At 61.9% G+C, this 113,687-nt stretch carries 102 protein-coding genes and 2 pseudogenes; 48 read left to right on the top strand and 56 right to left on the bottom strand.

Going from position 1 to position 113,687, the window contains the following annotated elements; genetic code table 11:
* Positions 1–117: 117 nt before the first annotated feature.
* Positions 118–1,482: a GntP family permease gene (locus AC1Z3O_RS25265; RefSeq protein WP_483518628.1), complete on the top strand. Its 1,365-nt coding sequence runs from the start codon at positions 118–120 to the stop codon at positions 1,480–1,482.
* 21 nt (positions 1,483–1,503) lie between these two features.
* Here the strand turns inward: AC1Z3O_RS25265 and AC1Z3O_RS25260 are convergent, their stop codons facing one another.
* Entirely contained in the window at positions 1,504–1,779 is a 276-nt protein-coding gene (locus tag AC1Z3O_RS25260) for a hypothetical protein (RefSeq protein ID WP_483518626.1), read from the bottom strand.
* A gap of 159 nt (positions 1,780–1,938) precedes the next feature.
* Here AC1Z3O_RS25260 and AC1Z3O_RS25255 point away from each other — a divergent pair, with 159 nt between their 5' ends.
* Positions 1,939–3,096 carry an ABC transporter substrate-binding protein gene (locus tag AC1Z3O_RS25255; RefSeq protein WP_483521978.1) on the top strand — a complete coding sequence of 386 codons (1,158 nt, stop codon included), beginning with the start codon at positions 1,939–1,941 and terminating at the stop codon, positions 3,094–3,096.
* A gap of 70 nt (positions 3,097–3,166) precedes the next feature.
* Here AC1Z3O_RS25255 and AC1Z3O_RS25250 read toward each other — a convergent pair whose 3' ends face one another.
* Genes AC1Z3O_RS25250 through AC1Z3O_RS25235 form a run of 4 tightly spaced genes read right to left on the bottom strand, consistent with a single transcriptional unit; the run spans position 3,167 to position 6,564 of the window.
* A complete protein-coding gene (locus AC1Z3O_RS25250; RefSeq protein ID WP_483518624.1) occupies positions 3,167–3,880 on the bottom strand; it encodes an ABC transporter ATP-binding protein in 714 nt (237 codons plus the stop codon).
* Positions 3,873–4,625 (bottom strand): ABC transporter ATP-binding protein, encoded by a 753-nt coding sequence (locus tag AC1Z3O_RS25245; protein WP_483518622.1) that lies wholly within the window; start codon positions 4,623–4,625, stop codon positions 3,873–3,875. The genes AC1Z3O_RS25250 and AC1Z3O_RS25245 overlap by 8 nt, the downstream gene beginning before the upstream one ends.
* A complete protein-coding gene (locus AC1Z3O_RS25240; RefSeq protein WP_483518620.1) occupies positions 4,622–5,704 on the bottom strand; it encodes a branched-chain amino acid ABC transporter permease in 1,083 nt (360 codons plus the stop codon). Before AC1Z3O_RS25240 ends, AC1Z3O_RS25245 begins: the two co-directional genes overlap by 4 nt.
* Positions 5,701–6,564 (bottom strand): branched-chain amino acid ABC transporter permease, encoded by an 864-nt coding sequence (locus tag AC1Z3O_RS25235; protein WP_483521976.1) that lies wholly within the window; start codon positions 6,562–6,564, stop codon positions 5,701–5,703. Before AC1Z3O_RS25235 ends, AC1Z3O_RS25240 begins: the two co-directional genes overlap by 4 nt.
* A gap of 452 nt (positions 6,565–7,016) precedes the next feature.
* On the opposite strand from AC1Z3O_RS25235, the gene AC1Z3O_RS25230 reads away from it, so the two are divergent.
* The 6 genes from AC1Z3O_RS25230 to AC1Z3O_RS25205 all read left to right on the top strand — a co-directional run bounded on the left by AC1Z3O_RS25230 (position 7,017) and on the right by AC1Z3O_RS25205 (position 13,061).
* Positions 7,017–7,931 carry an aldo/keto reductase gene (locus tag AC1Z3O_RS25230; protein WP_483518618.1) on the top strand — a complete coding sequence of 305 codons (915 nt, stop codon included), beginning with the start codon at positions 7,017–7,019 and terminating at the stop codon, positions 7,929–7,931.
* An 18-nt stretch (positions 7,932–7,949) separates the two neighbouring features.
* Positions 7,950–9,374, top strand: coding sequence for an NTP/NDP exchange transporter (locus AC1Z3O_RS25225; protein WP_483518617.1), 1,425 nt, complete (start codon positions 7,950–7,952; stop codon positions 9,372–9,374).
* Positions 9,375–9,536: 162 nt separating this feature from the next.
* Positions 9,537–9,914: a mechanosensitive ion channel protein MscS gene (locus AC1Z3O_RS25220; protein WP_483518615.1), complete on the top strand. Its 378-nt coding sequence runs from the start codon at positions 9,537–9,539 to the stop codon at positions 9,912–9,914.
* A gap of 405 nt (positions 9,915–10,319) precedes the next feature.
* Positions 10,320–11,306: a Bug family tripartite tricarboxylate transporter substrate binding protein gene (locus AC1Z3O_RS25215; RefSeq protein ID WP_483518613.1), complete on the top strand. Its 987-nt coding sequence runs from the start codon at positions 10,320–10,322 to the stop codon at positions 11,304–11,306.
* 40 nt (positions 11,307–11,346) lie between these two features.
* Positions 11,347–12,702, top strand: coding sequence for an acyclic terpene utilization AtuA family protein (locus AC1Z3O_RS25210; RefSeq protein WP_483521974.1), 1,356 nt, complete (start codon positions 11,347–11,349; stop codon positions 12,700–12,702).
* An 8-nt stretch (positions 12,703–12,710) separates the two neighbouring features.
* On the top strand, positions 12,711–13,061 hold the full coding sequence (locus tag AC1Z3O_RS25205) for an AtuA-related protein (protein ID WP_483518611.1): 351 nt from the start codon (positions 12,711–12,713) through the stop codon (positions 13,059–13,061).
* Here the strand turns inward: AC1Z3O_RS25205 and AC1Z3O_RS25200 are convergent.
* The gene (locus tag AC1Z3O_RS25200; RefSeq protein ID WP_483518609.1) at positions 13,058–13,852 is read right to left on the bottom strand and encodes an IclR family transcriptional regulator; all 795 of its coding nucleotides are present in this window, start codon (positions 13,850–13,852) and stop codon (positions 13,058–13,060) included. The genes AC1Z3O_RS25205 and AC1Z3O_RS25200 overlap by 4 nt on opposite strands.
* A gap of 208 nt (positions 13,853–14,060) precedes the next feature.
* Between AC1Z3O_RS25200 and AC1Z3O_RS25195 the strand changes: the two genes are divergently transcribed.
* The 4 genes from AC1Z3O_RS25195 to AC1Z3O_RS25180 all read left to right on the top strand — a co-directional run bounded on the left by AC1Z3O_RS25195 (position 14,061) and on the right by AC1Z3O_RS25180 (position 17,190).
* Positions 14,061–15,260, top strand: a complete 1,200-nt coding sequence (locus AC1Z3O_RS25195; RefSeq protein ID WP_483518607.1) for a polysaccharide pyruvyl transferase family protein — start codon at positions 14,061–14,063, stop codon at positions 15,258–15,260.
* A gap of 197 nt (positions 15,261–15,457) precedes the next feature.
* Positions 15,458–16,189 carry an oxygen-binding di-iron domain-containing protein gene (locus AC1Z3O_RS25190; RefSeq protein ID WP_483518605.1) on the top strand — a complete coding sequence of 244 codons (732 nt, stop codon included), beginning with the start codon at positions 15,458–15,460 and terminating at the stop codon, positions 16,187–16,189.
* 183 nt (positions 16,190–16,372) lie between these two features.
* The gene (locus AC1Z3O_RS25185) at positions 16,373–16,597 is read left to right on the top strand and encodes a DUF3079 domain-containing protein (protein WP_483518603.1); all 225 of its coding nucleotides are present in this window, start codon (positions 16,373–16,375) and stop codon (positions 16,595–16,597) included.
* A gap of 170 nt (positions 16,598–16,767) precedes the next feature.
* A complete protein-coding gene (locus tag AC1Z3O_RS25180) occupies positions 16,768–17,190 on the top strand; it encodes a hypothetical protein (protein ID WP_483518601.1) in 423 nt (140 codons plus the stop codon).
* Positions 17,191–17,235: 45 nt separating this feature from the next.
* Here AC1Z3O_RS25180 and AC1Z3O_RS25175 read toward each other — a convergent pair whose 3' ends face one another.
* Positions 17,236–17,640 (bottom strand): DUF2314 domain-containing protein, encoded by a 405-nt coding sequence (locus AC1Z3O_RS25175; RefSeq protein ID WP_483518599.1) that lies wholly within the window; start codon positions 17,638–17,640, stop codon positions 17,236–17,238.
* Positions 17,641–17,885: 245 nt separating this feature from the next.
* Between AC1Z3O_RS25175 and AC1Z3O_RS25170 the strand changes: the two genes are divergently transcribed.
* The 5 genes from AC1Z3O_RS25170 to AC1Z3O_RS25150 all read left to right on the top strand — a co-directional run bounded on the left by AC1Z3O_RS25170 (position 17,886) and on the right by AC1Z3O_RS25150 (position 20,681).
* A complete protein-coding gene (locus tag AC1Z3O_RS25170; protein WP_483518597.1) occupies positions 17,886–18,569 on the top strand; it encodes a YceI family protein in 684 nt (227 codons plus the stop codon).
* Between the two features lie 49 nt (positions 18,570–18,618).
* The gene (locus tag AC1Z3O_RS25165) at positions 18,619–19,284 is read left to right on the top strand and encodes a hypothetical protein (RefSeq protein ID WP_483518595.1); all 666 of its coding nucleotides are present in this window, start codon (positions 18,619–18,621) and stop codon (positions 19,282–19,284) included.
* Positions 19,285–19,479: 195 nt separating this feature from the next.
* A complete protein-coding gene (locus tag AC1Z3O_RS25160) occupies positions 19,480–19,719 on the top strand; it encodes a DUF2789 domain-containing protein (RefSeq protein ID WP_483518593.1) in 240 nt (79 codons plus the stop codon).
* A gap of 124 nt (positions 19,720–19,843) precedes the next feature.
* The gene (locus AC1Z3O_RS25155; protein WP_483518591.1) at positions 19,844–20,110 is read left to right on the top strand and encodes a PepSY domain-containing protein; all 267 of its coding nucleotides are present in this window, start codon (positions 19,844–19,846) and stop codon (positions 20,108–20,110) included.
* A gap of 28 nt (positions 20,111–20,138) precedes the next feature.
* Positions 20,139–20,681 carry a cytochrome b/b6 domain-containing protein gene (locus tag AC1Z3O_RS25150; RefSeq protein ID WP_483518589.1) on the top strand — a complete coding sequence of 181 codons (543 nt, stop codon included), beginning with the start codon at positions 20,139–20,141 and terminating at the stop codon, positions 20,679–20,681.
* 11 nt (positions 20,682–20,692) lie between these two features.
* Here AC1Z3O_RS25150 and AC1Z3O_RS25145 read toward each other — a convergent pair whose 3' ends face one another.
* Complete coding sequence (locus tag AC1Z3O_RS25145; RefSeq protein WP_483518587.1) at positions 20,693–21,160, bottom strand: YbaK/EbsC family protein; 468 nt, start codon at positions 21,158–21,160, stop codon at positions 20,693–20,695.
* A gap of 184 nt (positions 21,161–21,344) precedes the next feature.
* Between AC1Z3O_RS25145 and AC1Z3O_RS25140 the strand changes: the two genes are divergently transcribed.
* Positions 21,345–21,878, top strand: coding sequence for an isochorismatase family protein (locus AC1Z3O_RS25140; protein ID WP_483518585.1), 534 nt, complete (start codon positions 21,345–21,347; stop codon positions 21,876–21,878).
* Positions 21,879–22,432: 554 nt separating this feature from the next.
* Positions 22,433–23,503, top strand: coding sequence for a porin (locus AC1Z3O_RS25135; RefSeq protein ID WP_483518583.1), 1,071 nt, complete (start codon positions 22,433–22,435; stop codon positions 23,501–23,503).
* Between the two features lie 133 nt (positions 23,504–23,636).
* On the opposite strand, the gene AC1Z3O_RS25130 is transcribed toward AC1Z3O_RS25135, so the two are convergent.
* The 7 genes from AC1Z3O_RS25130 to AC1Z3O_RS25100 form a co-directional block, all read right to left on the bottom strand.
* Complete coding sequence (locus tag AC1Z3O_RS25130; protein ID WP_483518581.1) at positions 23,637–24,104, bottom strand: MaoC family dehydratase; 468 nt, start codon at positions 24,102–24,104, stop codon at positions 23,637–23,639.
* Between the two features lie 95 nt (positions 24,105–24,199).
* Positions 24,200–24,826 carry a cysteine hydrolase family protein gene (locus AC1Z3O_RS25125; protein ID WP_483518579.1) on the bottom strand — a complete coding sequence of 209 codons (627 nt, stop codon included), beginning with the start codon at positions 24,824–24,826 and terminating at the stop codon, positions 24,200–24,202.
* A 158-nt stretch (positions 24,827–24,984) separates the two neighbouring features.
* Positions 24,985–25,638 carry a TetR/AcrR family transcriptional regulator gene (locus AC1Z3O_RS25120; protein ID WP_483518577.1) on the bottom strand — a complete coding sequence of 218 codons (654 nt, stop codon included), beginning with the start codon at positions 25,636–25,638 and terminating at the stop codon, positions 24,985–24,987.
* On the bottom strand, positions 25,619–27,178 hold the full coding sequence (locus AC1Z3O_RS25115; protein WP_483518575.1) for a long-chain-fatty-acid--CoA ligase: 1,560 nt from the start codon (positions 27,176–27,178) through the stop codon (positions 25,619–25,621). Before AC1Z3O_RS25115 ends, AC1Z3O_RS25120 begins: the two co-directional genes overlap by 20 nt.
* A gap of 42 nt (positions 27,179–27,220) precedes the next feature.
* Positions 27,221–28,366, bottom strand: a complete 1,146-nt coding sequence (locus AC1Z3O_RS25110; RefSeq protein WP_483518573.1) for an aromatic ring-hydroxylating oxygenase subunit alpha — start codon at positions 28,364–28,366, stop codon at positions 27,221–27,223.
* 166 nt (positions 28,367–28,532) lie between these two features.
* Entirely contained in the window at positions 28,533–29,351 is an 819-nt protein-coding gene (locus tag AC1Z3O_RS25105; RefSeq protein WP_483518571.1) for an enoyl-CoA hydratase/isomerase family protein, read from the bottom strand.
* A 17-nt stretch (positions 29,352–29,368) separates the two neighbouring features.
* Entirely contained in the window at positions 29,369–30,154 is a 786-nt protein-coding gene (locus AC1Z3O_RS25100) for an enoyl-CoA hydratase-related protein (RefSeq protein WP_483518569.1), read from the bottom strand.
* Positions 30,155–30,465: 311 nt separating this feature from the next.
* Between AC1Z3O_RS25100 and AC1Z3O_RS25095 the strand changes: the two genes are divergently transcribed.
* A complete protein-coding gene (locus AC1Z3O_RS25095; protein ID WP_483518567.1) occupies positions 30,466–31,125 on the top strand; it encodes a TetR/AcrR family transcriptional regulator in 660 nt (219 codons plus the stop codon).
* Between the two features lie 83 nt (positions 31,126–31,208).
* Here the strand turns inward: AC1Z3O_RS25095 and AC1Z3O_RS25090 are convergent, their stop codons facing one another.
* From AC1Z3O_RS25090 to AC1Z3O_RS25065, 6 genes are all read right to left on the bottom strand, one after another.
* A complete protein-coding gene (locus tag AC1Z3O_RS25090; protein ID WP_483518566.1) occupies positions 31,209–32,366 on the bottom strand; it encodes an acyl-CoA dehydrogenase family protein in 1,158 nt (385 codons plus the stop codon).
* 63 nt (positions 32,367–32,429) lie between these two features.
* Positions 32,430–33,932, bottom strand: a complete 1,503-nt coding sequence (locus tag AC1Z3O_RS25085; RefSeq protein WP_483518565.1) for a class I adenylate-forming enzyme family protein — start codon at positions 33,930–33,932, stop codon at positions 32,430–32,432.
* Between the two features lie 209 nt (positions 33,933–34,141).
* Complete coding sequence (locus AC1Z3O_RS25080; protein ID WP_483518564.1) at positions 34,142–35,095, bottom strand: hydroxymethylglutaryl-CoA lyase; 954 nt, start codon at positions 35,093–35,095, stop codon at positions 34,142–34,144.
* A gap of 10 nt (positions 35,096–35,105) precedes the next feature.
* Positions 35,106–37,109: an acetyl/propionyl/methylcrotonyl-CoA carboxylase subunit alpha gene (locus tag AC1Z3O_RS25075; protein WP_483518563.1), complete on the bottom strand. Its 2,004-nt coding sequence runs from the start codon at positions 37,107–37,109 to the stop codon at positions 35,106–35,108.
* Between the two features lie 7 nt (positions 37,110–37,116).
* Entirely contained in the window at positions 37,117–38,709 is a 1,593-nt protein-coding gene (locus AC1Z3O_RS25070; RefSeq protein ID WP_483518562.1) for an acyl-CoA carboxylase subunit beta, read from the bottom strand.
* Between the two features lie 7 nt (positions 38,710–38,716).
* A complete protein-coding gene (locus AC1Z3O_RS25065) occupies positions 38,717–40,078 on the bottom strand; it encodes a phenylacetate--CoA ligase family protein (protein WP_483518561.1) in 1,362 nt (453 codons plus the stop codon).
* A gap of 420 nt (positions 40,079–40,498) precedes the next feature.
* Between AC1Z3O_RS25065 and AC1Z3O_RS25060 the strand changes: the two genes are divergently transcribed.
* From AC1Z3O_RS25060 to AC1Z3O_RS25030, 7 genes are all read left to right on the top strand, one after another.
* Positions 40,499–40,984 carry a lecithin retinol acyltransferase family protein gene (locus tag AC1Z3O_RS25060; RefSeq protein ID WP_483521972.1) on the top strand — a complete coding sequence of 162 codons (486 nt, stop codon included), beginning with the start codon at positions 40,499–40,501 and terminating at the stop codon, positions 40,982–40,984.
* 15 nt (positions 40,985–40,999) lie between these two features.
* Positions 41,000–41,521, top strand: a complete 522-nt coding sequence (locus AC1Z3O_RS25055) for a dethiobiotin synthetase (RefSeq protein WP_483518560.1) — start codon at positions 41,000–41,002, stop codon at positions 41,519–41,521.
* A 189-nt stretch (positions 41,522–41,710) separates the two neighbouring features.
* Positions 41,711–42,325: an RNA polymerase sigma factor gene (locus tag AC1Z3O_RS25050; RefSeq protein WP_483518559.1), complete on the top strand. Its 615-nt coding sequence runs from the start codon at positions 41,711–41,713 to the stop codon at positions 42,323–42,325.
* The gene (locus AC1Z3O_RS25045; RefSeq protein WP_483518558.1) at positions 42,322–43,002 is read left to right on the top strand and encodes an anti-sigma factor family protein; all 681 of its coding nucleotides are present in this window, start codon (positions 42,322–42,324) and stop codon (positions 43,000–43,002) included. Before AC1Z3O_RS25050 ends, AC1Z3O_RS25045 begins: the two co-directional genes overlap by 4 nt.
* A gap of 161 nt (positions 43,003–43,163) precedes the next feature.
* Positions 43,164–43,367, top strand: coding sequence for a hypothetical protein (locus tag AC1Z3O_RS25040; RefSeq protein ID WP_483518557.1), 204 nt, complete (start codon positions 43,164–43,166; stop codon positions 43,365–43,367).
* A gap of 288 nt (positions 43,368–43,655) precedes the next feature.
* Positions 43,656–45,155, top strand: a complete 1,500-nt coding sequence (locus tag AC1Z3O_RS25035; protein ID WP_483518556.1) for a mechanosensitive ion channel domain-containing protein — start codon at positions 43,656–43,658, stop codon at positions 45,153–45,155.
* A gap of 279 nt (positions 45,156–45,434) precedes the next feature.
* Positions 45,435–45,710, top strand: a complete 276-nt coding sequence (locus tag AC1Z3O_RS25030; protein ID WP_483518555.1) for a hypothetical protein — start codon at positions 45,435–45,437, stop codon at positions 45,708–45,710.
* Between the two features lie 67 nt (positions 45,711–45,777).
* On the opposite strand, the gene AC1Z3O_RS25025 is transcribed toward AC1Z3O_RS25030, so the two are convergent.
* The gene (locus AC1Z3O_RS25025; RefSeq protein WP_483518554.1) at positions 45,778–48,060 is read right to left on the bottom strand and encodes an FAD-dependent oxidoreductase; all 2,283 of its coding nucleotides are present in this window, start codon (positions 48,058–48,060) and stop codon (positions 45,778–45,780) included.
* A gap of 373 nt (positions 48,061–48,433) precedes the next feature.
* Between AC1Z3O_RS25025 and AC1Z3O_RS25020 the strand changes: the two genes are divergently transcribed.
* From AC1Z3O_RS25020 to AC1Z3O_RS24995, 6 genes are all read left to right on the top strand, one after another.
* Positions 48,434–48,913: a universal stress protein gene (locus AC1Z3O_RS25020; RefSeq protein WP_483518553.1), complete on the top strand. Its 480-nt coding sequence runs from the start codon at positions 48,434–48,436 to the stop codon at positions 48,911–48,913.
* 27 nt (positions 48,914–48,940) lie between these two features.
* Positions 48,941–49,393 (top strand): universal stress protein, encoded by a 453-nt coding sequence (locus tag AC1Z3O_RS25015; RefSeq protein ID WP_483518552.1) that lies wholly within the window; start codon positions 48,941–48,943, stop codon positions 49,391–49,393.
* A 121-nt stretch (positions 49,394–49,514) separates the two neighbouring features.
* On the top strand, positions 49,515–49,985 hold the full coding sequence (locus AC1Z3O_RS25010) for a CBS domain-containing protein (RefSeq protein WP_483518551.1): 471 nt from the start codon (positions 49,515–49,517) through the stop codon (positions 49,983–49,985).
* Between the two features lie 324 nt (positions 49,986–50,309).
* Positions 50,310–51,080, top strand: a complete 771-nt coding sequence (locus AC1Z3O_RS25005) for a helix-turn-helix domain-containing protein (protein WP_483518550.1) — start codon at positions 50,310–50,312, stop codon at positions 51,078–51,080.
* A gap of 143 nt (positions 51,081–51,223) precedes the next feature.
* On the top strand, positions 51,224–51,424 hold the full coding sequence (locus tag AC1Z3O_RS25000; protein ID WP_483518549.1) for a DUF2905 domain-containing protein: 201 nt from the start codon (positions 51,224–51,226) through the stop codon (positions 51,422–51,424).
* A 204-nt stretch (positions 51,425–51,628) separates the two neighbouring features.
* On the top strand, positions 51,629–51,883 hold the full coding sequence (locus AC1Z3O_RS24995; protein ID WP_483518548.1) for a hypothetical protein: 255 nt from the start codon (positions 51,629–51,631) through the stop codon (positions 51,881–51,883).
* Between the two features lie 98 nt (positions 51,884–51,981).
* Here the strand turns inward: AC1Z3O_RS24995 and AC1Z3O_RS24990 are convergent, their stop codons facing one another.
* Together AC1Z3O_RS24990 and AC1Z3O_RS24985 are read right to left on the bottom strand one after the other, a co-directional pair.
* Positions 51,982–52,671 carry a phosphoribosyltransferase gene (locus AC1Z3O_RS24990; RefSeq protein WP_483518547.1) on the bottom strand — a complete coding sequence of 230 codons (690 nt, stop codon included), beginning with the start codon at positions 52,669–52,671 and terminating at the stop codon, positions 51,982–51,984.
* A 722-nt stretch (positions 52,672–53,393) separates the two neighbouring features.
* A complete protein-coding gene (locus AC1Z3O_RS24985) occupies positions 53,394–54,593 on the bottom strand; it encodes an MFS transporter (RefSeq protein ID WP_483518546.1) in 1,200 nt (399 codons plus the stop codon).
* 122 nt (positions 54,594–54,715) lie between these two features.
* Between AC1Z3O_RS24985 and AC1Z3O_RS24980 the strand changes: the two genes are divergently transcribed.
* Positions 54,716–55,879 (top strand): AAA family ATPase, encoded by a 1,164-nt coding sequence (locus AC1Z3O_RS24980; RefSeq protein WP_483518545.1) that lies wholly within the window; start codon positions 54,716–54,718, stop codon positions 55,877–55,879.
* Between the two features lie 75 nt (positions 55,880–55,954).
* Here AC1Z3O_RS24980 and chrA read toward each other — a convergent pair whose 3' ends face one another.
* Positions 55,955–57,178, bottom strand: a complete 1,224-nt coding sequence (chrA, locus tag AC1Z3O_RS24975; protein WP_483518544.1) for a chromate efflux transporter — start codon at positions 57,176–57,178, stop codon at positions 55,955–55,957.
* Positions 57,179–58,252: 1,074 nt separating this feature from the next.
* On the opposite strand from chrA, the gene AC1Z3O_RS24970 reads away from it, so the two are divergent.
* Positions 58,253–58,606, top strand: coding sequence for a hypothetical protein (locus AC1Z3O_RS24970; protein ID WP_483518543.1), 354 nt, complete (start codon positions 58,253–58,255; stop codon positions 58,604–58,606).
* A gap of 529 nt (positions 58,607–59,135) precedes the next feature.
* On the opposite strand, the gene AC1Z3O_RS24965 is transcribed toward AC1Z3O_RS24970, so the two are convergent.
* The 4 genes from AC1Z3O_RS24965 to AC1Z3O_RS24950 form a co-directional block, all read right to left on the bottom strand.
* Positions 59,136–60,380 carry a bifunctional alpha/beta hydrolase/OsmC family protein gene (locus tag AC1Z3O_RS24965; protein ID WP_483518542.1) on the bottom strand — a complete coding sequence of 415 codons (1,245 nt, stop codon included), beginning with the start codon at positions 60,378–60,380 and terminating at the stop codon, positions 59,136–59,138.
* 169 nt (positions 60,381–60,549) lie between these two features.
* Positions 60,550–61,899 carry a cytochrome-c peroxidase gene (locus AC1Z3O_RS24960; protein ID WP_483518541.1) on the bottom strand — a complete coding sequence of 450 codons (1,350 nt, stop codon included), beginning with the start codon at positions 61,897–61,899 and terminating at the stop codon, positions 60,550–60,552.
* A gap of 30 nt (positions 61,900–61,929) precedes the next feature.
* A complete protein-coding gene (locus AC1Z3O_RS24955) occupies positions 61,930–62,373 on the bottom strand; it encodes a FixH family protein (protein ID WP_483518540.1) in 444 nt (147 codons plus the stop codon).
* 120 nt (positions 62,374–62,493) lie between these two features.
* Positions 62,494–62,865: a DUF3703 domain-containing protein gene (locus AC1Z3O_RS24950; protein WP_483518539.1), complete on the bottom strand. Its 372-nt coding sequence runs from the start codon at positions 62,863–62,865 to the stop codon at positions 62,494–62,496.
* Positions 62,866–62,986: 121 nt separating this feature from the next.
* Between AC1Z3O_RS24950 and AC1Z3O_RS24945 the strand changes: the two genes are divergently transcribed.
* The 3 genes from AC1Z3O_RS24945 to AC1Z3O_RS24935 all read left to right on the top strand — a co-directional run bounded on the left by AC1Z3O_RS24945 (position 62,987) and on the right by AC1Z3O_RS24935 (position 65,066).
* A complete protein-coding gene (locus tag AC1Z3O_RS24945) occupies positions 62,987–63,790 on the top strand; it encodes a helix-turn-helix domain-containing protein (protein ID WP_483518538.1) in 804 nt (267 codons plus the stop codon).
* Between the two features lie 142 nt (positions 63,791–63,932).
* Positions 63,933–64,247 (top strand): hypothetical protein, encoded by a 315-nt coding sequence (locus tag AC1Z3O_RS24940; protein WP_483518537.1) that lies wholly within the window; start codon positions 63,933–63,935, stop codon positions 64,245–64,247.
* 576 nt (positions 64,248–64,823) lie between these two features.
* The gene (locus tag AC1Z3O_RS24935; protein WP_483518536.1) at positions 64,824–65,066 is read left to right on the top strand and encodes a GDCCVxC domain-containing (seleno)protein; all 243 of its coding nucleotides are present in this window, start codon (positions 64,824–64,826) and stop codon (positions 65,064–65,066) included.
* A 415-nt stretch (positions 65,067–65,481) separates the two neighbouring features.
* Here AC1Z3O_RS24935 and AC1Z3O_RS24930 read toward each other — a convergent pair whose 3' ends face one another.
* The 6 genes from AC1Z3O_RS24930 to AC1Z3O_RS24905 form a co-directional block, all read right to left on the bottom strand.
* Positions 65,482–67,797, bottom strand: coding sequence for a hypothetical protein (locus AC1Z3O_RS24930; protein ID WP_483518535.1), 2,316 nt, complete (start codon positions 67,795–67,797; stop codon positions 65,482–65,484).
* Positions 67,797–68,444: a TnsA endonuclease N-terminal domain-containing protein gene (locus tag AC1Z3O_RS24925; protein WP_483518534.1), complete on the bottom strand. Its 648-nt coding sequence runs from the start codon at positions 68,442–68,444 to the stop codon at positions 67,797–67,799. Before AC1Z3O_RS24925 ends, AC1Z3O_RS24930 begins: the two co-directional genes overlap by 1 nt.
* Positions 68,445–68,658: 214 nt before the next feature.
* A complete protein-coding gene (locus tag AC1Z3O_RS24920; RefSeq protein ID WP_483518533.1) occupies positions 68,659–70,236 on the bottom strand; it encodes a TniQ family protein in 1,578 nt (525 codons plus the stop codon).
* Positions 70,194–71,513: a TnsD family Tn7-like transposition protein gene (locus tag AC1Z3O_RS24915; protein WP_483521970.1), complete on the bottom strand. Its 1,320-nt coding sequence runs from the start codon at positions 71,511–71,513 to the stop codon at positions 70,194–70,196. Before AC1Z3O_RS24915 ends, AC1Z3O_RS24920 begins: the two co-directional genes overlap by 43 nt.
* A 303-nt stretch (positions 71,514–71,816) precedes the next feature.
* A complete protein-coding gene (locus AC1Z3O_RS24910; protein ID WP_483518532.1) occupies positions 71,817–73,283 on the bottom strand; it encodes an AAA family ATPase in 1,467 nt (488 codons plus the stop codon).
* A 473-nt stretch (positions 73,284–73,756) separates the two neighbouring features.
* Positions 73,757–74,347, bottom strand: coding sequence for an HAD domain-containing protein (locus AC1Z3O_RS24905; RefSeq protein ID WP_483518531.1), 591 nt, complete (start codon positions 74,345–74,347; stop codon positions 73,757–73,759).
* A 204-nt stretch (positions 74,348–74,551) separates the two neighbouring features.
* Here AC1Z3O_RS24905 and AC1Z3O_RS24900 point away from each other — a divergent pair, with 204 nt between their 5' ends.
* Positions 74,552–75,088, top strand: coding sequence for a DUF6471 domain-containing protein (locus tag AC1Z3O_RS24900; protein WP_483518530.1), 537 nt, complete (start codon positions 74,552–74,554; stop codon positions 75,086–75,088).
* A gap of 282 nt (positions 75,089–75,370) precedes the next feature.
* Here the strand turns inward: AC1Z3O_RS24900 and ligD are convergent.
* The 5 genes and pseudogenes from ligD to zorA all read right to left on the bottom strand — a co-directional run.
* Positions 75,371–75,567, bottom strand: a pseudogene (gene ligD / locus AC1Z3O_RS24895) (non-homologous end-joining DNA ligase LigD); the annotation flags it as partial.
* A gap of 22 nt (positions 75,568–75,589) precedes the next feature.
* Entirely contained in the window at positions 75,590–79,456 is a 3,867-nt protein-coding gene (locus AC1Z3O_RS24890) for an SNF2-related protein (protein ID WP_483518529.1), read from the bottom strand.
* Complete coding sequence (locus tag AC1Z3O_RS24885; RefSeq protein WP_483518528.1) at positions 79,456–81,171, bottom strand: EH signature domain-containing protein; 1,716 nt, start codon at positions 81,169–81,171, stop codon at positions 79,456–79,458. Before AC1Z3O_RS24885 ends, AC1Z3O_RS24890 begins: the two co-directional genes overlap by 1 nt.
* Positions 81,165–81,869, bottom strand: coding sequence for a flagellar motor protein MotB (locus AC1Z3O_RS24880; protein ID WP_483518527.1), 705 nt, complete (start codon positions 81,867–81,869; stop codon positions 81,165–81,167). Before AC1Z3O_RS24880 ends, AC1Z3O_RS24885 begins: the two co-directional genes overlap by 7 nt.
* Position 81,870: 1 nt before the next feature.
* Entirely contained in the window at positions 81,871–83,874 is a 2,004-nt protein-coding gene (zorA, locus tag AC1Z3O_RS24875; protein ID WP_483518526.1) for an anti-phage ZorAB system protein ZorA, read from the bottom strand.
* A gap of 443 nt (positions 83,875–84,317) precedes the next feature.
* Between zorA and AC1Z3O_RS24870 the strand changes: the two genes are divergently transcribed.
* Both AC1Z3O_RS24870 and AC1Z3O_RS24865 read left to right on the top strand, forming a co-directional pair.
* Positions 84,318–85,103 carry a GIY-YIG nuclease family protein gene (locus AC1Z3O_RS24870; protein ID WP_483518525.1) on the top strand — a complete coding sequence of 262 codons (786 nt, stop codon included), beginning with the start codon at positions 84,318–84,320 and terminating at the stop codon, positions 85,101–85,103.
* Between the two features lie 189 nt (positions 85,104–85,292).
* Positions 85,293–85,472, top strand: a complete 180-nt coding sequence (locus AC1Z3O_RS24865) for a tetratricopeptide repeat protein (RefSeq protein ID WP_483518524.1) — start codon at positions 85,293–85,295, stop codon at positions 85,470–85,472.
* Between the two features lie 19 nt (positions 85,473–85,491).
* On the opposite strand, the gene AC1Z3O_RS24860 is transcribed toward AC1Z3O_RS24865, so the two are convergent.
* The 9 genes from AC1Z3O_RS24860 to AC1Z3O_RS24820 all read right to left on the bottom strand — a co-directional run bounded on the left by AC1Z3O_RS24860 (position 85,492) and on the right by AC1Z3O_RS24820 (position 98,533).
* A complete protein-coding gene (locus AC1Z3O_RS24860; RefSeq protein WP_483518523.1) occupies positions 85,492–86,427 on the bottom strand; it encodes a hypothetical protein in 936 nt (311 codons plus the stop codon).
* Positions 86,424–87,281 (bottom strand): hypothetical protein, encoded by an 858-nt coding sequence (locus AC1Z3O_RS24855; protein ID WP_483518522.1) that lies wholly within the window; start codon positions 87,279–87,281, stop codon positions 86,424–86,426. The genes AC1Z3O_RS24860 and AC1Z3O_RS24855 overlap by 4 nt, the downstream gene beginning before the upstream one ends.
* A gap of 138 nt (positions 87,282–87,419) precedes the next feature.
* On the bottom strand, positions 87,420–87,647 hold the full coding sequence (locus AC1Z3O_RS24850) for a hypothetical protein (protein ID WP_483518521.1): 228 nt from the start codon (positions 87,645–87,647) through the stop codon (positions 87,420–87,422).
* A gap of 35 nt (positions 87,648–87,682) precedes the next feature.
* Positions 87,683–89,227 (bottom strand): DUF2357 domain-containing protein, encoded by a 1,545-nt coding sequence (locus tag AC1Z3O_RS24845; RefSeq protein WP_483518520.1) that lies wholly within the window; start codon positions 89,225–89,227, stop codon positions 87,683–87,685.
* A 15-nt stretch (positions 89,228–89,242) separates the two neighbouring features.
* On the bottom strand, positions 89,243–89,848 hold the full coding sequence (locus AC1Z3O_RS24840) for a hypothetical protein (RefSeq protein WP_483518519.1): 606 nt from the start codon (positions 89,846–89,848) through the stop codon (positions 89,243–89,245).
* A 4-nt stretch (positions 89,849–89,852) separates the two neighbouring features.
* Positions 89,853–91,499 (bottom strand): hypothetical protein, encoded by a 1,647-nt coding sequence (locus AC1Z3O_RS24835; protein WP_483518518.1) that lies wholly within the window; start codon positions 91,497–91,499, stop codon positions 89,853–89,855.
* A 780-nt stretch (positions 91,500–92,279) separates the two neighbouring features.
* Positions 92,280–93,590, bottom strand: coding sequence for a PDDEXK-like family protein (locus AC1Z3O_RS24830; RefSeq protein ID WP_483518517.1), 1,311 nt, complete (start codon positions 93,588–93,590; stop codon positions 92,280–92,282).
* Positions 93,591–93,676: 86 nt separating this feature from the next.
* Positions 93,677–94,609 carry a GIY-YIG nuclease family protein gene (locus tag AC1Z3O_RS24825; protein WP_483518516.1) on the bottom strand — a complete coding sequence of 311 codons (933 nt, stop codon included), beginning with the start codon at positions 94,607–94,609 and terminating at the stop codon, positions 93,677–93,679.
* 540 nt (positions 94,610–95,149) lie between these two features.
* Positions 95,150–98,533: a TM0106 family RecB-like putative nuclease gene (locus AC1Z3O_RS24820; protein WP_483518515.1), complete on the bottom strand. Its 3,384-nt coding sequence runs from the start codon at positions 98,531–98,533 to the stop codon at positions 95,150–95,152.
* Between the two features lie 261 nt (positions 98,534–98,794).
* Here AC1Z3O_RS24820 and AC1Z3O_RS24815 point away from each other — a divergent pair, with 261 nt between their 5' ends.
* The 4 genes from AC1Z3O_RS24815 to AC1Z3O_RS24800 all read left to right on the top strand — a co-directional run bounded on the left by AC1Z3O_RS24815 (position 98,795) and on the right by AC1Z3O_RS24800 (position 101,874).
* Positions 98,795–99,781, top strand: coding sequence for a helix-turn-helix transcriptional regulator (locus AC1Z3O_RS24815; RefSeq protein WP_483518514.1), 987 nt, complete (start codon positions 98,795–98,797; stop codon positions 99,779–99,781).
* 590 nt (positions 99,782–100,371) lie between these two features.
* Positions 100,372–100,653: a hypothetical protein gene (locus AC1Z3O_RS24810; protein WP_483518513.1), complete on the top strand. Its 282-nt coding sequence runs from the start codon at positions 100,372–100,374 to the stop codon at positions 100,651–100,653.
* 134 nt (positions 100,654–100,787) lie between these two features.
* Positions 100,788–101,195, top strand: a complete 408-nt coding sequence (locus AC1Z3O_RS24805) for a hypothetical protein (protein ID WP_483518512.1) — start codon at positions 100,788–100,790, stop codon at positions 101,193–101,195.
* Between the two features lie 241 nt (positions 101,196–101,436).
* Positions 101,437–101,874, top strand: a complete 438-nt coding sequence (locus tag AC1Z3O_RS24800) for a hypothetical protein (protein WP_483518511.1) — start codon at positions 101,437–101,439, stop codon at positions 101,872–101,874.
* A gap of 122 nt (positions 101,875–101,996) precedes the next feature.
* Here AC1Z3O_RS24800 and AC1Z3O_RS24795 read toward each other — a convergent pair whose 3' ends face one another.
* From AC1Z3O_RS24795 to AC1Z3O_RS24775, 5 genes are all read right to left on the bottom strand, one after another.
* Entirely contained in the window at positions 101,997–102,875 is an 879-nt protein-coding gene (locus tag AC1Z3O_RS24795) for a hypothetical protein (RefSeq protein ID WP_483518510.1), read from the bottom strand.
* 178 nt (positions 102,876–103,053) lie between these two features.
* Positions 103,054–103,818, bottom strand: coding sequence for a hypothetical protein (locus tag AC1Z3O_RS24790; protein WP_483518509.1), 765 nt, complete (start codon positions 103,816–103,818; stop codon positions 103,054–103,056).
* A gap of 149 nt (positions 103,819–103,967) precedes the next feature.
* Positions 103,968–104,717 carry an SIR2 family NAD-dependent protein deacylase gene (locus AC1Z3O_RS24785; RefSeq protein WP_483521968.1) on the bottom strand — a complete coding sequence of 250 codons (750 nt, stop codon included), beginning with the start codon at positions 104,715–104,717 and terminating at the stop codon, positions 103,968–103,970.
* 80 nt (positions 104,718–104,797) lie between these two features.
* Positions 104,798–105,700 carry a 5'-nucleotidase gene (locus AC1Z3O_RS24780; RefSeq protein ID WP_483518508.1) on the bottom strand — a complete coding sequence of 301 codons (903 nt, stop codon included), beginning with the start codon at positions 105,698–105,700 and terminating at the stop codon, positions 104,798–104,800.
* 205 nt (positions 105,701–105,905) lie between these two features.
* Positions 105,906–106,313 carry a hypothetical protein gene (locus AC1Z3O_RS24775; RefSeq protein ID WP_483518507.1) on the bottom strand — a complete coding sequence of 136 codons (408 nt, stop codon included), beginning with the start codon at positions 106,311–106,313 and terminating at the stop codon, positions 105,906–105,908.
* A 578-nt stretch (positions 106,314–106,891) separates the two neighbouring features.
* On the opposite strand from AC1Z3O_RS24775, the gene AC1Z3O_RS24770 reads away from it, so the two are divergent.
* Entirely contained in the window at positions 106,892–107,584 is a 693-nt protein-coding gene (locus AC1Z3O_RS24770) for a hypothetical protein (RefSeq protein WP_483518506.1), read from the top strand.
* A gap of 323 nt (positions 107,585–107,907) precedes the next feature.
* The gene (locus AC1Z3O_RS24765) at positions 107,908–109,014 is read left to right on the top strand and encodes a diguanylate cyclase domain-containing protein (protein WP_483518505.1); all 1,107 of its coding nucleotides are present in this window, start codon (positions 107,908–107,910) and stop codon (positions 109,012–109,014) included.
* 1,965 nt (positions 109,015–110,979) lie between these two features.
* On the opposite strand, the gene AC1Z3O_RS24760 is transcribed toward AC1Z3O_RS24765, so the two are convergent.
* Positions 110,980–111,435 carry a hypothetical protein gene (locus AC1Z3O_RS24760; protein WP_483518504.1) on the bottom strand — a complete coding sequence of 152 codons (456 nt, stop codon included), beginning with the start codon at positions 111,433–111,435 and terminating at the stop codon, positions 110,980–110,982.
* A gap of 425 nt (positions 111,436–111,860) precedes the next feature.
* Between AC1Z3O_RS24760 and AC1Z3O_RS24755 the strand changes: the two are divergent.
* Positions 111,861–112,110, top strand: a pseudogene (locus AC1Z3O_RS24755) (hypothetical protein).
* Between the two features lie 700 nt (positions 112,111–112,810).
* On the opposite strand, the gene AC1Z3O_RS24750 reads toward AC1Z3O_RS24755, so the two are convergent.
* The gene (locus AC1Z3O_RS24750; protein ID WP_483518503.1) at positions 112,811–113,407 is read right to left on the bottom strand and encodes a short chain dehydrogenase; all 597 of its coding nucleotides are present in this window, start codon (positions 113,405–113,407) and stop codon (positions 112,811–112,813) included.
* Positions 113,408–113,687 lie beyond the last annotated feature (280 nt).

Genomic DNA, 113,687 nt, shown 5'->3' with positions numbered 1-113,687 from the left:
TGATTTGAAAAACGGCCGCCCCGCCGGGCGGCGCCCTGCCCTGGGCGCCGCAGCGGGCGCGGCCACGTTCGCAGCGGAAGCGGGCGGCTCCGGGGCCGTGCCGCGCAAGGAGACAATATGGGTGCCGTAACCGGAACCACACTCTTGATCTATGCGCTGATCGCCGTGATCGCGCTGGTCGTGCTGATCGCACGCTTTAAGCTCAACCCTTTCATCACCCTGGTGACCGTGTCGGTGCTGCTCGGCTTTGCCGTGGGCATGCCGATGGGCGACATCATCAAGTCCTTCGAGGCCGGCGTGGGCGGCACGCTGGGCCACATCGCGCTGGTCGTCGGCCTGGGCACCATGCTTGGCAAGATGATGGCCGAATCGGGCGGCGCCGAGCGCATCGCGCGCACGCTGATCGATTTCTTCGGCGAGAAGAACGTGCACTGGGCCATGGTCACCATCGCCTTCATCGTCGGCCTGCCGGTCTTCTTCGAGGTCGGCTTCGTGCTGCTGATCCCCATTGCCTTCAACGTGGCCAAGCGCACCGGCACCTCGATGGTACTGGTGGGGTTGCCCATGGTGGCCGGCCTGTCGGTGGTGCACGGTCTCATTCCGCCGCACCCGGCCGCGCTGCTGGCGGTGACCGCCTACGGCGCCGATATCGGCAAGACCATCATGTACGCGCTGATCGTCGGCATCCCGACCGCGGCCATCGCCGGTCCGCTGTTCGCCAGGCTGATGGACCGCTACGTCAAGCTGCCGGAGACCAACCCGCTGGCCGAACAGTTCACGGAGGAAGCCGACAGCGTCAAGGCCTCGCACCACCTGCCCGGCTTCGGCATCACGGTGTTCACCATCCTGCTGCCGGTGATCCTGATGCTGCTGGGCAGCTGGGCCGATCTGTACACCACGCCCAAGACCTTCGCCAACGACTTCATCAAGCTGATCGGCAACTCGGTGATGGCGCTGCTGATCGCCGTGCTGGTCAGCCTCTACACCTTCGGCCGCGCACGCGGCTTCAACCGCGAGACCATCCTCAAGTTCACCAATGAGTGCGTGGCGCCCATCGCCATCATCACGCTGGTGGTCGGCGCGGGCGGCGGCTTCGGACGCATCCTGCGCGACTCCGGCATCTCCGACGCCATCGTCCAGGTGGCCACCGGCGCCCACGTATCGGTGCTGGTGCTGGGCTGGCTGGTGGCCGTCATGATCCGCATCGCCACCGGCTCGGCCACCGTGGCCATGACCACCGCCGCCAGCATCGTCGCGCCGATCGCCCTCAACGTGCCGGGCACGCATCCCGAACTGCTGGTGCTGACCACCGGCGCCGGTTCGCTGATCCTGTCGCACGTCAACGACGGCGGCTTCTGGCTGGTCAAGGAGTACTTCAACATGACGGTGCCGCAGACGCTGAAGACCTGGACGGTCTGCGAAACCATCATCTCCGTGGTGGCGCTGCTGCTCACGCTCGGCCTGGCCGCCATCGTCGGCTGACGGCAGCGCGGCGCCCGCGCCTCAGTTGCCGAAGGGATTCGGCGCCGAGCTGGGCGGCGCATCGCCCAGGTCGAATTCGTCGCGCGCGCGGTCGACCACCGCGCGGATGGCGCGCTCGTGCCCCGTGGACTGGCCGATGCCCTTCATGTCCCAGTTGCGTCCGCGCGCGTCGCGCGGATGCGGCTGGGGCAGCGGCACCCGAATCCGCGCGCCCTCGTCGGCAATCTCGTCGATCCTCTGGATACGCCGGCTGACCTCTTCCTGCAGCAGGCGTGCGCTGCGTTCCCGCTTGGCCATGGCAATCTCCCCGAGAGTGGTATCGCGGGCATGCTAGCACGCCCCGCATTGTCATGAGGCCCGCCCGCCCCTACACTGCATGATCGACGCGGCCGCCCGAGCCGCGCGCCAACAGGAGACCATTCCATGAAGCCAGCACCCTTGCTGCGCGCCGCCGCCATGGCCGCGGCCGCGCTCTGCGGCGCCACCGCCCTGCTGCCGGCGGCCGCGCGCGCGGCCGAGCCCGTCAAGATCGGCTTGATCGCCCCCTTCTCCGGCAGCTTCGCCGACTACGGCAAGCAGATGGAAGGCGGCATCAAGGCCTACCAGAAGCTGCACGGCGACAGCGTGGCAGGCCGCAAGGTCACCGTGATCCTGAAGGACACCACCGGCCCCGTGCCGGAGGTGGCCAAGCGGCTGGCGCAGGAGCTGGTGGTGCGCGACAAGGTGGACATCCTGACCGGCTTCGGCCTGACGCCCGAGGCACTGGCGGTGGCGCCGGTGGCCGAGCAGGCGAAGAAGCCGATGGTGATCCTGAATGCCGCTTCCTCGGTGATCACCACCAAGTCCAGCTACATCACCCGCGTCTCGATGACATTGCCGCAGGTCTCGGCGCCGATGGCCACCTGGGCGGTCAAGAACAAGGTGCGCAAGGTGGTCACGCTCGTGGCCGACTACGCGCCCGGCATCGATGCCGAAACGGCGTTCAAGACCAACTTCATCGGCGGCGGCGGGCAGGTGCTCGAATCCATCCGCGTGCCCTTGCGCAACCCCGAGTTCGCGCCCTTCATCCAGCGTATCAAGGACGCACACCCCGAGGCCGTCTTCCTCTTCCTGCCGGCCGGCGAACAAGGGGTGGCCTTCATGAAGGGCTTCCGCGAGCGCGGCCTGGCGGAAGCCGGCATCCGCGTCATCGCCACCGGCGACCTGACCGACGACCACGTGCTGCCCGCGATGGGCGACGCCACGCTGGGCGTGATCACCTCCTTCCACTATTCGATGGCGCACGATTCGCCGGAGAACAAGGCCTTCCTCAAGGCCTTCGCCGACACCAACCCCGGTGCCGGCCGCCCCAACTTCATGGCGGTGGCCGCCTACGACGGCATGGCGGCCATCTATGAGGCGCTCAAGAAGAACGGCGGCAATGTGGACCCCGACAAGATGATGGCCGCCTTCAAGGGCATGAAACTGGCTAGCCCGCGCGGCCCCATCCAGATCGACCCGGCCACGCGCGACGTGGTGCAGACCGTCTATATCCGCCGCGTGGAGAAGGTGGGTGGCGAACTGCAGAACGTGGAGTTCGACAAGTTCGCCGAGGTGAAGGACTCGGGCAAGTAACTCGGGCAAGTAAGAAGCAGGCGGGCCGGCGCGGGGAACGCCGGCCCGCCCTCCCCGCCCTATCCCCGTCCTATCCGACCCCCAGCAGGCGATCCAGCCGCTCCGCATCGTCCAGCAATTGCGCGCTGGTGCCGGCGTGCACAACCCGACCGCGTTCCAGCACCATGGCGCGCGCGGTCATCGACAGCGCCAGGCGCGCGTGCTGCTCCACCAGGATCACCGCCATGCCCGCCTCGCCGGCATGGCCTGCGATCAGCCGGCCGATCACCCGCTGCAACTCCTGCACGATGATCGGCGCGAGACCTTCCATCGGTTCGTCCAGCAGCAAGAGCGCCGGATTGGTCATCAAGGCGCGCGCGATCGCCACCATCTGCTGCTCGCCACCCGACAGCTGGTTGCCCAGGTTGGCGCGGCGCTCTTCCAGGCGGGGGAAGAGCGCGTAGACACGCGGCACCGTCCAGTAGCCAGGGCGCGCCACCGCGCTCAGGTGCTCCTCCACGGTCAGCGAGGGAAACATCCAGCGCTCCTGCGGCACCCAGCCCAGGCCGGCCTGGGCGCGCCGGTGCGGCGGCAGCCGCGCGAGATCGGCGCCGCGCCAGCGCAGGGTGCCGGCGCGCTGCCGCGTGAAGCCCATCAGCGTGGCCAGCAGCGTGGTCTTGCCCACCCCATTGCGGCCAAGCAGCGCCAGGCTTTCGCCCGCGTCCAGCGCCAGCTCGATCCCGTCCAGCACGGTGGCATCGCCGTAGCCGGCGGCCAGTCCCGCCACACGCAGCAGTTCAGCCATGCGCCGCCTCCCCGAGATAGACCTCGCGCACGCGCGGATCGGCGGCGATCTCCGCCGGCGTGCCTTCGGTCAGCACGCGTCCTCCGACCAGTACCGTGATGCGCTGCGCGAAGCGGAACACCAGGTTCATGTCATGCTCGATGAAGAGCACGGTGATATCGTCGGGCAGCGCGTCGATCACGGCGAACAGCTCGGCGCTCTCGCCGGCGGGAATGCCGGCCGCGGGCTCGTCCAGCAGCAGGATGGCGGGCCGCGTGGCCAGCGCCAGCGCAATCTCCACCAGCCGCTGCTTGCCGTAGGACAGCGCGCGGGTCAGGGTATCGGCCTCGCCGTCGAGCCTGAGGCTGGCCAGCACGGCCATGGCCTCGTCGGCCAGCGCCCGCTGCGCGGCGACGGTGCGGGCCCAGATGCGCGAGGCGCCGGTGCGCTCGGCCACCGCCAGCGCCACCGATTCGAGCACGGTCAGGCCGGGAAACAGCGTGTTGATCTGGAAGGTCCGCGTCATGCCGCGGCGTACGCGCGCATGCTGCGGCAGGCGCGTGATGTCTTCCTCGCCGAGCCAGATGCGCCCGGCGCTGGGCGCCAGCGCGCCCGTCAGCAGGTTGATGAAGGTGGTCTTGCCCGCGCCGTTGGGCCCGATCAAGGCATGGCGCGCACCCGGCGGGAAACTGAGCGAGATGTCGCTGTTGGCGGCGAACGCGCCCCAGGACTTCGACAGGCCCTCGGTCCGCAACAAGGCCGTCATGCGCCCTCCTTGCCAGTCATGGCGGCCTCGGCGGCCTTGGCGGCCATGGTGGACTTGCGGCGCAAGCGCCGCGCCCACAGGGCATCCAGCGCGCCCATCAGCCCGCCGCGTGCGAACAGCACCATCGCCATCAGCAGCAAGCCGATCCAGAACTGCCAGTAGACCGGATTGATGCCCGCCAGCAAATCCTGCGCGATCATGAACAGCGCCGCACCGGCCAGTGCGCCGTACAGGCGGCCGGTGCCGCCCAGCACCAGCATCACGAGCAGCTCGGCCGAGCGCGGGAAGCCCAGTACGTCCATGCCGACGAACTGCGTGGTCTGCGCCAGCAGTCCGCCCGCCACCCCGGCAATGGCGGCGGCCAGCGTGTACACCGCGCGCAGCCGCGCCGGCACGTTCACGCCCAGCGCAGGCATGCGCCGCGCGCCTTCGCGCAGCCCCCGCAGCGACAGTCCGAACGGCGAGCTCGCCAGCCGCCGCAGCAGCAGGAAGAGCCCGAAGGTGACCGCCAGGCTGTAGAGGTAGGCGGTCTTGCCGAACAGGTCGAACTCGAACACGCCGAACAGCTTGCCCATGGTGACGCCGGACAGGCCGTCGACGCCGCCGGTCAGCGCCGCGGCCTTGTTGGCGGCCTCGAACAGCATCAGGCCGATGCCCAGGGTCACCATCAGGCGCGTCAGGTCGCCGCCGCGCACGACCAGGAAGCTGCTCGCCCAGCCCGCGGCCGCGGCCACCATCGCCGCGGCGGCAAGCCCGGACAGCGGCTCGCCCCAGCCATGCGCGGCCAGCAGCCCGCTGGTGTAGGCGCCCAGCCCGAAGAACGCCGCATGCCCGAGCGAGACGATGCCGGCATAGCCCAGGATCAGGTCCAGCGAGAGCGCGAACAGGCCGGTGATCAGCACCTGGCTGCCCAGCATCAGGTAGTCGGGCAGCAGGAAGAAGGCCGCCACCGGCATCAGCCAGAACAGGCCTTCGGCCGGGTGCCAGCGTCCGTCTGGCAGCGTGCCCGCGCGCTGCGGGGGATGCGCCGGCCTGATCTCGGCCACGCCGGCGCGTGTGCCTTCGCCCTGCGCGCTCATGCCCGCCTCCCGTACAGGCCGGCCGGGAACAGCACCAGCAGCAACACCATCATGGCGTAGATCACGAAGGCCCCGACCTCCGGCACGTAGTACTTGCCGGCCACGTCGGCGACGCCCAGCACCAGCGCCGCCAGCAGCGGGCCGCGGATGGAGCCGGCGCCGCCGACCGCCACCACCAGCAGGAAGTACACCATGTACTTCAGCGGGAAGGCGGGGTCCAGGCCAAGCACATCGACGCCGAGCGCGCCGCCCAGCCCTGCCAGCCCCGAGCCCAGCGAAAAGGTCAGGCTGAACACCCGCGCCACATCGATGCCGAGGCCGCGCGCGGCCTGCGGGTTGTCGACGGCGGCCCGCACCTGCGCACCGAAGCGCGTGCGCGCCACCAGCCAGCCGAGCGCGGCCGTGATCACGATCACCAGCAGGATCAGGAACAGGCGGTATCTACCCAGTTCCAGCGTCCCGAGGCGGAGTTGGCCGCGCAGCATGGCGGGCAGCTCGACCGGCTGCTGGCCTGGACCGAACAGATAGGTGGCGCCAGCCATGGCGACGAAGGTCATGCCGATCGAAAACAGTACCTGGTCCAGGTGGCTGGCCTGGTATAGGCGGCGGTAGAGCGTGCGCTCCAGCGCCCAGCCCAGCACGGCCGCGCCCGCGAAGGCGATGGGCAGCGCCGCCAGGAAGGGCACGCCGGCCCGGCTCATCAGCACCACGGCGATGTAGCCCCCGGCCATGGCGAACGCGCCATGCGCCAGGTTGACGAAGTTCATCAGGCCCATGGTCACCGACAAGCCCACGCTGACCAGGAACAGCAGGCTGCCATAGGCAATGCCGTCGAACAGCACGCCGAGCGCGCGGGTCAGGATCACGACGCCGCCCTCCCGGACGGCGGTGCCGCCCGCGCAGCGCGGCACGGACGGCCGCCTTGGCGGCGCGCCCCGGCGCCCGCCAGTTGGGGTTGCTGCATCCATGTCTCCTGTTGCGCCCGCCTGCATCCTTCAGGATGGGCCTGCCACCGACACCGGCGCGCTGCGCCATGGGCGATGGGCGATGGGCGATGGGCGATGGGCGATCGGCTGGCGCTATGTGTTCTCGCTCTGGTTCGCGATTGTTGTACTGGATAACGGATTTTGCAATCGGATAATGCACCCGCCGAGCGCCGGCGGACGGCGTCCGACACGGCGAGGCGCAGGCGCCTTCGCGAGCACGGCGGTGACGTGGCGTGACGCTGACGTCCCGGGGGCTCGATCCGACGTTTACAAGCCTTCACGAAGCCGCTATGGTCAAAAAACCGCCGTCGCCAGGAGGATCGCCCATGCCAGCGGATCGACGCCAGTTCCTCGGCCTTGCCGCGAGCCTTGCCGCCGGCCTGGCGGCAGGCCTGCCCCGGGGCGCCCTGGCGGCGCCGGAGCCGCTCAAGCGCGCCATCCCGGCCAGCGGGGAGATGCTGCCGGTGATCGGACTGGGCACGGCGCGCACCTTCGACGTGGGCGGCAGCGCCGCGGAGCGTGCGCCGCTGGCCGAAGTTCTGGCGCTGCTGCTCGGCCAGAGCGATTCGGTGCTGGACACCGCGCCCAGCTACGGCAGCGCCGAGACCGTCTCCGGCGACCTGCTGCAGGCCGCCCACGCGCGCGCCAAGGTCTTTCTCGCCACCAAGGTGTCGGCGCAGGCGGGTGCGCCGGCCCAGGCGCAATGGGCGCAATCGCAGCGCGACCTGCGCACCGACAAGGTCGATCTCCTCCAGGTGCACAACCTGGTCGACTGGCGCAACAACCTGCGCTGGCTGCGCCAGCTCAAGGAGCAGGGCAAGATCCGCTATATCGGCATCACCCACTACCGCGAAGACGCGCACCAGGCGCTGGCCGACATCGTGCGCAACGAACGGCTCGACTTCGTGCAGTGCAACTACTCGCTGGGCGAGCGCAATGCCGAACGGGCGCTGCTGCCGCTGTGCCAGGAGCGCGGCGTGGCGGTGCTGGTCAATCGCCCGTTCCAGGACGGCCGCCTGTTCGCGGCCGTCAAGGACAAGCCGCTGCCCCCCTGGGCGGCCGAGATCGACTGCGTCTCGTGGGGCCAGCTCTTCCTCAAGTACGTCGTCGGCCATCCGGCGGTGACTGCCGCGATACCCGCCACCAGCAAGCCGCGCAACATGACCGACAACCTCGGGGCCGGGCTGGGGCGCCTGCCCGATGCGCGCCAGCGTGAGCGCATCGCGGCGCTGCTGGCTTGAGCGCGCCGGGCACGCGCCATGCGAGACCCCGCCTCACCCACCGGCGCCGGCGCACCAGACGGCCCGCCCGGCCCGCTGCCGCCACCTCAGCCGCCACCGCAGCCGCCGCGCGGCCTGGGCATCGCGCCGGGTGAAGGCGCTGCGGTGGTCGCCGGCTTCCTGTTCTTCTTCTGCCTGTTCGCCGGCTATTTCATGCTGCGGCCAGTGCGCGAAACCATGGGCATCGCCGGTGGCGTGCAGAACCTGCAGTGGCTGTTCACCGCGACCTTCGTCGTGATGCTGGCCGCCATCCCACTGTACGGCGCGTGCAGCGCGCGGCTGCCGCGGCGGCGCTTCGTGCCCTGGGTCTACGCCTTCTTCGTCGCCAACCTGCTCGGCTTCGCGCTGGCCACGCGGCTGGCGCCCAACAGCATCTGGCTGGCGCGCGTGTTCTACGTCTGGCTGTCGGTATTCAACCTGTTCGTGGTCTCGGTGGCGTGGAGCCTGATGGCGGATGTATTCCGCCCCGAACAGGCCAAGCGGCTGTTCGGCCTGCTGGCGGCGGGCGCCAGCGCCGGCGGGCTGGCGGGCCCGGTGCTGGGAGGCTGGCTGGTTGCGCGCGTCGGCCTGACCGGCCTGATGCTGCTGTGCGCCGCCCTGCTGGCGGCCACGCTGCCCGGCGCCGCCTGGCTGTTCCGCTGGCGCGCGCGTGCCGGCGCCGGCGTGCCTGCTGCCGTACCGCAAGGGGAGGCCGACGTCTCGTTGCAGGATCCGGCCCGCCCCATCGGCGGCGGTCTCTGGAGCGGGCTGACGCTGGTGGCCCGCTCGCCCTACCTGCTGGGCATCAGCCTGTTCGTGATCCTGCTGGCAACGGCCAGCACCTTCCTTTACTTCGAGCAGGCCCGGCTGGTGGCGCGGGCGTTCCCCAGCCGCGTGCAGCAAACCCAGGTCTTCAGCGCCATCGACGCCACCGTGCAGGCGCTGACCATCGCGGTACAGGTCTTCTTCTCCGGGCGCATCGCACGCCGCTATGGCGTGGGCATGCTGCTGACGGTGGTGCCGGTGGCGGTGGCCGCGGGCTTCCTCGTGCTGGCCTGGTGGCCGACCTTCGGCGTGCTCGCCTGCGTGATGATCCTGCGGCGGGTCGGCGAATACGCCTTGCTGCGCCCGGGGCGCGAAATGCTGTTCACGGTGGTCGACCCGGAGACCAAGTACAAGGCCAAGAACGTCATCGACACCACCATCTACCGTGCCGGCGATGCCGTCAGCGCGTGGGCCAAGACCGCCATCGACGCCCTCTCCGGCCATCCGGCGGTGGTGGCCGTCACCGGCGCGGTGCTGGCGCTCGTGTGGGCGGCACTGGGCTGGTGGCTGGGCCGCTGGCACGAGCAAGGCGGCGATCGGCGCGGCGCCCAGCCGGGCCTGGCGTCCGGCTGGCAACGCAGCCGCGATCCCCAACGCTGAAGCCCTCCCCGCGTCGCCCCCTATGTCAGCCTGTCCGCGGGGCTAGTCGCGTGCTAGGCAGCGGTTACAAGGCTTACACCTGCTCACGCGGCGGAAACACCTTTCTGTGCATTCCTGAGCCATCATGCAGTCATCGCCCCACCGCACTGCAAGGAGTCAGCCATGCGCAACCCGCTCCGCATCACCGCCGCCGCCCTGGTCTGCACGGCGCTGCTGGCAGCCGGCCCCGCGTCGGCGCATGACCGCTATCACGGCGGGGGCTCGTCCGCCGGCGTTGCGCTCGCAGTGGGCGCACTAGTAGGCCTCGCGGTGGGCGCCGCCGTCGCCGCGCCCGCCGTGGTGGCGCCCGCGCCGGTAGCCTACGCACCGGCCTATGCACCTGCCTACGCGCCAGCCTATGCGCCGCCCCCGGCGCCGGTCGCCTATGCCGCGCCACAAGTGCCCCCGGGCTATTGCTACAACGGTTACAGCCGCGCCTATGTCCCCTGCGCACCGCAGCCGACTGGCTATTACGCCGGGCCCGCCGGTTACGGTTACTGAGCCGGAGTCCCGGCCCCGAACGGCCGCCGCCTCAGCCGCCCATCCCGATGACTTGCCGGCGCGCATGCCTCATGCGCAGCCGGCGCTGGCGACAGGGGCGATAGGGCGCCATCAAATCCACCACGTCGCGGCCGGCCGCGCGGCCCTTTTGGCGCGGCCTTGAGCGCGCGCTCCTCCGTCACCCGGTGCCACACCGACGCTGATAGTTCCTGGCTGTCCTGGCGGCGACGCCGCCGTCACCGTTCCGGCGGCCATCAAACTTTTCATTCAGTGAAAAGATTTGGACTTTCTTTGACCTGAAGAAAGGACTCTGCCTACCATCTGCCGATAACAGTTTCAGCAAACGAAACAGAACGGGTGCGCCGCGCGACCGCGCGGCGACACATCCCCGGCAAGGAGACAAGCATGCACAACACCCCGCGCCGCGCATCCGCGCTGCTGGCCGCGCTCGCCCTGATCCCGCTCACCGGCGCCGCCGCGAGCGGCGCAGCGAGCTTCCCCGACAAGCCGCTCCGGCTGGTGGTACCGTTCACGCCGGGCGGCACGACCGACATCCTCGCCCGCGTGGTGGGCCAGAAGCTGAGCGATGCGCTGGGCCAGCCCGTGGTGGTCGACAACCGGCCCGGCGCGGGCGGTAACATCGGCGCCGACGCGGTCGCCAAGGCCGCGCCCGACGGCTACACGCTGCTGATGGGCACGCTGGGCACGCAGGTCACCAACCAGTTCATCTATGCGCGCATGCCGTACGACAGCGCGCGCGATTTCGCGCCGGTGACGCTGGTGGCCAACTCGCCCAACGTGCTGATGACCAATGCGACCTTGCCGGTGTCGTCGGTGGCCGATGTGATCGCACTGGCCAAGCGCGAACCCGGCAAGATCAACTACGCATCCACCAGCACCGGCGGCTCGCCGCACCTGTCCGGGGAACTGCTCGACAGCATGGCCGGCATCAAGATGCAGCACGTGCCTTACAAGGGCGCCGCGCCCGCCATGACCGACCTGCTCGCGGGCCAGGTCAACCTGATGTTCGACAACCTGCCTTCGGCGCTGGCGCAGATCCAGTCGGGCAAGGTCAAAGCGCTGGCGGTCACCGGCAAGCAGCGCTCCCCGATCCTGCCCAAGGTGCCGACTGTGCGCGAGTCCGGCCTGCCCGGCTATGAGGTCAACTCGTGGTTCGGCCTGCTGGCGCCGGCGGGCACGCCCGCCGACCGCATCAACAAGCTGCAGCAGGCAGTGGCCAAGGCGCTGGCGCAGCCCGAGGTGCGCCAGCGCATCGAGCAGCTCGGCGCCGAACCCGGCGGCGATGCTCCTGCGGCCTTCGCTGCGGTCATCCGGGCCGACACCACCAAGTGGTCCGCCGTGATCCGGCAGGCCGGCATCCAGGCACAGTGAGCGCGCCGCGCCCTTCTGACCGCAACGACAGATCATGACCATGACACCCTCCAATACGCTGCGCATCGGCTCCGGCTCGGGCTGGTGGGGCGACAGAGTCGAACCCGCCGCGCTCAGCGCGCGGCACGGCAAGCTGGACTACCTGTGCTTCGAGACCATGGCGGAGGCCACGGTCTCCGCAGCCCAGGTGCGCAAGCGGCGCGACCCGTCCTTTCCCGGCTACGACAGCTACCTGGACGAGCGCATGCGCGCGGTGCTGCCGCCTTGCATCGCCAACGGCACGCGCATCATCTCCAACCAGGGCTGGATCAACCCGCTTGGCGCGGCACGGCGCATCGCGCAGCTATGCGAGGAACTCGGCCTGCCCGGTGTGAAGATCGCAGCGATCACCACCACGGACCTGACCGGCGACATCTGCGACATGGCGCTGACGCTGCTGGAGAGCGGTGCGCCGGTATCCAGCCTGCGCGGCACGCTGATCAGCGCCGAGCCCTATGAAGGCGCCGAGCCCATCGTGGCGGCGTTGCGTGCCGGCGCGCAGATCGTCGTCACCGGCCGCGTGGCGGATCCCTCGCTGTTCCTGGCCCCGATGATGCATCACTTCGGCTGGCGCCCCGACGACACCGCGCTGCTGGCGCGCGGCAGCGCCATCGGCCACCTGCTCGAATGCGGCGCGCAAGTCAGCGGCGGCTACTTCGGCGACCCCGGCTACAAGGACGTCCCCGAACCCTGGAACCTGGCCTTTCCCATCGCCGAGGTCGAGGCAGATGGCAGCGCCGTGATCGGCAAGGTGGACGGCACCGGGGGGCGCATCGACCTGCAGACGGTCAAGGAACAGATGTTCTACGAGGTGCACGATCCGCGCCGCTACATCACGCCCGACGTGGTGGTGGACTTCTCCAGCGCCGTGCTGGAGCAGGTCGGGCCGGACCGCGTGCGCATCAGCGGCGTGGGCGGCAGCCCGCGCACCGATACGCTGAAGGTCTCGCTGGGCTGCACCGAGGGCCATATCGGCGAAGACATGTTCTTCTACGCCGGCCCCGGCTGCCTGGACAAGGCCAGGCTGGCCAAGACCATCCTGGAGCACCGCTTCGCCATGGCCGGACTGCAGGCGGAGGAACTGCGCATCGACTTCCTTGGCGTCAACGCGATCCACGGCGCGGCTTCACCGCCGCCGGCCTGCGAGCCCAACGAGATCGCCGTGCGCGTGGCCGCACGCACGAAGACGCGCGAGGAGGCGGCCAAGATCGGCCGCGAGATCGACAGCATGGCGGTCTGCGGCCTCGCCTCCACCGGCAAGCGCGTGCCGCACCAGGACCGCACGCGCGAGATCATCGGCGTATGGTCCGCCCTGGTGCCACGTACGTTGATCACATCCCGGATCCACTATCTCTGAGGCCAATCATGCGCGTCGCACTCCGGCGCCTGGCGCACACCCGCTCGGGCGACAAAGGCAATACCTCCAACACTGCCGTGATGGCCTACGATCCGGCCTTCTATCCGCACATCAAGGCGCAGCTCACCGCGGCAGCCTTCAAGGCACTCTATGGCGGCCTGATCACCGGCACAGTGACACGCCACGAGGTCGACGGCCTGCAGGTGCTGAACTTCGTCGCCGAGGGCGCGCTGGGCGGCGGCGTGTCGCGCAGCCTGGCACTGGACAACTACGGTAAGGCGCTGGCCAGCGCGGTGCTGCGTTTCGAGGTGGAAATCCCGGACGCGCTGGCGCCGCTGCTGCGGGGGCCGGCCGGCTAGCGCGGCCCGGCGCGGCGCGTCCAGGCGCTGGTGATGCGCCGCGCCTCTTCCTTGAGCCGCCTCGCCAGGCGCGCCTCGCGCGTGCGGATGCGTTCGCTGAGCGCGGCGATGCTGAGCGCGCCGAGCGGCCTGCCTTCGTAGTCGAGCAGCGGCACGGCAATGCCGCCCATCTGCTCCACCACCCAATCCAGGAAGAGGACATGCCCCCGCGCGCGGGCGGCATCGATCTCCCCGGCGATGCGATCCGGTGTCAGGCGCGGATAGGCGGCCAGCTTGCGCGCGCCCTGCTGCAGCCGCCGCGCGCGTTCTGCCGCGGGCAGCCAGGCCAGTACCGCCAAGCTGCCTGCGCCGACGCCGAGCGGGCGGCGCGTGCCGATCTCCACATAGTTGGCGCGGATGGGAAAGGTGCCAAGCTCGATGTCCGAACACACAGACTCTCCGCGGCTTGCCTCGGTCAGAATGGCGGTATCTTCGAATTCTTCCACCAGCCGCTGCAGGCTTGGCCGCGCCAGCTCGCGCAGGTCGACACGGCGCTGCGCCACGTCGGCGAGCTGGAAGATCTCCGGCCCGATGCCGTAGCGCCGCTTGTCATCGCGTGTGGCGAAGCCCTCCCGCACCAGCATGTCGAGCAGGCGGGAGGCGGTGGCAGGGTCCAGTCCGGTGGCACGCGCCACGTCAGAGAGCCGTCGCACCTGTGGATCGGACAGCGCGCGCAGGATTCCCAGTGCGCGCTGCACAGGGGACGGTCGCGCCGTGTGCGCGGTGCCGTCCTGCGCGGCGTCGACCTGCATGGCCTGTACGCCATCCCGCGTTACAGCGGGCCGGGTCACTGCCACTCCCGGTAGCTGTGCTCCACATGCGCGGTCATGGACATTCCTCGTTGAGCGGCGCGGGGCCGGGAAGCGAACATTGTAGAGGCCCCGGGTGTCGCCAGCCGCGGCATCGCACACCGGTCGCGCGGCGCGTATGCTGTGGCCAGATCCACGGCAATCACGCCACGTGCCCAGCACCCACCCGGGCCGCGCGCCCGATATCCTGTTCGGTGCCTTTGACCGCCATAACTTCGGCGACATGCTGCTGCCCCACGTCCTGGCGCGGCAGTTGCCGGGGCGGCCGTTGCGCTATGCCGGCCTGGCCGAGCGCGACCTGACCTCATTGGGCGGCCACCGCGTCAGCGCGTTGGCGCGGCTGGCCTCCCAGCCGGAACTGCGTGCGGCCAGCCTGATCCACGTGGGCGGTGAGATTCTCTGCTGCGAGGCATGGGAAGCCGCGGTAATGCTGCTGCCGGCGGGCCAGGCAGGCATCGCGGCCACGCATTTCGGCCTGCGGCCGCGCGAACGGCAGGCCTGGGCGCGCGCGCAGCTCGGCACCGACGCGCTGGCCCCCTACACCGCGGCGCCGGCGTTGTTTCCCGAGACCATGCCCATCGTCTACCACGCGGTCGGCGGGGTCGACCTGGACCGGCGCGATGCCGGCCTGCGCGCCGAAGTGCTGGGCAAGCTGCGGGCCGCCGCCCACGTCAGCGTGCGCGATGTGCGAACCCGGCAGATACTGGCGGCCAACGGCATCGCGGCCCGGCTGGTGCCCGATCCGGCCGTGATGGTGGCCGCCCTGTTCGCCACGCGCATCCGCCATCGCGCCCGCCACGGTGAAGCGGCCCGGCTGCTGGCGGCGCTTGCCCGAGGCTATGTGGCGGTGCAGTTCAGCGCCGACTTCGGCGACGACGCCACGCTCGACACCATCGCCGCCCAGCTCGAGCGGGCCAGGCGGTCGTCAGGCTGTGACGTGGTGCTGTTCCGCGCGGGCGCCGCGCCCTGGCATGACGAAATGCGCGTCTACGAACGGCTGGCACAACGCATGGCCGTGCCGCCCTTGCTGTTCCGCTCCCTGAACATCTGGGATATCTGTGCCCTGATCGCCCATGCGCGCGGCTTTGCCGGCAGCAGCCTGCACGGGCGCATCGTGGCCATGGCCTTTGCCCTGCCCCGCCTGAACCTGGCGCACCCCGGCCAGGCACCCGAGACAAGCAAACAAGCGGCGTTCGCCGCCACCTGGGACGCGGACGGGGCGCCCGGCGTGGTGGCCGTCAGCGAGCTGGCCGCCGCACTGGACAGCGCCCTGGCGCTGGCGCGCGCACCGATGGAACAGGCGGCGCGCGACCTGGCGGCAGCGGCCCGGCACGGCCTGTTCCTGCCCTGAGCCGTGCGTCGGCCGCTTGAACCGTGCATCGGCCGCCCGCCGCCGATGCGGCATTCCGTGCTGCATCCCGCGCGGCTTCCCACATGGCCGCCACCACGATCCTAGAATGGTTGCACGCCCGGGCGCACACCCATGCCAGCGCGCACCGGCCGAGCCAACCGTGCCGCCGATGGCGGCAGACAGGAGGAGATACCCCAATGACAATCACCAATCCACAGTCCGGCACCAACGTGCACGAAATCGCTGACGGGATCTACCGCATCAGCACGCCGGTCATGATCGCGGGCGGCCCCGAGGGCTTCTCCTTCAACCAGTTCCTGATCGCCGACGAGGAGCCGCTGCTGTTCCACACCGGCCCGCGCAAGCTGTTTCCGCTCGTGCGCGAGGCGGTGGCCAGCGTGATGCCGCCCGAACGGCTGCGCCATATCGCCTTCTCGCACGTGGAAGCCGACGAGTGCGGCGCCCTCAATGAATGGCTGGCGGCGGCACCCCAGGCGCTGCCGCTGTGCGGCACCATCGCCGCTATGGTCTCTGTCAATGATCTGGCCGATCGCCCCCCCCGTGCGCTGGAAGACGGCGAGGCGGTCTGGCTCGGCCAGCACACGGTGCGCTGGCTGGCCGCGCCCCATCTGCCGCATGGCTGGGATTGCGGCTTCCTGATGGAGGAGCTGACCGGCACGCTGCTGTGCAGCGATCTGTTCACCCAGCCCGGCGCACAACTGCCTCCGCTGACCGAGTCCGACATACTCGGGCCCAGCGAAGCCTTCCGGCATCAAATGGATTACTTCTCGCACACCACGCACGCCGATGCCATGCTGGAGCGGCTGGCGGCCTTGCGGCCGACCACCTTGGCGTGCATGCACGGCAGTGCGTGGCGCGGGGACGGTGCCGCGCTGCTGCGCGCCCTCGCCCGCTCCCTGCAGGAATGACCTGGCCTGGTAGATGCGCGGGATAGGGGTGCGGCTGCCCGCGCCTGGAGGCCTACAAGGGGCCGGTTTGCGCCGCGTCAAATCGGCGCGATCCGGCCCGGCCTATAGTGGAATCGGCCAGTTCCCACAGGCGGCCGGATGAAACCGGCGCGCCGACAACCGATCCGGGCGCCGGCCGCATCCATGGCAAAGCGATTTCCTCTGCATCCCACGCACCCCGAGCGCATCTGCTGGGGCTGCGACAAGTATTGTTCCGTCGATTCGATGGGCTGTGGCAACGGCTCCAGCCGCACACAGCACCCGGCTGAGCTGCTCGGGGAGGACTGGTTCACCTTCGGCGACTGGGGCATCGACGCCGCCACCGATCCGGCCGAGCCTGCCACGCCTGCCACGCCGATTACCCGCTGAATTACCCGCTGATCATCGCGGGACCAGCGGGCCAGCCCGCTGCAGCCACACTTGGTCCAGGGCCGGCCTCGCCCTCTTGCAAGGACGGCGGCCCGCCGACGGGCCACATGCACGAAGCGCCATCCCGATGCACGGCAGCCCGCTCATCAGGTCGGGTAAAGTGTCGCCCCATGAAACTCTCAGTTCTTGGTGCGTTGCTGGTGGCCGTTCCGGCACTTGCCCACGCAACACCACTCGACTCTTCGCTGTCTTGCGGCGACTCTCCCCACCAGTTCTTCTCGATGTTGCGCGCGCAGCACCTCATCGAGACCAGTCCCATGCATATCGAGGCCAACTCGGTCAATGCCTTCTGGCCTGCACATGACGTCAGGCTCACCGCGTTCGATCACGATGTGTTTGCGGTCTTCGGCTATCAGCGCGGCGACGCGCAGTTCAAGCCGGGCAAAGGCACGCCGGCGGACAAACCGATCTACGGCGCGGTGGTCGTGGCCGGCATGGAGTCGGTCAAGAAGTCGCTCGCGGCGGCAGGCAGCAAGGCCAGCGTGGAGCACGCTGCGCCGCTCCTGACGGCAATCGTCTGCGAAGGCCCCTAGCCCTCGCACTTAGGGCACCCGCGCCCGGCGGGTGCCGAGCGCGGATCAGCTGCCTTCCGCGTCGCCCGCCTGCTCCTGCCCGCGGTCCGTCTCGTCAGGCTCATCGGCGCCGTGGATGTTGATCACGTGGCGCGCCTCGAAGCAGAGCGGCATGCCCGGGTTGATCTCGTCGGTGCACAGTGGCTGGTTGTCCAGTTCGCCGGTGTAATAAGCGCCCTCGCGGCCGGTCACGACAACCCACATCCGTTCGACGTTGACCTCTTCCTGGTCCGCCTCGTCGGCGGTGAGGATGCGGAAGATCAGCTTGATCTGCTCACCCGGCTGCAGGGCGTCGCGGCGTTCGCGCGGCGGAATCCAGAAGGTGTCGGGATGAGCCGCGGCAATGGACTCTGCATCGTCCAGTTCCCAGCCATCCTCGTCCAGCGTCGCCAATTGCCTTTCCGTGTCCATTTTCCGTCCTTGGTGAAACCGCGCTCTTGGGGGCGCGGGATGGCATCCCGCCAACCCCGCTCGAGCCGCAGGAAGGGATTCTAGCCGAACGTGTGCCCGCGCACTGACGGCGCGCCGCCGGCACACGCGGATATGAACGAGGCGCCGTCGTTGCCTACGTCGTTGTTTACACTGGGATAGAACATCTCCCCGTGGCGGCCTGGCACCCAGCAGGTGCCGCACCGCAGCCACAAGGACGGTCATCCTTGGAACGACACGCCCGGCGCCGCGCTGGCCCGCGCTTCCTCTTCCTTCCACCGCTATGGTGCCGTGCCGCGGCGCTGGCGTGGCTCTGCGCCGTGGCCTGCGCGGCCCAGGCCGCGGACGATGGCGGCCCGCCCGCGCAGTATCGGCTGGAGCCGCGCCACTCCAGCGTGACATTCACCCTCGCCAGCGTCGTGTATCCGCACCTGATCATGCGCTTCCATCGCTGGAACGCCCACCTCGAACAGCGCCCCGACATCGGCGAAACGGGCCGCGTCATCGTCACGATCGACGCCGCCAGCATCGATGGCACTTCGCCGCTGGCCGCGAGCATTGCCAAGGGAGGCGGTCTGCTGGACGTCGCGCGCTACCCGGATATCCGCTTTGTCAGCACGCAGTTCGAACGCACCAGCGACGCCGGCGGCCTCCTGGTCGGCAACCTGACCTTGCACGGTGTCACGCGGCGGGTCGTCCTGGACGTCACGCTGGGCCAGGTCGACGGCCCCCCGGAGCCAGGCGCCGCCCCGCTCGCCTTCTACGCCGAAGGACATTTCAGCCGCGCTGCCTTCGGCCTGTCGTCGTGGCGCCCATTGATCGGCGACGACGTGCACATGAAGATTCGCGCGGAGTTCGTCCCGGCCACCGGGAACCCTGCGCCCGACCCGCCTGAAGGGCCCCCGCCCTGACCATACGTGCCCGGCGGCTTTTCCGCTCAACCCGATTCGGAGCCTCGCCATGCCACGTCCCTCTCTTCTCTCCCCCCACTCCGGCTTCGGCGCGGCTTGCAGGTCCGCCATCCTCGGCGCGGCCGTCCTGTTCGCGCCGCTCGCCTGCCTGGCGCAGGGCGCGGCCACGTCCGCCAGCGTGCGTGGCATCGTGACCGCGCTGGCGGGAGACACGCTGGAGGTCATAACGCGCAGCGGGCAGCCGATGGAGGTGAAACTCACACCCGACACCGCGGTGCGCGCCGTGTCGCAGTCCAGCGTGGACGCGATCCGGCCCGGCAGCTATATCGGGACGGCCGCCCAGCCGCAGGCGGATGGCACGCTGAGGGCGCTCGAGGTCCATATATTCGCGCCCAGCCTGCGTGGCAGCGGTGAGGGACATCGCAACTGGGACCTGGCGCCGGGCAGCACGATGACCAACGGCACCGTCACCAGCGTGAGCCGCGTTGGCCGCGTGGTGGCCAGCCAGGGCCACACCATTACTGTCCGCTACCGGGACGGCGAGCAGCACGTCGTGATTCCCGACGGCGTGCCGATCGTCGACTTGGAACCCGGTGACCGCAGCCTGCTGGTCCGGGGTGCGCACGTGGTGCTGTTCGCGAACCGGGCCGCCGATGGTGGGCTGACCGCCCGCACCATTTCTGTTGGCAAGAATGGCGTGACGCCGCCGATGTAGGGCCGCACCAGCAGCGCGGCGACTGCTTCCCGGCGGAGCGGCCTTGATGGCGCAGCACTCCCCCGGCTTCAAGGCCCTCGCCATCGACTATAGTTCCTGCACATCGCCTGCCGTTTCGGACCGCGGAACCGGCCGCAGCGCCAACCACGATGCCCCCGCTTGCACCGGCCACGCCGCGGCCAAGGGACGCTGACCATGGACGCCTCATTCCACCGCTTCTCCGAATTGTTCAAGCAATTGGGCCTGCCATCCGACGAACGCGGTATCCGCGACTTCCTTGCCGCCCATTCACCGCTGCCCGCGGACATCGACCTCGCCGACGCCCCGTTCTGGACGCCGGCCCAGGCCTCGCTGCTGCGCGACGAGATCCTGGAAGACGCCGATTGGGCGGAGGTGGTGGATCGGCTCAACGCGGCCTTGCGCGCAGCGGGCTGACCGGCCGCAAGCGGGCGAACGGCGCGGAGGCGATTGGCGCCGGATTGGCGACCCGCCCAATCTCTTATTGCAAATAGTTATCGATTACATTAGCCTCCCACATTCATTCAATCGGGAGACCACCATGCTGCGAATTGCCCTGTTTGCCCTTGCCGGCCTGATTTCCACCGGCGCCTTTGCCAGCGCCAAGTGCGCGGCGCATCCGAAATCCGAATGGATGACGGAGGCCGATGCCAAGGCCAAGATCGAAGCGCAGGGCTACAACATCAAGAAGTTCAAGGTCGACGGCAACTGCTACGAAATCTACGGCACCACCAAGGAAGGCAAGAAGGCCGAGATCTACTACGACACCAAGACGCTCGACGTGGTCAAGTCCGAGATCGAGAAGTAATCGAGAAGTAAGCAGCACCGCCCGCACTATGCAGACCAGTAGCAGCGCCGCGCCGATCCGCGTCTGGGACGCCGCCGTCCGGCTGACGCACTGGAGCGTCGCCGCGCTGGTGCTGTGGGACCTGGTGGAAAGCTCCGGCGGGCCGCTGCACCGTACCCTGGGCTACACGGCCGCCGGGCTGGTGCTGTTCCGGCTGTTCTGGGGCATCGTCGGCAGCCGTCCGGCCAGGTTCTCCACCTGGATGCCATCGCCTGCCGAGGTCTTCACCTACACCAAGGCCCTGCTGGCAGGGCGCGCGCCACGCTACCTGAGCCATACGCCGCTCGGCGCCTTGATGATGGTCGCCCTGTGGGCGCTGATCCTCGCGCTCGCGGTAACCGGCTGGATTTCCCGGCTCGACTCGCTGTGGGGCGAGGACTGGCCGCTCGATCTGCACGGCCTGCTGGCCCATACCTTGCTGGTCCTCGTCATCATCCACACGATCGCCGCGCTTGCCATGAGCGCGCTCCATCGGGAAAACCTCATCGCCGCCATGCTCAGCGGCAGGAAGCGACCGCTAGACGAGACCTAGCGTGGACGCTGTCAGGCCGGCACCTGCGCCACGTCGACCCACTCGGCCTTGACCAGCTGCGCGAGATACTCCGGCGCAATGCGAATGGCGGCGTTGGTGGCGCCTGCCGCAGGCAATACCTCGTCGAACTTCTTGAGCGAGACATCGGCATAGACCCTCAGGTCCTGCGGCAAGCCGAACGGACACACGCCTCCCACCGGGTGACCGGTCCATGTCTGCACATCTTCCGCATTCAGCATCTTGGCCTTGCCACCGAAGTGATCCTTGTATTTGCGGTTGTCGATGCGGGTGTCGCCCCCCATCACCAGCAGGACGACCTCGTCCTTCAGCCAGAGCGACAAGGTCTTGGCGATCTGTGCGGGCTCCACGCCGTGGGCCGTTGCGGCCTCGGCTACCGTGGCGGTGCTCGTCTCCTTCTCGACGATCCGGATCTCGGGGGCATGCTTGGCCAGAAAGGCGCTGACGGATTGCAGGCTCATGAAAAGACGATTCCTTGCGTGGCTTCAAAGGGCTCAAGTCTAACGCGGCGCAGCGGATGCCAGCCTTGCCATGCGCCGGCGCCGCTGGCAGCCTTATGCAAGGTCCGCGCGCCGGGAGATGGCGCGAAGCCGTCGGCAAGCACCAATGCCGGCGCCAATGAACATGTGAGGGAGGAATTCGACGATGCTGCACGATGCCGACGATTCGGTACTGGTCCTGGTCGACCTGCAGGCGCGGCTGATGCCGGCCATCCAGGACGGCGCTCGCGTGATCCGGGAGAGCGTGCGCCTGGCCAGCATGGCGCGGCTGCTGGGCGTGCCCGTGATCGGAACGGAGCAAAGCCCCGGCAGCCTGGGGGAAAACGTGGGCGAAGCCAAAGCGCTGTGCGGCAGCACCATCGCCAAGGACAGCTTCGATGCTTGCGCCGGTGGCCTGCTTGCCGCCTTGCCGGCCGGCCGCAGGCGGATCATCGTGGCCGGCTGCGAAGCCCACGTCTGCGTACTGCAGACCACATTCGGCCTGCTGCACCACGGCTATGACGTGACCTTGCTCGTCGACGCCATCGGCTCCCGCAAGCGGATCGACCAGGAAACCGCGGTGTCAAGGCTAAGCCAGGCCGGCGCACAACCGGCCACGGTCGAGATGGTGGCCTTCGAATGGCTGCGCAACGCCAGGCACGAGCGCTTTCGCGAAGCCTTGCGCCTCATCAAGGCGTAGCCTTCGTCGACCGCGACGCGCCACCGCGGAGTCCGCCGCGGAGCTGACATGCGCTGTGGCGCGCACAACGTTGCGCCGGGCAGACGCCGCAGTCGGCCAATAGACTGCGGCCTCCGCGAACTCTCCCGCACCCTCGGCCCGGCCGGGCGGACTCACACGTCCGGCACGGCGCGCCATCCGGGCCGTCCATGCGCCATCCCGGCGGCAACCCGGCCTTCCATCAGGCAACCCTTCGCCTTGCACCGCGATCCGCTGTGGCTGGCCGCATCGTCCCCGCCAGCCTAGATCGAAGCGTGCTTACCCGTCGTTGCCCCTGACGCTGCGAACGCACCCGCTTGCATCAGCCGCCCCGGGCCATGCGCCATGGCCTGGGCACGCCATTATTTCTGTGTACGCGATAGTTATCATTTTTATTTCCGTACTGTTGTCTCATAGGTGTCACATAAGTGCCTTAGTATCGCCCCGAGTCGGCAAGGGCAGTTCAGCTGGTGAGCCAGCCTCCACACGCCCTGGCCGCAGGAATCCTATTTGCTCAAACAGTATCCGGACAGAGAATGAAAAAAACTCTCCTTGCACTGACTGCCGCCGCTGGCGCGATGTCGGGTGCCGCTTTTGCCCAATCGTCCTCGTCCAGCGTGACGCTCTACGGTGTGGCTGACGCCGGTATCAGCTTTCAGAACCACGTTCAGCGGGCCCCCGGCCAAGGCGGCTCGGCGTATGGCGTCAGCTCCGGCGGCATGTCCGGTTCGCGCTGGGGCCTGCGCGGCGTCGAGGACCTTGGGAATAACCTGAAGGGCGTCTTCGTGCTCGAGAGTGGCTTCGATATCGATACCGGCAAATCGGGCCAGGGCAGCCGCCTGTTCGGCCGCCAAGCCTACGTCGGCCTGCAGGGTAATTTCGGCGCCATCACGCTCGGTCGCCAGCAGAACTCGCTCTATGACCTGTTCGGCGCGTACGACCCGATGGCCGCCGGTCCCATCTACTCGCTGAACTCCGTCGACAACCAGTTCAACGGGCGTGCCGACAACGCCATCAAGTACACGGGCACCTTCGGCGGCCTGACCGCGACCGGCTTCTACAGCACGGGCCGTGATGTCACCTCGGGCCTCGGCGGCGAAGTGCCGGGCGCCTTCCGCGTCGGCCAGAACTTCGGCGGTGGCCTGGCCTACTCGAGCGGCCCGTTCTCGGTGGGCGCTGCCTATGACCAGTACCAGGGCAGCACCCTGGCAACCGCGGATCTCTCCGCCAAGCGCGCCGCCATCGGTGCCTCCTACGCCTTCGGCAGCGCCAAGCTGTTCGCCGGCTACCGCTGGATGCGCGACGAAGTCACGACGGGCACCGCCCGCCACGACAACCTGTACTGGGCTGGCGCGCAGTACAAGTTCACGCCGGCCTTCTCGCTGACCGGCGCGGCCTACTATACGGACGCCCGCACCGACAGCAACGATTCGATGATGTTCGTGCTGAACGCCGACTACGCCTTCTCCAAGCGCACTGATGCCTACCTGCTGCTGGGCTACGTGAAAAACCACGGCAACGCGACCTTCGGCGTGACCAATACCGCCAACACGCTGCCGGGCCAGAACCAGACCGGCGCGATGATCGGCGTGCGCCACCGCTTCTGATCCGCATTGGCAAGTGAACCGGCCTGCCCGTCCGGGCGGGCCGGCGCCACAGATCATATCGACCTTGACTTATCACGGGATCAAGGACGCTTGGCCGGCAATATTGCCGGCCTTTTTTGTATCTGCACCGATATCAGCCTGTACGCCTGAATACGACAAGGCGCGCCACCAAACGCTGGCATACGTCGCCATGCTGGTTCTGCGTTTCGCTCTGTACTGTCACGATGCCCCGGTCAGGTTTGGATTTCGACGGCGCGACACTGACAATCGTACTGGCCACGCGCAGGATGTCGCCTGGCCGGGTGGGACGCGGCCAGGAAATCTCGCCGCCCGCACCGATGACGCCGCCCGCCAGCGGCAGGCTTTCCACGATCAACTTCATCGTGATGGCCGCAGTGTGCCAGCCGCTTGCCGCGAGCCCGCCGAAGAAAGAATCGCGCGCGGAGGCCTCGCCCAGGTGGAAGGGCTGCGGATCGAAGCTGCGTGCGAACGCCTGGATCTGGGTGGCATCGAGCGTGTACTCGGCGCTTTCAAACACCATGCCTTCAGAGAGATCTTCCAGATACATCTTTCCGATCGTCGCGTCACTGCTCTTGGCCATATCGAAACTCCTGTGTGTCGCAGCTCGCTCTTTTCCCGAACGAAGCATCGTCAAGGGCAAAGCCTGTCTCGGTGCATTGGCGACATCCGCACCGCTCAGGCTTTCGGGATCGCCGCGACCAGCTCGCGTGTGTCGACGATGCTGTGGGCGAACGTCGGGCCGTTCAGTTCGTGGGCCGCATGCATCATCTCGCGCCTGAATGCTGCGGTGGCGTCCTTGACCAGCGTGACGTGATAGCCCAGTTCCTGCGCATAGCGCGCAGTGGCCTCGATGCAGGTGTTGGCCAGCAGGCCCACGACGATCACATGCGTGATGCCATGCTGCTTGAGCTGCAAATCGAGGTCCGTGTTGGCGAAGCCGCTCGAGCCCCAGTGTTCCTGCGCGACGATGTCGCCCGCTTGCGGGGCAAAGTCGGGATGCCAATCGCCGCCCCATTCGCCGGCTGCGAAATGATGGCCTTGCATGATCTTCCGCTGGCTCGGACTCGGGTAGCACCAGCCTTCGTAGTCACCCGGGCGCCAGCGGCGATGCGGCACGATGGCGACCTGGATGCCGGCGGCGCGAACCGCACGGGTAATGGCGTGGAGATTGTCCAGCAGCCCCACTTCCTCGGCGATGTCCTTGATGAAGGGCCAGACCTTGCCACCGTCCGACAGGAAGTCGTTGTACGGATCGACGAACAGGAGGGCCGTCGACCTGGCGTTGTAGGCAACCGTGCTCATGTGCAAGGCTCCTGAGGTGCTGCGCGCATGGCGAAGGATACTTACGACTGCCCGCCGTGCACCCGATTGGAATACCTTTGCTTGTAGTGCATCACGACCCGGCCCGGGGACCGAATCCCGCGCAGCACTTCAGTGCGATCACGGACGGCGCCCTGTGCCTACAGCCCGCCGGAGGTGACAAGTTGCAGCACCTCGTCCGCCATGGCGCCCATCCAGTCATCGTCGTCCTTCAGCAAGCCGTCATCGAACGCTCTCTCCAGGGTGGGCCTGACGATCTTGGCGTAGTTCAATGCCCCCAAGATGATCGACAACACCAGCACCCCGGAAAGTACGGGGGCGATGACACCTTCAGCTCTCGCCTCGTCTATCAGTGCAAGGCTGCCGTGCAAAAAGGCTTCCAGCGGCCGGTTGTGCGCGGACCGGATGCGTTCCGGATTGTCCAGCAACTCCCGCGTGATCAGCTTGTAGCCGTTCGGGTTAACGCGCATCCAGTCGATCTGCAGGCGGATAAAATCGCGCAGTCGCTCCCGCGTCGGCTTGGCGGCCCCATGCGCAATGTCCATGTGCCTGGAGAGGTCGTGAGCCTGCTTTTCCAGGACAGCCTGATACAAGCTCTCCTTGCTCGGGAAGTAATGCAAAAGAGCCGGATTCGAAATCCCGCTTTCGCGCGCAACGGCGGAAAGCGAACCGCCTTGAAAGCCGAATTTCGCGAAATTCTCCTCGGCCCGCTCGATGATCATGTCCCGGCGGGACAAGGCCCCGCCCTCGACTTCACAACGATTGCTGGATTTCTCAATTGATCGCCCGCTCATTCCCATTCCAATAAGGCGCCCGCAGAACCCGCTTCATTAACTTTCCGGACTCGGTTCTCGGCAGCGCACTGACAAAATCCACGCTCTTCGGGCACTTGTAATGCGCAATCAGGCTGCGCGTGAAATTGATCAGGTCATCTGCGGTCGCACTTGCGCCCTGCTTCAGAACCACGCAAGCCTTGACCGCCTCGCCCCAAAGAGGATCGGGCACGCCGAAAACAGCGCAGTCCGCTACCCCCTCATGCTTCATCATCGCATTCTCAACCTCGATCGGGTAGATGTTCTCGCCGCCGGAGATGATCATATCCTTGATCCTGTCGCTCAGGTAAAGATAGCCGCCCCGCAGATATCCCGCATCCCCCGAGCGGAACCAGCCGCCCTTCTCGTCGACCCCTTCGGGAAACGCTTCCCGGGTTGCATCGTCTCGCCTCCAGTAACTCTGCAGGTTCCTCTCGCTCCGAATCCAGACCTCTCCCACTCCGCTCTCATCCAACTCCTCCAGCGAGACCGGATCGACGATGCGCAGCTCAACCCCAGGCAGTGGCTTGCCGGCTGAACGCAACAGCTCGGCACCCTGGCGATGGTCCTGCGGACTGAGCGTCGTCACCACGCCTGTTACCTCGGTCAGCCCGTAGATCTGCGAAAACTCGCACTGGAAAACATCGATTGCCTTCCTGAGCACCGTATCGGTAATCGGAGACCCCGCATAGGCCATCAATCTAAGGTGTGAGTAGTCCCCCTGCCTCGCCTCTGCATGCTGGAGCAAGAAACTGATGATCGCGGGCACAACCAGGACATGGCTGATGCGCTCATCCTCCAACGCACTCAAATAACTCTTGGGGTCGAACTCCCTGAAGGCTACGCAGGTACACCCGGCAAACACCGGAAAGAGCATCAGCAGAACACCAGCGATGTGGAAGGTGGGCAATGCGTGGCCAACCACGGATGCCTCGTTCAGCCCCCAGGCGTTGACGGTCACCCGGCACGCCGACATCAGGCCGCGGTGCGTCAGGACAACGCCCTTGGGCTTCCCCGTCGTGCCCGACGAATAGAGATGCAAGGCAGGATCCAAGCTCTGGAATGGCCGAATTGTCCATTGCTCGCCATGCCGTGTGTACCAGCCGGCGTAGTGTTCATGCTCGCCATCTGTGCCGTCGATCAATAGCAACTTGATGTTCAGGGCCACGGCTGCTGGGCGGGATTTCTCCAGAAACTCCTGATCTACGAAGACCACCTTGGCGCAGGAGTCTTGCAAGACATAAGAGATCTCATCAGCGCTGAGCCGCCAATTCACCGGAACGCACACAGCCCCCGTCTTCATGGCACCGAAGAGAAGATGAAGGCAGGCTGCCTGGTCTTTACTCAGCACCGCGATCCGATCGTTCGATCCGACACCCATGGCGGCCAGGGCCACGGCGATCCGATTGGAATTCCTTTCGAGTTCACTGAACGATAGGCGCTGCCCCGCCGACTTGAAGAGTACCTTGTCTTCTTTTTCCGAATTGGCACGCAGGACATCCAGGATGGTCGAATATCGCACATCTCCTCCTTCTTATTATGAATCCACGATCAACCAGGCAGCCTAGATACCCTTCAATCTTTCCTGCAGCTGCCCATGGAATCGAACGGCACTGAACTCGAAATTCCCGAAAGTCAATTTGCTATTCGCGCCCGATAGCAGGCCGGATTGAATGGACTCCGCCAAAGCGTAATCCTCTCCCAAGGTCTCGCGGTAGAGCTCGACGTTGGCATTCCAGTATTTCTCCGCCTTCTCGCTGCTCGGCGTCTCCGGCAGCAGTGTTATCTCGTGGATACGTGTCGATTCCTCCGACAGGGGCTCAAGCACGCTTAGCTGTGCGTGATCCGGCTGCAGCAGGATGGTGACATTGGGAAAAAAGAAATGGGTAATGTTGGCGTACTTCCTGGGCTCGAATTCCTCGAGAGTCGGCTTCTCCTCGAGGAACTTTCTTTTCACCAGATATAGCCTGCGATTGACCTCATCGTATTCATCCACCAACTGCAGATTGTCGGCAAACAGGTGGGCGATCGTACCTCTATGTGCGACTTTGAAGTGGTACGCTTCGAATACGCCGTCCACCAGCAACTTCCAGTTTGCCCGCACCTCGTACGCCCGTGGCGCGTAGCCGACTGCGTTCTTCAAACCCGCATAGGTTTCCAATTCGTCCATCAAGGCGCCATGCGAGGCGCCGGGGTCGGCGCTATGCTCCCCCCCATCCAGCGTCACCCAGATCAGGCCGATACGCTCGGAGACCGGGAGACGCTTCAAGCCACATTTCTCAGGCTCCAGATTGGGAAACCCCGTCGCCTGCGGTACGCCGCGCAAGGCGCCATCGGGCCGATAGGTCCAGGCATGGTATGGACAGACAAAGGCGCTGGCCCGGTGCCCGGATCCTTCCGGTACCACCCTTGCACCTCTGTGGCGGCACACATTGAGAAAAGCCTGGACCTCGCCGGACTCCTGCCGGACCAGCAGCAACGGTGTGCCCCCGTAGGTCAGCGACACCCAGTCGCCTGCCTGGGGCAGCGACGATGATGACAGCAGCGGCTGCGGGTATCTGCGCATCAGGGCGACCTCGCCTTTCAGCCGCTCCGCATCCAGGTAGTTCGCGACCGGGACTTGGCCACCGGCAGCATCCGCATCCGAACGCCTGGCTTCCGCAGCTTCCACGACCCTGCGATAAAGCGCCGCCCGCCTGTTTTCGTCCATCTCCACGCTCCCGTATTTAGTGCCAGCGGATAGGTCCTCTGGCCAATCGTCCTTACTGACTAGTCAGTAAACTACGCGACGGTTTTTCGCATAGGAACTAGGGGTTACCCGGAAGGGAAGGTGAAGGTGTCGTTGCACTCAGTGACGGACGTCGCTGAGGCTTGCCTCAGGCATCGACAAACCGAGGCGCTCGCTTCTGCAGGAAGGCTTGAATTCCTTCTTGCGCATCTTGCGTAGCCAATACGCCTGCGAATGCTTGGCGTTCCTCTGCGAGCGCGTTGCTCAAGTCCTGCCGCCCCTGGCGGCGCAGCAATTCCGTGCAAGCGCGAACTGCGTGAGGCGCACGCGATGCAATGGTTTCCGCCAGATCGAGAGCCGCATTCAAGAGTTCATCCGGGGGCAAGACCTGGCTTATCAAGCCGCTCTTGAAGGCGCGCTCAGCGTCGATGGGCTTTCCGGTCAGGATCATTTCCGCCGCCAGCGCGGGCGGGATCGATCGGGGCAGACGCGTGCATCCGCCGGCCCCGGCCAGCACGCCCACCGTAATCTCCGGCAAGCCGAAGCGTGCGGTGTGGGACGCGATTCTGATATCGCAGGCGAGCGCCAGTTCCAGGCCACCACCGAGCGCAACGCCATTGATGGCGGCGATCAACGGCTTTCCCGCTGGGGCGCGATGCGTCACCCCGGCAAATTGCGGATCGTCCCTGCCCTGCTGCAGGTTCTCTGCCAGGAAGGGCAATAGCGTGGGGATATGCGCGCCTGCGCAGAAGGCGCGGTCGCCTGCTCCGGTCATCACGATGCATCGGATTGCCGGATCTGCGCCCAAGCGGTGTACTGCCCGCTCCAGCGCCGCATTCAACTGCGGATCGATGGCATTCATCTGCCCGGGACGGTCGATCGTGACCAAGGCCACGCCTGGGCGTGGCTTGCTGACGAGCAATCCGTCCGCGCCGGCGTCATATGCATTGGATGCGGCATCGTTCATTTTCAGTCCTTTGGAAGTCAACGGGTCAACCACGGCGCTGCCCTTCTCTGGAGGAAGGCCTCGAATCCCTCGAGCGCCTCAGGCGCTGACCATGCCCGCACGAGCGCGCCAACTGCCGTTGCGCAGGCGCTGTCGTCAGCTTTCTGAGCGGAAACTTCACGAAACAGGGCCTTGGCTTGCCTCTGTGCGTCCGGTGCCGCGCAGAGCAGTTCTTCTATCACCTTGCGCACGATTTCCTCGTCTTGCGCATCCGGCGCTACGTGTGTGATGAGCCCCAACTCCAACGCTTCCCCGGCCCCGATCGAGGCACCTCGAAGCGCCAACTGAGAGGCTTGGCGCGCACCGATCGCGCCCACCAGGTAAGGCGAGATGGCCGCAGGAACGATGCCGATGCGCGTCTCACTCAAGGCGAATCGCGCCCTCTCTTCTGCCACCACCACATCGGCACAACACACCAAGCCAAGCCCGCCGCCCATTGCAGCCCCCTGGACCCTCATCACCAGTGGCTTCGGAAGCTGATAGACCGCTTGGTACATCTGGGCAATGTCCTCCGCAAATCCCCGTTTCTCATCAGGCCCTGCTGCCAACACATCCTTCATCCAGGCGATATCTCCGCCTGCGCAGAAATGCGTTCCATTGCCGAGCAACACGACGATACGCACGCTGTCATCCGATGCCGCAGCCAGGAAGGTCTCGCGTATTCGCGCAAGCATCGCATGGTCGAAGGCGTTCTTGGCCTTGGGTCGATTCAGGCGTACTTCCAGCACGCCAGGGCGGGGGCGAGAGCAGATCACGGTTTCCATGAGGACGCATCATACACAACCTTACGGACGTACGTACGGTTAAATGCCGGAGGCCGCACGAAGGACGTCATGCCACCCGCGCATCAGTGGAACGAGGGGCCTTGCCTGCGCAGCCCGGCAGCGCCCGCAATTGCCAGGCGCATGGCGCAAGCGGACTCGAGGCGCTGTCGAACGGGGGGTTTTCGAATGACGCAGTGGACTGGATAGAGGGAACAAGCCTCATCTTTTATAATTCCACCATGCCCGAGTGACATCGCGGAAAAGGAATCAAATAAATGGCAAGACCTGCTGGCGTCAGTGGCGCCGACACGATGCGCTCCATTCGCAAGGCTGCGATTGCCCGGATCTACCAGTACGGCTTTGAGGCGATGAATCTGCGCGACCTGGCGGCAGACGTCAATCTGCGCGTCGGCTCGCTGTACAACTACATTCCACAGAAGCAGGAGTTCCTGGCCAATTTGCTGGAAGAGATCCTGCAGGAGCTGCTGACCGATCTCCATGCGAGGATGATCGGCATCGAGAGTCCTGAGGAACGCCTGCAGCGCTTCGTGAAGTTCCACATTGAATGGCACACGGCGCGCAAGGAAGAAGTCTTCATTGGCAATATGGAGCTGCGCAGTCTCTCCAGCGCCCAGTACGAACGGGTCGTCGGCCTGCGCAGGCAATACGAGGATTATCTGCAGGCAATTCTCGTCGCGGGGCAGAAGAGCGGCATCTGGACCTTGGAAGACGTGCGCGTCACGACATACGCCATGCTCTCCATGCTGACTGGCGTATGCACGTGGTACAAGAGCGACGGTCGCCTGAGCCAAGCGCGTTTGATCCGCATCTATGAAGACCTGGTCATGAAGATGACCAGTGTCGCCCCCGCTCCGGCGCCGGGCGCCAAGGGCAAGTCTTCATCGACACGGCCGGTCGAGAAGCGCGCCAGCGCGCCCCGAGGAAAGCGAGCGAAGCCCGCGGAATCCTGAGAATCGGCGGGCAGAAGGTCGGCTGCTCCGCGTGGCTAAACCAGCCTTTGATGACATCAGGGGGCGTGCCCCCCGAATCGTTGTCAGCCGATGGCTTCCCGCATCAGTTCCCGGCCAATCAGTACGCGCCGTATCTCGGAGGTACCAGCTCCGATTTCATAGAGCTTCGCATCGCGCAGCAAACGGCCGGCGTCATAGTCGTTGACGTAGCCATTGCCTCCCAGGCACTGGATAGCGTCCAAGGCAGACTGGGTTGCCGACTCCGCCGCAAGCAGGATCACGCTGGCGGCTTCCTTGCGCAGGGCCTGCCCCTGATCCGCTTTGGCCGCCATCGTGTGCAGGTACGATCTGCAGCCGTTCAGCCGCGTGTACATGTCGGCGAGCTTGGCCTGGATCAGCTGGAACTCCCCGATCGCCTGCCCGAACTGACGGCGCTGGGACACATAGGGCAAGACCATGTCGAGCGCGGCCTGCATGAAGCCGACACAAGCGGAAGAGGCAATCAGCCGCTCATAGTCCAGGCCCCGCATCAGCACGCGGACGCCGTGGTTTACGGTTCCGAGCACCTGGTCGACGGGCACCGGCGTATCCTCGAACACCAGCTCGCATGTCCCCGATCCACGCATGCCCAGCTTATCCATGCGCTGGCGCACGGCGAACCCCGGACTGTCGCGCTTGACGATGAACGCGGTGATGCCGGCTTTGCCCGCCTCCGGTTCCGTCTTGGCGTATACGACATAGGTATCGGCATGCCACCCGTTGGTGGTCCAGAGCTTGGTGCCGTTCAGCCGATAGACGCCACCATCCAGGCTCGCCCGCAGCGTCATCGAGACGACATCCGAGCCGGCGCCGGCCTCGCTCATCGCCAGCGCACCGACGGCTTGACCAGTCAGCAGCTCCGGCAGGAAGCGCCGCTTCTGCTCATCCGTTCCATGAAGGTGGATCTGGTTGACGCAAAGATTGGAGTGAGCAATATAGGAAATGCCGACTGAACCCGAGACCCGGGAGATTTCTTCGGAGATCACTGCATGGGCAAGATAGCCCAATCCTGCGCCGCCATATTCCTCCGCCACAGTCGGCCCCAGCACCCCCAGCGCGCCCAGCTTGGGCCACAAGTCTCGTGCAAACCAGTCTTCCGCATCGATCTTGCGTGCCAATGGCGCAATCTCGGCCTGCGCAAACCGGCGCACTGTGTCCCTCAGTGCCTGCAGCAGTTCCTCGGATTCACTCGCGAATGTCATCTCTCAGCCTTTCTGGATTCGGCGCCCCGTGCTGGACGGGGCGCGCCACATATGACGGACCGCTCAGGCCGCCGCACTGCCCCGCAGTTGCTCTCTCAGCTCGCGCTTCAATGTCTTTCCGAGGTAGTTTTTCGGTACCTCGCTGACCGGCATGAAGATGACTTGTTTCGGCAACTGATATCCCGCCAGCCGTTGCCGGCAATGGTCCACGATCTCCTGCTCGCTCGCCTGCGCGCCCATCTTCAGGCTGACCACGGCTACCACGCGCTCGCCCCACTTGGGATCCGGCAGACCGATGACAGCTACCTCGGACACCAAGGGATGCACCGCCAGCACGGACTCGACTTCCTGGCTGAAGACGTTCAGTCCGCCCGTCTTGATCATGTCCTTCGCGCGATCATGGAATGTCAGGCAGCCATGCTCGTCCTGCGTCACCAGGTCGCCGGTGTGCAACCAACCGTCCCGCAGTACCTTCCCGGTCGCCTCCGGCTGGCGGAAATAGCCCCTCATCACCGAGGGCCCGCGCACCACCAGCTCGCCCACCTCCCCCACCGAGGCCTCCCCGCCTTCGCTGTTCAGGATCCTGACTTGGAAGTGGCGAACGACACGTCCTATCGAACGTGGATTGAGCTCATACTCATCGGGCCGTTGGCATGTGACGATAGGGCCCGCTTCAGTGAGTCCGTACTGGTAATAGATGCGCAAACCAGGACAGAGGGCCTTCATCTCTTCGCGATCGCCGCGTGCCAGGAGGCCAGCGCCGGAGAACCACTTGGTGAAGCTGCTCCAATCATCCCCGGGACGCGTCTCGTCCAGGATCTGGCGGATCATCGTTGGCGGCGTGAAGGTGTTGGTGACCTTGAACCGCTGCATGAGATCGATCCAGCGTCTTGGCTCGAAGTCTCCCATCATGGTTGCCGTTGCTCCCAGATACAGGTGCGGCAACAGCCAGGTATTGAGCGCGGCCGAGTGATGCAATGCGGTCGCGATCAGGAAGTTGTCGTCCGGGGTCAGGTCGCCCGCCGTAATCTCGTTGAGTACGTTCCACAGGAGGTTTTCGTGCGTCAGCTCGACGCCTTTGGAACTGCCGGTCGTGCCACCGGTGTAAAGAATGACGCCGATGTCCGAACCATCATCCGGTCTCTCCCTCGTTTTGCGGGTGTCCGCTGGCACCTGCAGCACCGTTTCCAAAGTCATGCGGACCACATCGAGATCGCGGACGTGGGCACGCCGCGCTTCGTCGTGAAAGACGAATCCCGCATTGGCGTTGCGCATCTGGTCCGCGACGCACTGCGGGGTTTCGCGGTAGTTCAGTCCCACGGGCGTTCCACCGGCGCGCGACACGGCCAGATACGCCACCACCCACTCCAGGGTGGGAGAGCCCAAAAGCCCCACGGCGTCGCCACTCTTGACACCCGCTTCCGCGAGAAGCGTGGCGCGTCGTCCTACCAGCTCGTTGAGTTGAGCGTAGCTGAGGGATAGGCGCTCATCCTGCAATGCGACTTTTGACGCCTGTCGCGCGGCGTGCAGCGCTACCCACTGATCACTGGTGAAGTTTGCAAACATGCTCCGGTCTCCTCTGTTCTTCTTGGGTTCTTCCTTCCTTCGCAAGCATCCGGGCTATGGCAACCTGGCCCGATGCCATCCTACCATTATCAAGCGTACGTCCGTCCGGTTATATTGCTGCATTTCCCACTGCCGCAAGAAGGAAGAGAGGATGCGCATTGCACCGCCAGCGCAACTCCCGCCCCCCCCCCGCCTCCCGCTATTGCCCGTCAACTTCGGTACGACGAAAGAGAACCGCTATGCATCAGGCGTCCGTCGAGGCGCCTGCCGATCAGGCGCTCAGCGAACTTCGCGGCGGTCACCAGCCTTTCCAGGTCGACACCGGTTTCGATGCCCATTTCGTGGCACATGAAAACCAGCTCCTCCGTGCAGATATTGCCGGCAGCTCCCCCTTCCGCATGACCGCTGAATGGGCAGCCGCCCAATCCCGCGACCGAGGCATCGAACAGGTCGACCCCACTTTGCAGCGCCGCCAAAGCGTTCGCCATTCCGACCCCACGGGTGTCGTGCAGGTGCATGCCCACCCGGATGCCCGGGAATGTTTCGCGCACCAGGTCGATACGCCGGCGAACGGCCATGGGATTCGCCCATCCGACGGTGTCGGCCAGGTAGACACGCTCGAGATGGATTCCGCCATCTCCCTCGATGGCCTTGATGAGATTCAAGGCCTGAGCCAGACGCTGTTCCGAGATCTCACCCTCGAAATTGCAGCCGAACGCGGTCATGATGTAGGCAGTGCCGACTTCGACACCGCACTCCCGATAGCGCTGAATCCAATGGATCTGTTTCTCGTTGTGCTCCCGGGCCGACGCACCATTGTTGAGCCTGCTGAACGCGTCCGAAGCATAGAAGTACAGTGAGCCGTCGATGTCGACCTCAGGCACCGAGCGTGCGCGCTCAAATCCCTTCTCGTTCAGCCAGAGCGCGGAATAGCGGACTCCCTCCCGCTTTCGGATCATGCCGAAGAGCTCTGCCGCATCGGCCATCTGGGGCACCCGCACCGGGTTCACGAATGATGCGACCTGGATGTGGGAGAGACCGGCATCGGCCAATGCCTCGACCAGTGCGGCGCGATCCGCCAGGGAGAACCCCGGCGGCTCGATCTGGAAGCCTTCACGCGGCCCTTCCTCGTGTATCTCAACCCGCTTGGGCAAATCGGTCATGGCGGCTACCTCAGGCGATGGAAGCAATACGGAAGATCTCCTGGTTGCGCTCCACCTTGTCTCCCAAGGCGCAACCCGTCCAAACTACCTCTCCGTCGGCAGGTGCGGTGATCGGCATCTCCATCTTCATGGACTCCAGCGTTGCGAGCTTGTCGCCGACGCAGACGCGCTGGCCTTCCTGCGCGTGGACGCCGATCAGGAGTCCCATCATCGGCGCGAGCACAGTGCCCGACTCCCCTGCCCTGGATTTTCCGGTCGGCGTGTGCAGGGCCTGGATATCGATGGCAAGCTGGGACTCGCCAATGCTGGCAAAGGCGCGATCGGCCTGGCAGAAGGCACTGACGGACAGGGATTCACCGTCCACGGCGACCAAGTAGGAACTGCCCCCCAGCGGCTGGGGGGCTCCCACCCAGTGCATCTGCGCGCCGACCGATACCGACACCGCGGACATTGGCCCGGCCGAACCCGAGCCGAATCCGACCTGCCAGCGTTGCGTCGGCGTGCTCACTTCGTAGCGCGGCACCACGTGGGGCGTTTGTGGTTGACCGCGCCGCAAGCGCCATCCCGTGACCTGATGGTCGCCCCAAGCCCCAAGATGGGCGGCCGGCCCACCGACGCTCTTCCGCCAGATCGCCATCAGCGCAGCGACGTACTTGCTTGGCTCGATCGGCTTTCCCTTGTCCGCCAGCCACCGATCGATCGTTTCCGTGCTGACGGCGTTGCTCTCGACCAGCGGATCCGCCAGGAGCTCGAGCAGAAAGGCGCGATTGCTGACGACGCCGAGCACGGTGACCTCGTTCAGTGCCTCACGCAATTTCCTGAGCGCGCCGCTGCGTGACTGGTCGAACGCAATGAGCTTGGCGATCATCGGATCGTAGTGCGGACTGATGTCGCAGCCTGCCGCCACGCCGGCATCCATACGCACGGATGCGCAGGGACGGAACACCTCGACACGCCCTGTCGATGGCAGGAACCCCTGTGCCGGGTCTTCCGCGTAGAGTCGCGCCTGGATGGCGACCCCCTGTGGTTCCGCAAGCAGGCTTCGCTCCGCCGGCAACTGCCGATCATGAACGGTGCGCATCTGCCATTCGACCAGATCCAGGCCCAGGACCGACTCCGTGACAGGGTGTTCTACCTGGAGTCGAGGATTCACCTCCAGGAACACTGCCGCGTTGTCGGTCACCGCGAATTCGACAGTACCGAGGCCAAGATAGTTGGCAGCACGGCCCAATTCGACTGCATGCCGCCACAACTGCTGCCTCAGCGCCGCCGAGATACTGCTGACCGGCGCCTCTTCCACCACCTTCTGGTGGCGGCGCTGGAGGGTGCACTCCCGATCGAAGAGATGCATTACCTCGCCACGCCCGTCACCGAGAATCTGGACCTCGATATGCCTCGGATGCGACAGGTAGCGCTCGACGATGACCCGGCCATCCCCGAAGGACGACCGGCCTTCCCGGATGGCGGCGGAAATGGCCTCTTCGGCTTCCTCAGGACGCCTGATGACGCGCATTCCCTTGCCGCCGCCACCGGCGACGGCTTTTACGATGCAGGGCATCTCCATCGAACGCACGCATGCCAGGACTTCGGCAATGTTCTCACTGGGCACGAGCAGTCCGCCCGCAGTCGGGATGCCCAGATGCTGCGCCAGCTGCTTCGCCGCGGCCTTGTCGCCGAACAGGTCCAGCGTCTCGGGAAACGGGCCGATGAACGTGATGCTGGCCGCAGCGCAAGCCCTGGCGAAGGCGGCATTTTCGGACAGGAAGCCGAATCCCGGATGGATGGCATCCGCACCGACTCGCCGCGCTGCGTCGATGACGGCCGCGACATTGAGGTAGCTGGACTGCGCCGGCGCGTCCCCGATCGCGATCGACTCGCCGATCTCTCGCACGTGCAATGCCTCGGCATCGGCGGTCGAGTGCACGGTGGCGACGGCCACGCCCATGCGACGCAGGGATCTGGCGATCCTGCATGCAATCTCGCCACGATTTGCAATCAGTACTTTGTTGAACATCACGGCCTCACATACGGAAGACACCAAAACGGGTCGGGTCGGCTGGAACTCGCGCGGCAAGATCCAAGAGCAGGGTCAGGGCGTCGCGGGTTTCCGCCGGGTCCAGAATGCCGTCCACCCAAAGGTGGCGCGCAAAGTTCCTTGCCGACGCAAACGTCTCGTACTGCTCCCTGATGGGGGACTTGAATTCTTCTTCCTCGTCAGCGCTCCATGCCTGCCCTTTCGCGCTCAGGTTCTGGCGCTTTACCATCGCCAAGGTGGTGGCCGCCTGCTCTGGCCCCATGATTGCCGCACGTCCGTTTGGCCACATGAACATGGCGTTGGGCTGGAATGCGCGGCCGCACATGGCGAGATTGCCCGCGCCGTAGGAACCGCCGGTGATCACGGTAAACTTCGGCACCTTGGCCGAGCTCATGGCCGTGATGAACCGTGCCCCGGCCTTGGCAATCCCGCCTTGCTCGGCCTGCGTGCCGACCATGAAGCCAGAGACGTCGGCCAGGAACAGCAGCGGGATATCGCGCTTGCAGCACAGGTCGATGAAATGGGTCGCCTTGATGGCACTCTCCGTGAAGAGCACGCCGTCGTTGGCCAATACCCCCACCTGCCAGCCGCCGATACGGGCAAAGCCCGTGATCAGGGTGGAGCCGTATTCCGCCTTGAACTCGGCCAATGCACCGCCATCCAGCAAGCACTTCAGCACTTCACGGGTTGGCGTGGGCTTCTTGGGGTTCGCACTGACGAGCCGGTAGATGTCATCGATCGGGCGCAACGGCGCCTGTGTCGGGATGCGCTCTCGCAGCGGCGGCGGCATCGGTGGCAGCTCCCCCACCAGGCGTCGCGCGATGGCCAGTGCGTGGCCGTCATCCTCGGCGATATGATCCGTGACCCCACTGACGCGGCCGTGCATGTCGGCGCCACCGAGACTTTCGGCATCGACGACTTCCCCCGTCGCCGCCTGGACCAGCTGGGGCCCGCCGAGGAACATATAGCCCTTCCCCCGGACGATCACGATCTCGTCGCACAGGGCCGGGATATACGCGCCGCCTGCCGTACAGGCACCCAGCACGACGGCGATCTGCGCGATTCCATCCGCGGACATGCCGACCTGGTTATGGAAGATGCTGCCGAACAGGCCTTCATCGGGGAATATATTGGCCTGGTCGGGCAGGAAGGCACCGCCACTGTCGACCAACGTCACGCACGGCAGCCGATGCTGCCAGGCGAAGCGCTGCGCCCGCACATGCTTCTTGCACGTCATGCCGAAGTAGGTTCCGCCCTTGACCGTGGGGTCGTTGGCGATGACCATGCAAGCCCGGCCCTGGATCAGGCCCACACCGGTCACCATCCCAGCGCCTGGCGCCACGCCCTCATACATTCCTTCGCCGGCCAATTCACCGATTTCCAGGAATGGCGAACCGTCATCCAGCAACAGCTCGATGCGGTCACGCACCAGCAGGCGGCCCCGATCGACGTGCTTCTTGCGCGTCTCGACGCCGCCGCCCATCCAGGCAGCATCGCGCGCAGCCAACAGCTCCTGCAACAGGCCTTGGTACGACTGCTCGTTTATCTCTGAGTCTTTGAGTTCCACTGCGCTCTCCATCCGCTGTTCATTCGTCGAGGTTCGGCATCCGCCGCAAGGTCAGTTGCGTCTTCTGCGCGCCCGGCTCCACAAAGACGCCATGCCGTACCATGCGCACCTCGACCTTCACCGAGAGCGCGTTGCGCACACGGGCTTCGACCTGCGCGGCAACCACGGCGTCGTCTGCCGGCCTCTGCCCGGGGGCGCGCTCCACCAGGAGCTTGAGGTTTTCCTGGGTGGTGTGGCCTTCGAAGTCCGCCAGCACACGCACCACGCCCGCGACGGTTGGCGCCATGGCGGACACGATGTCCTGGATGGCGGAAGGAAAGATGTTCACGCCACGGACGATCAACATGTCGTCGGTCCTGCCGAAGCAGCGGATCGCTGGCGCCGTGCGGCCACCCGGTCCGCCGACCGCCGTGACGACGACATGATCCCCGGACCGGAAGCGCAGCACGGGGGAGGCCTGGCGCTGGAGGGACGTGTAGACCAGCTCCCCTCTCACGCCGACTTCCCAAGGCAGCCTGGCGCCCGTCTCCGGATCGACCAGCTCAGCGAGGATGTGGTCGGGCCCGACAAAGTACATGCCCTTCTGATCATCGGATTCCGCCCAATAGACACACCCGAGATCAGTCCCTCCCATCAACTCACAGCATTTGGCACCCCAGGATTTCTCGAGCGCGTCCCGTATGGCGGGGTTACCCCCGCCGGGCTCCCCGCCCACGATCAGTCGCTCGACGCCCAGTTCGCTTGCGGGTATTCCGATGATGTCCTTGGCGATATTGGCCAGGTGCAGCAAGTAGTTCGGCGTGCCGACGACGCAGCGCGGCCGGGCGTCGCGGGCGGCGATCAACAACCGGTCTGCGCCGCCGTCCGCCCCGATAGGAATGTCGACGGCACCGATGCGCTCGACTCCCTGGTAGATCGGGATCCCGCCGACAAATCCCTTGCTCATCGAGAAGGCATGCAAAACGAAGTCTCCCTGCCGTACGCCACAAGCATAGAGACCGCGCGCGGTGACCTCTGCCCAGGCCGCTCGATCCGATGAAGTCAGCCCAACATAGGCAGGACTGCCAGTCGTTCCGGATGACGCCTGGATCTGGACAATGTCCCCCGTCCTTGCTGCCTGATGAAGCCCGAGCAAGGGCCGGGCTTTCAGACTCTCTCGCAGTTCCTGCTTGTAGGTGAACGGCACGGCCTGCAGATCGGCTACGCCGCGAATGCTGCTGGCATTGATTCCCGCTTCAGCGAGCTTGCGCCGATAGAACTCCGAGTGTTCCACCAGGTACTGCACCTGATCCTGCAGCAAGCGATCCTGCAGTTGCTCAACCTCGGTCCATGGTTGAGCCTCTATGGGGCAAAACGGCGCGGCGTCTTCGGGGAAGCCCATGACTGTGTCTCCGATTGAATTTATACATACGGTCGTCCGTCCGGTTAATGGTAGCACGAAGTTGCTGGATTGCACGCGCCGCCGGGCGAGCACACAGCCACAGAGCGGAACGCCGCAATGACAGGACTCCGCCTCCGCGTTGACTGGAAGCCGAACGCCGAGCGCTTCGCCCTGCCCTCGGCGCGGAGTGAATCCGCGCGAATAACTTCCGGCCGGCGCCGGTACTACAGGTGCCGGCGCGCCGCTGCATGCCCCCGCGAACGGGTTCCGCAAGACACGGTGGCGCAAAGCACCGTGCGCCCAGCACGCCCACTTCCAAATGCAGCCGAACAGGAGCACATCATGCCCTGCGCAATTGCAATGATCGCCCCCGGTCAACGCGGCTCCGATGCGCGGCCGCTCGCCGCAGGTATTGCGCCGATGCCCGGGGACCATCTTGTCACCCTACGCTGCGGCTATCTCCATCACGGCATCTACGTGGGCGACGGCAAGGTCGTGCACTACGCCGGCTATTGCGGCTCGCCGCACCAAGGCGCGGTGGAAGAAGTGGCCCTCGCCCGCTTCACCGATGGCCAGCAGCTCTGGAGAGATCCTTGCCCGGCCCCTGAATACGCTTGCCATGAAGTCGTGCGGAGGGCGCGCTCCCGACTCGATGAACACCGCTACCGGCTCCTTACCAATAACTGCGAGCACTTCTGTTCGTGGTGCCTGTCCGGCGAAAGCCGTAGCAGGCAGATCAATGCGTGGCGCACGCATCCACGCCTGGCCTTGCGTACTGCAGTCCGGCTCGTCAAGGCGTTCCATCGCTGCAGTGTCTCGGCAGCCGGCCAAGCCAACGCCGGCATGCCCTCTGTGCGGCATGCCTGCCAGTCTTTCGTCCTGGCCGGCATGCCGTCTCATTCTTGATATCGGAGGCCCACCATGCATCCCGCCCTTTCAAGCATGCGCCCTCAGGCGCGACGGACTCGCTGCGCGAGATCCTTGCTGGCACTGGCTTTCGCAGCCCTGGTCGGCGGCTGCGCAAGTCCGGCATGGCAATCCATCACGCCGGGCACCAGCCAGACCGAAGTACAGGCCCGGCTTGGCGCGCCAAGCGAGCGCTACCAGTTGGCGGACGGCGCCTGGCGCTGGCTCTATCGCGCACCTGGTGAAGCGAAATGGGCAGCCGACTTCGATCCGGCCGGGCACATCGTCAGCATGAGGCAAGTGCTGACCGCTATGGAGTTTGGCCTCGCCAGACCGGGAGAGTGGACCACCCATGACGTCCTGGTCCATTTCGGCAAACCCGCGGAAACCGCCTACTTCTCACGCATGCAGCGCCTGGTCTGGAGCTACCGCTTCGCCGATGGCTCCGCCTCCTATTCGACAATTCACTTCTACTTCGATCCGCAGGGCGTCTTGCGACAGACGCAGCTCATGCCCGATTTCCTGCTGGAATCGTAGCCTGAGGTTGCAAGGGGCAGCATGGGGCGGCGCTTGTGTCCGCCCCTCCGGCATCAGCCCCAACACGTCCGTATACCGCCGCGCGCCTCATCTTATTCCCGGCGGCCATCAGGCGAATCAACATCGGACTCGCCGGGGAATAAACCACGGTTCCCGCCGGTCATGCAGAAGCAAGGACAGGAGAACATCGTGGACGGAACCGATGAGGCTCGCCGATTCGCCGAGGCTGCGCTGCCGCACTTGGACGCTGCCTACAATCTGGCGCGCTGGCTGAGCGGCAGCGCAAGCGACGCGGACGATATCGTGCAGGAAGCCTACTTGCGCGCCTTCCGCTTCTTCACTGGATTCCGGGGCGATAACGCCCGCGCCTGGCTGCTGGCCATCGTCAGGAACACATGGTTCACCGAATGGCGTCGACGGCGCGAGTGTGCGGACAACACGCCCTATGACGAGACGCTGCACGGCGACGAACGCCTGCCCGGATGGGTAGACGATATCGGCAGCAACCCCGAGACGCTGGCGGTGCGCCGCGAAGATGTGCACCTGGTCCACCGCGCGCTGGAACAGCTGCCCGTCGAGTATCGCGAAGTGCTGGTGCTGCGAGAACTGGAGGACATGAGCTATCGCGACATCGCGGCCGTGGTCGACATACCGATCGGCACGGTGATGTCGCGTCTTTCCCGAGGGCGCCACCTGCTCTGCGCCGCGGTGCGTGCCGCACAGGCGCCGCGCTGCGGCCGTGTCGCGGGCGCCGGCATGTTCCGCCCGCCCGACACCGGGACACTGGAGGGGAGCGAATCATGAAGGAAGAGAACACCATGAGCACACTGCTCAGCTTGTTGCGCGACGATTCCCTATACCACCGCGCACCGCCGCATCTGCGCGCGCGCGTCATCGCCGCGCTGCCGGAACCACCTCGCCGTGCACCTTGGCCCGCATGGCGCAGGCTTGCCTTCGCCGGACCGTGGGCCTGGGCTGGCGGCGGCATGGCGGGTATCGTCGCTTCCCTGATGGTGATGGGCCTCATCGGCGTCATCCAGCCGCAGCGATCCGATGCGCTGGGCGAGGACGTACTGTCGAGCCACGTGCGTGCGCTCTTGTCCCAGCACGCCATCGACGTCGTATCGACCGATCGGCACACGGTGAAACCCTGGTTCAACGGCAGGCTCGACTATGCGCCGCCCGTCATCGACCTGGCCGCACAGGGCTTCCCCCTCACTGGCGGCCGCATCGACTATATCGGCCACCGCACCGTCGCGGTCTTGATCTATCGCGACCAGCAGCACCCGATCGATCTCTATGTTCTTCCCGCATCTTCGACGACGGCGGGATCCACTGCGCCGACAGCCTACTCCGCCGACGGTTACGCGATCGTCCGCTGGCAACAGAACGGCATGCGCTTCTGGGCCATCACGGATGCGGAACCGGCCCACTTGAACCGGTTCGTGCAAGCGCTGCGGGCAGAGGCGGGCAAGCCATGATCGCCGGGAATAAGACGGGGGCCTCCCCGGTTCTACAAGTGCATGGCGGACCAGCCATCGGGATGCGCGAAGCGCCCGGGAGGCCGCCGACGTGCGCATCCACGGCTGGCCATCCCGGCCAGCCGCCCTGGGAGCCATCTCTCCCGCAATCGGAGATCACCATGAAACCCTTCATTCTGGCGACAGCCATCGCCTTTGCATCGGTCACCAGCCTGGCCCATGCAAGCACCGTCAGCAACACGCATAGCAGCACTCAGCGCGATCCCTACACAAGCGGTGCGAAGGCTAGCAAGTTCGACGTCTACGCCAGCGCAGCAAAAATCACCGATCCGCGCGACCCGTACACCGATGGCGCGCACGACTGAGGTCCTTCCAGCGCTGCTGGCAACGTGAAAGCGGAGGGGGCGCGGCGACGAGCCGCGCCCCCTTTCTCATTCAGCTTGCCAGCGGATCCCGCCCGGACGGGAACAAGATCGCACGGTGCTATCTCCCCCCTTCCGAAGGACCGCGGCAAACACACGGCAGTCCGATTGACGCCGGCCCGCTTCCCGGTATATTTCTTCCTCGAAGCCCAGTATCAACGCCGCGCGAGGCTCCGGCAGGCCCTGCGCTGCCCGCCCCGAATACCGCCCCCGCACAAAGGTCGCTTCACCATGGAATACCTGAGACATCCTCTCACCCTGGGCATCGCGCTGGTCGTGTGCGATGTGCTCGCCTGGCGCCTCATCCATCCCCGGCACGAGAGGGTCCGGCTCATCGCCCGCTTTGCGATATTCGCCCTGCTGAGCCTGGTACTCGTCGAAGGGGGCATGAGCCCCATCGATGGCACCCCGTATCCGGAGCATTCCGCCAGCCGATTCCTGGCGCAGGCGCTGCAGATCATCTGGTGGTTCCTCGGCGCCCGGGTCTTGACGATCATTCTTGACGCGCTCTTCCTGCCGAAGGCCTGGCAAGGGGAGCGTCTGTTCCAGGACGTGCTGGGCGCATTGATCTTCTTCGCCGCGGCGATCGCCGCAACGGCATACGTCCTCGATCTGCCGGTGAGCGGCTTGCTGGCAACCTCGGGCGCCCTGGCAATCATCCTCGGCCTGGCGGTACAGAGCACGCTGGGCGATGTCTTCTCGGGGCTCGTCCTCAACACCACGCAACCTTACCACCCTGGCGAATGGGTCTCCATCGACGGCATCGAAGGCAAGGTCGTGGAGATCAACTGGCGCGCCACACACCTGCTGAGCGGCCAGGGCAATCTGATCGTGATCCCCAACAACACCACCGCGCGGGCCAAGATCGTCAATTTCAGCCGGCCCTCCGAATTGCACGGCGTCAAGGTAACCATAGAGGTCACGCCGGAAGCCCGCCCGAACGTAGTGATCGCCGCACTGGAGCAGGCGATCAAGGGCTGTCAGGTCGCCCTGCCCAAGCCGGAACCGTCGGTGATGGTGAAGCAGGCGGGCACCAACTCCATCGCATATGAGATGACGTGCTACGTGGAGACCATGGCGAACAAGCTTGTCGCCACCAACCAGCTCTTTGACCTGGCGCACCGCCACCTGGGGTCGGTGGATATCCCGCTGCGCCCTCTTGGCGTGCCGTCAAGCGAACTGCCGGCGGCCGATCGCCGCATCCGTTTGCTGTCGACGGTCGGTATCTTCCAGGCCGTCGGCGCGGACGAGCTGGCACAACTGTCCCTGCGCCTCTCCCGGCACGAGTACGCCCCGCAGCAGCTTGTCGTGGCGAGCTCCGACGTCACGGACTACCTGCTCCTGGTCGATTCCGGCGTGCTTTCCGTTCGCGCGGACCGCGACGGCAAGCAGGTGGAGATCGCCCGCCTGGGGCCGGGGGATGCGATTGGCGAGCCCGGTGTGCTGGCCGGCATTGCCATGGACGTCACGGTTGAGGCACTGACGCCCGCCGTGCTCTATCGCCTGGACAAGGCAGATCTCACACCGATCCTCCATTCGCGCCCCGAAGTCGGCAGCCAGATGTGCCAACTCCTTTCCCAGCACCGCGAATCGTCGCAGGGATTTGCCGAGATCAAGCCGCCGCAGGCCAGCAAGGCGGGCATCCTGCAGTGGCTGCAGGACAAGATGCACAGCTTTCACCATCTGGCTGGCGACGGGGCACATCTCGGAGATCCATCGGAACCCCGATAAAGACCTCGACCCGAGGCATTTGAGCGGCGCCAGTTGCAAGCGATCGGCCGCAAACCGGCACTTGACAGACGTCAATCCACACGGCTTGGAGCGCGACTAAAGTTAAAGATGGCGACGCCTGCCGTTGCGTGCGCCGTGGTGGGCTGGATCGACCCATTGCGATTCCGCCATGGGCCTGCTGCCCGACACAGCGGCAGCCGATGCGCTCGGCACCGGGGTCGGCGCAGCACGGCGCGTGCACGGCGCGACTCGGGAGCCGCCCAGTACAGGAGATACGCAATGAACAAGGCAATGCCCGCCCACCCGCGCCAGCTTATGGCGAGCGCGGTGCAGATCCGCGAGGTGATCGGCCCCTTCGAGGCCGAAGTGATCGCCCAGATCCTTGCCCTGGAACCCACCCTCGACGATGTGCAGCTGGCCTATAAATGGCTGCGCTCGGACGAGCACCTGCTGCGTGGCATGGATTCGAGCCTGCTGACGGGCAAGGCCGCGCAGGTGTTCGAGGTGCTCGATGCGGAGTTTCCCGACTTCGACTCCAGCGGCCACCCTGCCTGAGGACGCGCCGGCGCCCGCGCCGGTCCATTGAGGCGTTCGCTCCGCGCAGCCGGCGTCGTTGCGCGAGTCAGCGCCCGTGGTCATCCTCGGGCGCGGGCACGATCGCGTGCAGCTCCGCCAGCACGCGGCGGGCGCTGTCATAGCCCTGCGCCTGCAGCCGCGCGATCGCTTCGCTGGAGAAGTCATAGTCCCGCGACGGCGGCATGTCCGGGTCGCTTTCGCGCGCGATGCGCGCCAGGGTGATGCCGGCGCGGTTACCCATCAGGCGGATGAAGCGGGGACGCTGCGCCAGCACGCGCACGGTCTCGGGATCGGCCAGTTGCAGGATCTCGCGCACCAGCTCGCGGAACTCGCCAGCGACCTCGACGAAGCGCGCGTCATTCTGCATGCGGTCGGCATAGACGATCTCGTCGCGCCGCAGCATCACCTCCGCCAGGTTGGCCGGCAGCCGGCGGCTGGCAGAGAAGAGGTCGACGACGAAGATCCGCTTGCCCACCGGGCCGCAGCGCTCCATCACCAGGTCGACCGGCGAATTGCTGACGATGCCGCCATCCCAGAAGGCCTGGTCTCCCACCATGGTCCAGGGCAGGCCTGGCGGCAGGCTGCCGCTGGCCATCAGGTGCGCGGGCGTGAGGTCGTCGACATAGCTGTCGAAGACTTCGAGCTGGCCGGTCCTGACGTTGGCGGCACTGATCAGAAGGCGCACCGGGCTCGACTTGAGCGCGGCGAAATCGACGTAGCGCCGCAGCATGGCCTCCATCGGCGAGGCATCGTACAGGCTGGTCCAGGCCCACGGCAGCTCGTCCTGCTCGACCCAGGGCACCATCCAGCGCGGGCGGAAGAAGCCCGGCACGCCCAGCGCAAAGATCTGCAAGGTGCTCAATATGCCGCGCACCGTCGCGAAGGGGATGGGCGCCGGCATGACAGACAGCTCCTGCCAGAATGCCGCCAGCGCGGCCGAGGCGTCGACCGGATGGCTTGCGATGATGGCCCCATTGAACGCGCCGATGGACACGGCGGCGACCGCATCCAGGCGCACCCCGGCCTCCTCGATGGCACGCACCGCGCCGCATTCGAAGGCGCCCAGGCAGCCGCCGCCCTGCAGCACCAGCACAGACTGCAGCGGCAGCGTTTCCAGCGAGGCCTGCTCGTCTGCCAGCGAATGCCGAGATGCATGCAGGTTGACGCGATAGCGGATCAGCGCTTCCGCCGCATAGGTCTCCTCCGCGCTGCGCCCCACCGAGAACAGCGCGCGGGGCACATTGTCCTTCAGGTAGAAGAGACTGAAGGACTTGTCGTCCAGCGAACCGCGCGCCACCGTGTCGTCGACATCGTCGGTGCTGCCGGAGAAGCTGAAGCTGGTGCCGAAGGCATTGCCGTAGTACATCGAGACATCGTCGTAGCGGCGCCGCTGTCCGAGCATATTGCGCGCGGCCAGCGCGCCCTGCTTGGCGGCATTGTCCCAATGCTCGATGCGCCGCTGCTGCGCAAAGACCGTATCGAAGAAATTGGCGACATCGCCTGCCGCGAACACATCGGGGTCATTCGACTGCAGGAAGGCATCGACCAGCACCCCGTTGTCCAGCGCGATCCCGCTACCGCGCAGGAAGCCCGTGTTCGGCTCGATGCCGACGGAGACCACGACGAAGTCACAGGGAATCTCCTCGCCGCAACTGGTGCGCACCGCCTGCACTCTTCCGTTGCCGAGCAAGGCGTGGGCGGTCGTGCCGGGCAGCGCGCGCACGCCGCTGGCACGGCAGCGCTCGGCAAAATAGGCGGACAGCAGCGGCGAGTGCAAGGCGGGAAACAAGGCGGGTGCCTTCTCCAGCACGGTGACTTGCAGCCCCAGGTCCTGCAGCGTGCTGGCCGATTCGAGGCCCACGAAGCTGGCGCCGATGATCACCACCCGCCGCGCGCCGCGCCGGATCTCCTCGCGGATCGCCTGTGCGTCGTCCACATTGTGCAGGTAGTGCACGCCGCCGAGCCCCTCGTGCGGCACGCCCAGGCGGCGCGGCGAGCCTCCGCTTGCAATCAGCAGTTTGCCGTAGCGGTACTTGTTGCCGTCGGTGGTGTGCACCGCGTGCGCCCGCAGCCGCACCGAATCCACTCTGGTCTTGCGCCGGACCGCAATGCGCCGGTCCCGGTAGAAGGAATCCTGGTGGATCTCCAGGCGCGCCTCGTCGCCGCCCGGGCCAAGGAAGCGGCCGCACAGCGGCGGGCGATGATAGGGCAGCCTGTCTTCCTGCGCCAGGATCATCACGCTGCCCTGAGCCCCCTCGTCGCGCAGCGTGCGTGCCGCAGTGGCGGCGGCAAGTCCGCCGCCGATGAGGAGGAAGTCGACCGATATCATTGCCAAGCCCCCCGAGGCCGCCCGTGGCCCGTCTGACCCGATGGCGGCAACCAGCCCTCACGCCAGTCCCCGCTGCATCACACCTTCAGGATACGCAATGCGTACCGCAGTGCAACAGCCGCCGCTCCTTGGCTCCGCCGGCTTGACGAGCGAACCATGGCGCGCCTCCCCTCGCCTGACGGGTCCTGAGGCCAGGATGTGCCGCCTTCGATCCGTGATCCGCGATCCACGCGATCTTCTGATCCAGATCAAGCCGAACAGCCCGCATCGGACCAAACTGAATGCAATGGAGCAGCAAGCAGCGGGAGTTGGTGCAGACGCTCGCTTGCCACAGAATCCCGCGCCCGGCACACAGAACAAGGAGTCCGACACCATGCCCCACACCATCCTGGTCGCCATCGACGACAGCCACTGCGCCCGGCAGGCATTGCAACAAGCCATCTCCCTGGCGGCCTCGGCCAAGGCGAAGCTGGAGATTCTCCACGTCATCGACTATGGCTTCCTGAAATACGACCTCGGCTACGTCGACGCCGGCACGCTGGGGCCGGAACTCGTTGTCGCCAGCGACGCCCTGCTGCGCGATGCTTCCGCCGCCGCGAGTGCGGCGGGCGTAGCCAACGGCATCCGCCTCATCGACGATGTGCTGACCTTGGGCGACATTCCGTCGACCATCCGCAAGGCGGCCAAGGCGTGCGGCGCGGACATGGTCGTGATCGGCACGCACGGCCGGCATGGGCTACGCCGCCTGCTGCTGGGCAGCGTGGCCGAAAGCCTGGCGCGCGAGTGCGACGTACCCGTGCTGCTCGTGCGAGAGGCGCCCGCGCAGGCGGCCGCGGCCCGCGCCGCGGCTTGATCACCGGTCAGCCCCGAGGAGACTCCCATGTACCAACGCATCCTGCTGGCGCTGGATGGCAGCCGCTGCGCCGACCTGGCAATGCAACAGGCCATCGGACTGGCCAAGGCCTGCGGCGGCACCATCGAAGCGATCTCTATCGCGGACGAGGTCGACATGCTGTACGAGGCCCGCTACTACGAGCCCGGCCAGTTGCACCGCGAGATGATCGCCGCCGGCGAGGAGCTCCTGGCCTTGGCGGCCAGCGAGTTCGCCGCGGCGGGCGTATCCGGCACGACGCGCCTGATCACCAAGCCGGTCGCGCCCGGGCAGCTCTCCGACACCATCGTCGCCGAAGCCGAGTTGTGGGGCGCCGACCTGCTCGTGCTGGGCACGCACGGCCGGCGCGGCCTGTCCCGCCTGGTGACCGGCAGCGTGGCCGAGGGGGTGGTGCGCAAGAGCAGGCTGCCGGTGCTGCTGGTACGGGCCGAAGAACCGTAGGCCGCGCACGCCGGAACCGGCGTGAGATGGGGGATTGAGGCCTGATCAAGATGGCGCGAAGCGCCGGCCATAGATTGAAGTGGCTGAAGTGGTGTAGAGGCCCGCATGCCAGGAGCCGTCCATGAGAGTCGACGAAGTCTGTTCCCGCGTGGTGCATCACGTTCCCGTGTCGTGCACGTTGCGGGACGCGGCCCGGCTCATGCGCGATCGTCACGCCAAGCTCTTGTTCGTCACCGAGAAGGCCGGTCCCTACTACCGCATCCTCGGGGTCATCACCGACCGCGATATGGTCGTGCACGGGTTGGCCGACTTCCCTGCCTGCGCCGACGCGCCGGTTTCCTCCGTGATGACGCCGGGCGTGATCACCACGGAGGGCCACGCGGCAGTGAGCGACGCTATGCGCAGCATGCTGGCGCATGGCGTGCGGCGCCTCGCCGTCAAGGATAGCGAGTTCACTGTGATCGGCATCCTCACGCTGGACGATGCGGTACGGTCGCTGGGCGCGGACGTCGGCATACTGACCGATGTGCTGCGGCGCGATCGGGAGCAGAGCAACCACTGCGGCACCGCTGCGCCCTTCTTCCGCGTCTAGCGCGCAAGGCGCTTCGGAGCGCGCCGCCCTCTCCCTTCTTGAGAGGAGTCGCCCCGGCCGCATCACCAGGCGGCGCAGACGGGGTACCGCCGGGCATCGGTCAGGGAAACCTGACAAACCCTCCCGGCTGGATGACATGCGATTCAGCGCAGGCTGATTGGATCGGCATCTTGCCGATGAAATACTGGCAGCACCGTTCAGCGGTTCGTGCCGCCGGCCTGCGCTCTTCGGCGAGGCCGACAAGGATGGCGACCCACCACGGGGCGCGACGACGCCACCCCGTGCCGGATGCCACGCACAAATACCTCAGCGAGGGATACCCGCATGCTCGAGACCTGCCCCCACGTCAGCGTGGACGCGATTCCTGTTTCTCTTGCCACCCTGCGCCCCGACCAGGCGATGCCCGGCACCGATGATGCCGTAAGCCGCTGCAGCCGCTGCTTGCTCCACGGCGCCTGCGCCGGCCTGTGCGCGCAGTCACAGCCGACCCCCGCTGACGGGCGCACCTGGCGGCTGGTCAAGCGCGGGCAGTATCTGTTCCGCGCGGGCGATGCATTCAAGAGCCTCTACACGCTGCGCGCCGGCACCGTCAAGACGGTGGTGCCATCGCCCGCCGGCGGCGACCAGGTCACCGCTTTCTTCCTGGCCGGCGAGACCATCGGGCTGGACGGCATCGACTCGGAAACCCACATCTGCGACGCCATCGCGCTGGAAGACAGCGCCGTTTGCGTGATCCCCTTCGGCGTGCTGGAAGCGCTCTGCCGCGAGACGCGCAGTGTGCAGCACCGCTTGCTGAAGATGATGAGCGCCGAGATCGTGCGCGAATCCGAGCACGCGACACTGCTGGCCGGACTGTCCGCCGAGCAGCGCGTCGCCTCCTTCCTGCTGAACCTGTCAGCGCGGCTGTGCGCGCTCGGCTACTCACCGACGGCCTTCTCCCTGCGCATGACGCGCGAGGAGATCGGCAGCTACCTCGGCATCAAGCTTGAGACGGTAAGCCGGATCCTGTCGCGCTTCCAGCGTGAAGGCTGGGTACAGGTGCGCTCCAAGTCGATCACGCTGCGCGATCCCGCGGCGCTTCAGGTGCTGCTCTAGACGGATCACAAACGTGGCACGGGTCGCGGGTGGCCGGCGCTGCCCGCCGCGCCCGGAATCATCCAGGCGGAAAGCAGTCCAACCGTTGTCGATCAACCCGTGCGGGGCCGCGCCAGGCCCCGAGCGCGCCGTCCGCCTTTGCCGTGCAACGCCTGCTCCTGATCCTCGGCTGCCTTTTCCTTGCCGCCGCTGCCGCCTGGCCCTGGCTGTCGCGCCTGCCCTTCGGCCGGCTCCCGGGCGACGTCCATATCGTCAGGGACGGCTTCAGCTTCTATTTCCCGATCACGACCTGCATCCTGGTTTCGTTGCTGCTGTCCATCCTGCTCTGGCTGATCCGCCGCTGATCGCGCCGGCCGCGCGCACGCATCTTGATCTGGCGCAGCACGACGCTGCGCGCATGGTATTGCATAGATGAGAGCGGGCTGGGAGCAGGTTTCCACGCGGCCGGCGCCGTCAAGCCCCAGCTCGGTGGAACTGTTGAATCACGGCCGACATGTGCCGGAGTACCAATTGCAGGAGGGTAAGCACCCGTCCAGGGGGAAATCGCCATGCCAAGTGCAATCCGGAGCTACAAGGGATATGGAATCTGCTGCGTGATGCCGGAGACGCCCTGCACGGGCAGCGTCTTCGGCCACGTGCAGATCCTGCCGCCTGGCGCGCACGTGTTCGCCAGTTTCACCCCGGACTGGCCGGCCACCCCGCGCACGGCGGCGCAAGCCGAAGCGTGGCTGCTCGCCTATGCAGCCGGTGTGATCGACTGCGATCTGGCCGGCGGCCTGGGGCCGAGCCTGCGGCGCGAATGATCCACATGATCCGCGCTATCGAGCGCATCGAGCGCTATCGGGCGCTATCGGGCGCATGGCGGTCGCATAATGCGCCCGGCCCTTTTCCGCGGCCCGCTTCATGATGGATGCCGCGCATCGGCCCTCGCGGCGGGCCGGGCGATTATCTCGGCAACCGCCTCGTCGGTGACCGGCTCAAAGCTCTCGTAGTAGTCCGGCAGGCCGGTGAACGGATCGGGCGAATGCAGGCAGACAACGTCGTCGGCATGCGAACGCAGCAGGACCAGTCCTGTCGAGGCCGCAACCGGTATCGCACAAATGAGGCGCGCCGGATGCCTGGCCCGCACGGCTTGCAGGGCGGCACACATCGTTTCCCCGCTCAGCACGCCGTCATCGACCACGATGACGGTGCGCCCGCGCACGGGCAGCGGGCCCCGGCCCGGCGTATAGATTTCCCGCTTGCGCCGCAGCAATTCGCGCTGCATTGCCATTTCGCGCTCCAGGTAGGCGCCATCCGCCCCCAGCCTGTCCGCGAAGGCAAGGACATGGCTCCAGCCCAGTTCGTCGACCGCCCCTACGCTCGTTTCCCGATCCGAGGGCGCGCGCAGCCGTTTGGCAAGCACCACATCCAAGTCCCCTCTCAAGGCATCGGCCACGCAGCGCGCAGCGACGACGCCACCGCGCGGCACCGCCAGTACCAGCGCATGGGCGCGGCGGTAGCCTGCCAGTTCCGCCGCCAGGCGCGCGCCCGCCGTCTCGCGGTTCAGCCAGGGGGGAGCGCCGCTCGCAACGTTGCTTGTGGTGGTCATCCTATCCTCGCGGTGTCATTGCTCGCGGTGTCATCGGGCCATCGCTCCTGTCCCGCCAACGGAAGGTGCTGGCCATCCTTGCCGGCGCAGCGCCCCAGACGGGCCGAAGCACGGCGGTCGGCACGAACGGGACAGGCGCCCTCGGCTTCGGCGGGCGCAGAAAGTTGGCACCGCATGCGCAGGACACGCATCTCAAGGATAGCAGCGAAGCCACCCAATGAGGCGCGCGTCCATGCGTCCGGCGGCAGAGCGCCGCATTGCCGCTGTCTTCACACCGCGCCCCTCCGCTCGCGCCTCGCGCGCCATGCCGAGCAGCCGACACCGCGATGCCAGCGGCGCCGGATGCCCGCGCGCCGGCCTGTCTTTGACGTCGCTCAAGCGCTCCCCGCCACGAGCCGCATGGCGCCGGCGCAGCGCCTATAGTGACCAACGCGAGCGACCCAGGTCCCTCCAAGCGAATGCGGTGCACCCCGCGCAAAACCAGGCTCGCACAGGAGACACAGAGATGCTGAGTCCGCATGAGATCGCGACCCTGATGGTGCTGAGCCATCCGCACCCGCACCCGGACGTGGATCCGGACGACCTCAAGGCACTGCTGGAGCGCCAGTTGGTTCACCTCCTGGAAACCTCAGCATCGGGCTGCCGGCCAATCCGCCTCACGGTGGCAGGACTGCACCTGCTGCAGGCCATGTGCGGCCGGATCGCCAGGCCCGTCGGCGCGGTCAACGACCCCGCTCCCTGTCACGCGACTGCATATGCCAGAGGAGAGCAAGCGTCACCAGACAGAATGCTGCGCCAGCGTAAAACGTAAAGGCTGCGCCGCACCTGTCCCAAAGCCACCCGGCAAGCAGGCTGGCGACGAGCAAGGCCGCCCCGCTCGCCAGGTTGAAGACCCCATACGCCGTGCCACGCAGGTGTTGCGCAGCGGTATCTGCAACCATTGTCGCGAGAAGCCCTTGCGTCATACCCATATGCAGCCCCCAGAGCGCGACACCGCATAGCGCAATTGCCCAGTGCGCGCTCACGGCCAGCACAAGGTCGGCGGCAATGAGCACCGCCAGTCCCCATACCAGCAGCCTTGCATGGCTGTATCGGTCGGCGAGCTTTCCAAACGGATAGGCGGAAACGGAGTACACGGCGTTCATCGCCACCAGAACGAGTGGCACCAGGGAAATCGGGAGACCAAGCCGTTGGGCCCGCAGGACCAGGAAGGCTTCACTGAATCGTGCGAGTGTGAACACGGCCCCGACCAGTACCACGCGCCAATAGGCAGGGCTGAGCTGGCGCAGATTCGCGCGCCGGATCGGATTCACCCTGCCCGCCGATCTGTGCAGCTCGGGCTCTCGCACGCCGAACATAAGCAGTGCGACCGACAGGATGCCCGGGACGACCGCTACCCAGAAGACGGCCCGGAAATCATTCGCCCAGAGGTACATCAAGCCGATCGCGCTCAAGGGACCCAGGAATGCCCCGACCGTGTCCAGGGCTTGTCGCAATCCGAAGGAGGCACCGCGCAAATGAGACGGCGCGATATCCGCGACCAGCGCATCCCGAGGCGCACCACGAATCCCCTTGCCGATGCGGTCTACGAATCGCGCGCCCGCCACCATGCCGACGCCGGGCGCGAGCGCAAAGAACGGCTTGGAGAGCGCGCCAAGCGCATAGCCAATGGTTGCCAATCCCTTGCGCTTGCCGAAATAGTCACTCAGGGCGCCAGAGAAGACCTTGACAATCAGTGCTGTCGCTTCTGCCACGCCTTCTATCAGTCCAACCGTGAGCGCGCTCGCACCAAGGGTGGTGACCATAAAGACCGGCAGCAGGCTATGGATGACTTCCGAGGAGATGTCCATCAGCAGGCTGACGAAGCCTAGCATCCAGATGTCGACTGGAATCGCGCGCAGCGTGTTGGCGGGAAGCGGCATCGCTTAGTCCTTTGAGCCTGCCGGACAATCATATGAGATCCAACGATCACAAATAAGGGCTTTAAGTCGAATTATTCCTTTCCTATAATTATTGGAATCCGATAAATCACACTAAACCTCTGATGAGCGAGATCTTCCGCCGGCCCGAGCTTGGCCAACAAATGGCCCATCAGCTGCTCCATCCAGGCGTGCTGGACGAGGGACTTCGATCGGGCCTGTTCCTCTCCGGACTACGGCGCACGGGAAAGACCACGTTCCTGCGCAACGACTTGATCCCCGCCCTCGAAGAGGATGGAGCCATTGTCATCTATGTGGATCTTTGGAGCGACACCCAGCGAAGCCCGGCGAAGCTCATCCAAGACGCGGTAAAGGAGACGCTCGCCGGCCTTGAGTCGCCCACCTCCACGGTGACGCAAACGCTGCGGCGCGTGACGGGCGCGGATATCGGCGCGCTCGGCCTGAAGTTCGGCTTCAAGCTGGACAGCCTTGGCGAACCCGGTGGCGCCACGCTGGCGCACGCGCTGCGCGAGGTCGTCGACCTGGCCAAAACCAATGTGGTGCTGATCGTGGACGAGGTCCAGCATGCCATCAGTTCGGAAGATGGCAATCGCATGCTGCTGGCCTTGAAGGCCGCCCGCGACGCGATCAACCCGCGTCCCGGCACACCCGGTTTCTTTATCTTCATCGGCACCGGCTCGCATCGCGCGCTCGTCGGCGAGCTGACCGCGCGCCGCAGCCAAGCCTTTGCTGGCGCCACCTCCGTCGCCTATCCGGTGCTCGGGCAGGACTACGTGGCGTATCTGTTGAAGCGATTGTCGGAGGAAGGCTCCAAGGCCCTTCCCTCTCCCGAGGTCGCCTGGAAAGCGTTCCAGACGCTTGGCCACCGTCCCGAGGAAATCATCAGGGCCATGCGGCAGCTGCACTTCCATCTGCCGGCGGGCAGCGACCCGGACGAGCACCTGCCCGTGATCGCCAACACGCTCAGGTCCGCTGCGGCGGACATCGAGCTGATGAAGCTGGACCAGCTAGGCGGCCTGGCCACGACCATTTTCGACCGCATTGCCTCATCTGACGGCGACGCGCGAGGCTTGTTCTCGGCGGAGGCGGCGGCGGCCTACTCACAGGCCATCGGGCGAGAGGTAAAGGTCGAGGAAGCCCAGCCCGTCGTCAATGAATTGCTCGCGACCAACCTGATCATGCGCAAGGGCCACGGCGTCTATGGCATCACCGACCCTTTTGTGCAGGACATGTGGCGGGAAAGGAAATCTCTCGTGGGCAAGCTGTGACGCGAAGGAGAACCCGCAAGGGCGGCCTTCTGGCCATCCCGACCGCGTTGCTTCGCGAGAGGCTCGCCAACGTCCTCAGATGGCCGCCGCGCCCCATGCAGCAGCGGCGGTAACGAGCACCACAGCCCACGATGGGACTCTCCACCAGGCCAGCAGCAAGACAGCGAAGGCGGCCAGGCAGAAATCGAACTCGCTATGGATAGCACTGGTCCACACCGGGCTGTATAGCGCAGCCAGCAGGATGCCTACCACTGCCGCGTTGATGCCTGTCATGGCTTGGCGCATGACGCTGAACTCCCTGAGCCTTCCCCAGAGCGGCAGGGCCGCGCCCACCAGGAGGAAGGAGGGAAGAAAGATCGCTACCGTGGCCACCGCGGCACCCACCGGACCGGCCGGGGATTGATGTGAAATGGCCCCGAGAAAGGCAGCGAACGTGAACAGTGGGCCGGGAACCGCCTGGGCTGCGCCATAACCGGCAAGAAACTGGTCGTTCGATACCCAGCCGGGCGGAACGACGACCGCCTGCAAGAGCGGCAGCACCACGTGGCCGCCACCGAATACGAGGGAGCCGACGCGATAAAAGCCCGAGAAAAGGTCCAGCCAATAGATATGCATGGCCTGCGCCAAGGCGGGCAGGCCTAGCAAGAGACCGAAGAACAGGGCTAAGCACAGAATGGCACCCCGCCTTGTCCCGGGCAGTCCCAACGGGGCTGCAGGCAGGTCGCCCGGCGCCTTGAGCACGACGGCGCCGGCCAGCCCGGCGAGCACGATGGCCACAATCTGCCCGATGGCAGCGCCAAGGGTGCTCACGACAATTGCCGCCGCCACGGCGAATGTCGCGCGACGCTTGTCCGGGCAAAGCGTCACCGCCATCGACCAGACGGCATAGGCAACCACGGCCACCGCCGCCACTTTCAGGCCATGCAGCAGCGGTGTCGCTGCGGCCGGTGCCAGGTGCGAGTAGCCATACGCAAAGGCGACAAGCAGGACGACCGACGGCATCGTAAATCCGAGCCATGCGCCGATTGCCCCGGCAACACCCCCTCTCATGCTGCCGATGGCAATGCCGACCTGGCTGCTACCTGGCCCGGGCAGGAACTGGCAAAGCGCAACGATATCGCTGTAAGTGTGCTCGTCCAGCCATTTTCTGTGCCGGACGAACTCGTCGCGAAAGTAGCCCAGGTGGGCTGCCGGCCCGCCGAAGCAGGTCAGCCCCAGGCGGAGGAATATCAGGAACAGCTCCCACGGAGACGATTTCGCTGACGAACCGATGGAATACCCAGGTGGGTTGGCTTGCATGCGGAATGACCTGTTCTTGCACGGCGAATCGCCGGCCAGCATTGTGACAGACTAACCCGCCAAACAATGTGAAGGGCAAAGGATCCCGGATACAGGCGAGCAAAATAATCTGGATACTCAGAAAAAGCGCTTTCGCATCAAGGCGTTATGCGACAGATTATGCTGCCCCGCAAGAAAACCCGCGTCGCCGGGGCGGCAACGCGGGTGGTAGCGGTCCTATGCTCCTGGTCCGTCAAGTAACCCACTTCTGCTCATCAGAATCGGAATTCGCTCCGACACCGAGTCCGAGCACTGACATAGGGATGGCGAACGCTGCGGCTGCTCCTGGGCGAGCTAACGTCCCATCCCATGTCCTCCATGCGCCCCCCCACCATTTCCGCCGTGCCCCCCGATCGGGGCCATACCACCGCCACGAGGCCCCATAGCCGGACCGCCACGGCTCATCCCCGGAGCGAAACCAGGGCTCATCGCCGGGCCGCCGCCACGGAACATGCCTGGACCATTACCAGGGACCATCACCGGGCCGCGACGGGCCATCCCCTGGCCGAAACCAGGGCTCATCGCCGGGCCGCCGGCACGGAACATGGCCGGACCATTACCAGGGACCATGCCCGGACCGCGGCGGGCTATCCCCTGACCGAAACCAGGACTCATCACCTGACCGCCGGCACGGATCATGCCCGGACCATTGCCAGGGACCGTACCCGGACCGCCACGGGGGCCTATCCCCTGACCGAAACCAGGGTTCATCGCCTGACCGCCGGCACGGGTCATGCCCGGACCATTGCCAGGGACCGTACCCGGACCGCCACGGGCTATCCCCTGACCGAAACCAGGGCTCATCGCCTGACCGCCAGCACGGGTCATGCCCGGATCATTACGCGGGTCCATAGCCGGACCGCCAGTGCGGGTCATACCCGGACCATTAGCTGGGTTCGTAGCCGGAGCGCCGCCAGGTCTCATACCCTGTCCATTAGCAAGGCCCATCGTCGAACCGCCGCCAGCACTCGTCGCTGGACCGCCGCCAGATCTCATGCCAGGGCTGGAGCCTTGGCCCATACCTGGGTCATGGGCATGGAAGCCGTCGTGAAAGCCGTCGTGAAAGCCGTCGTGAAAGCCGTCATGGAAGCGGTCATGGAAGCGGTCATGGAAGCCGTCATGGAAGCCGTCATGGAAATGGTGGTGGTGGTGCTCGTGATGGAAGAAAAACGCCGAGGCAAAGAATGTAACCCCACCATAGTAATACCAAGGATAATATGGGTATCCGCAATACGGATATGCGTAATAGGGGTATCCGCAATAAGGATATCCATAATAGGTGTATCCGTAGTATGGATATCCGTAGCTGGGGTATCCATAATATGGATAGCCATCACCGCTTGCCCCAGGATAGCCTCCGGCGGTGTAGTTATCACTGGGAGCCCCTGAATAGTCTCCGCCGGCGAGGGTATCGCCGGGTGCCTCCGAATAGTATCCGCCGGAGTATGCATCACTGGGATTCCCGAAATAGCCTCCGGCGGAGTAGGGATTTTCGTAGTAGGCCGCAGTGGGAATTTCAGTGCATCCTGACTGCAAAATCAACGCCGAAGCAGCCATCGCAGCAGCGCGAATCGTGCTCATGGCTTACCCCCTGCTCAAATGAAGCTTGTTGCCAATGTTACTGATGCTGTACAAAGCAAGCTCCCACCGGCAGCCCTGTGACCGGCATCTCAACTCAGCCTCCCTTGGTATTGCGCCACGCGATTCAGCCTGCGTAAGGAGCCAAGATGGCGCGCAATCTGGACTCGAAACCGATACTCCCCCGGCAATTCCAGCTTCGCTAAGGACGGCCCATCGCCTTCGGGCGCTTGAACTTGTTTAGCCACTTCTTCCTAATTTGGGTGGACGACCTTCGCTAATTAAGTTTATGCCCCCCAGAGCAACTGTGCGCTCCTTTGAGGATTTCGGCGACGCACATCTACGCCTCGGTCCCAGCGTCACGCGTGCGCACCACGACTTCCGAGTGAAGTGTTCTGTGTACCGGGCACTTCTCAGCAATTGCCACCAGTGCAGCGCGTTGCGCCGCGTCGAGCGGGCCCGTCATGCGTACTTCCCGCTCGATCCAATCGATTCTTCCCTCCTTCGTTGCGCAGTCGGAGCAATCCGCAGCGTGGATCTTTTCATGCCGCAGGGACACGCCCACATGCTCCAGTGGCAGTCCTTTGCGCTCAGCGTACATTCGCATGGTCATCGCTGTGCACGCGCCGAGCGCAGCTAGCAGCAAGTCGTATGGCCCCGGCCCACCATTCATTCCGCCAAAGGAAACGGGTTCATCTGCCACCAGTCGATGCGGACCGACAGTGATCGACTGTTGATACCTGCCGACGTGGTTTTCGTCTACGAGTACCAAGCCCTCCTCAGCCACGGTGACGGCAAGACTGGAAGTATCGATGCCGAGATACCGCTGACTCCAGGCGGCGATGGTATTGGCGACATAGTCAGCGTCTGCCTTGCCTGTCAGCAAATGATCTGCCGTGTCGAGGGAGATGAAGCTTTTCGGATGCTTGGCGGCGCTGAAGATGCGCGTCGCGTTCTCGATGCCAACGGTGTCGTCCTGAGGTGCGTGCATGACCAGCAGGGCCCTGTGCAGCCTGGCGACGCTCGCCAGCAGGCTTTGTTCTTTCACGTCTTCAATAAACTGGCGCTTGATCCGGAACGGGCGCCCGGCGAGCAGCACCTCAGCCTCGCCCTCGGTTTCAATGCGGCCGACCTGGTCCTGAAACAGGCCTATCACGTGGCCCGGGTCACTCGGTGCAGCAATGGTGACAACCGCCTTGGCTTCCGGGACACCCTCCGCTGCGCTCAGGACAGCCGCGCCACCAAGGCTGTGACCGATCAACAGCGCGGGGGCCTGGAAGTGCTCTCTCAGATAGCCGGCTGCCGCATGCAGGTCGGCTACGTTCGAAGAGAAGTTCGTGTTGGCAAAGTCCCCTCCACTGCCGCCAAGGCCGGTGAAGTCAAAACGCAGGACGGCGATACCATGTGTCGTGAGCGCTTGCGCAATCCGGCTTGCAGCCAACGTGTCCTTGCTGCAGGTAAAGCAATGCGCGAACAGCGCAAATGCCTGGACCGCGCCGTCTGGCGTGTCCAAGCGCGCGGAGAGCGGCTGGCCGTCGCTTCCTGGAAATTGCAGGCGCTGGTTTTTCATGACTTCCTCGTCCATGGCCGAAGTCTGCGCACTTCCTGACCGCCAATACGTCGCTGTGGCTAGTGCTGTGGCTAGAACGATACGCGGACCGGCCGTGCCCTGAGATCGCTCCCGCCGCAGACGGCGGTTCAATACTGAGGCTAGTCCAAGAAGCACAGGGCAGGCGCATCCAATCCCTCGGTTCCTATCGAGGGGGACGCTCCATGATCGGGCCCGACAGGGTGCGCAGGAACGCAACAACGTCTCGCATCTCCTCCTCCGTCAAGCGGATGGGCTTGCGGCCGGCGTCCCCCCTGCCACCCTTCTCGCCCTTGGACAACTCCGAGTGACCCACAGCCGCTGCTGGCGAACGCACGTAGTGCCCCACTACCTCGTCCAAGCTTGCGAGCTGGCCCGCGTGCATGTAGGGCGCCCGTAGCGCTACGTTGCGCAAGCTCGGGGTCTTGAAGGCGCCTTCCATGCCCGCTTCGTCGCTCGCCATAAAGCTCAACTCCTGGCAGGCTTGCGGTGGCGCGTCGCTGTAGCGGCTCAGGCAGTTGAACTCGTCCGCCAGAAGCTTGGCTGTGGCAGGCGCGCGACCGCGGTCTGGGCGTGCTGGCTCTCTGGGCGGAACGCCCGTGTTGTGGAAGGCTTGGTCGGTCAGCAGCGGGCCGTTGTGGCACGTTGCGCACTGCGCCTTGCCGAGGAAAAGACGGAGGCCGTTGACCTCTTGGGCCGACAAGGTTTGCTGGCCCGCGCGGTCGCCAATGAGAACGGCTTCAACGTACCGGTCGAAGCGGGACTCGCCGTAGGTCACTGTCCGCTCGTAGGCCGCGATGGCCTTCCCGAGATTCGCGAAAACGCGGTTGACGGCATCGCGTTGCGCGCTCGTCAGCCGAGCCCAGGCCTGCTTCTCGTCGTCGCTGCCAAGCGGGCTCGCGTCGGCCGGCAGGTCCTGCAGGCTCGGCATGGCGCCAAACAGCGACTCGTACTCCCGCCGGTGGTACGTCCGCACGACCCGGGCGAACTGGACGCGGTTGCCGCCGTGCTCGACGCTATCCTCTAACGGACCCAAGGCCTGCGACCACTGGCTGTCCTTGCGACCATCCCAAAACAGGAACGGGCCATACGCCGTTGCGGCAACCGGCATGGTGCGGCGCTTTCCGACCCCGACTCCCCTACCGAGGGGCTGGCCGTCCTGGAACTCGCGGTCGGGCACATGGCAACTGGCGCACGACACCGCGCCGTTGCGGGATAGGCGTGCATCCGCGAACAGCCGCTTGCCGAGCGCGACCGCTTGCGGCTTGTCTGCGACGGCGTTGGACGGATCGGGCGGCGGCGCAGGGAGTGTATTCAGACGCATCGAGGATAGGACGACCCGCTCTTCCTTCGACCACGTGTCGAGGCGGTCTGTGGCACTGTCGGCGCGTCCGAAGCCTGTGAGCAAGGTAAGCGGCGCCAGGACCACGGCCACAGCGGCGACTACGCCCGTCAGGCTTCCGCGCTTGCTCGCCTGCCGTGTCGTAGGCAGCCCGGATTTGTGGAGTTGGCTCATTGAACTGTCTCCTTGCTTGACCCGAGACGCTCAGCGCTGAATCCCGGCGTCCCCCACGATGACGTTGAACACAGCTCCGTCGCTCACATCCCCGGCCTGGATTGCCAGACGCATGTCCCACCAGCCGGTCATGCTGAACTTCATGCCTTCGAGTGCGTAGACGCCCGGCGCCAATTCACGCGTGATGCGGGGCTTGGTAGGAAAGCCGTGGCCATGCTGCGGCATGCCTCCGTCGAAGCCGATCGTGGCTCGCGACACGGGTTTTCCATCGGCTGTCTCCAGGTGTATCTGCCAGGCGTGCATCTGGTTGATAGCCGGCCCCGAAGCCGGCGGATCCATGCGGACCAGGAACTTCCCTTGGGAGCTAGGATGCTGCAGCGAAAGGTCAAGGTCCGCCGGCGGTGTGCCGCAGGCAGTGGTGAGAAGAGTGAAGGCGACTGCGGCCAGCGCGGTCGGCGCGGAGATTTTGAACATGGCTGGGGTCCTTTACAATGCAACGACGTTGGAATGAGTCAGGTCGGGGTGCACCAATGCGGCACCCTGAAGAGGTGGTCGGGAATCCGGTGGCGCCATCGGCGGCGCCTCGTATGGTCGCTAGTGCCCGCTGCGAGCGGCGTCGATAAGCCGCTGCAGGTCTGGCGGAACCGGCATGGGCTTGAAGCCGCTGACGTTGGCGCCGCCCGTATTTCCACTTGGCACCCAACCCAGCCAGGTCTTCAGCGCAGCGGCGAGCATTCGCCAGGCCTGGCCGAGAGCTTCACCTGCCTCGTTCTGGCGGAGCGCCCAGCGGAACATCGCCCAATGGGTGCGCACGTGTTCCACAGTGAATGCCTGCCCCAGGACGTGGGCGCGTTCGAGATGAGTGAATGCCTGGATTGGCTCACCCCGCGCTTCCAGCATTGCGGCAGCATCGAGCTCGGTCTGGACAAGTGGGCGAATTCGAAGGGCAAAGGTAGAGCGGTACATCGTGCGTCTCCGGGATGGGCTGCTGGGAAGGGAGCGATTCTGGCGGCCGCGCACGGAATGCACTTGAACAAAACGGCTGAGTTGAGGGGGAGGCGTCGTGACAGCAGCGCAGGAAGATCCCATGCAAACGACCATCGCGCGCGGTCGTTTCTCGACCATTATCTCCACGGCTCGTGCCTACTTCTGGCAAGGCGGCAGTCTCTGGATAGGTCAAGGCCAGGGCAGAACGCAGTGGCACGTGCACCACGCCCATCAGCTAGCCGTGGCGCTGCGAGGTAGCTTCCGCTTTCGCACTGAGGCCGATGGCGCCTGGACCGACTACGAAGGCGCCATCGTCCCCAGTGAATGCACGCACCAGTTCGAGATTGATGGCGCCGCCACCCTGGCCCACCTCTTCGTGGAACCTGAAAGCAGCGCTGGACGTGCACTCACTGCACGCTTCGGTGCGAATGCCGTCGCTGAACTTCCGGCCACGGATGCCCGAGCGGCTGCCGAGTTGCTGTTTGCAGCGTTGCAATCGAGCCAGTCGGCCAAGAACATGGTCGAGGCGGCAACGTCTGCCATTGCGGGGCTGTGTGGGACTGCGACCGCGCCTGCCAAAGACCTGGACCCGCGTCTTGGCCGGGCCCTGGACTACATCCGCGCAAACGTTCGGAATCCCCTCTCCCTGAGCGACGTGGCCTCTGCGGTCGCCTTGTCGGAGAGTCGTTTTCGGCATCTTTTTGTCGCCGGGACCGGTAGCTCGTTCAGAGCGTACCTCCTATGGCTGCGCATCAACCTGGCCACCGAGGCAGTCATGTCCGGCGCATCCTGGACCGAGGCCGCACAAGAGGCAGGATTCGCCGACTCGGCGCACCTTACCCGGACGCACAAGCGAATGTTCGGCTTCGAACCCACGGCAGTGCGACTCCAACCGCATGGGTAGGCTTTGGCCTTGGCTACGGCAAGTCACGAAGCATAGCTTCGCTGCGCGAGCGCGCCTTACCGTTTGTTACGTCATTCCCAATTCACATCGGGATATATTGGGGACGGACGAGGATTACCCTCGATACCTCCAAGGGGATGTGATGTTCAAAAGGACAGTTGTAGTTGCGGTTGGAAGCCTGCTGCTTGGTTTGAGTTTTGCGGCCTCTGCGCACGGTGGTGGCGGTGGCGGTGGCGGTGGCGGTGGCGGCGGCGGCGGCGGTGGTGGCAATTTCGGGGGGGCAGCGTCAGGCCACGCAAGCCATGAGGCGATGATCAGTTCCAACGGTTCGTTTGCCGGCGACCGCGACAAAGGCTTGCAGCGGGCGGAGGACCGGAGAAGCCCACAAGGGGCAAGTCACGAAAAGGCCCACGAAAATCGAATGCACCACCATACCAATCACGCGCAGAAGCATTGAGCTCGGGTGGAGATAGCCAAGTCCGGCTAGCTTGCGCGAGCATCCCCTGCCAGATCGGGAATCTGTGACTTGCGCAAGCCTCCAGGCGAAGGTTTGGCTCTCTCAGCTCGGAAACAGCCACTGACTGCGTGGCGCCGGGCAGTGCGTCCCTCTTAAGGGAAGTCATCGAACGCTGTCAAGCTGTCAAGCCGTCACGCTGTCACGCTGTTGGCTTTCGTCCTCGCCCGCAGATGGTAAGTAGCCGGCAGGGATAGAATGGAGCAAGGATGACTGTCATCGAAAAGTCATCTGGACACCGACATAATCTGTCGTCGACCCTCCCTGCACCTTCGATGACATGCATGTAACAATCCGCACCATCACGATCCCGGGAACGCGAGGTCGCGCGCCCCTTCACCAAGCGGCGGTCTACCTTGCAACAGAGCAGGACGTGGCGCCCCTGATGGAAAGTGCTTGGGGTCAGCGGGAGCCGGAGGTCTTCAAGGCAGCGCAGAATTGGGCACGACTCAATTCGTACATCGTGCTGAATCCCAGGTCCGGCTCATTCTACGGAAGTGCTGCCAGATACTAGCCAGAATGATGAGCATCGAACTGCAATCGACCATCACCTGCCCCCTTTGTGGTCACGCAAAGGAAGAGACCATGCCGACCAATGCTTGCCAGTGGTTCTATGAATGCGAGCGATGCAAGGCGGTGCTGAGGCCGAAGGCCGGGGACTGCTGCGTCTTCTGTTCATACGGCTCGAAGAAGTGCCCGCCGATGCAGGAACAGTCTGGGTCCTGCTGCTCGCCGAAAAGCGACTCCGCCTCTTGCGCATGAGCACCTCGCCGAAGTATTGAAGCAACTGATCCAAATCAGCAGCAGCAAACGACGATCCGGCTTTGTAAGACTAATGCACACAAGTTGCTGCAAGAATCGCACAATCAAATCTGTGCATAACCTTCAGTCCCTATACAGACAAGGGATAGCGGCCTGCCACGACGTAAACCTGGCGCAAGTCGGTACCTCGGTACCCCCCACTTTGATGTTCCGTTACCCCGTCTAGGAATACCTCAGGTGCGTCTAGGTACCGGCAGCACTGTATAAGGCCGTCCGTGGCCGAACCTGCATCCTTCCATCGCCGGCAGCTACCGCTCTGCATAAAGGACACGGAGGGCAATCGCAGGCGGTCGCCGCCAACGGCTTTTCGAACTATGTATAGTCATTTCCCCGCGGGATACCCGACATCGCTCCTTTACTCTCCAAAAATCTCAGCGTAGACCTCTTCGAACCCGTCCTTGGCCGGTTCGTTCTCCGGCTTTCTCCTGGCGACTTTCTTAGCGCCGCTATCGAACAATTGGGTTACCCCAACCGCTGGTAGGTCGACTTCAGTTGTCGAAGGCGCTGTCGAACTATCAAGCCCTTCGACCACCTGGTCGCCGAATAGCGCCTGCTTGTGCTCGGCCTCGGCTTCAGCCTTCTCGAGTATCTTTTCAAGGGCCCGATTTGTTCGAATTTCCTCGGCACGGACTTGTGCAGCCGTCCGGTTCTTCGTGATAGTCTGCAGAATGTCAACTTGGGCTTTCGACAGATATGTCTTGGCGTGAAGCTTATTCCTGGCGTCAATTGCGTTCATATGGTCCGCCTCCATGCAATCGAGCCAGTCATCATAGGACATGTTTTCAGTCCTCTTGCGACTTTGGACCGTAGCGGGTAGCTCCCTTAACTCTCCAGGCTCCGGCTCCCAGTAAATCACATCAGGGTCATGAGGATTGGGGTACACGGTTATAATCAGCGGGGGCATCTTTGCCCAGTGCGCGTGTCGGCTCATATGGTCATCGCGCACCCTCAAAAGCTCGGAGGAGGCGAATGTGCGATTGTTGAGATGCACCCCATCCTCCTGGACCCGCTTTTCCAAGCACTCCAATAGCAGCTTTGCAAGCTCTGACCTGCTGCGTTCCTGGCGCTCTGCCCCCCTCCGTTGCTCCTTCCCCCATACGAAAATGTCTCGAGGGAAGCCCTTCACCCCATCGCGACGCATGTCAGGCATCAGCAGGTGGCTGACATCGGTTGTCGTGTTGTGCAGATAAATGAACTCGATGAGCTTTCGCCAGTAGTCCCGCCGTGTCCGCCGAGCGCGCTTCTTGGCAGAGGCCCTGCGTTCTGCTTTTCGCTCACCGTCGTTAGTCCGGTCATAGGCACCGTCAACATGAATCATCCAGTCATGAAGTTTGTCGTTTATGCCTTCGACGATGGCCTTGGTGCGAGGTGCACCCGCAGGAGCAATAAATCGTCCCCTATTCAGCCGCATGACAAAGGCAAGCTCAATCTCTCGGCTTTTCCCGGCCCCCTGGTCGACGAAAATTGCATTGCATTGCCCGAACTCCGTCCAATAGCTGAGTGGAAGCCCGAGCTTCTTCAATAGGTTCTCCTTTGACGTGAAAGCGATGAACAAACATTTCTTGTACGCTTCAGTACTTTCCCCAAACGTAGTAACGTAGGCTCCGACGATGGCGTCACTATCCCGGTCTACCGCCAAGATGACCAGCGGCCGACCGATGAGTCGGTCGGGATGGTACGTGGCGACGAGTTCAATCTTGCCCCCCGTTCCGTCAACGTCGAAGATGTCCAGCGGACCGTCTGAGATGTCCCGGGCAGATTGAACATGCGCTTCCCGATTCTTTTCGTACTCCGCCTCTCCAGCCTTATCTTTTACGTATTGGCCTCGTGCGCGGCATTCGCAATAGTAGTCGTAGAACTGTTCGAACGATGGTATTTTTCCTGGATGCACCGCATAGAAGATAAAACCCTCCTTCCCATATGGCATCCTCTGCACGTAGAGCTTGGTGCGCATTTTCCGGTAAGTTTCACTGAGAGATAGGTCTTGCTCCACGAAGTAAATTTGCAGCGCTTTACGGAATTTTCCGATGTGATATTTGCTCATGCCCTGCCCAGCAAACAGATGCTGTTTGTCTTGTTTGGCATAGGCGTTTGGTCTTCCAGTACGCTTACCCCCGAGCCGCTTTCTGCCGGGTCCACCTGAGAGCTTTTTATGGTTCAACAGCGCGTTGACGATGGGGCCGAACGTGAGCGCACGGTTTACTAGCTTGTAGACCTGCCGAGTTTTCAAACCTGACTGCGCTACGCAGTGTTTGAGTGCAGCCCCACGTGTTGTCTTCTGGAGCGCAGGCCGGGTGAACAACAACAAGTCCTGCTCACGAAGCGCCGTGTCGTCGTAGAGGCTGGCTAGTCCCTTTTTGGCGACATCCCGACTAATCAACGCTGATGGCACCACTTCAGCCAGCTTATCATCTGGCCAATCCATCCAGGGATACCGCACGCACTCGTCAACTACCTCCACCTCTCTGTACAACTGCTCGAGCAGCATGTCGAGCGCTACTCGCTTGGGAGGTTTGGCCTTTGGAGACCTGGGCTTTGACTTTGCGCAAAGCTCGAGCTCAGCGACGAAAGCATCGTTGTGCTCAGCGAAAATCCCTACTAGTCGATGAAGCTTCAGCTTGCTGCCAAGAATTCCACCCCTCAACAGCATTCCCACGACAGCAGTTTCCATCAAAGCCCCCGCAGATGCACTGGCATACGTGCACCCAGGCCCTTGGTTATGTCAACAGCAAGAAACCCAAAGCACGCAGCCATCGAGAAGAGCCGATACGCATCGTCCAGCGACATGTCGAGTTTTCTTCCGATTGCCTCCAACAGCTCGTCGAGCGGTTGGCCCGTATTCACCGCCCTCACATGTGCTGCCAGGCTCATTGCTACCTCTTGCCTGTCACGATAGGAAAAGGCCCCACCCCATCGAATCAGACGAGCAGCAGCGAGTACCTCAGCGACGTTCATCTCTTTCTTGACAATGCATCGCCATGCCCAGCCCCGCGACTTCGCATCTTCCTGTTCGCGAGCAAACCGGCGTTGATTTGCATTCTTTAGCGCGTCAGCACGCGTCTCCTTGACGGAAAAGACCTCATACTCGTGGTCCATTGGTCGGTGAGTCTGATACGTGGCCACGAAGTCCAGCGTGAAGACCTTGTTCCGCAAGACCGGCTCCGATGGATTCTGGGCGATGCCGGCAAGTAGTTCGTCTGACGCCCTTACATATTGTTCCCTGTAGTCGAGTACCCAGGGGTCAACTTCAAGTAGCATTGCAACAGCTCGCTCGCCCATTGAAAGACATTGAATAGGCCGGCCCGTCTTCTCACTCATGAAGGAAAAGTTCGTACCTTTCGAACGTCCGGTTGCTCGCAGGAAAGGCTCGTACTCGGTTCCACACGGAACACCAAGCTCGTCGGGTTCCATAACACATGGATAGCGTGGAGGGCAAAGCGGCAAAAACGGATTCATGGTGCACCTTTACTCCGGCAAAAAACACCGATAGAGGCGGCCAATGGTTGGGTCGCCGGGCCGCCCTTCAAGACACTCATTGGCTATCATGTACTCGTCGATACCGCACGCCTGCAGCAATATCAGCTATCTTTGAAACTGGCATCCCAACGCTTCGGGAAATGAAGTCGAATCTGTCCATGCCGATAGGGATGCTCTGCGGATAGTCCAGGTACCAACGCCCCACACGAAGCTTGAATGTCTGCTTATCCTCCAACAGTCGGTCGATTAGCGTACCGACTGCAGGCACTGTCGCTCGCATCTCCTTGATACGTGTTCGAAGGGGGTGGCCGGACAGAAGCAACCGTACCGTTATCCTTCTAGGATGCAGGCTGGTGTTCATCTCTGCCCTATATCTCTCAATAATGTGTGACATCAACTCTGCCGCTTGCCCTCGAAGCCAGAGCTCCCGATATCGCGACGGCCTTCCCTGAGGTCTGACGGACGCAGGCATGTTGTCCTCATACCATTCGCGAGCATGCTCGCGGAGGTCCATTGCCGTGCGACCGAGCTTGTGAAGAATTTCGTTACGAGTGCACCGGGGGTGCTGCTCTCGAAATTTGAGAAGCTCACGTTCGCAAAACGCCCGCCTTTCCGCAGATATCCTGACAACCGCAATTGGCTGATTTCCCGCACGGTCTTCTCGGTCGGCTGACATAGACGCTAGAGAGTTCACTGCGTCAGCCAGTGCCTTGACTGTCCCGAACAAAAAATCAATTAGCATTACGTTTCTGGCCATGCTAGGAGGCACGATGCCTTTCGCGAGCGCGTTACAGCACCAAGACGACACCTTGTCATGGCTCGAGCGATGGAAGGACAAAAATGGCAATCCATGGTGGTCCTCGAATGCTTCGTAAAACTGCTGCCTGTCCACCCGCCCATTCCGCACGAATCCCAGTTGCATTGCTCTACGTTGATATGCGGCCCCAATCGCCGACGTTTCAATGTCCGACAGCCCCCCTTGAAGCAATTCGTTTGCCAGAATTGCATATCGCTTATGCGGTAAGCGAAGAGCATCTGTCTGAAGCATATGTATGGGACGAAGTCCCGACCCGCACCAGCATCTGTCGACAAGCGGTAGGGCGAGGTGACGCGCGCCAGGCTCCGAATAGCGGCAAGTGCCACACCCGGGCGTGAGCGGTACTCCATGGTGCGGGCACATCGTCAAAAACGGCAGCTGATGTTCACGGCGCCAGTACGGCCACCCATGAGATTCCATGCCTTCTCTAACGCATATTGGGCAAAACAGATGAGCGTGCTTGGGCGCGCCCGCAGCTGTAGCCAACCCTAGAAATGCGTAGGGGCTTCGCATACTGCCCGCGCCCATGAAGTGAGCAATGATGCTGTCGCTCGCTTCAGGTGAAAGAAACGGTACGAGAGCGGGAAAGACGGTGCTCTGCTCGACAACCACGCTGAGCGATTCCCCCATAACACCACGAGTACGCTGCACGAATAGCGCTAGATTTCCGGGGAGGAGAAGTGGCGGTTGCAATCCCGTCCTCCCAAAGAAGTGCATAGAAGCAGCCTTTAGCGATGGAAGGCTGGAAATGAGAGCACAACGCATGGCGTATCCTAGAGGAGTCTCGCCAGGCAATCCGGGGGGTAAGACGTACATGGTAGATAGCGGCTGGGCGCCCTCACAAGACGATTGAGTTCTTCCCTGTAGTCCTCGCAACGTAACAAGCGTGCATGTGCCGCTGAGGGAATGCCGGCGGCATCCAAGACCCTCTGTACCGTCAAAGGGGTGGACCAGTTGCTCAATGCGGAGCTGGCATATCTGAGGCGAACGAAGGCCTGAGCTATTTCCTCATTGGAGGATTGGCTCCTTGTGCGAGGACCGCCGCCTCTCATAGGATGCGGCTCATGTTCCTGAAGCCAAGCGAGGTCGTGCCGCCTCAGCCACGCCCATGTTGCCGGTTCAAGCCGACGCAGCGTTGTCCTACTGGCGTGAGGATTGGAACTGGTCAGGCAGCGCCATGCTGACCTGTGTCGCCGAGCCAACTGCACTAGGAGCGTTTGCCGCCGCTCATGTTGAATATCCGTCGATGAAGCCAGAATTCGGTAGGTCGTCGGGGCGGAGACATGGTGACGCTTACAAATGTCGACAACCGACTCACCGCTTGCCAGAGAACGCAGTATCTGTTGTCGCGCTAGCGTGGAGAAGCCTCCTGCCCGAGTCCTGTGCGGAACTCCGGCGGCGCGGACCCTACGTAGCAATGTGTCACCCGCGACACCGAGGGTCTCGCTGGCTGACCGGACCGACACCCCACGCCGCACAGCCTCGAGCCCAGGCGCGTATTTCTCGCTGGACGGGTGCGGCGTCGACTTTATTACAGAAGTTCTGTCTGCCTTACGAATGCCTCCCCTAAGAAGTAGGTAGTAGACGGGGTGGGAGTTCGGCGCCAACGCTAGTTTGACCCAAGCATTGACGACATCAGTGTCGCGCGTCAGAGCGGATAGCGTTGGCTGGAAAAAGCCATCTGCGTATGTCCTGACGATTGAGTCCACCAACCTGCCCAGGCGGACGCGCCCCGATTTCGTCAGCAGCCCTGCCTCCGCAAGGCGGCTCTGAACCTCCTGGGGGTGGCGCCCGGGTTGGGACGAGAGGAGCAACTTGTAGCTAGCCTGGCAGAAATCGAGCGTATTCTTGAGCGCGTTATCGATTGTCGGGTTAGGCTCCGCTTTTAGAACACCATGAGGTAGCAACGGGGCTCCGTGAATGGGACAGAGGCTTACGCATGGCAGCGTGCCATATCGGTGTACGTAAGCAACGCCGAAATTTCCCACATCCACCGCTTTGCACTCTTCACACCATAGTGGAAGGGCTTCGAATGCGTCCTCCCCTGCAAGCGAGTGGAACGGCCGAAGTGGCCCGCTCGTGTAATTGAACATTCTTGCAAGCAGGCTTTGCCGCGCAGATTCACTGAGCGACGCTGCATAGTACTGATAGTCGGTATGCAAGCCCACAAGGTCGCATAACTGCATGTGTGGAAAAGCGATGGAAAGCACCTGCACCAGGCGTTTCAGATTGCGAGGCAGCCGCAGGTCAAGGGAGCGACGGGGAGCACCAAGATGCTCGGCGTGTATGGGGCGACAGTTCCCAATCCCACCGTAGGACTCAATGCGGCCATGGTAGTGTCCGATTGGTTCCTCAGGCAGGATGGGGGGAAAGAATACAGTCACCATGGTTTAGCCTCATTCCTTATCAGACTTACCTGATGAATCTACGAATTCAACGAAGTCCACGGCCTCATTTGCGGTCAGTGGCAGTCCATTCTTGGACTTGTGTACAACTGCGACGGTGTGGCGCTTATCGTCTAGGACCTTGCGCGCATGGTCGTCCAGATACTGCTTCGAGATAGCCTTATCGTCCTTCATGCGAGACATCTCAGTGAAGAGCGACTCCAGAAATTCCCTTGTGAAACGCCGATTCCCGGCGGTGTATTTATGGCAAATGGTTGGTAACTCAACGGGCATCCTCAAATCGGGGTGACTCACCCTGAGCGACCACGCAGCTTTAAGCAGGCGGTCGTAGTCGATGCCGGTGGGTAGGTAGTCCACCAGCAGCTTGCCACCAGATGTGAGCTTGCTACCGATTCCGGAATCAGAATGGATGATGCGTTGGACCTTGTAGGTTGCAACCGTCACCACGGGAATGCCGCTGACCTCCATCAAGCTGCCAAGCCAATTCAATAACGGCGTGGCGTCTCCATGCGCGGTCGCTAAGTACTGAAGGTCTTCTACCACAATGAGCCCAACCATATACGAGGTGAGAATCTGTGCAGTTCTTACCAGGTAATAGCCGGGGTTGCGCTTTTCAGCCAAGGTGCCATACAAGCGCGTATGGGCTAGCGCGTCAATTTGTGCGACTATGCCGCCTGCCAGCGCTTTCACGGTTTTTGTTTCCGGAACCTCGACTCGAACAATAGGTACCTGCGGCCATAAACACGGCATCCCATCGAGAGTCGTATGAAAGACGATACGTGCTTTGCCGAGGTAGGCGTCAAGCCTATCAAATAGTGTGGTTTTCCCGCATCCGGGCGCCCCCACCATGAGAATGCCCATGCTTCCGCCGCCGCTGTGTGACCCCCGAGGGAGGTAACGTGCGTTTGCCTGTGTAACGTTATCGGCATTGATTGAGGCCAAGGCGCTCAGAAACGACATCGTGTCTTTGTCGCCCGGATGTCTGCTCAGATACGACCGACGCAGAGCAGCGTACAAAGTGCTGAGGTTCCATACGTTCTCCTGCGTCGGCACAAATAGTTCTCGCACGTCCGTCACGGCCTCTCGGCGGATGTGCTCAGGCAATGCAAAGAACTCGGCATGACGTTTCGTCGGCACGTTCGCCAATTCGCCGAAGACCTCCGGGTCCGACAACAAGCGAGGCAGGGCCCGTACGCAAACATTATCGGCATACGGCGCTACCTCATCCCGGCGATAGCAGGCCGAATGCTCTGCGATGAACTTGCGGTCGTCATCTATCCAGTTCGATGCCTGCTCGTTGGGGTTAGTTTGAAAGTCGGCACACGAAGGCCGTTTGGCGGAGGCGCCAGGTGAAAAGCGAGCCAAAGACCTTTTGGTGGCTTTGCGAGATTGCGTCGCGGGCGCATTGTGGACTGCGCTGAGGGATGCAGTCTTGGGAGAGTTGCGACTTGGCCACATGTTTGTTCTCCGGACGACTAGGGAAGCACAGGCGAGTGCCTGCCGCCCTCCCTTGCCAGGGTTGACAAAAACAGGTGGTCAGAAGAGACTAAATATCGAGGGTGTGTGTCCAGTTCTCCTCTGACCACACTCTGGGTGGGCAACGGGTATCAGCCGTTCGCCCACCCGCCTCACTAGCGCAGACGCGCTACCTCTCGCGGCATGCCGCAGCATCAGCGACACACCAAAGTTCGTCATCTTTTCCCAAAGTTGGATTGCGACCACGGCCCCCGCTTGTCGTGGCCGCGCGCAAACTCCTCTACAATTAATAAATGCAAAAATTCCTTTTCAATTAATTGAAAACAAACACAATAATTTACTAAAATTTCAATAGAATTCATCTGAAATCATTCTAGTCAACGTTTCATCGCGCCGCAATGGTTGCGAGGTTTTGCACGTCTGCACCCGCCCTTCCCCCCATCCATCTCAAAAGGCTATCTGCTGCGTCTAGAGGGGCGACATTGGTCCCGCTCCAGCTTTGCGGCATGCCCGACCTCGACCCGAGAGCAGCCCATCTCGTTGACTGCGAGGGACTCAAGCGGCAGTACGCCGTCGACGGCGAGCAGGGCAAGCAGCCTTTCACAGGCGCCGGCAGAGGCGAGTCCAGCCAAACCGTTAACGATGCAGGAGTTCTCCGCGAGCGCGGGTGGAACCTGCCGATAGTCCCAATCCAGCAGGACCGGATTAACCGGCTGCCGTCGCAGAAGGTCACGGGAGAGCCATTGCCTCCTCGAGTCAAGTGGCCTTCGAACGCGCAGCAGTCGGTTGCCTGGCCAAGTGGCACCCCTCACGTGTGCCTGAACGAGCGGCGGCAGGGCTTCTACGGAGGCGCGATATCCAACCAATGGCACCCACCAGCTGTGCACGATGATGACTGTCTGTGGACATGCCTCGATTACGCGCTCGAGCAAGTCGTTGTGCTCGAACAGACAATGCCCAGGTACCTGCAGCCGTGGCCATCTGCCGCGTCCGAACGTGACATGGTTCGGATGCAGGACGCCATCGAAGCTTAGATATAGGGTCATGACCGCCTCCTCCGACAACACAAGAGGACCAACCAGAGACTGCGGACTGTGTTTAAAATGCAGTCATCCAGAGTTGGCTATGGTCGAGTCGAGCTCGCCTTGATAGGCGACTTTGTTCTGCTTGTTTAAAGCCGACCCCCGAAGGATTCAGCGCCGCATCAGGTGGCCAGTCATTTGCTTTCATTGTTAAGGCTGATAAATACTGTGGCCCACACCGACACGCCGTGGACGCGTTTGGCCGCGCGCACCGCGCGTGGCCTCCTCGCACGAAAAGGCTGCACATATGAAGAACTCGCGGCGCGCTTGAGCGACATGGGCAACCCCGAGTCCTTTCGAAGTGTCGAGAGCAAGGTGCAGCGCGGCTCTTTCAGCCTCGCCTTCTTCTTGGCGATACTTCAGGCCGTAGGGGCGGAATGCCCCCCACAATGGAAAAGCTTCATTGACTACGACGAGTCTTGGGAGATAGCTGCTACCCACATCCTTCTCCACGAGGTCAAAGCTCACGGCATGGGCATCGACGACGTTTCGAGTCGCCTTCAGAAGCTGGGAATCTCCACAGGCAGCCGGTCGCTAACGTCTCTGGTATCGGGTGGCGGATTTCCATTCACCCTGATGCTGCAGTTGGCACTTGTTGCACCAATCGTCGAACTGTCACGGTTCGTTGACCATATCGACATAGTGAATGCCGCGACCGAATCCACAACAAGACATAGCGCCAAGCCCACAAGGCGAGCCCAGTAAGCCGCAAACGTCCGGCAGTGAGTCCAAACGATGTTAGCGGTGGATGTCACTCTGTGTTGCGCTTGTGCGCGAATTCAGTCACCGCGTGTGGCAAGACATTGCTCTAGTTCTGCTTGTCGTCTCACCGTGGTACGTATAATTACGCACCTAAACTCTACGTCGCCTGACAGCAATTGCAAGCCATTTCTCTTCTACGTGATAGACAGAAAATCCGCGCGGCAACTTTGTGCAAAGCTGCTGGCGGAAGTGAACACGCTCCAGTCTCTGGCAGGAACCCGGCGTCGACAGCAAGGCCGGGTGCCCAGGCCACAGGCTCGGGTCGAGTTCCTTGAGCCCCGGCATCGCTTCTGATAGAACAATTCTCCCGCGATGCCGTCGGGCGCCCTCGCTAACGAGAGTGGCCGAACTGCGAGGTGGGGCAGCATCCACTCAGCGACGCTTTCGTAGTAGCGGACCAGGTCGAGTTTAGTGAGCCCGGTCGGGAATGGTGACCTTGTACGGCTAGACCACGTCCGCAGAGAAATGAGTGAGGTCCTGCAATACTTCATCAAACTCATGATTAGAAATCGGGTGAGCACCTATAAGCTCTTCGAGACGTGACCTAGTCACAAGCTCCACTTGGTTCGCCTCAGCCTGCGTCACTGCGGCACGCGTAAAAGCTTGGTTTGTCACTGCGAGCCTACGGAATTTTGTGCCCCTGAAGCGCGCTTGGTAGCGAGCAGCACCCGCCGTTACCTCCTTGACGGCGTCCCAGCCAACTTCGGCCGACTTCGAGCTCTTGCACTGGAGCAACTCCCCTTCTCGGCCTTTGAAGGCAACCACGTCGATTCCCCCGTCTCCCCCCCTCTTGGGCGTCACGGTGGCCTGGAACCCTTGCTTGTTCCACAGGAGGCAGCAGAAAACCTCAAAGGCCTCACCATCCATGCGGTCGACGTCATCCATCGTAAGGTATCGCTTCGGGATGGCCTCGCCAGCGCCGCCCTCGTCAACGAGGTCCTTGAAGCTTGCGTCCTTACCGGCACCATTCAGCATAGCCGTCAAACCACCATCATCGAGGGTTGCTCCCGCCAGACCAGCTTTGCGCTTGAGAAGCTGGTCCAGCCGGACCTCAAATGTGCTGAAGTCGTCGGCAACCACGGTCGGGCAATACACGAAGACATCCCGCTCCTGCCCAATACGAAACGCCCGGTCGGTTGCTTGAGCCTCCTTGGAAGGGTTCCAGGCTCGGGTGAAGTGGAAAACGTGGTTGGCCGCGGTTACGTTCAATCCAGCGCCGGCTGCAAGGGTCGACAGGATGATGACGTCGAATCCCGGCTTTGACGAGAACTTGTCTATGTATCCCTGGCGCCCTTGCGAGTCGCCGTTGATGATGTATGGGCGGATGCCGAAAGTTTCTTTGAGGAAGTAGTACAGCGCTGCCTGCGCCTCCCGAAGTTCCGTGAACACAATAGCCTTTTCGCCTGCTGCTTTGACCTCGGCGAGATGCTCAAGAAGCCAACCCAGCTTTGGTGAGTTGGCAAGATGCGCATCTCGTCCAGACTTGTCGACGAGGAACTTCGTACCGGGCAAGCAGTAGGGCTCAGCGCAGACAGCCTTCATGAGATGTAACGCGCCAAACGACAACTGCGCGCGCTTTCGCCCATTTGACTCCTTGGCGGCATCCTGAAGTTTCTTCAAGCCACCCTTGTAGAGGATGCGCTGGTGCTCTGTTAGAGCGATTTCCAGGCGCTCCTCAGCGTCAAGGGCAGGCTTGAACTCCAGCTTGGCCTGCGCGACCTTCTTTAGCGCAAAGTACTTCTTCGGCAGGTCAGCCGCAATGCCAGCCTTCGTGCGACGGAGTGTCTGAGGTGCGATGGCAGTCTGGAGGCGCTTGAGTGCTTCCTTCTGTTCCTCGGTCTCACATTCAATCGGGCGCCGATAGGCCTTGCCGAAGTCCTCCAGAGCACCCAGCAGGCCCGGCTGGACCAGGTCAAATAGACACCAAAGGTCGGCCAGAGAATTCTCGACCGGTGTACCCGTACACGCAATGCGGAAATCTGCCTTTAGCTTTTTCGCGGCGAGCGTGACCAGCGTCCCTGGGGTCTTGATGCGTTGAGCCTCATCGCAAATGAGAAACGCAAAAGGTTGCTTGGCCAACGAGAACTCATATGAGGTCAGTATCTCGTACGTGGTGATAATAACCTTCGCGGTCCCAACCCAGCTTGGCTTCAGCAGGTCCTCAATGCCTTTGTCCCGCAGCTGGCCGTCGATGAGGCTAGGTGGTTGCTTGCGCTCCTTCAGCTCATCGCCGTAAAGAACCAAGACTTCCGGGAAGGAGTCATTGAAAAACTTCTTGGATTCGTTGGCCCAGTTTTCGAGGAGGCTCTTGGGGGCGAAGATGACCGAGGGAGCGGCATCGGGATTGCCCTCGTAGTACCAAGCTAGTACCGACAGCAGTTGCAGTGTCTTCCCCAACCCCATGTCGTCCGCCAACAAGGCACCACGGCACTCGGTGGGAGCCTTCGAAACCAAGTGCTGAAACCAAGTCACACCTTGGTGCTGGTGCCTCTTGAGCTCAATGCCTGGTCGCAGACACTTGGGCAGCTGAGCTTGCCAGTCGTCCGGCAGCGAAAGCGATGTCCTGCGCTCCTCGAAATAGTCAACGCCATGGAAGTTGGTCTTGACCAAGAGCGTTTGACGGGTCTTCTTCTCCTTCGCCTGAGAGGTACGTTCTTCTTCAACTCTCTCCTGGGCTCCGACCATACTCTTGAAACTATCAGCAAGCGTACGCGCTTGTGCAGTGGCAATCGGAGTCGGAAGGCTGGCATTTTTGACCTCGGGAAGCCCCCCATCCTCGGCCTGTTGCACCTGCTTGTCGAATTCCTGCACCCACTCCTTCGCGAGAGGCACCAGCACCTGGCCTTCATGCCCCTGCAGGGTCACCTTGACCATCGGCGTCAGGTCCGACGGCAGCCAACCGCTATCCTCCTCGCTTTCCTTCTTCCCCTTCTGGAAAACGGGAACGTAGATGGGCTTGGCTGCGCCAATCCCTTCGACACGTCCGCTATAGCCGTCTAGCTCGTAGATGTCGTCGAAGCTAATGCGCTCGGCCGGCTGTGTACGCCAAAGGTGGGCCAACTGAAGTCCCTGCTCAAGCTGCACAGTCGATTCTGCATCGACGGTCAGGTCGTACTCGTCCCAGGGGAACCGTTCCCGGTCCTGTTCCAGAGCTTCCTTGAGCGCCAGCAGAAACGCATCTAGCTCGTCAACAGACTTGCACCTCTTGCAGTCCGTTCTAGCCGAACCGTCCCCATAATGCTCCGTGACCAAGAGGTCGACCGTGTTCAATCGCCCATGCTCGGTTCTGGCAACAATGCTGAATACGGCAGCCACCGCCCCAGCTTCGGCACGGTCCGCCTCAAACTCGTCCGTATTCAGTACTTCATGTGCTGCGTCACCAAGAAAAGCGAAGGGGTTATGAATGAATTTCTCGGCCTTCGCCCCGGCTACGCGGCGGCCAGGCATCTCACGTTTGATGACGTTGAGCACCTTCCGAACTGGCTCGGAGATGACGACTCGTATGCGCCCCGAGCCCCGCGTGAGGTCGTAATGTGGCTGAACCGAGTTGAACCCGTCGAAGGCAGTCAACCAACCGTCGGGAGCCCCCTCAAACGTTGGAGAAACGGTAAGTACCCGACCGAACGGCGTGTCTTCCTTTGAAAGGGGGAGGCGTAGCGTGTCGGGCGTCAGAACAAGTGTCGTCTCGAGATACGAGCTCGCATATAGAGCCCCGGCCCGGTCGGCAATGCGCCGAATTCGCCCCCAGGCCAGCTCATGAGCGTGTTGCGTCCGCTCGCCATCAACGCGGTTACGGAATGCAGATACCTCTGCTGCCGTAGCCCATGCAGCGGCCGACAGCATCTGCGACTCGCCACCCACTGTCGCCACTGCACCATCCAAGCGTTCCAGGTGAACTTGCTTGGCGCCATCGGTCCAACCTATCATCGTAAGCTCGAAGTCTCGGTCGGACAGCTTTCCCGAGCTGTCAAGCACAGGACGCAATGGCCCCTGCGGAGGAAGGCCTAGTAGCTTAAGTGCACCGACGTGTTCTGCAGAACCTTGCAGGTCATAGAGGTCACCCCATCGAATGAGTGCGCCCCTGCGGTCTAACCGACAACGGTCTTCTGCTGCGAGCTGCGCCAGATATGCCCCCGAGACAGAGTCATCAGGACCGGCATCATGTATGGCCTCGAGTAGGCCGTCGGCCGTGGACTCGGTCAATTCACGTGCGAACTCAATGCGTACGCCCTCTTGAGTCCAGGAGGTCATCAGTGTCGGTTTATCGGCCTTGGGTGCGGCCGCCCGCTTGAAGAAATCGAACAACCCCATTAGGTCTCCGGAAAATACCAGGCTTGCTGACTATTGGCCCACTTGAAACCGAGTGCCCTTAACTCAGAGCCAAGCTGCACCCTTTGCATTGGGTCTTCGACCCATAACCGTCCACTGCTTACGTTCCGCTTATCAACTATCGACGCTCCGCGAAAGCGGCTCATCAATCCTCGCAGGGTCGCCATATCCGGACCTCGACCCAATGGGGCCGACGTCCTTGTCGATGTGTTGGAGTTCGTCGTATAGTCCCTTGCCGCTGACGAAACCGATGCTCCCGCTGGGGAGAATCCTCTTTTGATGTCATGGCTGTCTGGCCGAATTCCAAACTGACGTAGCTCCGCTTCAGCCCTCTCATCCCAACCTTCGCGGTGCACAATTCGAAGTACGTAATTGGTGCTCTTCAGGTCAGAACTATCCCCTTTGTAATACCGGCTGTAGCGTTCGAACGGAAGCTGGTCGGCCTGATAGATGTAGCAGGCATTCGGCTTTTTACTAAACTCAATGATGAGATAGGGACCAATCTGCATCATGAAAGCATCCACTTCCGAGTTGCCCGTTAGCTGTGCGTAGGCGCCTTCCTCTCGAGCAATCAAGTCCCGAATTCCAGGGTTGGTACGCCTGAGCGCCATCGTGTCAGCGCCAAACACCAGCCACGTCCAGCCAATCTGCTTGAGATACTTCGACCAGAAAGCCAGTCGACCCTCGTCCGCGTTGTTTCGAGCTGCCAGTATGTCGAAGAAGTCCTTTAGATTTCGCTCGTTCACCCAGCTTAGCACCATGTGCCATACCGGGTCGGGCACGCGGTTCCAGGCGGTTGCTATCCCAGCTGCCTTCAGCTTCGGATTCTTCCACACTGTTGGCTGACAGACGTAGTCCCGCAGGCGTTCATCTTGCGGAGCGGCCTTGCATGCGTGGTACCGAATCAGGATGGCTTCCAACGCTTCGTCGCGGAAGCCGGGCTTCCCTTGGATAAGCTTGAGTAGCTGGGGAAGGAGCCGTCTAAACTCTGCATCGCTCTCCGCCGTTGCGCGTCGCACCACCCCCAGAACTAGGGCGTGCCAAAACCAGCTCGACGGCGAGATACCCAAGTCCTCAGCGAGCCGGTCGGTTGGCCTGGTATCGCCTCGAAGATATGCATGCGAATACTTGTCGACAGGTCTCGCTGACAACACCTCAGATTCTTTGCGAAGGACGTTGACCCAATCGGGGACCTGGTTTTTTCCAGCCTGTTTGTCAATCAACGGCCAAGTCCTCTCTAGGAATGACCGAAGGGCCTCCCAGCCGGACCGCGTCGCATCATCTTTCGCAAGATTCGGGTCGAAATTGAAGTATGAGTAAAGCAGTCCGTGCCAAGTAAGCCGCCAAAGGTCTCCTCGCTTAGCCTCGGATTCGTACAAGCCCAGAAGCGCCGGGAACCGCCTGGCCCCAAGCACCATCGCGCCATCCTGCTCGCGGATAGGCTCGCCAATGGCAGAGGCCACCAGGTCTCGTTGCCATGAGTCCAGCTCCTTGCCTCGGAGAAAGCTCAGCGCAGCAGCGTACGCATCTTCTTTCCTGGGCTTGGCCGCTGCAAAACCTTGGAAGATGCGTTCTGCTTCTCGGGTTGGCTTCTCAACGAGTTCAGGTTTGCCGAACTCACCGGAGTGCAACCCCATCGACTCGATGGCGGCGACGAGGTCCCGGTTAAGCTGTTGCAGCGCGGCAGCGGCTAGCACTTTCCGAACTCCTTGCCTTTGAGCACGTCGCTAGCCTCGGGCTGCTTCTCGTCAAGCCCCCAAAAATCGACTTTGAACTCAACGCGCCGGCTCTCTGCCTTGTCTTTCTTAATGGAGTTGAAGGAATAGCCTCCAACCAGGAAAAGCTCTTGCACCTTTCTAAGCTGCTCCGAACTCAATGCGTCACCAGAAGAAGTGCTTTGAAACAGAGCACAGACCACGCTACGACTTCGGTCTAGGCTCAACTGCAGGTTGTAGAGGTATGTCCCATCCTCATCCGTAAAACCCTCAACCACGACGCTTCGCATCCAGCGCTGGCCCTCGGGTGTACCTTTCGCTTTCAGGAGGACAGGGATGTAGCTACGCAAGAACTGGCCGGCGGGAACGCTGATGGTGTAACTGCCGCTATCAAAGCGAACCTCCTTGCCCAGGTCGATACGGTAGTTCTGCTGGTCAACGCCCACACTACGGCTCTTCGGGTCGTTGGCAATCATTGCCATCACTTTGTTGATAGCCGCAGCTCGCTCGATGGTCGCACGTGTCGCTGCATCAATGCTCTGTGTTACTGCAACCAGCGTCACAGCCATCACCACGAGGAAAAGCACCATCAGCGCGGACATCAAGTCCGAGAAGGAAATCCAGAATGGACTCTCCCCTTCATGTTTGCTTCCTCGCTTGAGGAAGATTCGAGCGAACATGTCAGTCCCTCTTCATGCGCTGTACGGCATTCGCAAGTTCCTGCACGACCCCGTTAAGATGCCCAGTGCCCTGCGCGAGATGGCGGTCGGTCTCAGCAATCGTGGACTTCACTTGGCTGACCAGGGAATTACCAAAGTCGGAGAATGCCTTCACCAACGCGGCGTTGACTTGGTCCAAGTGCAGGCGAGCCTCTTGCTCTGACTTCCGCATCGCTTCGGCACTCGCCGTGATGCTGGAAACAAGCTCTTGGGACACACCAGCCTCCCTCTTGACTGTCTCGATGAGCCCCATAAGAGCAGCTACTTGAGTGTCAACGGTCTTCCTGGTCGAATCGTACTGCTCGAACCCACGCTGCACCGCGGTCGATGCAGCCTGCAACGAAGCAGCAGCGGAAGACAGCGTGTCTGCGACTTTGGTCGAACGCTCGAACACGGCCGACACCGCACCACCTGCGGTCTCGAAGCGCTGAGCTGCGGAGCCCATGGTCAACGCTCCTTGATTCATGCCATCTATTGCCCGTAGCGATACCACTCCAAGTGCGTCGACGTTCTGTTGAGTTTTCGCGACCTGCTCCGAAACGGCGCCCAGCAATGTCTCCACCTGTGTCGTCAAGCCGCCGACCAGCTGATTGGTCTGGCTAGCGAGCCGGTCATTTCTTCCGGCCTCCTCTGCGGCTGCGGCCTTGCGCGTGCCTTCGAGCCTGTCCATAGCAACAGCCACTTCGCCGAGAACTTTCATCACAGCCTCGTCCATGGCTTGCTTGGACTTGCGCTGCTCCTCGGTCACCAGTCGCCGGAAGTCCTGAACGAACTCGCGCATCTGGTCCGTGAGGAGTTGCTGGTTGTCCGCAGCTTTCTTCATAGCGTCCTCAAGCGTGCCGCTCATTTGATTGGCGGCCTGCTCGTTAGTCTGCTTGATGTCGGCAAGAAGTCCCTGAAGCGACGACTGAACAGCGGACATCGAATCCATCGACCTCTGCATCTGTTCGTTGATGCCGCGCATTTGACCACCGAAAGTATCTTCCAGCTTGGCCATGAATCCGGTGAGCAGCGTCTCAAGCATCGAGTTGACCTGCTCGCCATTTCCGCGGGCCGTCACCTCCATAGCCTCCCCAACGCGCTTCATCGGCTCCGCAATGGCAGAGGAAATAGACTCGCCGATGTGCTTACCGAGCGCCAAGGTCGATGCTTCTTGGGCAGCAATCTGTCGGTCAACGAGGTTCGTCATCATCTTGTGGAGGTCCTCCACAAGAGCGTCCTTCAGTTGAGCGGTGCTGGTAGCGTTTTGCTCCGATGACTTGACCAATCTGGCCAGGTACTCCTCACCCGCGCCAGTCGAGTAGAGGCTGTCGATGGCATGAGTGAGGTGCTCAACCAGCCGATAAAGATAGGCCAACAGGAGACGACTTATGAAGACCACCAGCATTGCGCAAGCAATAGCCGTCCCCGAAGCGACGAAGGCATGCTGAACACCAAGCAGCAATGGGCCCAGACCATTTACAGCATCCTCAATGGGGGTCGGCTTGAACTGTTGAAGGCCATCCAAAAGTCCCGCGAAGGTGCCAATGATGCCCAACCCGGTCAGCACACCGGGAAGATGCCGCGTGAAGTCGTCGAACATACGTCCATCAACCAGCACCTCGCGAGTAAACATCGACTCGGCGGGCACGGTCGCACGGACTTCAGTAAGGGCGGCGGCGCCTGAGCCTGCCACACGCAACTCATGCAGCGTGTCGGCATATTCGGTCCAGAGGTGCTTGAGTGGCTCCCACCGAAACGCACGACCAACTTCGGCGGGGTCGGGAGCACCTTCGTCCTTGCGGAGCGCTCGAATTGCCCGCAGCGTCGACCAAATCTGCCACCAGACTTGGGTTCCCTTGTATGCGTAGCCAACCAGGAATGCTACCGTCAGCAGAGCGACAAAAAGGAACACGTACAGGGGTACACCATGGAGGCTGGCAAGTGATGGATGAAGCGCCTCCAATATCTTTGTTGTTCCGTTCATGCCCTCTTTTTCCCCGTAGAAACAGCCTTTCTCTGGCTCCCAACCTCATCATCGCTAATGCCGTGCGTCCGGCAAAAGTCGTCCACCAAGACTTCAAACATATTGGTCAGGCTCCTGCGCTCTTGCGCAGCGGCGGCCTCGAGCTTGCGCTTCATCGTGGGAGTAACCCGAAAGCTCAGGGCCACAGTCTTTTCAGCTTCCATAGACGGCGTTGGCGTTTGTATAGCAGTCCACCATACATTTTGCCCTCTCAGAAAGCCATCACCCAATTGGAGGGAGGCCGATTTCGTGCATGACCGATTTCATTCCACAGTGGCCCCCTTGATTGTGCGCCATAATGCATATTTCGAGGTATGGGCTTTACTCCGATGACTGGACGAATACCCACGCCCGAGCAGCCCGGATAGACTGGCCTGTTCTAACTCTCATGACCACGAGCAGGCATGAACAGACTACTGGGAATCGGTTTTCAGGTTGCTGGACATTGGCTGCTTAACGATGGCCGCTTGCGTATTGCCATTCGGCAGCACGGTACGCAGCGAAACGTGCTCTATGCGTTTGTCTGCGATGGCGAGGTGAAGTACGTTGGCAAGTCCACTCAGATGCTTCGAGAGCGGATGGCAGGGTATGTCTCCCCCGGCCCCTCGGCAAGGACCAACTATCGAGTCCGCCAGCGCATTCATGAGCTGGTATCTGCTGGGGCGACCGTCGAGGTCTATGCACTCCCGGACAGCGGTCTGATGCACTATGGCCCGTTCCACTTGAACCTCGCCGCTGGCCTGGAAGACAGCATCATCCGGACACTGAGCCCAGAATGGAATATGACTGCAGGCCGCCGGAAGCAAGGATGCACTGAGACCCTAGGCGCGCCAGGGGAAGTGGACGGAGAAGAACGCGCTGTGGAAGCAGCACAAGCCGAAATCGTTGAAGCGGCGCTAGGGACATTCGACTTCAAGCTTCAGCCCACCTACTGGAAAACAGGCTTCTTCAATAGTGGTATCGCCTCGTCCCCACTGCTGGGGGCTGATGGCGATACGGTGGAAATCTTTTTCGGTGATGAGCAACAGCCCATGTTGGGTACGATTAATCGTAGCGCCAACCCGAATAGTTCTCCACGCATCTTTGGTGGGCCGGCCCTCCGTCAGCGGTTTCAGACGTTGCCCGAAATGACTCTAATGGTCGCAGAAGTGCTATCTCCTACGTCGATTCGACTCAAGACTCGCACTTGAGTCCCATCCTCCCGCTGCGGCACGCCAGACTGCGACTTTGGGCAAGCATCCCGATTCCAAAGAGGTCACCTTTCTCTATCCCTTGGCAAACACAATGCCGCCACTGCGGCGGGTGCGGAGGCGTTGACTGTGTTCGACATAGCCCCGGAACACTTCCCGGCCGATTGCTAACTCCATTTCAACCGGGCCGTGGTACTGGTGGAACGTTCTCGCGATGTGGACGCTGCAAGCAGCTACAGAAAATGCCTAGAGCTGAATCCGGGCTACGCTGACGCCCACTTCAACCTGGCTCGTCTGAGTGAACTGCGCGGCGACAAACAAGCTGCAGTGCGACACTACAATGCGCACCGCCGGCTCTGCAGTAGTTGATGGATGTGAGGCCTAACCGTCAGAGAATTCCTGCTCCTGTCTGCGACTTCAACAGGGCAGCCAGCTGGGGCCCGGACTTCAACTTCTCAACGAACGAGCACCCTTGGCCACCACGTTGCCAGTAAGGGCAGGCCAGGAAGAACGTATCTAATAGCCCGACCGGATTCTCCTTCTGCCTCAACACCATGTGCTCGCCGTGGACTGGGCACGTCGCCAACTCGATTCCCTCCCCTCCCGCGTTCAAATCGGAGCGCACGGCCTGGAGGCGGTCTGAAATGATTCTTTCTGCACGGGGGTTGGTAATGATTTGGTTGAACTCATCAGCGGTCATCTGGAACTCAGGAGCCGACACATCGGTCATCAGTCCGTAGTCACCGCGCTGCAGTCTTTCTTTGTGGCTGCAAGCGCCCTTGCCGGAGACTTGAACGTACCAGCCCGTGCATCCCCAAAAGAAGTCGCCCGGCCGTGCCACGCGTAAGTCGCGCTGCCATTGCAGCTTCATCTGACGCCCACACTTCGGACACTTCTTGCCAAGAGTGTCTGCAAAAGCGTTGTACTGAAGAACGTGAGTGGTATCAAGGTCGACCTCAACCTTCTGAATCAACTCCTCTGACGCAAAAATCTTCTCGGCGGCGTTGACCTCCTTCGCCTGACCTAGGGCATCCAATAGCTCTGCTCGCTCCTCCCTGAGCACCTCCCATCGCGCCCGTTCCCGGGTGGAAAGCGTCCCGTGACTCATCCGTCGATTGCGCAGGTCCATGATTTCATCATTGACATCGCGCAGTCTCGCTCGCCTCTTCTGAGCGTCATCTACTGCTTGCGTTTGTGTGAGGCCTCCGCGCTTCCGAAAATCCTCGTAGCCTTGCCGAATCTGCTCAATGACCGTTGTTGCCGTGTCTTGCAACACACCAAGCACTGTCCCCAGCCCATTCGCCAGTCTCGTCAAGAAGCTCATATCGGCTCCCTTACCAATTCCCGTTCTTGTTGAAGCAACCGCAGCGCCAATAGGCGCTCTCGGTGCGACTCATAGCCCGCCGTCAGGGCTGCCTGATTGATAGTGCGGTCAAATGCCAATCCGCCGACAAACGCCACAGGAATGGACCAATGGCCGCCACCCAACGCATAGACCGTCGCCCCAATCAATTGAGTGACCGCGATGCGCTGGCTGCGCCGGGCCAGCGCCAGCTTGAATGCATCCATTGATTGAGCACCGATGCTCAACCTGTACCCTTCATGCGCAACAATCGCCGCAAGCGGCAACAGTGGATGGAAGTGGTCAAGGAACAGTTGAGTCACTGACGTATCCGCAGCGCTTACGGCGTCCCCCACATGTTCTCGGAGCATCTCGTCGGAGATGCCGCTATCCCAAACCAGGCCGCTGTGAGCCACGTCACTGGTAGCCAGAATCCGGATGTCGGGATAGCGTTCGAGCGCCGTGTGAATGTAGCCAACGCTGTCAGTCGCTTTGAGTTGAAGGTACCCGACGACAGCACCGTGCTTATCAACGATGCGCAAATCCCATCCCGGCTGCGTCATCGATTCGGCCAGCAACGCGGTCTGCCCGTCATGGAGCAAGAGGGGACCAACCTGCATGCCCGCATTCAAGCGGTCAGCAACCAAATACTCGAAGTATTTGCCTTTTGCCGTGTTTACCGCTCCCTGCAACGCGTCACCACTCAGGGAGAAAAGATGAGTTTCCGTGAGCGATGGGTTGGTCTCGTAAATTGCTCGCAACAACAAAGGGTCCACATCATCGGGACCATCGCCAGCTGCTATCTCCACCGATGCAACTGCGACAGTCAGGTCCAACAGCGACTCTCGACTGTTTCGCGCAAACCGAATGAAGGCGCACTGGAACGCTTCTCCGGGCGGGATATCCCGCTTGCCGCAGTACCTGTCCGCTAACGTGCGTAGTTGAAACGAGGGCTGGTATGTCATGGCTCGGATTTACAGTTGACGCAACTTGGCCACCTCGACCTTCAACCTCTGCAGGTCCGCAACCCAGCCCGAAGCGGAGATACCTTCTGGCTCGAGTCCCAGAGCCTCTTCTATCCGCGCGATACGGCTCTCCAAGCCTTGGACGAACTGGTCCATGCCCCCAAGCACCTCCTCCACCATCAGGAGATGCTGTTCCATCTGCGCGCGAAGTTCCTTCTGTGTCACTGCTTCGAACATACGCCTCTCCTCACTCAACGTTCGCGGTTGTGTTCTCACTCATTGGCGAGCCACTCCTTGAGAATTTCGCTGATACGCGCTTTGCCGCCCCCGTCAACTCGCACAGAACTAATCGTCCCTACACGGTGCACGGCGGCAAACACATCCTGCTCCAGTTCAAGAACCGAGGCTTGCCCGGGGAGGAGCAACAAACAGAGTGCGGGCGCGACGCCGTTCACTCTCAGCGCATCATGGTAGATGTGTGCAGACTCCATGGCATCGAGTACGTTCTCTCGTCCGCTTCTCCATTTTGCGTCGAAGATGAGCGCCCGAGGCCCGTTCGGTCCGTAGTGAACGAGCACGATATCTGGTCGGCGCTCTCTTGATAAGCTCCACCCAATTCGCGTATTCGATGCCTTGATAGCTGGGAACGTGGCCTGAAACAGGACTTCGAGCCACCGTGTTTCATCAAGGTCAAAGCGCAGGGCACGTTCAGCTGAAACGGCCTTGGCTGCTACCTCAACATGTATTGCGCCAGTGACTGCGGTGACGCACTGTGTCACGCAAAGGTAGCACCATGTCTCATAGATTCCCCAAGAGGGCGGGATATGCAGCAGGTCGCTGCCATGGTCTCCTTCTACCGCGGTAACAAGCGCGCGGCAACCAAGACTGTAGGCCCGACTGTACGCAGGCTGGGCAGCGATTTGAGTCAGACCGGCAGCCGATATCTGGCCACACGTGACCTCGCGAAAGAATGGTGCAAACAACAGCTGCTGTGTGCGCTGCTCCAAGATATCCAAGTCCCGCAATCGCCGCTCGCAGCGCAAACTTTGCTCGTCTGAAGGGCTTCCAAGCTTCAAAGCCTGGACTTTTTCGTATACAGATGTGACGGCGGCTCGAAAGCGCCGTAGCAGCGCAAGCAGTGAGCGATTGGCTGGCGTGTCGAACGTTGGTGCAGAGGTACGACTATTGACTTGGAACGAATCCATCGACTCCGCGCTCAGAATCCGTCCCGTGGCGATAGCTGCTAGCCGCCGGTCTTGCAGGGATGTGTGATGCAGTCGCCTTACCCGTGAAAGAGGAAGAACCTGGGTGTCTGCAGATAGAAACCGATGAGGGGAACGCCCAATCGTCTCGACGGCGTCAAGGAACGATGGTCCGTAGGCTCTCAGGCGGGTGAGCAGAATGTCTGTCTCGTACCTGGCCGTGTTTCCGTCCCGACCAAACGACATGGTCGCCGAGGACGTCCCACTCAGCAGGGTCTGGTCGAAAGCCCTAATATCCGCAACCATCGCATCGAACTCGGTTTGACCGGTCTTGGAAGGGCTCGGACTGACGTCCAAGAAGTATTGATAGCTAACTGCGCTGGGCAGCACAACTTCTGCCGCCACCATCCCCGCGTAGAAGCTGGGCCGCCACCGGAACAGCGATGAGTGGTCACGGCGTAGCTCGACATCATCAACAAATACTCGAGCATCGGGATGCCCAACACACAGCATGTAGTCCGTGTCTTCAGTCAGCCCCGCATGAACCTGATGCGCCTGGATTTCAGCCCAGGCACCATTGTTTTCCGCGTCGGCCCTTCGAATGCGTAGTAACACCGCGCACCCTCGAAGCTATCGCCAAAAACGGGCTGACCCCGTTGCGACAAGGTCCTCCTGCAAACGCTTCACCTTTTCGCAACACCTGGTAAGCCCATTGTCCACCAGAACCTTATACGTGTCTTGCAGCGCCTTCTGGAACTTGGCAGAGGTCTCGCCGCGCAACTTCGGCAGAACCTTCGCGTACACAACATTGTCAAGCGCGGCTGCCTCCGTTGGCGAGAATGCAGACTGGAACGCGAGATAATCCAGCACGTCGTTAATTGTCCGCCAGCCGAAATGCAGGCGTACCGGCGCGAGTGCCTCGCTCAGGGCCGCGAGGAGCGCCCGAGTCTTCTCCTTTAGCTCTGGGGCAAGTTTGGTAGAGGCCCAGCCCGGGAAGTCCTGGACTCTGATATTCCAAAATTCAAGTGTGTAGGCACGGTCCAACACCTTGTCCGACAGACCATGCGTGGTCTCATCCATGTTCAGTGTGCCGATGATGGCCAGGTTGGCTGGATAGCGCGCGCGCCTCGGGATGGGCGTGGTGTCCTCGCTGAGTTGATGAAGGTCCAGCCATCCGGATGTCTCCATCGCGGACAGCACTGGTGCCAGGTACTGCTCCGGATGTGAGAGGTTCATTTCGTCAAGGATGGCTACGTAGGGTTGCTCGGGGTTTGCAGACTGCACGCAGCAGCAGGTCAAGGAACGGCGCGCTCCTGTAAGATGAGTCTTGAATGGGATTGACATAGCCGAGCAAGGGACTCGGGTCATACCAACCGGGTTGGACTGGAATCACGCGGACTCGGTCGTGGTCGTACTGTTCGACGTCACACAGCGCTTGAGCGTAATTTAGGGCCAGCTGAGTCTTACCGGACCCAGAGATACCGGTTAGCACGGCGAAATGCCGAACCGGATGAAACCAGAGGCCAGCGTGCAGTTGCCCAACCAGGGATTGCTCTAGCACCAGTTTTCCGGCAACCAACGCAGAAATGCGCTTCCATAGCTCGGCAAACGCCGGTAGTTGCGTGGCCTCGGTTTGATTTGACTTGCCCTCGGGTATTGGGCCCTTCGGCAGGGGAAGGCTCTCAGGTTTCCAGGTGACAAGCTCCGCCCAATGTTTGCCGCGTTCAGTGAGTTTTAACTGCTTCGCATCGTTGAACTCAATCACATCGAGGCTCGTCAGCCATCCGAGCAATGATGTTGGGGCAAAGTCAGACGTCCAGCCAGGGTGTACCTTCTGAAGCAATGCAATGAGGTTGGCCTTCGTCTGCGGAGCAGTGTCCAACGCCTTCACTATATGGTCGACGCCAAGAATCTTGGTCAGCAGGTGGTCGGCCAGTTCGTCCGGGTCTTGCGTCGCAAGCAAGTTGATACCACGCGCGCTGAGTCGGTAGGTGTCCCCATCGCGCTTGCACAGGTCAAACTCTCGTGAAACGACGTTGATGCCGGTGATGAGGCTGCTCGGCGCGAGTTCAGGGTTGCTCTGCCGGATGAGTTCGGCGAACTCGTCTTTGGTGACGCCGTCGCTGAGTTCAGGAAGGTACCCCAGAAGTGTCTGGAAGCCACCCTTTATAGATGTAAGTCCCTTCCGCCTCAGTGTTGCTGGCAAAGGCTTTAAAGATGCAGCCTGTTCCGTTTGGTCAACCGGAGCATCACTAAGACCATCATCGGCGATGCGCTCATAGACCATCCATGGCAGACAAATCCTCCGCATGAAGTCGATAGGGTCGGCATCGTTGACCGGCCCAAGCATTGCATCGATTTGGGCGCGAATGGCCTTGTGTGCTCTAACAGGATGGTCGTTAGTCGCCCCGCCCATCTCCTTATGTAGGAATAGCAGCTTACCGGGGTCGGCAATCGTGGTGAAGTGCTCGGGATATATAGCGCACAGGACACGATTGAGTTTCAAGCGGGGCGTGCGTCCGCAGAGAATCTTGAGGCGGTCGCTGAGTCCGTCATAGAGTGCCGTAAGTTGAATTTCCGCCGCCACGGGGTCCGATGGCAGTAGCTTTGTGATTTCGGCCGCAAACCAGTCTCGGAAATGAGCATCAGCTAGTGCGGGCGCCATCTTGACTGAGCCCATACCCGTGGCTGAGACAGGATTGTCGTCCCACAGCTTTTTCAGGAAGGTGGCGTCCTGGAGCTTGCCGGGAATCCCGGCCTTAACCTCGGCCAAAAATTCGACCAACCTCTGGTACCAATCCTGAGCACCTTTGGATACGGCAGCGCCGGTCAGAGCCGCATTTACCTGAGCTTTCAGGGCGACATCGGTTTCTTTTTTTCCGTCCAAAATTTTCCCCGTTCCTGTTCGCGTGAGAGGAAGAAACGTTATGCATGATAACGGGTTATCGTGAAATGTGATATTTCGGTCCGCGCGCAACTGCTGACGCGCCGCACCGTGACGCATGCAGGTAGTTCGGGCGCAGCATTAGCCCCATTACTCAATGATGAGTTGCACGTCGTCTGTCAGACCTGCCAGGTCGGACAGCTCCACGAGCGTCCGCCGCGCGTCGCCCTGTGCCGCGGGTCGGCGCCGTCGCCCGCCGCCGGGGTCGGCCAATGGGAAACTGGCCGACAAGCTCGCTCTGACGTTGCCGGCGTTGATGGAAGTGGGCGAGTCGAACTACAACCGGCTCGACAGGACCCGGGACGCCCTTACCTGGCACGCCGACATCTTCCGCGGCATCAACAAGCCGCACGGGACTAACCGCCACGGCACGGTTTTCGAGCCGTCCTGGTGCAGACCACCATCGACACCAATATGACCGCCTATCGCCTGACCAGAACCGGGGACCGCCAAGGGGGAGCCGGCCCGCAAGAGATTCATTGTGGGAGACGGCAAGCAGGAACCATGGATAAGGCGGCTGCCAGGCCTCTCACTGCGAAATTCTGCCGTCGGACACTGCGGGATGCGGTGGTCCGCAGCGGCGTGTCCGGTCCATCTCACGACCGGCGCTACGCCATCCTCACCTCTCTGGTCCCGAGGTAAACCCTGAGATACCTTCAATTGGGAAGCACTTTCCTGGTCGCCCCTCAAAAGCGACGGAAATTTCATGACAGCAATTTACGATTAGCGCTCCAACGCTATCTTGATGGCATTGTTTGCTCGCTCAAAGAGCTTCTCGAGCTTACCCCCGAGGTCTCCTTCTGAAACAAATTTCTGGCGTCCCAACGTCCTGTACGAAGCTTCCTGTCTACCTCGCTTCAGCTCTGGAAACTCGTCCGATAGAGAGGCATACAGGCGCTCTGCAACACCATCGTGCACGCTCTTGGGATAATAGTAGACTGCCATCCCGTACGCCGTTGTGGGCGACTTCGATTTTGGCATCCGCCAAACACTGATTAAGACAGCCCAATCACCATTTGAGTTCATGAGAGGTCCCCATGTACCCTCATGAAAACTCACATATCGCTTGCCGTACACCGATTCAAGCTCCAACCCCGGCCGGGATTTTTTGAAACCAGTTTCCACAAAGGCAAGCGACTCCATTTCAATCATTCTATCGACGATTTCCGAATGATGATTGGCATACGTCCAGATGTCACCAAAGTCGCCCCTAAGTTCCGCCGGCGTCAGTTCGGTCAGATGTTTCTTTCTGGCTAAAAGAAAGTCGTCAAGTATCGGCCTGTACTCCTGCGCCAGAAGTGCAAGCTTGTCGTCAAGCTGTTCCTCTTCCGGTGGCACATAGTCTGTCTGCCTCTGGCAGTATGCAATGACCAAAGACGCGGATTGATTGCCCCGACGCAATTGCATTTCCGCTCGGCGCGCGCCAGCCTCGAGCCACTGATAGTCTACGTAGGCCCAGCGATTTGAGAGCGCCCTATCTCGCCCACCTTCATCTTCGGGCCTGACATGATTCCGGTCTAATGCTATGTAAGCGGTCTTGAAACCGTTGAAGGCAGGCCTTCTGCGGAGTTCGCTTGCCACTCCCTCATAGTATTCCTCCAACTGGTTGGCGCCGAACCTAGAGCCGTGCTTATTCTCTACAACAATGAGAACCTCATTATCCGTATCGACCATTAGGAGGTCCAGCCTCTTACCGCTTGATAGGCCGTACTCGCGAATTAGGAAAATCGAATGAAAACCTGTGCCAGCTATGCGGCTTGGCGTCCAACACTCGAAAAACGTCCGATTGGAATATACATTTCCGGAAGCCGCCCAATATGCAGCCGTCAAGAAGTCCTTGAGAATTGCATCGCCTTGGCCGTGACCTTCTCTCGGATTGAAAAGCCACTTCAGAATTTCTGAGTGCTGATTCTCCGATGGAGATATAATATTGAATATGTCGTTTGACCGCTTCATCTGCTCGATGACATCTCCGAGCCGTGGGTCACTCACAAACTGCTGAAACAACTCGCCCTTATCCTGCGTCGAATCCATCAAGTCTGACCCCAATCGTAATATTTACGAAAGCTATTCTCACAATGAACCGGCGGCCTTCATTCCGCCTGGCGGCAATTGAGTGCCTATCTAGCCCCTCGCCGGCCAAATATCGGCCGACTATGGTCCCATAGATAGTCCTCAACGCTCTGCAATACGATAGGACGCGCCCGCTCACTGTCACGAACAGTCCAGTACTCAACCAATAGCAGGCTGCGCCAAAGTCGCTCCGGTACCCAGCGCTTCAAATGAAGCGCATACGTCCCCTCATATCCGTAGCCAAAATGCTGTTGCAACCGGCTGGCGAAGTCTCTAGAGCTTCCAACGTAAAGGGTGACGCCATCTTCCGTCAGTTCGTTCTTTCGGCTCAGCTTGTAGGAGCAAGCCGACTTTTCGGGAAAAGCCGAATGGAAGTCACCGACGCCTTCCGTCTGAAAGCGGTAGATAACGAACTCGCCCTCTGTCGGTAGCCCCCATTGGGTCAGGTAACGCTGGAATTCTTCGGCACTTTGGAAATCTGAGAGAGTGCACTCAATCCTTCTGGCGGGAGATAGAGGTAGCCTTGAGACTGCGGCGGACGTGCGTAGCATCGCTTTCCCGGCTTCAGCCGCCAGCAACTCGCCGTCAAGGCTATCCGTCAAGTATCGCCGCGTTGCCACCTCTTTTGAGGTGCCGGAGCCCATTTCGGCTACCTTGACCGTGAAGCGAAACTGCCTACGCGAACCGTCGTACTCCCCCAGACCCAAGTCTTCGAATGCTGGCACAAGATAGCAGGCAATATTCTGTCCAAAATATTCTTTCAACCAATCACCGATGCTGCCAAGTGGTGGGTTAGTAAAACTTGTACCGACAACAACAGAATTAGGTCTAGCTGCGAATTCACCGAGAAGCGCATCGATAATCTCGGCGCTAACGTGGACATTCTGCGCGCTGCCGCCATAGCGCAGTTCGATACCCACCGCCGGATTCCCACTGTACTCAAAGTTCGCTTGGCCAGATGCTGTTTTCAGTAGCTTCATTTTTACTTTATATTATCAACAAAACGTGCGCGCACTCATCTTGTTCTACTTATGCCCATGCCATTCAGGGTCGACGTCATCATCCCATGATGGAGCAAATGATACGTCCTTCCACTTCTCACTATTCTTGTCAAAGATTGCACCTTCTCGTGGCCGATGATAGCTGTATATAAGGCATGGCACGCTCTCAACCCGATACTTTTCCAGCAATTCCATGCAATCTGCCGTCGACAGAGGCGTTGTGTTCTCAAAGAACTTCGTACCTTCCCACCGAGAATCTAGAGTGAACACCCGCCAGTAGTACTTGTATATTCTTGGGTTCGGATGAGGCATGTATCCCGAGCAAAAAATCCGCAGAGGCGTCTTGTCACCGTTGCTTTCGATGGTGCGCTGCAAATTAGCTCTTGTCGGTTCCATCATACCTGCTCCCCCTTCTTACCTTTTAGGTGGCCACTTGCCGTCTTATTCCGAATCGCGCGCCTATTAGCCCCAGCAATTAAGCATCAAACTTTGACACAGTTCCCAGTTGCGCATATTAAGTCATGACCCATGGGTTGCATACTCAACAGCCCAACAGAGCGTGTTCACAAGGGCCATCTGTTCAGGTGTCCTGCAGTGAACTGACATCAAGTCAGGACTGGCGACAAGGATTGCCAGTGACTTCGCCCGCGAGAGAGCCACGTTTAGGCGGTTCTTGCTGAACAAGAACTCCAGGTCCCGAGGAACGTAGTCACCGTTGGACGTGGTCATTGACATGATGACCAACTGCGCCTCCTGTCCTTGGAATTTGTCGACGGTACCAACGCGCGCGCCTTCAGGAAGGGCGCGCCGCAGTTCGTTGACCTGCACGTTGTACGGCGCAACAATGAGAATATCGTCCAGCGTCATCGAACACGTCTCCCCATTCTTGCCGATGTAGCGCTGCTGAAGCGCGGACTTGACCAAACCCGCAACTACCGCCACTTCTTCAGGGCTTGATTGTGCGCACCCATCGTGCTCGACGGGTACGTATCTCAGACCTGTCGGGGACAAAGCAGAATGGGCTCCTAAACCCAGCACCAGGCGTTGCCCGTGGGTCGAATCGTCGGATTCAAGTCTCCCTTCGTAGACCGCTTGGGAGATGAAGGAGCATACATTCGGGTGCATCCGGAAGGTCTTTGCCAGGAAGATGCCCCGGTCCGGCGCAATGGTCGACGCCCCGCTCAACAGATAGTCCAGCGTCGATTCGCCCGAGCGTCCCGGGTGCACGCCTTGTGTCGGCTGCCCTAGTTGCATTTGGTCACCAAGCAACACGATATTCTTAGCAGCCGTTCCGATGGCAACCATGTTTGCCAGGCTAATCTGACCGGCCTCGTCGGCGAAGATGTAGTCCAGCTCCTGGTCAAACTCCGGACGGGAGAATAGCCATGCCGTCCCGGCAATCAATTGGTGCTCTTCGAGGCTCACAGCATCGTTGCTCGTAACATCAGCAATGCCCTCCACGTTGGCGAACTGGCCTTCACCACTAGACTTCTTCACTCCGCTCAACGCAAACTTCGCCTCACCAGCCGCCTTGGCGACGCCCTCGAGGAGATTGTTGATGGCATCGTGACTGTTGGAGGTAATACCGACCCGCTTTCCCGCCTGCAGCAGACTGAGAATGATGCGCGAGCCATTGTAGGTTTTTCCCGCCCCTGGCGGCCCCTGCAGGAACAGGGTGCAATTCTGCATCCCCCGGATGACGTTGATTGCCTGCGAAAGCAAATCCTGAGCCTTCGTGACAAGCTGCGCCGCGCCATTCAGCCCAGCCACCATCGGAAGCTGATGGCTCAAAAGACTCTTGATAGCTGCATAGCTGTTGTCGCCGGCAATGACAGAGTCCGCAAAGCGGTAGACTGCCCCGACCAACTCTTTGCTTCCAATCGGTCCGCTCGGACCAATCGCCATCCTCGCTTCGGGCGCCTCCGCCCTTGCACCTCGCGTAAAGCGCACAACATGAGCGACCGAGTCGACCTCGATATTTGACAGGGACTTTCCAGTTGCCACGTCAACCACGCTCGACCCCGTGCGCAGCTTGGTCTCCTGTTCCGGATAGCGGTATGTATACAGAATCGAGCGCCCTACCAGCACCGGCGGATTGGCCTCGTCGAGCACCATGCCCCCAATGCACTCCTGGTCCTCTATTAACTCGACTTCTGTCATCTCCGCACGGCGGAAGAAGTCCCACCAAGCCGGTTTTGCTTCGCGCCGATGGAAGTCCAGCAACTGGAACGTCAGATTCCGGAGCGCATCGTCATCGGAATAGTCACTCTCCTTCTCCGGAAGGTCAGAGAGCAGTGCGTCACGGTACTTATCAAGCCGGACCTCGTATTCGTTCTGTGACTCGATGGTCCTGGCGCCTTCCATCTCGCTTTGGCCCCGTCGGTTAAGCCAAGGGACATCACTCGGACGCAAACCAACCAGCCATTGCCGAAGCTCAAAGGTCGAAACCACATCGTCCTGATTGTAGTCAGCGATGCTTTGAAGGATGTTGGCATCCTGGGTTTCCTTCCACCGCTCATAGAACACGATGGACGCCCCGGCGTTGGTAACCTCACCCGTGCGCTTCCCTCGATAAAAGTGCTCGACCGACTTGATGGAATAATTCGGCGTCGACAGGCGAAGCGCCTCCCGTACGACCTGATAGAGGTCCACAAGCTTAGCCATGCGAAGCAGGTTGTCGACTTCGACACCTCGGGTGCCGTGCACCGACATCAGCTTCTTGAGTGCCGTCGATTCGTAGGGCGCATAGTGGTAGATATAGGCATCGGGGTATTGCTTGAGCCTGGCCACGACATAGTCGATGAACTGCTCAAACGCTAGCTTCTCTTCCTGGCGGTTGTGGGCCCAGAAGGCCACGAATTTCCCTTGCCCCTCATCGAAGACCCATAGCCCAAAGAGATACTCCAGGCCCCCTTCCTCTAAAGGATTGCCTTCCATGTCGAAGAACATGTCGCCGGCGTTCGGCTCGGGGAGGCGCCCGAAGCCACGCACGCCCTCCTCCTTTGTGGGCAGGATTTCGTAATACAGCCTACCTTCTCTACGTGCACGGAACTGAAGAGCCGCCTGCTGGCGGATACGTGTCAGTGTGTCATCTGCAATTTTCGGAATCGTGCGGCCTTCCGGGAGCATTGCCAGCGCTTCCAGGGTGGTGACGCCATTAGCCTCAAGCTTCTTGATTTGCACGCGGGAGATATTGGCCACCAGCGACAGGTGGTCATCTTTCTCTCGCTGCTCAGCACAGTAGTCCGACCAGTGACACTGCGCACATTTCTCACAGGGCTCAGGGTAGGTGTCAGCAGCCTCGACTTGAACCCGAGCCATGAAGCGAGACAGGACCGATTGCAAATAGCGCGCATAGTCGGCCACGCGATATGACGCCCGACGGCCGGAGCCCAGGATGACGTGCATCATTTCTGGAATGGCTTCCTGAGTCCAGGCGAGCATCCAACTGTAGAAGGCAAGCTGGATGATGAACTTCCCCCGCACGCTTCTCGCCAGCTTTGTGTCCTCCACCTCGTAGCTGTGATTGCCCAGTTTCGAAGGCTTGTTTACCTTCACCAGGAAGTCCGCATACCCCATGAAGTCGCCATGAGCGAAGGTGGCCTGGTATATAACATCCACTCCGGCCTCCATGGCTTCTCGCGTACGCGCGGCTCGCGAGACTGGTGATAATCCCACCTCAGTGACGTCGACAAACGTCTTGCCTTGCTCTCGGAGGCGTGAAACATATCGCCGTTCATGCTCCATCCCCTTACTGGCGACGAGCTCGGCTTGCTCATCTTCTTGGTTCTTGGGGACCGGGTCCGTGAAGTTGCGCAGCGCCAGCGTGATGCTGTGCTCGCACTCCAGGAACGAAACGATGTCCGACGCGGAATATAGTCGCCGCCCGTTCTTCTCTTGCATCTTTGCTCCCCTTACCCCAACACTAGTGAAGCCCACTGATTGCACGGCGGCAGGTGTCCGCCGCTACCACCCGCCCTGAGACTCAGCCTAGGAAATCCCCCCTGTCTACGGTCGGCCTGCCATCACCTCCGGGCAGCTTGCCAGCATAGCGCAGCCATGAGACATTTTGTGTCTCATACGAGGACTTGCTGCTGGCTCATGTCTCCCTTGGATTCTCCGATTCTTGCAATGCTTCCAACGAAGCATTCCTCACAGCGGTGGATGACTACACCTCAGGTCGCGGATGCGCTGGAACGCAGTGGCCTGACAATACGGCATGTCAAGACCGTACAACGGCGCCTCGAAGCATTACTTGAGGCTGGAGTCGTCGTGAAGCGCAAAGCTGGAAATGCTCTTGAATGGCAGAAGAAAGAGGGAGCCAGCGGCGTCGCAGCCAAAGCCGGGGCGATGATGACCTTCGATGAGGCCTTAGCGTTGCAAACGCTAAAACGCTTCGCAGGCCTGCAAATCCCTACTTTGGTGGGGACTGCACTAGGTGGTCTCTTTGACGTCGCGGAGGACCGCCTAATGCGGGGCACGGCGTTGGATGGACGTCGGCATGCAAACTGGCACAAGAAGGTCGCCGCCGTGGACAATGGCTTTCAACTTCTGGCCCCAGCCGTCCGAGAAGCAATCTTCTACCCGGTCTCCGAAGCCCTGTTCTCGGAACAACTACTAGAGGTGGTCTACAGGCCGCGCTCAAACCCTGAAAAGAAGCCAGAGCCCCAGACAGTGATGCCGCTGGGCCTCGTCGAGATGGCTTCCTTCGTCTATCTGGTGGCCAAGCGAGACTCGAAGCCGGATGCCGCCATGTACCGACTGGACCGCATGCAGAGCGCCCGCGTCTGCCCTGAGCCTTTTCCTTACCCCAAGGACTTCTCGTTGGGGAAGTACATCGCGCAAGAGCGGCAATTCGACTTCCTTCCGCGCGGGGAGGTGAAACTTGTCGTCCGATTCGCAAATGGACGAAACCATGCGGTTTGTGAAGCCCCAATGTCGCTTGACCAGACCATTGAACCCCACCCAGATGGTAGCGTCACCGTGTGCGGGACAGTCGTTCTCAGTGAGCGCCTGCGCTGGTGGCTCCGTTCCTTTGGCCCCTTCGTGGAGGTCCTGGAGCCCGCAAACTTGCGCGACGAATTCGCAGCCGAAGCTAAGGCAGCGGCGAAGTCTATGCATGAGGGCGCTAGGCCGTGCCTCGCGCCATGACCTTACCGCCGCTGGCAACAAGGGACCTGCGTTAGTGTGCCATCTGAATGAGCACAGGCAGCATGTTCCCCTTCCCGTAAACGGCGCCCGTCGGTGTCCTGGTGATATCCGACTTCGGGTCATACGACCCGACCGTCCGTCCCGTCGCGGTGCGCCCGGTCAGTCGCCCCGTCGAGTCGGACTGGATATAGCCAATGAGCGTGCCGGTGGGGGTACGAAGTTCTTGACGATTTGCCATACTGAATTCCTCCTTTCTCTGGATAAGCCTTGACGTGGCCCACATCGGAATAATCTCACCGTCATGAGGCATTCAATGTCTCAACGCTTTGCATAGTCCACCTAATCGCCTCCCAAGGCTGCTTCGCACTGCACGATGTATTGCGAAAATGGCAGCTAAATTGCGGCACCCTTCTCTGAGACACCAATTGCCTGATGGGTGGATGATGATGTCATCCATGCAGCCCTAGTGCCGCTTCAGGGGGGCCTACCGCTCGAAACGGCGATTGCCCATGGCGCGCATGTCCTTCCTCCTCGGTCGTCCACAGCCGAGGCCGCCCAAGAGGGAGAACAGTCAATCAGGAGGGAGACCTTTGCCGAAAGAGTCCGGTATCTTGGTCGCATTGCAAGTCGACTACGTGCGTACCGCACGTTATTCGGTGCGGTACCAATTGAACGACCTACCACTACATCAGGTCATGATTGCCCCCAACCCTCGGACCGGACTGGTCGGGGACGTCAGGAATAGTCAACTGGGGGATAGCATCTCCGTGATGCTGTCCGACGATGGCAGCCATATTCTTGACTGGGAGAACCATACCGAAGCCGCGGTGTGGAACGAGTTCCCTGGCACCTGGGGTGAGATGGACGACTGACGACGTCATAAGACCGCCCTTGTACCAGACCAGCCACACCATCGCTCGCCCTAGTCAAGGCCTCCCGTTCATTGAGACAAGAACTGTCTGGAAGAGCATTTACTCTGTTGGTTATCGAGAGCGATGAGAAGACTATGAAACTGAAAAATGGCTGGAAGCAGTGGAAGTACTTCGACGCAGAGTCGGAAGTGGAAGGCGAGCTGATTGACATCGAACGCTACGTCACCGTCCTCGATAAGGTAGGGGCAACCGAGGGCTATTTCTACAGGGACGGGATAACGCCCTGCATCGGAGTTACCTTTGCCATGCTGGTGACACCCACCATGGCCATACAAATCGGTGCCGCGCTGGAACGTGCCTGCGGCTACCCCATACGACTGATGCTTCTCAAGCCTCGCGTCATAGAGTTCGCCGTAGAGTCTCGCTTCCTGCTGCCGGACAATATGGAATACCAAGTCGGTCATTTCTCGGACTACGGCGAGCGTATTTCGACGCTGGCGTCTACCTGGGCCGTTGATGGAACCGAAACTCCGCATCGGTAGCAATCTTTACTGGCGTGAACTCCTTGGAGCCAGGGTCGTGCTGGCCAGAAAGTTAAGAGATAGAACCTGGAAGGCGGCTTTGCAAACTCAGTATGCTCTGGCGGGTCTTGAATCATTCGTACCGGGGGACCGGTCACACCCGGAGTGCTGGCCACACCACTGGCTCACCGAAGCAGATTCCGTGCCGCACACACTGCTGCATCGCCCGTTCCCGAACATGCAAATTAATGGGAGATAGAAGATGTCCGACGAGCTCACCTCAAAGCGTCTCGGCTCGACCTTCAATTCGCTGAGCGTCCGACTTGTGCATTCCTACCACATCGACGCAATGCTCATGCTTCTCGAAGAAGAGCTTCCAGCAGCCGCAAGCGATGTCCTTCGCGCCGAACTGGATAATGTTAGAGATGCCATGGTGAGACATTTCGACACGACATGCCTCCCCGGTACATTGGATGAACTGGTGAAGTTCTTTGTCGAGGAATCGCTGAATAATGGCTCATTCGGCTTTCTTGTCAAGGCTGAACAGCCTTACTTTGCCCTCGCCAGTACCGGTCGCCTCACATACTCCTGGGACACAACCCGTTCGTGCTGGTTTTATGGGCAGACGTACCAAAACGCGCTACTGCGTGTGCACCAATGGGCATCAAGGAATAAGGTTGAGGCAGGAGCGCGCAGATAGGCAAGCTGCAGTCCTAGCCTTAGGTTAAGCAGTTCGCCCCAAGCTTTGCCTCAACCGCTACCCCTCGTCCGCCAAGACTGGCGGACGAGGCAAGCAATGCGAAATGCCTCGCGAGGACTTTCCTATTCTTCGCTACACGCCATCGTTGCTAGCTTTAGCAGCGTTTCATTGTTGCGCTCAACTTCCCCTGGGGCCAAAGTGAACCGATAGGTACCGCCACCCCGAGGGCTGTAGTCATTCATATCCAGGCCTGCCGTGCGTGCCATCTCTTCTGTCACGGAAGATTGTTCAATTCGAAAGCGTAGGCGAAGACCGGCTTTCTGGGGCGTCATAGTGACAGCATTCCTAGCAGCCCCATTCTCAGAAATACCAATGTAGTTCTTGTTGTAGCGCAGCTCGAACTTTGGATTTACTTTTCGCAGGATGCCGAGCATCTGGTCTGCCATCCCGAGCGTTGTGGACGTACTCTTTCTTTCCCAATATGCGCGGTCGGTCGCAACATACTGTCCCTCGTCGTCCTCATCCTCATATTCGATACGCGAGACATTGAGTACGGTAGTAAAGAGCAGAGAGACCCCACCTCCTGGCAACTCAACTGCGGTCATCTTGAGTGCGATGAGCGGAATATGCCCATTGAACAGCGATATAACGTTCAAAAAGCGATTGGTTACTTCCTCCGCGACAATTACCGCAACGTGGTCAAATGAGGGATTCCGCTTTCTCTCTAGGTCCCAGTACTCGATGGTTCGAATGATGTGAGACTCATCAATTCTACCAAGTTGGATTTCAACTTCGTATCGCTGCTTTGCTTCGACATCTGTAGATTGAAGTAGCAGGTCCAGACGTCCTGCGCGCGAATGAATCCGTTCTCGGTCGCGGAGAAAGACGTCACCAAGGCCTAAAATTGCAGGGTCCGCTGCAATACAATCCTGCACCCAGCGCTCGTTCAGTTCTGGGTGGTTTTTGAGCGAAATCACATTGAGCTTCTTGTAGTCAGGCATCGATTCATTACTTGGTTTGTACTGGCGGATTGCAGACAGACTGCGGGTAGCGTTCTCGTCGCGAAGCTAGCCATCACATCATTACGACAAACTTCGAGACCTCGCTCACCCCACTTCGGCAGGGGTAGCAGCGCACTTCCCCACGCGAAGTTTGCCGATAGGGACAACTAGAGTTCGCTCAGCTATCTTTTCTTGCTTCCAAGCGCCCAAGAAGCTCTTCTGCGCCGATATCAGTCCAGCCGTCCGCATCTGCCTCAGCCTCGAGCAGCGCGTCAACAAACTCGGCAGTCTGCGCAGGGTCTCCGCCAAACGACAGTTCCCAGAGAGCGCCGTAGATAATCTGAGAAAGCGATGGCGCCACGACCACGGAGGTTAGAGCGCCTCGGTGCCCGCCCTCATTAGCACCGTTGTCTTCTGCGAGGGGTACCTGACCATTGAAGCGCAGCGGCAAATTCAAAAGCTCTGCCAACGGGCAGTACATGATTGACCATCGGATTCTCGTGCCTGCCTTGTACTGCATGCCGCCATTGAGCTCGACATCCTCCCGCAGCATATAGCCGACACCGGCAATCGACAGGCGATGGCTTACCGTAAGCTCACCGCTCTGGCCATCTCTTTCCCAATCCGGCGTGAGTTCCAGGTACTCGATTCCCTCGACGTCGTAGTCACCCGTGTAAGGCAAAGCAGGGTTCTTCCTTGCCTCCTTCAGGTATTCGGCTGCGTACACCCGCGCAAACACCGGAAGCAATGTGGGATTGACCTCGAACAGCGAGAAAATGTCCCGGAGATAGATTTCACCATCAAATCGCACTGCATCCATTAGGTACGCAGCAGCATCTGTTGTCACCTCGGATTGAAGGTACCCCTCTTCTCCCGTTTCCTCGTCGAGTCCCCAACGAACATATTCCAGACAGCCACCGGTCTTAAAGACGAGCCCGCTCATGTGGTCCTTTTCGAACGAATATTACTCTCCACCATCGCCAGTCTGTTCTCGCCTCGCCGGCCACGAGCTTATCGAGGGAAGGAGAGGTTTCCAGGGACAGGAGAAGACGTCAACGAGCGTCATTCCTGAATCTGTAGCAAGCTCAGATTCTAGTGCCCAGCGCTCTCCAGGTAGGCATCCAACTGGCACAACATCTCTTCGGCTCGGCCTTCCAGCCCTACCCCGAACTTCGGGTTGATAGCCGACTCACGGGCATTGATACGGATGACCCGAGGTCCATGCCTCTCACTGAAGCGCCGCACGGTAGGCAGCCCCGTGCCCGCCCCCACCTCGACGACAACCAGGCGCCTGGAACCGCCGAGCCAGGCGTTCAGCCTCGTCTGTTGTCGTTCGACGGGTTCGGTATGCCACGCTACATCATCGAACATCAAAATGTGCGGGCGGGCCAGTGCCCCGCAATTCGGACAATGTGGCAGAGGGCCCTTTATCAGACAAGCATCGTCGTCCACTTCCGGTATGAATCGGTCGGCAGACCAGACTGCCTCGGAACAAGGCTCTGAGCACTGGAGATAGTGGATAGACCCGTGGCACTCCACGATACGACTTTTGGAAAAGCCAGCCGTCTGGAATTGTCCATCGACGTTGCTGGTGTAGACAAATGCGCCCTGGGGCATTCTGTCAGCCCAGCGCTTCAGTATCCCAAAGCCGGCGTGAGGCTCGATGGTGCGGTAGAGCGCCAAGCGGTGCCCATAGAAACCCCATGCCAACTGGGGATTGGATAGAAATGCCTGTGCATTTGCAATGGACTCAAACGACAACCTGGCCCTGCCAAGCGCCGGGTACGCGGCCCATAACCCCTGGTCTCCGCGAAAGTCCGGAAGGCCTGAGTCCACGCCCATACCGGCTCCGGCTGTAATGAGCAAGCTGTCCGCCTGCTGTAGCCACTCCACGGCTTGACTCAATGCGTTCGGCTGCACTGTCATATCGCAATCGCTTCCAATTCGTTATTGATACCATAGGGGACATGCCCTGTCGCGACGTGCCGCGAGGCGGATTCACAGTTGTCCTCGTGGTCATCGAAGAAAATATCCGGCTCGAAGGCTGTCAGGAAAGGCGTCTTTGGCCGTCCGCCGAGGAACATTGCTTCGTCGACGGTCACGCCCCATGACATAAGCGTTCGTATGGCCCGCTCATGGGCCGGTGCACTGCGTGCGGTCACCAGGGCAGTACGTACCTTAACCGGCGCCACGCGCTGAGCCTGCAGCCAGCACAGCGAATCCAGGAATGGCTTCAACGGACCGGGCGGGAGAGGGTTAAGTGCATTTTGCATCTCATGCTCATTGAAGCACTCGAGATGCATGGACCGAAACACGCGCTCAGCCTGGTCGCTGAAAAGCACGGAGTCGCCGTCGAATGCAATGCGCAGCTCGTCCGGATTGCGCACCGCCGCCGTTGAAACGGGAAAGACTCGCGCTGCGGGAAAACCTGCTGCAATCGCGGCACGTACATCTCTGGCTTCGGCAGACAGGAAGAGATTCGCTCCAAGAGGCCCCAGATAACGATGCGGAGCCGCACCACTGGTAAAGATGGCCCTTTCAATGGCCAGCTCGTGATATGCGGCCGAGCCGAACACCCGAAGGCCTGTGACAGGGTCGTTCCGGGAGAGGATGGCAATCTCTACATCGTCTGAGCCTTTGCAGTTAAAGGCCAACAGCTTCTTGACCAATGGAAACGCGGCGCCTGGCCTTGCCGGCACGTCCAGCCGGTCCTTCTGTCGCTGGCAGTAGGGCCGACAATCTTTCGGGTTGAACAGCCGGGCTTCCTCTTCAAAGTCGAAGAGTGCCCGGGCGGACACCGCCACCGTCAGCGCCGTCTTGCTCATTTCCCCTCCCATGTATGTCACGACGGCCAGCATATGCACAAGTCAGGACATCACGTGTCCTGAACGAGCTCGCAGCCATCGGACGCTTGACCGGTGCGACCTGCCAAGAAAGGGGGGGAAGGCGGTGCTGCCGGCTGCGCCAGCTGTGCGACGAGAAAAGGGGCATGGTCTGATTAACATGGGCATGCTGCTGCCTTCTCCTCAATCAGAAGTTCTCTGCCCACTTCTCCCAGAATCCAGGGTCATCGTGGTGCGCGTTTTTCATGGAAAATTCAAGTGAAAGGACGTAAAATTCCACACCTTCGAATCGGATAGTGCCATCCGGATGCTCAAGGAAGGTCTGCACCTTTCGATACTGGGCGTCGTTCTCATCAAACGGGACGTCTATATAGACCTCGCCGGCATATGAGCACATGCGCGTTTCGGAAGCATAGGGGCCGCACTCTCGCCACCCCACCTGCTCCTGTTCGAGCCACTCCAGAATGCGTCGCCGACTTTCTAAGGTCCTATAATTGTTCGTACCTGCCCCGCCCGCCCCCGGGAAAGCCAGATAGAGAACGTCGCGCTTCAGCTTTCGCGCTATCGCGTCTATGTGTTCGAGCAATGCCGGCATTCCACCCACCTCCATTGTGCGTAATGTCTGACCTACCCAGTCGTACTCGTTGCCTTTTCGGCCATGCCAAAGCAGCAGTGGTGTAGGCAAATGATTGCATACGAACGAGACAATTTATGTCCTTACTTGACGAATTTGCCATGAGCACCCGCATGCTCTCGAGACACTAGACGTCTTCTCCCGTCCGTACGATGACGGCAGCTAAAAGGGAGGGCAGCATTCCACGAACCGCGCCAAGGTCAAGTTGGCCCACCGTGCAGGCGTGCTCACACCAGTTGCCAGTTGTCAGAAGAATAGGAATTGGGGGAGAAATCCCACGCACAGGACAACTCGGTAGTGTGCAAACCTACAGCTTTCAGTCTCCAGACCGATAAGTGAAGAGGGTCTTTTCTGCCAGGACTACTTATCAGTGTTTTCCCCTCGTTCGAGGGAGTACAACTTGAAGTGCTGGCTGTATAAAGATGGCCACACGATTGAGCGGCGGCAGGCGGTTGTCGACGTAGTAAAGCTGAATGGCAGACAGCACCGCGCCACAGAAAACTCCAAATTTTCGGTCGACTTTAGGACATTGAATAGCGATGTTTTCCGACATTAAGAATCGCCGCGTTAGACAGTTTCCGTTTGCCGCAGGAACAAATTTCAAGGAAACGGATTGGTCACAGGCTGAGAAATCGCTCAAAGTATTTATGGTCCTCTGGGCGGGTGTGAAAAGGGGCGAGCTAACCGTCGACGAAATCCGGCATTCCTTCTTCTACTCAACGTCTGACACCATCAGTTATCGGGAGAGCTGGAAGTGCGGTCAGTACTGGTCGGTCGCAGCTTGGGTACTAGCCTGCGAGCAGGGGACTACAGAGACACTCGTTTCCGAGCACGTTCTGCCACGTGAAGAAATGTTGCAATACCTTTTCTCAGAACACGTCAAGACAGCTGAGGAAGCAGCTGCGTACCTCTGGGAAAACAGCTTCGTCTGTGTCATCACGAAAGAGGAAAACACACGACTTAACAAAGCAAAGTTGGCCAAAAAGGGATTCCCCCAAGACCCGTGGACCCGATACTCGCAGGATTGCCTCGAGGACCCTATCCTCGTTTTAGACGCCGAGTGCCCCCCGGGTAACCGGTTCATGAGCGACGCAGAACGTATGCCACTGAAGCAAAAAGGGCTACTTTCCGGAATGGAAGCACTTTCGGCCGTGCATCATGAACGGATGCCAATGACGCCCGCGCGCAAAAAGCGGAAGCCAAAGGCAAGAGATGCCAGTGTCAATTCTTGAGCCAGCCGTCGACTGCGGGGCAACGATTGCTTGCGAACAACCTTGCGTCGAACTTCGCCGCCCCCTTCAGAGCCAACATCTCTCTCCGACCGCTTAGCTTGAAAAACTGAAGCGGCGTGTAGAGAGATGCATAACCTGTGAATCTTGGGCCCATAAGCTGCGAAGCTTATGGGCCTCTTTGCTAACAGGCCATACCCATCGGATTCCGGCGCGATTGCATATCGAATGCACCAGCAGGTGCTCTGATGGGGCTCGCTGACCTCGTCTTGAAGACCTTACCCAGCGTCTCTACGAGGCCGTGAACCAGCAACAAAGACATCGATATGGCAGGCGCGAACAGCACACAGCCCCTCACCAAAAAATTCAATTCGAAAAGAGCGACTTCGACGGGAGAAAACGCTCAGGGATGGCGCTGGAACGCCATTTTTGACGCCTTGCACCAGGAACCCGAGGCGGAGCAAGCACTGGTGCGGGTATCGCTCAGTCCCGTTGGTCTCATCGCCTACCTTGCCGTCGCCTGGTTCCAGCGCACGCCCGAGGCGTATGCGATTGTCGGGGCGTTTGTGTGCTACGTCGCCTGCGGCATCGCGACCTACGTGGCGGTCAAGGTCAGGCCGGCCCCGTCTCGCGTACGCTTGGTGATATCCACTTTCATTGACCAAGCCTCGCTGGTCGCGGCACTGGCCATCGGCGGTCGCGTGGCGTTGCCCTTATTTTTGGCATTCTTCTGGTTCTTGGTGGGGGCGGGCTGTCGTTATGGCAGACGCCTGCTGGTGCTCTCATGCGTAGTCGCCCTCACGGGTATCGCGGGACTGATGCGGTGGGCGCCGTGGTGGCGTGCCAACTTCGAAGCTGGCCTCGGCATGGTTCTCAGCGTAGCGGCCACGACGGTCTATCTCGCTGTGCTGGTTCGCAAGCTCGAAAAGCAGGCGGCTACCGACTCCCTGACGGGCCTCAGTAACCGTCTTCGCCTCGAGCGGGCAATTGCGCAGGTGCATCGCACCCAGGACGCCGAGATGGGACAGACCGCTCTCCTGCTCATTGACCTGGATGGTTTCAAGCATGTGAACGACACGTACGGTCATGCAGTGGGAGACGCACTGCTGAAGCACTTCGCCAGCGCCCTGCAAGCGCGAATGCGTCGCGGCGACACGCTCGCTCGCCTGGGAGGCGATGAATTCGTGGTCTTGGCGCGCGATGTGAGCGGCAAGGCTGGAGCACAAGCGCTTGCCGACAGTGTTCTCGCCATGCTGGACAATATCCAGACGATTGACGGGCATCAGGTTGCTGTTTCAGCCAGTATTGGCATCTGCCTGTTGCCCGCTCGAGCCGGTAACAGCCCCCTCGATACACCCGGCCTGCTGCGGCAGGCCGATAGCGCCATGTACCGCGCTAAAGCAAGCGGCAAAGGGCAGACGGCATTTGCCTGATGCACAAGCTCGGGGTGGGTGCACGACCACCAAGGTGCTAACGTTGGTTCTCCATGGACTTGCGCGACTGGGCGCATAATCCTACCACCATGGCGGGGGAATCGTTCACAACCCAGAAGATATGAACCGTGGCTGACGCCTGCGCACAAGTGAATGACCCTGAGCTTCGAGAGGAACACTATGCTTACGTGCGCGGCGCAGGAAGGTCCCGGCTCTTTCCGTGGACTTGGCCATATTGAGACCAGCCGTCACTTGCGGCGTCTCGATGGTTGGTACTACGAAGTTTCATCGCTTTTGAAACTTCTCAAAACTAATGATACTGCTTGTCATCCAGGACTCATCCAGGTCAGCCGCGGCTCAGGGCAACGCAATGGCAGGCTCTATCGTTGCGCAAAGGCAGCGGCAGCCTTTGCAACGTTCTCGAGCTTCCCACTGACAGCGCCTTGAGCGGGGCAATGTTGCCCTGCGACGCATTGTCGAGTCTCAGATGCCCTCGAGCAGCGACCGCGCGGAAGATGGCATTGCTAAGTAGCGGCAAAAGGTCGCGAAGCAGTGTGGCAAGCTGCGGCAGACCCGGCGGTACCTGCTCTGAAGAAAGCTGCTCACAAATTGGGGGACGCCATGAACTCCATGCTGACATCCTTAGTCTCGCCGAGACCATACTGTTCAGCCAATTCCTCCCAAATGCGCTTAGCCTCACCATCGAAACAGGGCCAACCTGACAACAAATACCGCCGACCGCTCGAGGTCACGCCGACCCTTGTGCCAATATCAAAGGACTGGATAGCGCTGCTGACACGGCCCTCTTGGTTCTCAACGCAGTACCCCACGAAAAACCGCTGGCCCAACTTTGTTTCGCGGACCCGCCAACGCTCAAGCGTTACGTGCGGTTGTACATCGACAGGTGCAAGCGTCGGCGGCATCTCTGGCCATAGCTAGCTGGAGCGCCACCGCTTGGCAAACGTAAGGCACTGCCCACAGGTCACTTGGGCGCCTTCCTCCGGTTTCGGTGCCGACTGAGGCCCGCTAGCCGAGCCCTGTGAGCGCCTGCATAGCAAATCGCCGGGCTTCCGTATCAGGCGCCCGTCACGAAAACCCTCTTGGAGCAGGATGTGAACAACGCTATCGCCGGTCACCCCCCGTTCAGGAGCTGCATCCGGTGGTTCACTCTCAGCGCCTGTAACGCAGGGCACCCACCTGGGCGGAATCGCAAGGTCGGCATTAAAAGCAGACTGCTTGTGCTCGAAGACGCTGCTCCCGCTCACGCAAAGCGGCCTGTACAGCTGAATCCCTAGCTGCTCGCTCTAGCCGAACGCTGTCTACGTCTGCCGCCCGCGCACAGAAAAACAATCCATTGGCATCACGCCAGATTTCGACCAGAGTTCCTGCCGGTATGTGGTGCTCCCCATTTCGAACCTGCCCGCTTACGGTACGCATGCCATACAAGCGAAGGACCATTCCATCCAGCGTCACCTGATTATCATTGACCCGGGCGCGTTCTACGTGCTCGGGGATGAGCCACCTGGGCGCGACGCCACCCGAATCAGGCTGCAACTCAAAGATTTCCATGGCGCAAGGTAGTAGCGAACCGCAGGGCCGCGCATTGGAACTTATCGCTAGAAAGTGGGGAACCCCGCAGCACTGCAACGGTTGCCGTTCTTTCCGTCTTAGTCGTCTTCCCCATGGTGTCCAGGGTGCCAGTGGCCCCAATACCCATAGGGACCGTAGTATCCACCGTGGTACCCGGCATCGTATGGCACCACGACGCAACCACTGAGCAGCGTGGATGTGGCAATTAGCAATGCAAGAAAGGTCTTCACGGCGCGTCCCTCATCTTGAACAAGGACGGAGAGGCCAGGCTGGCCTCCCAGGTACCTGGCACTCTCCGCAAAGCACCCGCACTCGAGCCTCGTCGCAATGGCCTCCGGCTTAGCAACGAACCCCAGTCTGCTCGATGGGAGCGGCTTACTGCTTCTTCGTCTTGTCTACGTTGGCACTGGCTGCAACCTTCGCGGCATCGGCCTGTGCCTCCGGCTTCGCGGCAACACTTGCCTTGGCCTTGGCCTTCGCCTGGTCGGCATCGCTCTTTACGTCAACCTTCGCCTTAGCGGCCTCGGTATTAGTGGCCCCCATCTTGCTCGCCTTGTGTTGGGGGCCCTTGGCGGCGGACTTATTGGCGTCAGCTTTCACAGCGGCCTTCTCTTTGCCGGCGTTGGCTTGAGCCTTTGCTACATCGCCTTGCGCGCTGACACTCTTCTTCTTATCGGCTTTTGCCTGCGTGGCGCTGTTTTCCTTGACGACCTTTACCTGGTCCTTCGTCGCCTCGGCTTGCGGCTGAGTCGCGGAAGCTGGGACACCAGTCTGCGCGAAAACCGTACCGACGAGGGCTGCAGAGGCGAGAGCAGCGAACAGCTTCTTCATGACGTGAACTCCTGAGGAATTTTTGGAAGCTCGGCAATCCGCCGTGCTTACCGCGAAAAACGGCACTGTCCAGAGCCGAGTTGACTCAGAACTCGTGACATTCCGTAACTTCTGAAACAGGCGAGCGTAGGTCGCGAGCATGACCGAATGCGCCTCCACCCCCAAGCACGGCTCTTCGCCCTTTCGGAAGTACTCCCACTTCAGGTCCGTGCTGAAGATGCTCGGTTGCCTTCTGGGGCCCGCAAAGTCCGGCTGGACGCCTAGCGGGTCGACGTCGCGTTACAGAAAGTCACCGCTGTGCAAGTCCGCTAATACACCGTCGAACCATGTTGACCTAGAGTCCCTGCAAGAGAAAGAAGGAGAAAATCATGCGAAAGGCAGCAGCGCTCTTGCTTCTGGTCGGCGTTACCGCGCTTGGCTCCAACATGGCTGAGGCGCGTCGGTATCGGTATTGGCATCCCTGTGCAAGCGGTTGTCGCCCCGCCGCCGGTCTACTACGAGCCAGCCCCAGTGGTCGTTCAGCCCGCGCCCGTGGTAGCGGCTCCGGCCTACTATGACGACTGGCGGGCCCGCGCCTGGAGAGAGCGCGAATGGCGCGAGCAGCGATGGAGGGAGCATGAATGGCGGGAGCGCCGGCGCGAATGGCAGCGCTGGCATGACGACTACGATGACTAGAACGCGCGGGCGCCAGGCGCGTGGGTAACAGTTGGAACGCCGAAGCGCTTGTCATCAATCATTAGATTTACAGGTAACACCATGAGGCCGCGTCATGCGACCAACGCAGACCTTCGTGATGTGGAAGCATTGCTTCGGGCCGGATTGAGGAGCTACCAATGCGCAAAGCTCGCGTCATTCTCTATATTTCGCCCAGACATCTCGACAACATCTTCGGATGCGCTGCATGCGGCAGGTTCTCGCGGAAGAGAGCAGGTGGTTTTCAGGTTTCGCTCGCCACCGCTGTCGCGTACCGAAGAGCGAACTCCGGAAGATAAGAGCGGTCGCACCCAGTCTCACTGACGGTCAGCGCAGCAGATATCAGAATGGCCTGAGAGCACGTCAGTGGAATCGACACCAGCGTTGCAGGGAAAGATGTACCCGGTCGAAGCAACTTTGACAGCGAAGCTACGCCGCCAATCCGACGTGGCCGAACTACCGGCAGCTGAGTTTTTGGGCCCAGAAGGCAAAGGCCTGCATGCTCGGGACGTTCGCAAGAGGCCTACGCACCGGGCCCCTACTGCGGCCTTGACCCAAAGCCAACGCGCAAATAAAGGCCGGCGAGAACGGATGCGACGACGAATGTTGGCGGATGGCTTACCGTCAGTCGTACCAGCCACACGTTGCCATGCAGCTTGGAGCCGCGCGTTGGCGATGCGTTTCAATGGATGACCGACACCACCAGCCCAGAAATGTCTTCCAGGATACATTTCTGGTAAGCCTGTGCGACCACTGCCGCCCGAACGCCCTTGGTCGGGTCGCGTCCCATTGCTTCGAGGGTCTCCCACACCCATCCGGGGCTAACAACATTCACGCGAATTTTGCTCTGCAATTCGAGCGCGGCTGCCCGCCCGAACGCCTCGATGCCGGCGTTCACGATGCTCACTGCAGCACCACCGTGCATGGGGTGCTGCGCGAGGGTGCCACTGGTAAGCGTAACCGACCCGCCCGGGGAAATGTACGGAACTCCATACCGCACAAGATTGACCTGCCCCATCAGCTTATTGGCTAGGCTGAACGCAAAATCATCGTCAGTCAGGGTGTCCAATGGGGCGAATTTCGCGGTGCCTCCTACGCAGACCACGGCGTCAACCGTGCCCAATTTCTTGTACATCGCTTGAATCGACTGCTTGTCGGAGATGTCCACTGAGGGCGAGGGAGAGTTACGACTTACCCCTATCAAGTCATGCTCTTCCTGCAATAGAGCCATGATTTCTTTTCCAAGGACCCCTGTGGCCCCAATGACCAGTATGCGCATACGTCCCCCTGATAACAGATGACGGATTGCGAGGAGTGGCCCTCAGTACCCAACCCGCTTTCAAGATGAAATAGCCTCCTGGTTAGCATACCCCTTGCACGCAACGGCGCGCCAACTGGCAGTACTTCGGTCTAGGGCGGCAAGGAATGGCCACGCTCTCCGCAAGGAGTCACCCTGACATACTCGCAGAACCGCCGCACCAATGCCTGCATCCCGGTAGCATCCATCGACAAACATCCATCAACAAACCGAGCGGCGCGAGAACGGGGGATTGGCAGAG

This window comes from Cupriavidus sp. 09_S30 (assembly GCF_056930435.1).
Note: the sequence above shows the minus strand (reverse complement) of the source record. Positions and strands in the feature narration are given on the sequence as shown.

Excerpts from the sequence above, each read along its gene's own strand:
- AC1Z3O_RS25265 (WP_483518628.1), top strand. The coding sequence starts at position 118 with ATGGGTGCCGTAACCGGAACCACACTCTTGATCTATGCGCTGATCGCC.
- AC1Z3O_RS25260 (WP_483518626.1), bottom strand. The coding sequence starts at position 1,779 with ATGGCCAAGCGGGAACGCAGCGCACGCCTGCTGCAGGAAGAGGTCAGC.
- AC1Z3O_RS25255 (WP_483521978.1), top strand. The coding sequence starts at position 1,939 with ATGGCCGCGGCCGCGCTCTGCGGCGCCACCGCCCTGCTGCCGGCGGCC.
- AC1Z3O_RS25250 (WP_483518624.1), bottom strand. The coding sequence starts at position 3,880 with ATGGCTGAACTGCTGCGTGTGGCGGGACTGGCCGCCGGCTACGGCGAT.
- AC1Z3O_RS25245 (WP_483518622.1), bottom strand. The coding sequence starts at position 4,625 with ATGACGGCCTTGTTGCGGACCGAGGGCCTGTCGAAGTCCTGGGGCGCG.
- AC1Z3O_RS25240 (WP_483518620.1), bottom strand. The coding sequence starts at position 5,704 with ATGAGCGCGCAGGGCGAAGGCACACGCGCCGGCGTGGCCGAGATCAGG.
- AC1Z3O_RS25230 (WP_483518618.1), top strand. The coding sequence starts at position 7,017 with ATGCCAGCGGATCGACGCCAGTTCCTCGGCCTTGCCGCGAGCCTTGCC.
- AC1Z3O_RS25225 (WP_483518617.1), top strand. The coding sequence starts at position 7,950 with ATGCGAGACCCCGCCTCACCCACCGGCGCCGGCGCACCAGACGGCCCG.
- AC1Z3O_RS25220 (WP_483518615.1), top strand. The coding sequence starts at position 9,537 with ATGCGCAACCCGCTCCGCATCACCGCCGCCGCCCTGGTCTGCACGGCG.
- AC1Z3O_RS25215 (WP_483518613.1), top strand. The coding sequence starts at position 10,320 with ATGCACAACACCCCGCGCCGCGCATCCGCGCTGCTGGCCGCGCTCGCC.
- AC1Z3O_RS25210 (WP_483521974.1), top strand. The coding sequence starts at position 11,347 with ATGACACCCTCCAATACGCTGCGCATCGGCTCCGGCTCGGGCTGGTGG.
- AC1Z3O_RS25205 (WP_483518611.1), top strand. The coding sequence starts at position 12,711 with ATGCGCGTCGCACTCCGGCGCCTGGCGCACACCCGCTCGGGCGACAAA.
- AC1Z3O_RS25200 (WP_483518609.1), bottom strand. The coding sequence starts at position 13,852 with ATGCAGGTCGACGCCGCGCAGGACGGCACCGCGCACACGGCGCGACCG.
- AC1Z3O_RS25190 (WP_483518605.1), top strand. The coding sequence starts at position 15,458 with ATGACAATCACCAATCCACAGTCCGGCACCAACGTGCACGAAATCGCT.
- AC1Z3O_RS25185 (WP_483518603.1), top strand. The coding sequence starts at position 16,373 with ATGGCAAAGCGATTTCCTCTGCATCCCACGCACCCCGAGCGCATCTGC.
- AC1Z3O_RS25180 (WP_483518601.1), top strand. The coding sequence starts at position 16,768 with ATGAAACTCTCAGTTCTTGGTGCGTTGCTGGTGGCCGTTCCGGCACTT.
- AC1Z3O_RS25175 (WP_483518599.1), bottom strand. The coding sequence starts at position 17,640 with ATGGACACGGAAAGGCAATTGGCGACGCTGGACGAGGATGGCTGGGAA.
- AC1Z3O_RS25165 (WP_483518595.1), top strand. The coding sequence starts at position 18,619 with ATGCCACGTCCCTCTCTTCTCTCCCCCCACTCCGGCTTCGGCGCGGCT.
- AC1Z3O_RS25160 (WP_483518593.1), top strand. The coding sequence starts at position 19,480 with ATGGACGCCTCATTCCACCGCTTCTCCGAATTGTTCAAGCAATTGGGC.
- AC1Z3O_RS25155 (WP_483518591.1), top strand. The coding sequence starts at position 19,844 with ATGCTGCGAATTGCCCTGTTTGCCCTTGCCGGCCTGATTTCCACCGGC.
- AC1Z3O_RS25150 (WP_483518589.1), top strand. The coding sequence starts at position 20,139 with ATGCAGACCAGTAGCAGCGCCGCGCCGATCCGCGTCTGGGACGCCGCC.
- AC1Z3O_RS25145 (WP_483518587.1), bottom strand. The coding sequence starts at position 21,160 with ATGAGCCTGCAATCCGTCAGCGCCTTTCTGGCCAAGCATGCCCCCGAG.
- AC1Z3O_RS25140 (WP_483518585.1), top strand. The coding sequence starts at position 21,345 with ATGCTGCACGATGCCGACGATTCGGTACTGGTCCTGGTCGACCTGCAG.
- AC1Z3O_RS25135 (WP_483518583.1), top strand. The coding sequence starts at position 22,433 with ATGAAAAAAACTCTCCTTGCACTGACTGCCGCCGCTGGCGCGATGTCG.
- AC1Z3O_RS25130 (WP_483518581.1), bottom strand. The coding sequence starts at position 24,104 with ATGGCCAAGAGCAGTGACGCGACGATCGGAAAGATGTATCTGGAAGAT.
- AC1Z3O_RS25125 (WP_483518579.1), bottom strand. The coding sequence starts at position 24,826 with ATGAGCACGGTTGCCTACAACGCCAGGTCGACGGCCCTCCTGTTCGTC.
- AC1Z3O_RS25120 (WP_483518577.1), bottom strand. The coding sequence starts at position 25,638 with ATGAGCGGGCGATCAATTGAGAAATCCAGCAATCGTTGTGAAGTCGAG.
- AC1Z3O_RS25110 (WP_483518573.1), bottom strand. The coding sequence starts at position 28,366 with ATGGACGAAAACAGGCGGGCGGCGCTTTATCGCAGGGTCGTGGAAGCT.
- AC1Z3O_RS25105 (WP_483518571.1), bottom strand. The coding sequence starts at position 29,351 with ATGAACGATGCCGCATCCAATGCATATGACGCCGGCGCGGACGGATTG.
- AC1Z3O_RS25100 (WP_483518569.1), bottom strand. The coding sequence starts at position 30,154 with ATGGAAACCGTGATCTGCTCTCGCCCCCGCCCTGGCGTGCTGGAAGTA.
- AC1Z3O_RS25095 (WP_483518567.1), top strand. The coding sequence starts at position 30,466 with ATGCGCTCCATTCGCAAGGCTGCGATTGCCCGGATCTACCAGTACGGC.
- AC1Z3O_RS25090 (WP_483518566.1), bottom strand. The coding sequence starts at position 32,366 with ATGACATTCGCGAGTGAATCCGAGGAACTGCTGCAGGCACTGAGGGAC.
- AC1Z3O_RS25085 (WP_483518565.1), bottom strand. The coding sequence starts at position 33,932 with ATGTTTGCAAACTTCACCAGTGATCAGTGGGTAGCGCTGCACGCCGCG.
- AC1Z3O_RS25080 (WP_483518564.1), bottom strand. The coding sequence starts at position 35,095 with ATGACCGATTTGCCCAAGCGGGTTGAGATACACGAGGAAGGGCCGCGT.
- AC1Z3O_RS25075 (WP_483518563.1), bottom strand. The coding sequence starts at position 37,109 with ATGTTCAACAAAGTACTGATTGCAAATCGTGGCGAGATTGCATGCAGG.
- AC1Z3O_RS25070 (WP_483518562.1), bottom strand. The coding sequence starts at position 38,709 with ATGGAGAGCGCAGTGGAACTCAAAGACTCAGAGATAAACGAGCAGTCG.
- AC1Z3O_RS25065 (WP_483518561.1), bottom strand. The coding sequence starts at position 40,078 with ATGGGCTTCCCCGAAGACGCCGCGCCGTTTTGCCCCATAGAGGCTCAA.
- AC1Z3O_RS25060 (WP_483521972.1), top strand. The coding sequence starts at position 40,499 with ATGCCCGGGGACCATCTTGTCACCCTACGCTGCGGCTATCTCCATCAC.
- AC1Z3O_RS25055 (WP_483518560.1), top strand. The coding sequence starts at position 41,000 with ATGCATCCCGCCCTTTCAAGCATGCGCCCTCAGGCGCGACGGACTCGC.
- AC1Z3O_RS25045 (WP_483518558.1), top strand. The coding sequence starts at position 42,322 with ATGAAGGAAGAGAACACCATGAGCACACTGCTCAGCTTGTTGCGCGAC.
- AC1Z3O_RS25040 (WP_483518557.1), top strand. The coding sequence starts at position 43,164 with ATGAAACCCTTCATTCTGGCGACAGCCATCGCCTTTGCATCGGTCACC.
- AC1Z3O_RS25035 (WP_483518556.1), top strand. The coding sequence starts at position 43,656 with ATGGAATACCTGAGACATCCTCTCACCCTGGGCATCGCGCTGGTCGTG.
- AC1Z3O_RS25030 (WP_483518555.1), top strand. The coding sequence starts at position 45,435 with ATGAACAAGGCAATGCCCGCCCACCCGCGCCAGCTTATGGCGAGCGCG.
- AC1Z3O_RS25025 (WP_483518554.1), bottom strand. The coding sequence starts at position 48,060 with ATGATATCGGTCGACTTCCTCCTCATCGGCGGCGGACTTGCCGCCGCC.
- AC1Z3O_RS25020 (WP_483518553.1), top strand. The coding sequence starts at position 48,434 with ATGCCCCACACCATCCTGGTCGCCATCGACGACAGCCACTGCGCCCGG.
- AC1Z3O_RS25015 (WP_483518552.1), top strand. The coding sequence starts at position 48,941 with ATGTACCAACGCATCCTGCTGGCGCTGGATGGCAGCCGCTGCGCCGAC.
- AC1Z3O_RS25010 (WP_483518551.1), top strand. The coding sequence starts at position 49,515 with ATGAGAGTCGACGAAGTCTGTTCCCGCGTGGTGCATCACGTTCCCGTG.
- AC1Z3O_RS25005 (WP_483518550.1), top strand. The coding sequence starts at position 50,310 with ATGCTCGAGACCTGCCCCCACGTCAGCGTGGACGCGATTCCTGTTTCT.
- AC1Z3O_RS24995 (WP_483518548.1), top strand. The coding sequence starts at position 51,629 with ATGCCAAGTGCAATCCGGAGCTACAAGGGATATGGAATCTGCTGCGTG.
- AC1Z3O_RS24990 (WP_483518547.1), bottom strand. The coding sequence starts at position 52,671 with ATGACCACCACAAGCAACGTTGCGAGCGGCGCTCCCCCCTGGCTGAAC.
- AC1Z3O_RS24985 (WP_483518546.1), bottom strand. The coding sequence starts at position 54,593 with ATGCCGCTTCCCGCCAACACGCTGCGCGCGATTCCAGTCGACATCTGG.
- AC1Z3O_RS24980 (WP_483518545.1), top strand. The coding sequence starts at position 54,716 with ATGAGCGAGATCTTCCGCCGGCCCGAGCTTGGCCAACAAATGGCCCAT.
- chrA (WP_483518544.1), bottom strand. The coding sequence starts at position 57,178 with ATGCAAGCCAACCCACCTGGGTATTCCATCGGTTCGTCAGCGAAATCG.
- AC1Z3O_RS24970 (WP_483518543.1), top strand. The coding sequence starts at position 58,253 with ATGGAAGCCGTCGTGAAAGCCGTCGTGAAAGCCGTCGTGAAAGCCGTC.
- AC1Z3O_RS24965 (WP_483518542.1), bottom strand. The coding sequence starts at position 60,380 with ATGGACGAGGAAGTCATGAAAAACCAGCGCCTGCAATTTCCAGGAAGC.
- AC1Z3O_RS24960 (WP_483518541.1), bottom strand. The coding sequence starts at position 61,899 with ATGAGCCAACTCCACAAATCCGGGCTGCCTACGACACGGCAGGCGAGC.
- AC1Z3O_RS24955 (WP_483518540.1), bottom strand. The coding sequence starts at position 62,373 with ATGTTCAAAATCTCCGCGCCGACCGCGCTGGCCGCAGTCGCCTTCACT.
- AC1Z3O_RS24950 (WP_483518539.1), bottom strand. The coding sequence starts at position 62,865 with ATGTACCGCTCTACCTTTGCCCTTCGAATTCGCCCACTTGTCCAGACC.
- AC1Z3O_RS24945 (WP_483518538.1), top strand. The coding sequence starts at position 62,987 with ATGCAAACGACCATCGCGCGCGGTCGTTTCTCGACCATTATCTCCACG.
- AC1Z3O_RS24940 (WP_483518537.1), top strand. The coding sequence starts at position 63,933 with ATGTTCAAAAGGACAGTTGTAGTTGCGGTTGGAAGCCTGCTGCTTGGT.
- AC1Z3O_RS24935 (WP_483518536.1), top strand. The coding sequence starts at position 64,824 with ATGATGAGCATCGAACTGCAATCGACCATCACCTGCCCCCTTTGTGGT.
- AC1Z3O_RS24930 (WP_483518535.1), bottom strand. The coding sequence starts at position 67,797 with ATGGAAACTGCTGTCGTGGGAATGCTGTTGAGGGGTGGAATTCTTGGC.
- AC1Z3O_RS24925 (WP_483518534.1), bottom strand. The coding sequence starts at position 68,444 with ATGAGTGAGAAGACGGGCCGGCCTATTCAATGTCTTTCAATGGGCGAG.
- AC1Z3O_RS24920 (WP_483518533.1), bottom strand. The coding sequence starts at position 70,236 with ATGTACGTCTTACCCCCCGGATTGCCTGGCGAGACTCCTCTAGGATAC.
- AC1Z3O_RS24915 (WP_483521970.1), bottom strand. The coding sequence starts at position 71,513 with ATGTTCAATTACACGAGCGGGCCACTTCGGCCGTTCCACTCGCTTGCA.
- AC1Z3O_RS24910 (WP_483518532.1), bottom strand. The coding sequence starts at position 73,283 with ATGTGGCCAAGTCGCAACTCTCCCAAGACTGCATCCCTCAGCGCAGTC.
- AC1Z3O_RS24905 (WP_483518531.1), bottom strand. The coding sequence starts at position 74,347 with ATGACCCTATATCTAAGCTTCGATGGCGTCCTGCATCCGAACCATGTC.
- AC1Z3O_RS24890 (WP_483518529.1), bottom strand. The coding sequence starts at position 79,456 with ATGGGGTTGTTCGATTTCTTCAAGCGGGCGGCCGCACCCAAGGCCGAT.
- AC1Z3O_RS24880 (WP_483518527.1), bottom strand. The coding sequence starts at position 81,869 with ATGTTCGCTCGAATCTTCCTCAAGCGAGGAAGCAAACATGAAGGGGAG.
- zorA (WP_483518526.1), bottom strand. The coding sequence starts at position 83,874 with ATGAACGGAACAACAAAGATATTGGAGGCGCTTCATCCATCACTTGCC.
- AC1Z3O_RS24870 (WP_483518525.1), top strand. The coding sequence starts at position 84,318 with ATGAACAGACTACTGGGAATCGGTTTTCAGGTTGCTGGACATTGGCTG.
- AC1Z3O_RS24860 (WP_483518523.1), bottom strand. The coding sequence starts at position 86,427 with ATGAGCTTCTTGACGAGACTGGCGAATGGGCTGGGGACAGTGCTTGGT.
- AC1Z3O_RS24850 (WP_483518521.1), bottom strand. The coding sequence starts at position 87,647 with ATGTTCGAAGCAGTGACACAGAAGGAACTTCGCGCGCAGATGGAACAG.
- AC1Z3O_RS24840 (WP_483518519.1), bottom strand. The coding sequence starts at position 89,848 with ATGAACCTCTCACATCCGGAGCAGTACCTGGCACCAGTGCTGTCCGCG.
- AC1Z3O_RS24830 (WP_483518517.1), bottom strand. The coding sequence starts at position 93,590 with ATGGATTCGACGCAGGATAAGGGCGAGTTGTTTCAGCAGTTTGTGAGT.
- AC1Z3O_RS24825 (WP_483518516.1), bottom strand. The coding sequence starts at position 94,609 with ATGAAGCTACTGAAAACAGCATCTGGCCAAGCGAACTTTGAGTACAGT.
- AC1Z3O_RS24820 (WP_483518515.1), bottom strand. The coding sequence starts at position 98,533 with ATGCAAGAGAAGAACGGGCGGCGACTATATTCCGCGTCGGACATCGTT.
- AC1Z3O_RS24815 (WP_483518514.1), top strand. The coding sequence starts at position 98,795 with ATGACTACACCTCAGGTCGCGGATGCGCTGGAACGCAGTGGCCTGACA.
- AC1Z3O_RS24805 (WP_483518512.1), top strand. The coding sequence starts at position 100,788 with ATGAAACTGAAAAATGGCTGGAAGCAGTGGAAGTACTTCGACGCAGAG.
- AC1Z3O_RS24800 (WP_483518511.1), top strand. The coding sequence starts at position 101,437 with ATGTCCGACGAGCTCACCTCAAAGCGTCTCGGCTCGACCTTCAATTCG.
- AC1Z3O_RS24795 (WP_483518510.1), bottom strand. The coding sequence starts at position 102,875 with ATGCCTGACTACAAGAAGCTCAATGTGATTTCGCTCAAAAACCACCCA.
- AC1Z3O_RS24790 (WP_483518509.1), bottom strand. The coding sequence starts at position 103,818 with ATGAGCGGGCTCGTCTTTAAGACCGGTGGCTGTCTGGAATATGTTCGT.
- AC1Z3O_RS24785 (WP_483521968.1), bottom strand. The coding sequence starts at position 104,717 with ATGGGCGTGGACTCAGGCCTTCCGGACTTTCGCGGAGACCAGGGGTTA.
- AC1Z3O_RS24780 (WP_483518508.1), bottom strand. The coding sequence starts at position 105,700 with ATGAGCAAGACGGCGCTGACGGTGGCGGTGTCCGCCCGGGCACTCTTC.
- AC1Z3O_RS24775 (WP_483518507.1), bottom strand. The coding sequence starts at position 106,313 with ATGCCGGCATTGCTCGAACACATAGACGCGATAGCGCGAAAGCTGAAG.
- AC1Z3O_RS24770 (WP_483518506.1), top strand. The coding sequence starts at position 106,892 with ATGTTTTCCGACATTAAGAATCGCCGCGTTAGACAGTTTCCGTTTGCC.
- AC1Z3O_RS24765 (WP_483518505.1), top strand. The coding sequence starts at position 107,908 with ATGGCAGGCGCGAACAGCACACAGCCCCTCACCAAAAAATTCAATTCG.
- AC1Z3O_RS24760 (WP_483518504.1), bottom strand. The coding sequence starts at position 111,435 with ATGAAGAAGCTGTTCGCTGCTCTCGCCTCTGCAGCCCTCGTCGGTACG.
- AC1Z3O_RS24750 (WP_483518503.1), bottom strand. The coding sequence starts at position 113,407 with ATGCGCATACTGGTCATTGGGGCCACAGGGGTCCTTGGAAAAGAAATC.